92 protein-coding genes and 1 pseudogene (1 of these 93 running past the window's edge) are annotated in these 115,343 nt (G+C 46.8%); 66 read left to right on the plus strand and 27 right to left on the minus strand.

Translation table 11 applies throughout. The features are described 5' to 3' along the window. Positions 1-71: 71 nt before the first annotated feature. From MKX75_RS11920 to MKX75_RS11965, 10 genes are all read left to right on the plus strand, one after another. A complete protein-coding gene (locus MKX75_RS11920; RefSeq protein WP_062833989.1) occupies positions 72-431 on the plus strand; it encodes a helix-turn-helix domain-containing protein in 360 nt (119 codons plus the stop codon). A 503-nt stretch (positions 432-934) separates the two neighbouring features. Next, a complete protein-coding gene (pepF, locus tag MKX75_RS11925; RefSeq protein WP_339169716.1) occupies positions 935-2,737 on the plus strand; it encodes an oligoendopeptidase F in 1,803 nt (600 codons plus the stop codon). A gap of 124 nt (positions 2,738-2,861) precedes the next feature. Then, positions 2,862-3,362 carry a DUF2500 domain-containing protein gene (locus MKX75_RS11930; RefSeq protein WP_339169718.1) on the plus strand — a complete coding sequence of 167 codons (501 nt, stop codon included), beginning with the start codon at positions 2,862-2,864 and terminating at the stop codon, positions 3,360-3,362. A gap of 235 nt (positions 3,363-3,597) precedes the next feature. Further along, entirely contained in the window at positions 3,598-5,091 is a 1,494-nt protein-coding gene (locus tag MKX75_RS11935) for a rhamnulokinase family protein (RefSeq protein WP_339169719.1), read from the plus strand. Position 5,092: 1 nt separating this feature from the next. After that, positions 5,093-5,854: a DeoR/GlpR family DNA-binding transcription regulator gene (locus tag MKX75_RS11940; protein WP_339169720.1), complete on the plus strand. Its 762-nt coding sequence runs from the start codon at positions 5,093-5,095 to the stop codon at positions 5,852-5,854. Positions 5,855-5,967: 113 nt separating this feature from the next. After that, positions 5,968-6,696: a (Fe-S)-binding protein gene (locus MKX75_RS11945; protein WP_017688927.1), complete on the plus strand. Its 729-nt coding sequence runs from the start codon at positions 5,968-5,970 to the stop codon at positions 6,694-6,696. Continuing rightward, the gene (locus MKX75_RS11950) at positions 6,693-8,210 is read left to right on the plus strand and encodes a LutB/LldF family L-lactate oxidation iron-sulfur protein (RefSeq protein ID WP_076330804.1); all 1,518 of its coding nucleotides are present in this window, start codon (positions 6,693-6,695) and stop codon (positions 8,208-8,210) included. Before MKX75_RS11945 ends, MKX75_RS11950 begins: the two co-directional genes overlap by 4 nt. Further along, positions 8,200-8,925 carry an LUD domain-containing protein gene (locus tag MKX75_RS11955; RefSeq protein WP_339169723.1) on the plus strand — a complete coding sequence of 242 codons (726 nt, stop codon included), beginning with the start codon at positions 8,200-8,202 and terminating at the stop codon, positions 8,923-8,925. Before MKX75_RS11950 ends, MKX75_RS11955 begins: the two co-directional genes overlap by 11 nt. A gap of 221 nt (positions 8,926-9,146) precedes the next feature. Further along, on the plus strand, positions 9,147-9,701 hold the full coding sequence (locus MKX75_RS11960) for a glutathione peroxidase (RefSeq protein WP_339169724.1): 555 nt from the start codon (positions 9,147-9,149) through the stop codon (positions 9,699-9,701). A gap of 298 nt (positions 9,702-9,999) precedes the next feature. Then, on the plus strand, positions 10,000-13,173 hold the full coding sequence (locus tag MKX75_RS11965) for a bifunctional cytochrome P450/NADPH--P450 reductase (protein WP_339169726.1): 3,174 nt from the start codon (positions 10,000-10,002) through the stop codon (positions 13,171-13,173). A 199-nt stretch (positions 13,174-13,372) separates the two neighbouring features. Here the strand turns inward: MKX75_RS11965 and MKX75_RS11970 are convergent, their stop codons facing one another. Then, positions 13,373-13,795, minus strand: coding sequence for a hypothetical protein (locus tag MKX75_RS11970; protein ID WP_339169728.1), 423 nt, complete (start codon positions 13,793-13,795; stop codon positions 13,373-13,375). 123 nt (positions 13,796-13,918) lie between these two features. Between MKX75_RS11970 and MKX75_RS11975 the strand changes: the two genes are divergently transcribed. Next, positions 13,919-14,263 (plus strand): hypothetical protein, encoded by a 345-nt coding sequence (locus tag MKX75_RS11975; RefSeq protein ID WP_339169729.1) that lies wholly within the window; start codon positions 13,919-13,921, stop codon positions 14,261-14,263. A gap of 73 nt (positions 14,264-14,336) precedes the next feature. Here MKX75_RS11975 and MKX75_RS11980 read toward each other — a convergent pair whose 3' ends face one another. The 7 genes from MKX75_RS11980 to MKX75_RS12010 all read right to left on the minus strand — a co-directional run bounded on the left by MKX75_RS11980 (position 14,337) and on the right by MKX75_RS12010 (position 24,013). Beyond that, positions 14,337-15,992 (minus strand): hypothetical protein, encoded by a 1,656-nt coding sequence (locus MKX75_RS11980; protein ID WP_339170439.1) that lies wholly within the window; start codon positions 15,990-15,992, stop codon positions 14,337-14,339. Between the two features lie 22 nt (positions 15,993-16,014). Next, a complete protein-coding gene (locus MKX75_RS11985; protein WP_339169731.1) occupies positions 16,015-17,340 on the minus strand; it encodes an extracellular solute-binding protein in 1,326 nt (441 codons plus the stop codon). 39 nt (positions 17,341-17,379) lie between these two features. After that, on the minus strand, positions 17,380-18,225 hold the full coding sequence (locus tag MKX75_RS11990) for a carbohydrate ABC transporter permease (protein ID WP_175623674.1): 846 nt from the start codon (positions 18,223-18,225) through the stop codon (positions 17,380-17,382). Next, positions 18,225-19,139: a sugar ABC transporter permease gene (locus MKX75_RS11995; protein ID WP_145149092.1), complete on the minus strand. Its 915-nt coding sequence runs from the start codon at positions 19,137-19,139 to the stop codon at positions 18,225-18,227. The genes MKX75_RS11990 and MKX75_RS11995 overlap by 1 nt, the downstream gene beginning before the upstream one ends. Before the next feature lie 116 nt (positions 19,140-19,255). Continuing rightward, positions 19,256-20,812 carry a response regulator gene (locus MKX75_RS12000; RefSeq protein ID WP_339169734.1) on the minus strand — a complete coding sequence of 519 codons (1,557 nt, stop codon included), beginning with the start codon at positions 20,810-20,812 and terminating at the stop codon, positions 19,256-19,258. Next, complete coding sequence (locus tag MKX75_RS12005) at positions 20,787-22,604, minus strand: histidine kinase (RefSeq protein ID WP_339169735.1); 1,818 nt, start codon at positions 22,602-22,604, stop codon at positions 20,787-20,789. The genes MKX75_RS12000 and MKX75_RS12005 overlap by 26 nt, the downstream gene beginning before the upstream one ends. A 119-nt stretch (positions 22,605-22,723) precedes the next feature. Further along, positions 22,724-24,013, minus strand: a complete 1,290-nt coding sequence (locus tag MKX75_RS12010; protein WP_339169736.1) for a Gfo/Idh/MocA family oxidoreductase — start codon at positions 24,011-24,013, stop codon at positions 22,724-22,726. Between the two features lie 127 nt (positions 24,014-24,140). Between MKX75_RS12010 and MKX75_RS12015 the strand changes: the two genes are divergently transcribed. The 19 genes from MKX75_RS12015 (at position 24,141) to infC (ending at position 44,902) form a co-directional block, all read left to right on the plus strand. Then, on the plus strand, positions 24,141-25,043 hold the full coding sequence (locus tag MKX75_RS12015; RefSeq protein ID WP_339169737.1) for an AraC family transcriptional regulator: 903 nt from the start codon (positions 24,141-24,143) through the stop codon (positions 25,041-25,043). After that, positions 25,040-25,486, plus strand: a complete 447-nt coding sequence (locus MKX75_RS12020) for a RidA family protein (RefSeq protein ID WP_339169739.1) — start codon at positions 25,040-25,042, stop codon at positions 25,484-25,486. Before MKX75_RS12015 ends, MKX75_RS12020 begins: the two co-directional genes overlap by 4 nt. 8 nt (positions 25,487-25,494) lie before the next feature. After that, entirely contained in the window at positions 25,495-26,085 is a 591-nt protein-coding gene (locus tag MKX75_RS12025) for a GNAT family N-acetyltransferase (RefSeq protein ID WP_339169740.1), read from the plus strand. 13 nt (positions 26,086-26,098) lie between these two features. Beyond that, positions 26,099-26,908, plus strand: a complete 810-nt coding sequence (locus MKX75_RS12030) for an aminoglycoside phosphotransferase family protein (RefSeq protein ID WP_076330819.1) — start codon at positions 26,099-26,101, stop codon at positions 26,906-26,908. Between the two features lie 278 nt (positions 26,909-27,186). Further along, positions 27,187-29,409, plus strand: coding sequence for a class I SAM-dependent methyltransferase (locus tag MKX75_RS12035; RefSeq protein WP_076330820.1), 2,223 nt, complete (start codon positions 27,187-27,189; stop codon positions 29,407-29,409). Then, complete coding sequence (locus tag MKX75_RS12040; protein WP_339169742.1) at positions 29,406-29,984, plus strand: histidine phosphatase family protein; 579 nt, start codon at positions 29,406-29,408, stop codon at positions 29,982-29,984. Before MKX75_RS12035 ends, MKX75_RS12040 begins: the two co-directional genes overlap by 4 nt. 61 nt (positions 29,985-30,045) lie before the next feature. Continuing rightward, on the plus strand, positions 30,046-30,708 hold the full coding sequence (locus MKX75_RS12045; protein ID WP_076330821.1) for a 3'-5' exonuclease: 663 nt from the start codon (positions 30,046-30,048) through the stop codon (positions 30,706-30,708). A gap of 22 nt (positions 30,709-30,730) precedes the next feature. Beyond that, on the plus strand, positions 30,731-31,105 hold the full coding sequence (locus MKX75_RS12050) for a hypothetical protein (RefSeq protein ID WP_076330822.1): 375 nt from the start codon (positions 30,731-30,733) through the stop codon (positions 31,103-31,105). A gap of 178 nt (positions 31,106-31,283) precedes the next feature. Then, the gene (locus MKX75_RS12055) at positions 31,284-32,282 is read left to right on the plus strand and encodes an ABC transporter substrate-binding protein (RefSeq protein ID WP_076330823.1); all 999 of its coding nucleotides are present in this window, start codon (positions 31,284-31,286) and stop codon (positions 32,280-32,282) included. Between the two features lie 362 nt (positions 32,283-32,644). Then, entirely contained in the window at positions 32,645-34,105 is a 1,461-nt protein-coding gene (locus MKX75_RS12060) for an AraC family transcriptional regulator (protein WP_339169745.1), read from the plus strand. Positions 34,106-34,175: 70 nt separating this feature from the next. After that, the gene (locus MKX75_RS12065; RefSeq protein ID WP_076330824.1) at positions 34,176-34,493 is read left to right on the plus strand and encodes a hypothetical protein; all 318 of its coding nucleotides are present in this window, start codon (positions 34,176-34,178) and stop codon (positions 34,491-34,493) included. 189 nt (positions 34,494-34,682) lie between these two features. After that, entirely contained in the window at positions 34,683-35,759 is a 1,077-nt protein-coding gene (locus tag MKX75_RS12070) for a fibronectin type III domain-containing protein (RefSeq protein WP_254847812.1), read from the plus strand. A gap of 260 nt (positions 35,760-36,019) precedes the next feature. Then, positions 36,020-38,392 carry a putative PEP-binding protein gene (locus MKX75_RS12075; RefSeq protein ID WP_076330825.1) on the plus strand — a complete coding sequence of 791 codons (2,373 nt, stop codon included), beginning with the start codon at positions 36,020-36,022 and terminating at the stop codon, positions 38,390-38,392. Positions 38,393-38,507: 115 nt separating this feature from the next. Next, the gene (locus tag MKX75_RS12080) at positions 38,508-40,445 is read left to right on the plus strand and encodes an LTA synthase family protein (protein ID WP_076330826.1); all 1,938 of its coding nucleotides are present in this window, start codon (positions 38,508-38,510) and stop codon (positions 40,443-40,445) included. 232 nt (positions 40,446-40,677) lie between these two features. After that, positions 40,678-41,685 (plus strand): LLM class flavin-dependent oxidoreductase, encoded by a 1,008-nt coding sequence (locus MKX75_RS12085; RefSeq protein WP_076330827.1) that lies wholly within the window; start codon positions 40,678-40,680, stop codon positions 41,683-41,685. Positions 41,686-41,784: 99 nt separating this feature from the next. After that, the gene (locus MKX75_RS12090) at positions 41,785-42,537 is read left to right on the plus strand and encodes a metallophosphoesterase family protein (protein WP_339169749.1); all 753 of its coding nucleotides are present in this window, start codon (positions 41,785-41,787) and stop codon (positions 42,535-42,537) included. A gap of 101 nt (positions 42,538-42,638) precedes the next feature. Next, positions 42,639-42,962, plus strand: coding sequence for a (2Fe-2S) ferredoxin domain-containing protein (locus MKX75_RS12095; protein WP_076330829.1), 324 nt, complete (start codon positions 42,639-42,641; stop codon positions 42,960-42,962). A gap of 397 nt (positions 42,963-43,359) precedes the next feature. Then, positions 43,360-44,292 carry a manganese-dependent inorganic pyrophosphatase gene (locus MKX75_RS12100; protein WP_076330830.1) on the plus strand — a complete coding sequence of 311 codons (933 nt, stop codon included), beginning with the start codon at positions 43,360-43,362 and terminating at the stop codon, positions 44,290-44,292. Positions 44,293-44,410: 118 nt separating this feature from the next. Continuing rightward, complete coding sequence (gene infC, locus MKX75_RS12105) at positions 44,411-44,902, plus strand: translation initiation factor IF-3 (protein WP_339169750.1); 492 nt, start codon at positions 44,411-44,413, stop codon at positions 44,900-44,902. 189 nt (positions 44,903-45,091) lie between these two features. On the opposite strand, the gene MKX75_RS12110 is transcribed toward infC, so the two are convergent. Beyond that, entirely contained in the window at positions 45,092-45,916 is an 825-nt protein-coding gene (locus tag MKX75_RS12110) for a protein-glutamine gamma-glutamyltransferase (protein WP_145147153.1), read from the minus strand. Between the two features lie 271 nt (positions 45,917-46,187). On the opposite strand from MKX75_RS12110, the gene MKX75_RS12115 reads away from it, so the two are divergent. Further along, positions 46,188-48,935 carry a PAS domain S-box protein gene (locus tag MKX75_RS12115; RefSeq protein WP_339169751.1) on the plus strand — a complete coding sequence of 916 codons (2,748 nt, stop codon included), beginning with the start codon at positions 46,188-46,190 and terminating at the stop codon, positions 48,933-48,935. Between the two features lie 83 nt (positions 48,936-49,018). Here MKX75_RS12115 and MKX75_RS12120 read toward each other — a convergent pair whose 3' ends face one another. Together MKX75_RS12120 and MKX75_RS12125 are read right to left on the minus strand one after the other, a co-directional pair. After that, on the minus strand, positions 49,019-49,231 hold the full coding sequence (locus MKX75_RS12120) for a hypothetical protein (RefSeq protein WP_062834023.1): 213 nt from the start codon (positions 49,229-49,231) through the stop codon (positions 49,019-49,021). Between the two features lie 120 nt (positions 49,232-49,351). After that, entirely contained in the window at positions 49,352-50,107 is a 756-nt protein-coding gene (locus MKX75_RS12125) for a hypothetical protein (protein WP_139331844.1), read from the minus strand. Between the two features lie 604 nt (positions 50,108-50,711). Here MKX75_RS12125 and MKX75_RS12130 point away from each other — a divergent pair. After that, a complete protein-coding gene (locus MKX75_RS12130) occupies positions 50,712-52,406 on the plus strand; it encodes a M3 family oligoendopeptidase (RefSeq protein WP_076330835.1) in 1,695 nt (564 codons plus the stop codon). A gap of 164 nt (positions 52,407-52,570) precedes the next feature. Further along, complete coding sequence (locus tag MKX75_RS12135; RefSeq protein ID WP_339169752.1) at positions 52,571-53,407, plus strand: hypothetical protein; 837 nt, start codon at positions 52,571-52,573, stop codon at positions 53,405-53,407. Between the two features lie 495 nt (positions 53,408-53,902). Here MKX75_RS12135 and MKX75_RS12140 read toward each other — a convergent pair whose 3' ends face one another. Then, positions 53,903-54,898: an aldo/keto reductase gene (locus tag MKX75_RS12140; RefSeq protein WP_339169754.1), complete on the minus strand. Its 996-nt coding sequence runs from the start codon at positions 54,896-54,898 to the stop codon at positions 53,903-53,905. Positions 54,899-55,142: 244 nt separating this feature from the next. On the opposite strand from MKX75_RS12140, the gene MKX75_RS12145 reads away from it, so the two are divergent. From MKX75_RS12145 to MKX75_RS12215, 15 genes and pseudogenes are all read left to right on the plus strand, one after another. Next, positions 55,143-55,802 (plus strand): TetR/AcrR family transcriptional regulator, encoded by a 660-nt coding sequence (locus tag MKX75_RS12145; protein ID WP_076330839.1) that lies wholly within the window; start codon positions 55,143-55,145, stop codon positions 55,800-55,802. 612 nt (positions 55,803-56,414) lie between these two features. Next, entirely contained in the window at positions 56,415-57,566 is a 1,152-nt protein-coding gene (locus MKX75_RS12150) for an iron-containing alcohol dehydrogenase (protein WP_076330840.1), read from the plus strand. A gap of 585 nt (positions 57,567-58,151) precedes the next feature. Then, complete coding sequence (locus MKX75_RS12155; protein ID WP_062834030.1) at positions 58,152-59,321, plus strand: glucose-1-phosphate adenylyltransferase; 1,170 nt, start codon at positions 58,152-58,154, stop codon at positions 59,319-59,321. 26 nt (positions 59,322-59,347) lie between these two features. Further along, positions 59,348-60,451 (plus strand): glucose-1-phosphate adenylyltransferase subunit GlgD, encoded by a 1,104-nt coding sequence (glgD, locus tag MKX75_RS12160; protein WP_076330841.1) that lies wholly within the window; start codon positions 59,348-59,350, stop codon positions 60,449-60,451. A gap of 313 nt (positions 60,452-60,764) precedes the next feature. Next, positions 60,765-63,197: a glycogen/starch/alpha-glucan phosphorylase gene (locus MKX75_RS12165; RefSeq protein WP_339169757.1), complete on the plus strand. Its 2,433-nt coding sequence runs from the start codon at positions 60,765-60,767 to the stop codon at positions 63,195-63,197. 120 nt (positions 63,198-63,317) lie between these two features. Further along, positions 63,318-63,410: pseudogene (locus MKX75_RS12170) on the plus strand (AraC family transcriptional regulator); the annotation flags it as partial. Positions 63,411-63,452: 42 nt separating this feature from the next. Continuing rightward, positions 63,453-63,911, plus strand: a complete 459-nt coding sequence (locus tag MKX75_RS12175) for a VanZ family protein (RefSeq protein ID WP_339169758.1) — start codon at positions 63,453-63,455, stop codon at positions 63,909-63,911. A gap of 140 nt (positions 63,912-64,051) precedes the next feature. Then, positions 64,052-65,743, plus strand: coding sequence for an alpha-glucosidase (locus MKX75_RS12180; protein WP_339170443.1), 1,692 nt, complete (start codon positions 64,052-64,054; stop codon positions 65,741-65,743). Positions 65,744-65,841: 98 nt separating this feature from the next. Continuing rightward, the gene (locus MKX75_RS12185) at positions 65,842-66,534 is read left to right on the plus strand and encodes a metal-dependent hydrolase (protein WP_101313930.1); all 693 of its coding nucleotides are present in this window, start codon (positions 65,842-65,844) and stop codon (positions 66,532-66,534) included. 239 nt (positions 66,535-66,773) lie between these two features. Continuing rightward, entirely contained in the window at positions 66,774-68,129 is a 1,356-nt protein-coding gene (dctA, locus tag MKX75_RS12190) for a C4-dicarboxylate transporter DctA (protein WP_339169760.1), read from the plus strand. Positions 68,130-68,504: 375 nt separating this feature from the next. Then, positions 68,505-70,226: an alpha,alpha-phosphotrehalase gene (gene treC, locus MKX75_RS12195; RefSeq protein ID WP_339169761.1), complete on the plus strand. Its 1,722-nt coding sequence runs from the start codon at positions 68,505-68,507 to the stop codon at positions 70,224-70,226. A 28-nt stretch (positions 70,227-70,254) separates the two neighbouring features. Beyond that, complete coding sequence (gene treP, locus MKX75_RS12200) at positions 70,255-72,273, plus strand: PTS system trehalose-specific EIIBC component (protein WP_339169762.1); 2,019 nt, start codon at positions 70,255-70,257, stop codon at positions 72,271-72,273. 229 nt (positions 72,274-72,502) lie between these two features. Then, entirely contained in the window at positions 72,503-73,351 is an 849-nt protein-coding gene (locus MKX75_RS12205) for a chemotaxis protein (protein ID WP_339169763.1), read from the plus strand. A 71-nt stretch (positions 73,352-73,422) separates the two neighbouring features. Next, positions 73,423-73,701, plus strand: a complete 279-nt coding sequence (locus MKX75_RS12210) for a YkgJ family cysteine cluster protein (RefSeq protein WP_339169764.1) — start codon at positions 73,423-73,425, stop codon at positions 73,699-73,701. A 77-nt stretch (positions 73,702-73,778) separates the two neighbouring features. Further along, entirely contained in the window at positions 73,779-73,982 is a 204-nt protein-coding gene (locus tag MKX75_RS12215; RefSeq protein ID WP_339169765.1) for a hypothetical protein, read from the plus strand. Positions 73,983-74,109: 127 nt separating this feature from the next. Here MKX75_RS12215 and MKX75_RS12220 read toward each other — a convergent pair whose 3' ends face one another. The 3 genes from MKX75_RS12220 to MKX75_RS12230 all read right to left on the minus strand — a co-directional run bounded on the left by MKX75_RS12220 (position 74,110) and on the right by MKX75_RS12230 (position 77,470). After that, the gene (locus tag MKX75_RS12220) at positions 74,110-75,225 is read right to left on the minus strand and encodes an AbrB family transcriptional regulator (protein ID WP_339169766.1); all 1,116 of its coding nucleotides are present in this window, start codon (positions 75,223-75,225) and stop codon (positions 74,110-74,112) included. Positions 75,226-75,371: 146 nt separating this feature from the next. After that, on the minus strand, positions 75,372-76,682 hold the full coding sequence (locus MKX75_RS12225; RefSeq protein ID WP_076330849.1) for an MFS transporter: 1,311 nt from the start codon (positions 76,680-76,682) through the stop codon (positions 75,372-75,374). 77 nt (positions 76,683-76,759) lie between these two features. Further along, entirely contained in the window at positions 76,760-77,470 is a 711-nt protein-coding gene (locus MKX75_RS12230; protein WP_339169768.1) for an O-methyltransferase, read from the minus strand. 133 nt (positions 77,471-77,603) lie between these two features. Between MKX75_RS12230 and MKX75_RS12235 the strand changes: the two genes are divergently transcribed. Further along, positions 77,604-78,500: a LysR family transcriptional regulator gene (locus MKX75_RS12235; protein WP_339169769.1), complete on the plus strand. Its 897-nt coding sequence runs from the start codon at positions 77,604-77,606 to the stop codon at positions 78,498-78,500. A 103-nt stretch (positions 78,501-78,603) separates the two neighbouring features. Here MKX75_RS12235 and MKX75_RS12240 read toward each other — a convergent pair whose 3' ends face one another. Continuing rightward, entirely contained in the window at positions 78,604-79,326 is a 723-nt protein-coding gene (locus tag MKX75_RS12240) for a YoaK family protein (RefSeq protein ID WP_339169770.1), read from the minus strand. An 82-nt stretch (positions 79,327-79,408) separates the two neighbouring features. Continuing rightward, on the minus strand, positions 79,409-80,089 hold the full coding sequence (locus MKX75_RS12245) for a prolyl oligopeptidase family serine peptidase (RefSeq protein ID WP_254847813.1): 681 nt from the start codon (positions 80,087-80,089) through the stop codon (positions 79,409-79,411). A gap of 438 nt (positions 80,090-80,527) precedes the next feature. On the opposite strand from MKX75_RS12245, the gene MKX75_RS12250 reads away from it, so the two are divergent. Together MKX75_RS12250 and MKX75_RS12255 are read left to right on the plus strand one after the other, a co-directional pair. Next, complete coding sequence (locus MKX75_RS12250; protein WP_062834047.1) at positions 80,528-81,271, plus strand: GTP pyrophosphokinase family protein; 744 nt, start codon at positions 80,528-80,530, stop codon at positions 81,269-81,271. A 6-nt stretch (positions 81,272-81,277) separates the two neighbouring features. After that, on the plus strand, positions 81,278-82,513 hold the full coding sequence (locus MKX75_RS12255) for a multidrug effflux MFS transporter (RefSeq protein WP_076330854.1): 1,236 nt from the start codon (positions 81,278-81,280) through the stop codon (positions 82,511-82,513). A gap of 137 nt (positions 82,514-82,650) precedes the next feature. Here the strand turns inward: MKX75_RS12255 and MKX75_RS12260 are convergent, their stop codons facing one another. Then, positions 82,651-83,301, minus strand: a complete 651-nt coding sequence (locus tag MKX75_RS12260; protein WP_076330855.1) for a hypothetical protein — start codon at positions 83,299-83,301, stop codon at positions 82,651-82,653. A 469-nt stretch (positions 83,302-83,770) separates the two neighbouring features. Here MKX75_RS12260 and MKX75_RS12265 point away from each other — a divergent pair, with 469 nt between their 5' ends. From MKX75_RS12265 to MKX75_RS12290, 6 genes are all read left to right on the plus strand, one after another. Beyond that, a complete protein-coding gene (locus MKX75_RS12265) occupies positions 83,771-84,742 on the plus strand; it encodes an iron-hydroxamate ABC transporter substrate-binding protein (protein WP_076330856.1) in 972 nt (323 codons plus the stop codon). A 169-nt stretch (positions 84,743-84,911) separates the two neighbouring features. Continuing rightward, on the plus strand, positions 84,912-85,532 hold the full coding sequence (locus MKX75_RS12270; protein ID WP_076330857.1) for a flavin reductase family protein: 621 nt from the start codon (positions 84,912-84,914) through the stop codon (positions 85,530-85,532). Between the two features lie 240 nt (positions 85,533-85,772). Next, on the plus strand, positions 85,773-86,927 hold the full coding sequence (locus MKX75_RS12275) for a type III polyketide synthase (RefSeq protein WP_339169771.1): 1,155 nt from the start codon (positions 85,773-85,775) through the stop codon (positions 86,925-86,927). A gap of 108 nt (positions 86,928-87,035) precedes the next feature. Continuing rightward, positions 87,036-89,288, plus strand: coding sequence for an MMPL family transporter (locus MKX75_RS12280; protein ID WP_339169772.1), 2,253 nt, complete (start codon positions 87,036-87,038; stop codon positions 89,286-89,288). Positions 89,289-89,478: 190 nt separating this feature from the next. Continuing rightward, positions 89,479-90,498: an alpha/beta hydrolase family protein gene (locus MKX75_RS12285; protein WP_339169774.1), complete on the plus strand. Its 1,020-nt coding sequence runs from the start codon at positions 89,479-89,481 to the stop codon at positions 90,496-90,498. 231 nt (positions 90,499-90,729) lie between these two features. After that, the gene (locus MKX75_RS12290) at positions 90,730-91,902 is read left to right on the plus strand and encodes a GDSL-type esterase/lipase family protein (protein ID WP_339169775.1); all 1,173 of its coding nucleotides are present in this window, start codon (positions 90,730-90,732) and stop codon (positions 91,900-91,902) included. Between the two features lie 151 nt (positions 91,903-92,053). Here MKX75_RS12290 and mnhG read toward each other — a convergent pair whose 3' ends face one another. Genes mnhG through MKX75_RS12320 form a run of 6 tightly spaced genes read right to left on the minus strand, consistent with a single transcriptional unit; the run spans position 92,054 to position 97,962 of the window. Further along, on the minus strand, positions 92,054-92,446 hold the full coding sequence (gene mnhG / locus MKX75_RS12295; RefSeq protein WP_062834056.1) for a monovalent cation/H(+) antiporter subunit G: 393 nt from the start codon (positions 92,444-92,446) through the stop codon (positions 92,054-92,056). After that, the gene (locus MKX75_RS12300; RefSeq protein ID WP_056692373.1) at positions 92,430-92,714 is read right to left on the minus strand and encodes a Na(+)/H(+) antiporter subunit F1; all 285 of its coding nucleotides are present in this window, start codon (positions 92,712-92,714) and stop codon (positions 92,430-92,432) included. The genes mnhG and MKX75_RS12300 overlap by 17 nt, the downstream gene beginning before the upstream one ends. Further along, the gene (locus MKX75_RS12305) at positions 92,714-93,190 is read right to left on the minus strand and encodes a Na+/H+ antiporter subunit E (RefSeq protein WP_062834057.1); all 477 of its coding nucleotides are present in this window, start codon (positions 93,188-93,190) and stop codon (positions 92,714-92,716) included. Before MKX75_RS12305 ends, MKX75_RS12300 begins: the two co-directional genes overlap by 1 nt. Positions 93,191-93,196: 6 nt before the next feature. Then, positions 93,197-94,675 (minus strand): Na+/H+ antiporter subunit D, encoded by a 1,479-nt coding sequence (locus tag MKX75_RS12310; RefSeq protein ID WP_062834058.1) that lies wholly within the window; start codon positions 94,673-94,675, stop codon positions 93,197-93,199. Next, positions 94,668-95,006 (minus strand): Na(+)/H(+) antiporter subunit C, encoded by a 339-nt coding sequence (locus tag MKX75_RS12315; RefSeq protein WP_062834059.1) that lies wholly within the window; start codon positions 95,004-95,006, stop codon positions 94,668-94,670. The genes MKX75_RS12310 and MKX75_RS12315 overlap by 8 nt, the downstream gene beginning before the upstream one ends. Before the next feature lies 1 nt (position 95,007). Next, a complete protein-coding gene (locus tag MKX75_RS12320; protein WP_076331293.1) occupies positions 95,008-97,962 on the minus strand; it encodes a Na+/H+ antiporter subunit A in 2,955 nt (984 codons plus the stop codon). Positions 97,963-98,262: 300 nt separating this feature from the next. On the opposite strand from MKX75_RS12320, the gene MKX75_RS12325 reads away from it, so the two are divergent. Next, positions 98,263-99,903, plus strand: coding sequence for a GGDEF domain-containing protein (locus MKX75_RS12325; protein ID WP_076330863.1), 1,641 nt, complete (start codon positions 98,263-98,265; stop codon positions 99,901-99,903). 71 nt (positions 99,904-99,974) lie between these two features. Next, positions 99,975-100,496 (plus strand): hypothetical protein, encoded by a 522-nt coding sequence (locus tag MKX75_RS12330; protein WP_076330864.1) that lies wholly within the window; start codon positions 99,975-99,977, stop codon positions 100,494-100,496. Positions 100,497-100,609: 113 nt separating this feature from the next. On the opposite strand, the gene MKX75_RS12335 is transcribed toward MKX75_RS12330, so the two are convergent. Next, entirely contained in the window at positions 100,610-101,749 is a 1,140-nt protein-coding gene (locus MKX75_RS12335; protein WP_339169779.1) for a GGDEF domain-containing protein, read from the minus strand. Positions 101,750-101,982: 233 nt separating this feature from the next. Here MKX75_RS12335 and MKX75_RS12340 point away from each other — a divergent pair, with 233 nt between their 5' ends. The 7 genes from MKX75_RS12340 to MKX75_RS12370 all read left to right on the plus strand — a co-directional run bounded on the left by MKX75_RS12340 (position 101,983) and on the right by MKX75_RS12370 (position 113,882). Next, positions 101,983-108,696, plus strand: coding sequence for a hypothetical protein (locus tag MKX75_RS12340; protein WP_339169780.1), 6,714 nt, complete (start codon positions 101,983-101,985; stop codon positions 108,694-108,696). Next, positions 108,693-110,384 (plus strand): DUF11 domain-containing protein, encoded by a 1,692-nt coding sequence (locus MKX75_RS12345; protein ID WP_339169781.1) that lies wholly within the window; start codon positions 108,693-108,695, stop codon positions 110,382-110,384. Before MKX75_RS12340 ends, MKX75_RS12345 begins: the two co-directional genes overlap by 4 nt. A gap of 154 nt (positions 110,385-110,538) precedes the next feature. Continuing rightward, positions 110,539-110,796, plus strand: a complete 258-nt coding sequence (locus tag MKX75_RS12350; protein WP_036608707.1) for a YolD-like family protein — start codon at positions 110,539-110,541, stop codon at positions 110,794-110,796. Positions 110,797-110,896: 100 nt separating this feature from the next. Next, complete coding sequence (locus tag MKX75_RS12355; protein WP_024631887.1) at positions 110,897-111,016, plus strand: hypothetical protein; 120 nt, start codon at positions 110,897-110,899, stop codon at positions 111,014-111,016. A 156-nt stretch (positions 111,017-111,172) separates the two neighbouring features. Then, positions 111,173-111,676 carry a ferritin gene (locus MKX75_RS12360; protein WP_062834066.1) on the plus strand — a complete coding sequence of 168 codons (504 nt, stop codon included), beginning with the start codon at positions 111,173-111,175 and terminating at the stop codon, positions 111,674-111,676. 473 nt (positions 111,677-112,149) lie between these two features. Beyond that, positions 112,150-112,890, plus strand: a complete 741-nt coding sequence (locus tag MKX75_RS12365; protein ID WP_062834067.1) for a polysaccharide deacetylase family protein — start codon at positions 112,150-112,152, stop codon at positions 112,888-112,890. Positions 112,891-112,970: 80 nt separating this feature from the next. Then, entirely contained in the window at positions 112,971-113,882 is a 912-nt protein-coding gene (locus MKX75_RS12370) for a hypothetical protein (RefSeq protein WP_339169783.1), read from the plus strand. Between the two features lie 180 nt (positions 113,883-114,062). On the opposite strand, the gene MKX75_RS12375 is transcribed toward MKX75_RS12370, so the two are convergent. After that, the gene (locus MKX75_RS12375; protein ID WP_062834069.1) at positions 114,063-114,662 is read right to left on the minus strand and encodes a response regulator transcription factor; all 600 of its coding nucleotides are present in this window, start codon (positions 114,660-114,662) and stop codon (positions 114,063-114,065) included. After that, positions 114,659-115,343, minus strand: the 3' portion of a protein-coding gene (locus MKX75_RS12380; protein ID WP_076330869.1) for a sensor histidine kinase. It continues 464 nt past the right edge of the window; the window shows 685 of its 1,149 coding nt (coding positions 465-1,149); its start codon lies off the right edge, out of view; it ends in the stop codon at positions 114,659-114,661. The genes MKX75_RS12375 and MKX75_RS12380 overlap by 4 nt, the downstream gene beginning before the upstream one ends.

A 115,343-nucleotide genomic window follows, 5' to 3' on the forward strand; every position in this document is an offset into this window, starting at 1 on the left:
TTCGTGTGAAGTGTCCCCGTGATATGCGTAATATACGCGATATAAGATTGAAGATGAGGGGGCTCGGAGCCATGGCAGCCGAAGTCAAGGAACGGATTAACCTGAAAGAAATCAACTGTGAGAAGGAATTGACCCTTGCGGTGATCGGTGGCAAATGGAAACTGATTATTTTGTGGCATTTGGGTCTGGAAGGCACCAAACGTTTCAGTGAGCTGAAACGCCTAATCCCTCATATTACCCAGAAGATGCTGACCAACCAGCTACGTGAGCTGGAGGAAGACAAGCTGATTGAGCGCAAGGTGTACGCAGAAGTGCCTCCTCGGGTAGAATATACATTGACAGATCACGGTCAAAGCCTGATGCCTGTCCTGCACGCAATGTATAACTGGGGTAAAAATTACGGTGAAAATGTAATCTGGAAAGAAAGCTAAATAAGTAAGATCTATAATGAACCGCCGGGTAAATGGATTTTTCCATTACCCGGCGGTTTTTTTAGTTACTTTCAGACCATGGTCACATGAGCAAAAGTTTATACGAAACGTAGAGGACAGAAATAGTTTGAAGAAGCGAAGCTAAAAGATTTCTGAAAGAAAGCTACATCGCAAGCACATACTGGCCTTTATCCTAGTTACCCTTTTATATAGATGGAACTAAACATTCACACGAGAACGTAGAGGACAGAAAGAACCTGAAGAAGCGGAGCTAAAAGCTTTCTAAAAGAAAGCTACATCGGAAGCATACGCCTCGCCTTTATCACCGGATTTTCACCTTTGAAAAAGGGAATCAAAAAAATCTGGGGATAAGAGCGATCGGAAGGTTGTTCTGTCATCGGAGTGGTAAGTGTGAATAATCTTTAGTACAATCTATACTCCCTTGAACTGGAATATGATACGATGAGAGATATTGGAAAATGCAAGGAGGATGACAACTAAAGATGGAAAAAATACGTACACGTGCTGAGGTAAATCAGGAAACGACTTGGGATTTGAGAGACTTGTTTGTAACCGATGTAGAGTGGGAGCAGGAGCTTCGATCACTTCCTGAGGCTGCGGCCCAGATCGAAACGTTCAAAGGGCGTCTGGGCGAAGGCGCTGAGCAATTGCTGGCTTGTCTGGATGCGCGTGAAGCTTTGCAAGAGCGGATCGGCAAGACGGCTTCCTATGCCCGTTTGAAGCAATCAGAGGACAGTACTAATCCAGTGAATATTGAGAATTCAGCCAAGGCAGGAGATATCCTATCGAATCTGTCGTCGTCCTTGTCTTTTGTCAATTCGGAGATCGTTGATCTGCCGGACGGAACAGTGGAGCGCTACCTTGAAGAACTTCCGGGATTGGAGCCGTATGCGCGCAGTTTGGAGCGTTTGATTCGAGAAAAAGAACATCGGCTTACACCCGAGACCGAGAAGGTACTCGCTTCACTTGGAGAGGTGCTGGATTCGCCATACCGAATCTATCTGCGCGGTAAACTGGCAGACATGACGTTTGACGATGCCCTCGATGGAGAGGACAATAATCGTCCGTTATCTTGGTCATTCTATGAAAATAATTATGAGATGTCGTCTGATACGAAGCTGCGCCGTTCTGCCTATGCAGCGTTCAGCTCGACATTGAATGAGTACAAAAATACGTTCGCAGAAGGCTATGCAACCGAAGTGAAGAAACAGGTTGTTTTATCCAGACTACGTGGTTACGACGATGTTACAGATATGCTTCTTAGCCCACAGCAAGTGAGCAAAGAGATGTACAATAATGTGCTCGATATTATCCAGCAGGAACTCGCACCTCATATGCGCAGACTGGCTGCTCTCAAGAAACGCGAACTGGGTCTGGACAAGCTGATGTTCTGTGATCTGAAGGCCCCGCTTGATCCTGAATTTAGCCCTGCCATTACATATGATGAGGCGTGCACACTCATTCGTGAAGCACTTGATGTGCTTGGGCCAGAGTATGGCGAGATCGTAGAGCGCGCATTCAGTGATCGCTGGGTGGATTACGCAGATAATGCAGGCAAATCCACAGGGGCATTTTGCTCCTCTATATATGGTTCGCACTCCTATATTCTAATTTCATGGGCGAACAATATGCGTGGGGCATTTACGCTTGCGCATGAAGTAGGACATGCAGGCCACTTTATGCTCGCGGGACGTTACCAAAAGCTCACGAATACACGGCCATCTCTTTATTTTATTGAGGCACCGTCGACCATGAATGAAATGCTGCTGGCAGATCATCTATTGAAGCGTTCCGATAATCCGAGAATGCGTCGTTGGGTCATTTTGCAACTGTTGAATACGTATTACCATAACTTCGTTACACATCTGCTGGAAGGGGAATTACAGCGCAGGGTGTATGCACTCGCAACCAATGATGAGCCCATTACGGCGAAGACATTAAGTCAGCTCAAAGGAGACATCCTCTCCGAATTCTGGGGACCTGATCTGGTTATTGATGAAGGGGCCAAACTCACATGGATGAGACAACCTCATTATTATATGGGACTATATCCATATACCTATGCGGCAGGCTTGACGGCTTCCACAGCGGCTGCACAGCAGATCCGGGAAGAAGGACAGCCAGCTGTAGATCGCTGGCTTGAAGCACTCAAAGCCGGTGGAAGTCTCACGCCGCAGGAGTTAATGAAGCTCGCGGGTGTGGATATGTCCGGACCTGAGCCGATTCGTTCTGCAGTTGCTTATGTCGGCAGTCTGGTCGACGAACTTGAACGTCTGTATTCATGATCTGGTTCATATAGTATACGGACAAGGCAGAACGGGTTGTCTGCATGCACCGCCTTCCTTGCGTGGGGGCGGTGCATCTTATTTTGCAAGGGGAAAGGAACGATGATGAATGGCGTTAACGAGCATGTCCTCATCGATCGGCCGATTAAGCGTGGATGGTTTCGGTGTTTTTGATGACATGAATGGAGTACCGGGTTTTGAGGGCAATCAGGGTGGCTTTTTTGCGGGATTCAATGAGTTTGCTGCAATGAATGCATTTGCTTCGATTTTCATTGGTGCCATATTTCTCATCATTGCGGGAGTTATTGTTTTTGTTATAATTTCAGGCATACGCTCAGGATCGTCAAATAACGCGGCAGCTTTGTTAACCCTTCATTCTACGGTGGTGGCCAAACGAACGGAAGTCTCAGGTGGAAGCGGCGATAGCAGTGCGACTACTCGTTATTATGCTACATTTGAATTCGATAATGGGGAGCGCACTGAACTGATTGTTGGCGGAAACCATTATGGCATGATGGTGGAAAATGATCGAGGGATGCTGACGTATCAGGGCACGCGGTTCAAGCATTTTGAGAGAGAGGTACAGCCCCAGTCGGGGGTAAGCAAAGGTCAGTTTTATACCTGAAAAAAGAAATGCGGCTCCTCCCAGGTGGGAGAGAGTCGTTTTTGGTATGCCTAAAAGAAAGAAAAACCGAAGGGTATTCAAACGCTTACAATGGTGATATACTCGTAAAATAAAGTAAAACAGTATTAAACAAAAACAAACAAACAATAAATACAGAATAAAGTACAGGGTTACGGACTGAATCAAGAGATACCGCTTGGAAAATAGGATTGGTTCGAAAGGTTGGTGAAGCGCGGTGAGTGTGCTGGCTTATGATTTGGGCGCCGGGAGCGGGAGAGCGCTACTGGGACATCTGAATGATCGAGGGATTGAAACAAGCGAAATTCATCGGTTCAAGAATGAACCGGTAAAGGTTGGCGAGCGGATGCACTGGGATATTCTGCGATTGCATCATGAATTGTTGCAAGGGCTTACGCTTGTGAAGCAGCAGGGGGAACAGCCGGAGAGCCTGGGAATCGATTCTTGGGGTGTTGATTTCGGTCTGCTCGGCAGTAATGGGGAGTTGCTGGGTAATCCGTATCATTACCGTGATACACAGTTTAACGGCATGATGGATCAGGTACGGCAAGAGCTGACCTCTCAGCGAATCTTCCAACGTACAGGGATTCAGTTTCTTAGCTTTAATACCCTGTACCAATTGGTAACGCTTCAACGCAGTGGTTCCCCGTTGCTTCATGAAGCAGAGCGTTTTCTCATGATTCCGGATTTGCTTCGTTATTTCTTGACCGGAGAAGCGGTGAATGAGTTCACGAATGCAACGACGACGCAATTATACAATCCATTGGCGGGTCAGTGGGACAGTGAGTTGCTGGCGCATATTCGCATTTCGGAAAAACTGTTCGGTGAAGCGGTGATGCCCGGCACCCGTGTTGGACAATTGCGCAGCAGTATCTGTAATGATCTGGGTCTTTCACCGATACCGGTGATCGCGGTTGCGGAGCATGATACGGGTTCGGCCGTTGTGGCTGTTCCTGCAACGGAACGTTCATTTGCTTATCTGAGTTGTGGAACCTGGTCCCTGATGGGTACGGAGATAGATCATCCTGCGATAAGTAGCCAGAGTCTGGCCTTGAACTTCACGAATGAAGGCGGGGCGGGCGGAACCTTCCGTCTGCTCAAGAACATCATGGGACTGTGGATTTTGCAGGAAAGCATGCGGGAGTGGGAGCGCCAGGGGCAGGGAATTAGCTATGATGCGTTATTGGCGAAGGCGGAACAGGCACCTCCATTTGCCAGTTTGTTTGATCCGGATGATGAACTGTTCATGCCAGCAGGAGATATGACGACCCGTATACGCCAGTATTGTCGTGATACAGGGCAAGTGGTGCCAGAGGATCAAGGTGCTATTGCCCGTGCAATTCTGGAGAGTCTGGCATTGAAGTATAGAAGAGTGCTGGAATGGACGGAACAATTGTCGGGACAGACGTTCAACGGATTGCATATGGTCGGTGGAGGTATCCAGAACCGCCTGTTATGTCAGTGGACTGCAAATTCCATTGGAAAACCGGTATGGGCGGGTCCGGCAGAGGGCAGTGCAATCGGGAATATGGCTGTGCAATGGATGGCAAGCGGAGCTTTTAAGGATATCTGGGAAGCCCGTAAGGCCATTCGTGATTCATTTCCGGTAACTGCATATGAGCCGCAGGACAGGTCAGTTTGGGAAGATGCTTACGGCAGATTTCTGCGTGTGACGGCTTCATCTAATTCACAATCGGGGAGTGAGGTTTAACATGCTGGCAGCCGAGCGGTATGACCGGATTGTGGAGATGGTGAATGTAAAGGGCAGTATGCGTGTATCTGAGCTTAGTGAGCGCTGCCGAGTGACGGAGGAAACCATCCGGCGGGATCTGGATCGGCTGGAACAGGCAGGGCGATTGCGTCGTTCTCATGGTGGTGCAGTGAGTGTGAAGGAAGATCAACCGGAGATCCCTTACCGGATCAGGGAGACAACTCATGCGGAAGAGAAGAAGCGGATTGCACAAGCGGCTCTGGCGATGATTCATCCGGGTGATCGCATTCTGTTGGATGCCAGCACAACAGCAGGTTATATGGCAGCGAACATGCCGGATTTTCCGCTGACGGTCTTAACTAATTCTATTCAGGTAGCTACGGAACTGAGCAGTCGTGACAAGGTGGAGGTCATCTCAACAGGAGGCCAGCTGGCACCTCGCTCATTGTCTTTTGTAGGGCCGCTCGCGGAGCGTTCTCTGGAGACGTATCATGTGGATAAATTGTTCTTGTCTTGCAAAGGCGTACATCTTGAAGGTGGCGGAATCAGTGAATCCAATGAACTCCAAGCAAGGCTGAAGCAGAAGATGGTTGGCATAGCCGATCAGGTTATCTTACTTGCAGATGCCAGTAAATTTGGTGTTCGTGCCTTTGCCCGAGTATCCGGGTTAAATGCAGTCCATACGATCGTTACCGATCAGCCATTGGAGGCTGAACAGACAGAACGTTTAAGCGGATACGATATTGGTATCATCACGGTTTAATCTTTTGGATTTTATCTATATAAATTGAACTAAACATTTACACGAAACGGAGTGTCCAGTGTAAATATTCTTAGTCAATTCATCTACTAATCAGTTAATAGGAGCGTGTAATTATGAAGGTCTCCTTATTCATTACCTGCCTCAGCGATGCCATCTATCCCCGAGTAGGGGAGGCCATGGTCAGATTGCTCGCCGCTCATGGCGTTCGGCTGGATTTTCCGCCGGTTCAGACCTGCTGCGGTCAGCCATCCTACAATAGCGGGTACTGGGACGAGACTCGGGTAGCGGCCAAAACGATTCTTGAAGCGTTTGACGACAGTGATTTTGTAGTCTGTCCATCCGGATCATGTACGTATATGATTCATCATTATCCCGAACTGTTCGCGGATGAACCGGTGTGGCTGGAGAAGGCAAAACGATTGGAAGCAAAAGCCTATGAATTCACTCAATTCCTCGTTCAGGTACTCGGTATAACTGATCTGGGTGCACATTTTCCACACAAAGTAACCTATCATCCATCCTGCCACGGCAGCCGTCTGCTTGGTGTAAAGGATGAGCCGATGGCGCTGCTCTCTCAAGTAAAAGGTCTGGAATTGGTTCCACTTCCATTCGCTGAGGATTGCTGTGGGTTCGGGGGGACATTTGCTATTAAAATGTCCGATATTTCAGGAGCGATGGTGACGGAGAAGGTCGATCATGTCAAAGAGACACAAGCCGAAGTACTGGTGGGGCTGGACATGGCCTGTCTGATGAATATCGCAGGTAATCTGCGTTATCGGAATGAACCGGTGCGTGTGATGCATCTGGCGGAACTACTGTATGAGGGGGTGCGAACAGGATGAGCCAACCGGGAGTTATGGATACTACGGTCAAAGAACGTGCCGGACTGGCCTTGAATGATGATTTTCTGCGTAAAGCGGTCAAATTCACGACAGAACGATTGCGTAACGGGAAAAAGTCTGCCTCAGAAGAACATGGGAATTGGGATGAATGGCGGGAGCGTGGCCGGCAGATTCGTCTGCATACGATTGCGTATCTGGATTATTATCTGAATGAATTTGTGAATAACGCCCGTGCGAATGGGGTTCATATTCATTTTGCAGATACATCGGTGGAAGCAGCGGCAATTGCGCTGGATATTGCGGCACACAAGCAGGCTTCTACGGTGGTGAAGTCCAAATCGATGGTGTCGGAGGAAGTACATCTGAATCATGTGCTGGAGTCGGCGGGCATTGAAGCCATCGAGACCGATCTGGGTGAATACATCATTCAGCTGGCAGGCGAAGCCCCTTCTCATATTGTCATTCCAGCCATCCATAAGAACCGCTATCAGATCGCAGAGTTGTTATCCAAGGAAGCGGGTGAAATTCTGGAGCCGGACACGACGGTACTTGCCGGATTTGTTCGCAAAAAGCTGCGCGAGAAGTTCCTCGAAGCGGATATCGGCATGACTGGTTGCAATTTTGCGATTGCAGAGACAGGTTCCATGGTTTTGTTCGAAAATGAAGGCAATGCCCGTATGGTATCCACTGTTCCCAAAACGCAGATTACACTCATGGGCATGGAGCGGATCATCCCGTCGTGGACGGATCTGGAGGTCATGGCAACCTTGTTGCCGCGCTCTGCAACAGGTCAAAAACTCACGATGTACATGTCAGGCATCACAGGTCCTCGTCGTACAGCGGATGCGGATGGGCCGGATGAAATGCACATTATTATCGTGGATAACGGTCGATCCCTTCAGCTCGGTGATCCCGAATTCCAAGAACTGCTGAATTGTATTCGCTGTGGTGCTTGTCTGAATGCTTGCCCGGTATATCGCCATATTGGAGGTCATGCCTACGGTGGAACCTATAGTGGACCGATTGGCGCGGTACTGACACCTGCACTCAATGGCAACATTGATGAATGGAATGATATTGCCGGTGCTTCGAGTCTTTGCGGAGCCTGCTATGAAGCATGTCCGGTCAAAATTCCGCTGCATGATATGCTCGTTTATTTACGCAGACGCAAGGTAGAGGATGGTCATGGAAACAAAATGGAGAGTATGGGCATGAAGGGCTTTGCTGCCGTGGTTTCCAATTCGAAACGCTTCAGTGCGGCCATACGTCTGGGACAGATCGGGCAGAAGGCAGTTGTACGCAACAACGGCATTTCTCTCAAGCTGGGTCCACTCAAAGGCTGGAATAATTATCGGGTTGCGCCAAGTCTCGCCAAGAAATCTTTCCGGCAGCAATGGAACAAGCTGGATCAAGAATTGAACCAGGAGCAACCGGCCATGAATTCTTCCGTTCGCAGCCGCATGGAGCAGATTATTCGTGAACGAGAGGAAGGGGAGGATAAGCATGGTCACTGAACATCAGCAATGGCTCGCGCAATTGGAGAAGAAGTCCATGGAGAAACAGGAGCAGTTCATGAATGACATTGCTTCGAAATTGAGAAGACCAAGACAACGGCATGCGCCAACCCAACCCTTTCGGGGAGCTCCCGACTTTTGGACTGAGCTGGAATGGGATGAAGAGAAGCGTATTCAAGCATTTACCGATAACTTTGTGAGCGTAGGTGCCCACATTGCGCGAGTTCAGAACATGGAAGAAGTATCTCAATTCATTGCGAACAAATCTCATGAGCTGAGTGCGAAATATATCATTCGCCAAAATGAACAGGCGCTAAAGGATCTCGGATTGGAAGAGCAGTTACCGGATGTGCAGATCTCAGTCTGGAATAATCAAGCGGATGAGAACTGGAGGGCACGTGCAGCTGAGGCTGATATCGGTGTAGTCATGGCGGATTATGCAACAGCTTACACAGGCTCGGTCACTGTACTTTCTTCACCAGAAAAAGGTCGGTCAGTGAGTCTGTTGCCTACGGTACTTATCATCATTATTCCAGTGGATCGACTGTACACCAGACTGGGTGAGACGCTGAATCGATTTGACGAAGCGGGAAGAGAGAATCTTCCGGCAGGCATCCACTTTATTTCAGGGCCAAGCCGCTCTTCCGATATTGAAAATGATTTAACCATTGGCGTACACGGACCAGGTATTGTATATGGTTTGATTATGGGTTAACGGTGTGTTGAGCGTGATGGCCAATCATAATTTTCATAACTGTCCTAGATGCAGAAATCGTCTGCTGAGGGCAGTTTTTTGTTTACATTTTTATAGTTAAAAACTATTAATACTATACTAATTATATATTTCACCTATTAATAATGGAGGTGTATAATTCATCCCAAGAGAGAATTTATATGGGATACGAAAGAGAAAGAGAAAGAGGAGGAGAAGTACAGATGAGTATATTTTCTTACCAAGTTCCGTTTATGGATGGACATAACGGTGTTTTTTCTGCTTTTAAAGGGAAAGTACTGCTTATTGTGAATACAGCAAGTCGGTGTAGCTACTCCCGCCAGTTCAGTGAACTTCAGCAAATGTATGAGAGATATCGTGATCAGGGGCTGGAAATTCTGGCATTCCCGTGCAACCAATTTAACGACAAAGAACCTGGCAGTAGCGCTGAGGTAGCCGAATATTGCAGAAGTCAGTTTCAGATATCCTTTCCGATTTTGGAGAAGGTTGAGGTCGTTGGGCAATCGGCGCATCCAGTGTTCCGTTATCTGATTGAAGAAGCGCCATTTCAAGGCTATGATCTGGACACAAAGGAAGGAAAGTGGATGGACACCTTTGTGAAGGAGAAGTATCCAGAGTTGTATCAAGGAGACGGGATCAAATGGAATTTCACCAAATTTCTGATTGACCGTAATGGGGACATCCATGGCCGTTATGAAACGACAGTTGCTCCATTAGAGATGGAGTCGGTTATTCAGAATCTGTTGAAGAAATCATAGGTATACCGCAATCCCTGTCCTGAGGTCCTATGACTTTGGGACTGTTGAAGATTAGAACTGGAAATGTTAGGGTAAAAGAAGATAACCAATGCATACATTTTTTTTAATCAAAAATGACCAATATACCATTTCGGTCAGTTAGTTCTATCATGGTTTTATCGTTATCTGGATGAAATATGAAAATGTGCAAAAAATAACTTGAATGTGTTGTTCTGAAGAGGAAGTGTAATCGAGTCTGTAGTCACGTCATTATTTTTTAGTTGTAGAACTCTTAACTTGGAAAGAAGGAGTGAGTGTCATGCCACCAATTTCAGTGCCTCAACCGAAAACATTTGGCCCACTGGGCAACTTGCCGCAACTGAACTTTGATGAGCCGGTGCAATCCCTGGTGAAGCTGGCTGAAGAATATGGACCGATCTTTCGTATGGAGTACCCTGGACGAAGCGAATTATATATTTCCGGTCACGAGCTGGTCGCCGAGGTAACAGATGAATCCAAATTCGACAAACGGGTGTGGGCACCCCTTGCGAAGGTTCGTGCTTTTGCAGGAGATGGACTGTTTACGAGTTGGACCGAAGAACCGAATTGGAAAAAAGCCCATAACGTGCTGCTGCCAAGCTTCAGTCAACGTGCCATGCAGGGATACCACAACAAAATGATTGACCTGGCTGTGCAGCTGGTTCAGAAATGGTCGCGATTGAACCCGGATGAGACGGTTAACGTTCCGGATGATATGACACGGCTTACGCTCGATACGATTGGACTGTGTGGTTTCAACTACCGGTTTAACAGCTTCTATCGGGAAGAACCACACCCATTCATTACGAGCATGGTTCGTGCGTTGGATGAATCCATGAGTTCATTGCAGCGACTGCGTCTGCAAGACAAGCTGATGATCACCAAAAAGAAACAGTTTGAACAAGATATCCGTTCGATGTTCTCATTGGTGGATCATATTATTGCCGAGCGCAAAGAGCAACCACAGGAAGGCGCAGACGATCTGTTGTCCCACATGCTTAGCGGCAAGGACCCGGAAACGGGAGAAACACTGGATGATGAGAACATCCGTTATCAGATTATTACCTTCCTGATTGCTGGACATGAGACCACAAGTGGACTGTTATCCTTCGCCGTCTATTATCTGATGAAGAATCCGGAGACGCTGGCTAAAGCTCAAGCTGAGGTGGATCAGATTTTGAAAGATCCAGTTCCAACCTACAACCAGGTTCGCAATCTGAAGTACGTTCGTATGGTTTTGAACGAAGCTTTGCGGTTATGGCCTACGGCCCCGGCATTTTCTCTGTATGCAAAAGAGGACACGGTACTTGCAGGTCAATATCCTTTGCAAAAAGGCGACAGCGTCAGTGTACTTATTCCCAAGCTGCATCGCGACAGTGAAGCATGGGGAGACGATGTTGAGGAATTCCGTCCGGAACGATTTGAAGATCCGAGCAAAGTGCCGCATGATGCCTACAAACCTTTCGGTAACGGTCAACGGGCCTGCATTGGTCAGCAGTTTGCACTTCAGGAAGCAACGCTGGTACTGGGCATGGTGTTGAAGCATTTTGATTTCATAGATCATTCCGATTATCAGTTAAAGGTAAAAGAAACCCTGACGCTCAAACCGGATAACTTCACAATCCGTGTACGTGCACGTGGGGGTCAGCCAGTCATGGCCGTTCCGGGTGTATCGGTCGAAGAACCAACGCCGGTCGCCAAAAGAACAGAGCTGGATGCAGCGAATGCCCATCACACACCGATGCTTGTTCTGTACGGTTCCAATCTGGGTACGGCCGAAGGCATTGCGCGTGAAATTGCCGATACTGCCAGATATCAGGGGTTCCGCAGTGAGGTCGCTGCGCTGGATGATCGCGTTGGCAAACTGCCGAAGGATGGCGCCGTCATTATTGTCAGTGCATCCTATAACGGTCAGCCGCCAAGTAATGCCAAGATGTTCGTCGAGTGGATTGAACATGCGGACGCCAATGAATTCAAAGGTGTGCGTTTCGCCGTTCTTGGATGCGGTGACCACAACTGGGCCAGCACCTATCAGCGTATTCCACGTTTAATAGATGAACAGTTATCTTCCAGAGGAGCAGAGCGATTATCGCCGCTGGGTGAGTCAGATGCAAGCGGCGATTTCGAGAAACAAGTGGGGGATTGGACAGAGCAATTATGGCCGGATCTCGCACGAACGATGGGACTGAAACTGAGCACAAGTTCCAATAGCGAACGTAGCTCATTGTCTGTACAATTTGTCAGCGGACTCGCCGTGACACCTCTTGCGGATACGTATGATGCACATGTGGCAGATGTACTGGAGAACAGGGAGCTTCATGACGCGGGCAGTGAACGAAGCACACGTCACCTTGAGATCAAATTGCCTGAAGGCATAACCTACAAGGAAGGGGATCACCTGGGCATTCTGCCGCAGAACCCACCGGAGCTGGTGGAACGTGTGCTTCGTCGATATGGGTTCACTGGAACGGAGCATCTGGTTCTGGATGCATCCGGTCGGAGTGCCGCGCATCTGCCGCTGCATCAACCGGTTAACCTGTATGATCTGCTCAGTCATAGTGTTGAGCTTCAGGAGGCAGCAACTCGTGCGCAGTTGAGAGAAATGGCAGCATACACGGTATGTCCACCGCACAAGAAAGAGCTTGAAGCTCTGCTTGATGAATCTGTATATATGGATGAAGTTCGGAATAAACGGATCTCCATGCTGGATTATCTGGTGAAATATGAAGCATGTGAACTGCCGTTCGAGCGCTTCCTTGAGTTACTGCCTTCATTAAAAGCCAGATACTATTCGATCTCCAGTTCACCACGTGTTCAGCCCGATCAAGCGAGTATTACGGTCAGTGTTGTGCGTGCCCCGGCATGGAGTGGACAGGGAGAATACAAAGGCATTGCATCCAACTATCTGGCTAACCTGAAGTCGGGTGATGAGATTGTCATGTTCACACGGACACCAGAATCCGGGTTCCAATTGCCGGAGGATGCACAGGTTCCCGTCATCATGGTGGGTCCGGGTACAGGCGTTGCCCCATTCCGTGGTTTCCTGCAGGCAAGACATGTATTGAAGGAACAGGGTCAAGAGGTTGGCGAAGCCCATCTGTACTTTGGATGCCGGAATCCCGAACATGATTATCTGTATAAAAATGAACTGGAAGCGGCCCAGCAAGAAGGGCTTGTAGAGCTTCACACTGCCTTCTCCCGAGTGGATGGGGAAGAAAAATGTTATGTACAGCATCTAATGAGAGACGATGCCCGTCATCTGATTCCATTGCTTGAAGAGGGTGCGCATCTGTATATCTGCGGTGATGGTAGCAAAATGGCACCTGATGTGGAAGCTACACTCCAGCAGGCATACACGGATATTCATGGCAAGTCCGCGAAGGAAGCAGAAGATTGGCTTAATCAGCTTCAACAGGCAGGTCGTTATGCCAAGGACGTATGGACAGGCATCTGAACTAAACATGTGAAGGATCAGCTTGATCCGTAACTGGCTGAGCGGTGAGATACAGAAGCAGTTCTGTTCTCACCGCTTTTTGACATAAACTGATTCTTCAGCAGAAGAGTGGGTGCATGGGTTATAATGATATATTGGAAGGGAGCACCCGTATGCAGACATTCGGGGAGCAGTATAAGGTTTGCGAAAAGAACCAGCTTTACTTCCGGCTACACGGCCGTTTTAGACTCTTTCTTCCAGCGGTTGGCCGATAGATCGACTCAACGCTGGAGAGAGGAAATAGAATACGGGAAGGGACTCTGCCTTTTCCCTGGAGTTCAAGATAATTCAGTCCCACGCCAACCAGTCTGATATTGTTAAATGCATTCCAGGAAGGGAACGTCGTGCGGATTCCGACTCTGATGCCTCGCCGTGTTCGAGGAATATCGAATACCCGAATGGAATTCAGACTAAGTGGAATGAATAACTGACGGTTTACTTTGATAAACTGCTTTGAATAGACACGACGAATACGTCCCGGTTCCAACCCGGAGAGTGGAGTATTCAGTTCTGCAAGGTGCCCCTGGAGTTCTGCCAGACGCTGCTGAAGTGTTTTTCCAGTATGGAGATGCTGCCAGCTCATAAGTATTCCTCCGTTCGCCATTTGTACCTAGTATATGAAGGAACGGGGTCGGAAGGTGTACGTTTGATAGCCCATGTTCGTTAAGGCTAGCGGGGTTTCTTTTATAATAGAGGAGTGATTCACATGATCGTAGAAATGTATAAAGACCTTATTAAGGATGAGCGTGGCAATTATTATCTGGCAGTGCAGATCGAGGGCAATGAGCTTACGCTTGTTAACGCATTCGTCGAAGCGGCATTCACGCCTGAACTGATCTATAATGAAGAGTTTCGTACCAAGCATAAAGAGATGGAAGGCGGGTTTGTAGGCAAAATAGCGATGGACCTGCTTCGCCATGATGTGGTCATGGGCATGAAGCAAATCGACCGCAAACTGTTGAACCTGTCAGATGTGGAGCAGCAATTCGCGGTGAATTATATTGATACGATTGAATTTTATCGTCACCCGGCTTGGCAACGGAAGGTGTAGAAATAAAGAAATGCAAAAGCGCAAGTTCGAGGGCAGTGAACCTCCGCAACTTGCGCTTTTTGCATGCGAACAATTAACGATAGGTAGGATGGATGATGCCAATATCGCGCTCGGTTTTCAAATTTCCATCAGCATAACGCTGCATTTCATTTCCTTTGATCCGAATCGGGATACACTCGCCTTGATAGAAAAGCTCTCCCTCGACAGTACGGACGCTCATTCCAATGATGCCTTCCAGATGTCCGCTATGATCCGTCACCAGCCGAATCCCTGACGGTCCGTCCAGGTGAACCTTGCCTTCCAGATATACCGTCATGCGATCAGGCGTGTTGAGCAATTCATATCCTACTCCGTTGACTTTTCTGCTATAAGCCGTGTTGCCAGATACGATTTCACCATGATCCATGTCGATAGGAAGCAGACCGGTAAACCAGAGTTGATTCGATCCAACAGGCATAATTCCGCATAATCGCTCCACATAATCGAGAAGACAAAGGATAGTAGGTGAGTAAGTCTCGGTATAGCCTTGTTCTCCGGTCCATGGGCTTAGTACCTGACCAAATTGCTTATCTTTGGATAGCGCAGACAAGATAGGCTGCATTACCCAGGTTAGCTCCACATATCGATGATGATACTCAAATGCGTGTGGTGCCCGAATCAGACTCAGGAAATTGGATGCCCCTCCCCAGCTGTTATAGGTGGAAAAGGGATCGAATCTGGGATCATCCATTGAAATCGATGTAAACGGGTATTTAGCGAAAAACTTGCTTGTATTCAACAGGTACCGACGCAGTAGGCTATCGAACAATTTACGGTCGCCCACCTCGCAGGCCATTACGCGGAGCAACACATCAGATTGCACTCTGACCCATTCGTCATTGCGATCCCGATCATAGAAGAACATATCCTGTTCGTCGTAACAATAACGAAAGAGACTTTCCAGGCTAGACTCGGCTTTTGCTTTCCAATCCGTTCCCGATTCTCCCAGTTCTTCAGCTATGCGGGACAGATACATGCGCTGACAATAGATATTGGCGGTCAGATCCGGTGCCAGAAAAGGCAGTATTGGAGAATCCGGATGATAGGCAGAAGCATCATTCATATAAGGTGTATCGGGAACATGCCAGAATCGGGGGGATAAGTCATGTCCGGTGTCAAACGTACTGAAGGCTTCTACACAGCCGGTTCCTCGGGTATTACGGTTGTGGGCAATCCACTCATCGTAACGAACCATAGCCTTATACATGGTGTTCAGGAAAGGCGACTGCTTCCCATGATTGCTATGAAGCTGATAGTGGTTCCATACACTGCGTGCCAGAGGAGTGACCAACTGGATTTGCCGGAAAGAGGGCCCGTTTGCCGTGAGTTTATACGGAAGCAATCCATCATCTCTTTGCTGCTTGGCAAATGCGAGGTACGTTGTTTCGGACACGGAAGGCAACAGGCGAGACAGCAGCTCCGCATTGATGGTACCTGTGCTCTCTAACCAACATCCCAGATAGATGCCACCTTCTTGTAAAATGGGATCGCTGTCTCCCATGGGCAGGGTGCAAGCAAGCAATTTCTCCACTGCCGCATAATACGTAGCTTCCATTTGACCGCCTGATGCCGCAAACCGGATACCCAACGCATGCCATTCCTGTAATAACTGCTGATCTTCCGGTTTAACTGGTTGAACTTGATCCATAATCGAAATGTTGCGCAGCCGATTCAGTATCTCTTCTGTCATTTGTTCCTCCTTGTAGCGTCTGCTATCGATTCGATTCAAAGATACGAACGGTACCGTTATAGAAGTCGGAGACAGCTTGCTCCACACTTTTTCGTCCAAATCCGATCTCCTGATTCGTCGTCTGAGCTAACTTGGAGAACTCTGCAAATCCCGGAGGATTGTAACTTACGTCAAAAGGTTCAGTCTTCGTAGCTTCGGAGACAAGGCTCGTATAGTTATAGACAATCTCCTCCACAGGGCCTGCACCTTCCTGAAGAAGATTTCGATTGGCTTCCGTAACGGGCACCCCGCGGTCATTACCGAGGATTTTGGCTGCTTCAGGATCATGAATCCAGAAGTTCATCAACGTCGCCACTTCCTTCGGGTGTTTCGTATTGGCATAACCTGATAATCCCTGACTGGATTCAAATACAACACCCGTTCCCTTAGGGCCTCGTGGTACAGGGAGAAGAACTAGCGGGTCTTCCGTCAAGCTCTGGAATGCAGCCAGCTGGTTGGATGGCAGGAGGGTCATGGCTGCTTTACCTGTGATTAACAGGGACTTACTGGTGTCATCATGCGGGTTGGATACCTGCAATTCCGGTGTAACTACACCGCCGGATGCCGAAGTCTTTTCCCAATACTGGAACCATTCCAGAATATCTTCCTTGGCGAATCCGAGTGTGCCGTTTTTCATGTCATACAGCTGTTTACCCCGTTGTTTCAGAAAAATATCCATTCCGTCGACGGTAAAATTGTACGTTCCATAGAAGCCGTCTCCGAGCTTGTCGGACAACTCCTTGCTAATGGCGGCATAGTCCGCCCAGTCCCAATCGGAAGTTGGCAAAGGCACGCCGGCTTTCTCAAAGAGTGCCTGATTCACAACAATTCCCCGTGCGTTCGCACCGGCAGAGATATGTTGCAGCTTCCCGTCGAGACGTCCGTATTCGATCATGGTTTCATCCATACCGTCCAGATTCAGTTCGTTGCCTACATACGGGTCCAGATTGAGCAGGACATCTTTTTTAGCATAGTCCACGACATTTCCACCAAGGAAAAAGATATCTGGTGCTGTGCCGGATGCCAACTGGGTATTCAACTTGTCAAAATATCCGGAGGAGGGTGCAAATTCACCTACAATTTTAATATCCGGATGTTTTGCCTGAAAGATCTTCAAGGCTTCATTCGTAATATCTGCCCGTTTCTGGTCACCCCACCACATGATGCGCAGTTCGACCTGTCCGCCCTCGGTAGTTCCATTGTCAGTACCATTGCTTGCATCATTAGCACCCGTATGGTCTGTTCCGGAGCAAGCTGTTACGAATAACAAGAGTGAAGTGATCATACCGATCATGAAGCGTTTGAACATGGTAAATCCCCCTGTCTATGGATAATGAGAAAAATGTTGTTACTTCAGACCTGTGGTCGCAATGCCCTCAAGGAAATATCGCTGAAACAATAAAAATATGATGGTCACGGGAAGCAGTGACAGGGTAGACATGGCGAGCAATGCGCCCCAATCGGATTGTCCTGATGGATCGAAGAGAGACCGAATGCCCAGCTGCACGGTGAACAGATCAATTTTGCTCAGATAGATCATCTGGCTGAAAAAATCATCCCAGCTCCACAGGAAGGTGAAGATCGCTGTTGTAATCAGTGCTGGAACGAGCAGTGGCACTACGATTCGGAAAAAGATCTGTGATTGCCCGCAACCGTCAATGGTCGCACTCTCGTCCAGCTCTCGCGGTATACCGCGTATGAATTGAACCATAAGCAAGATGAAGAAGGAATCCTGCGCGAGCCATTTGGGCAGAATCAGCGGGAAATACGTATTAATCCATTGAAGCTCATTATAGAGAATGTACTGGGGCACCAGAGTAACATGGTAAGGCAACATAATCGTGACCAACATCATACTGAACCACAGGCCTTTGAATCTAAATTTCAATCTGGAGAAGGCGAAGGCTGCAAGGGAACAGGAGATCACATTGCCCAGCACACTCATGACCGAGATCAGCACGGAGTTGCTGAAGAAACGGCCGAAGGAGATGCCTTGCAGACCTTTCCAGCCATTAATATAGTGCTCCAGCGTGAAGCTGGTTGGGAAAAGACTGCCACTGGTGAAGATGAGATGGTTCGGTTTAAACGAACTGAGAATCAACCATAGTACAGGATATAACATCAGCAGACCGAGGAGTATAATGGCAGCATGCCTCCCGGCCTGAAGCAGTTGTCGTTTGATTGGCACATGCATTACCTCCCCTCCTGATTATCCCCGTAGAACACCCAAAATCGGGATGTGACAAAGACGATTGCGGTAAATACTCCGATAATGACCAACATGATCCAAGCCAGAGCTGAAGCGTAACCCATATCAAAGAACGAGAAACCTTTCAGATACAGATACAAGGTGTAGAACATCGTTGCGTCGAGTGGACCCCCGCGGCCATCCCCGATCACGTAAGCTGGTGTAAACGCCTGGAATGAATTGATCATGCTCATGATCAGGTTAAAAAAGATAACGGGGGAGAGCATGGGCAATGTAATTCCAAAAAATTGACGTATCTTTCCCGCCCCATCGACATCAGAGGCTTCATATAAGTCTGCCGGGATCTGTTTCAGACCAGCAAGAAAGATGACCATAGCAGACCCGAATTGCCACACCGATAGCGTGATGATGGTATAGACTACATAATCCGGATGTGCAATCCAGGATGGTCCCGAGATACCAAACCAGCTTAAAAACTGATTGACCAATCCATTCCCCTCAAAAAGTTGCCGCCATACGATTGCAATCGCGACGCTGCCACCCAAGAGAGAAGGGATGTAATATACGGTCCGGTAGATGCCGAGGGCTCGAATTCCCTTGTTCAGCGCCATTGCCACCAATAGGGCGAAGGCGAGCCTTAGTGGAACGGATAGAAAGACATAATAAAACGTCAGCCCCAGGGACCTGCGAAAGGTATCGTCCTCGGTAAAGATGTGAACATAGTTGCTAAGTCCAGTCCAAGTCGGTGATGACAGCAGATTGAATTTGGTCATGGATAAGTATAGGGACGCAACCATCGGTCCCAGTGTCAGACAGAAGAGTCCGATCAGCCAGGGCAGAAGAAACAAGTAGGCTGTGGTATTTTGCTGACCGTATAAGGGCTTGGTCTGTTTTTTCATCATGTGCCTCCCTTCTGAATGGGTAAGAATAATGGCCACCAATTATGAATCCGCTTACAACATGCGGCGTTCTCTTGGTAACCACATCATACCGGGGAAGGGGAGAAGCTTGAATCTCATTTCTTCGGATCATGGCTATCGATTTTTTCGGAATGCAGCAAGCGATAATCTGATGGACTCATGTTGAACATTCTTTTGAATTTCGAACTGAAATAACTTGGTGAACTGAAGCCGGTCAGTTCTGTAATATCCCATACGGTTAATTGGGTTTCCTTCAGCAGTTGCAAGGCGTGTTTCATCCGAACGCCCGTCACATATTGAATAAAAGAGGTACCTGCACCTTCCTTAAACAGTTCGGAGAAATAGGTAGGATAATAGTTGAATCGTTCAGCGAGCAACGTCAACGTTAGCTCCTGCATGTAGTTCTCCTCGATATATCGCTTGGCTAACTCTATAATCGTCCCATCCCCATCTTCCGAGGGTAGCTTTTGATCCAGGAAGTCTTGAGCCCATTGCATTAATAAGCGTTCTGCTTGATCTGGCGTCTTGAGCCACAGTATCCATTCCGGGGCCATAGGACAACCCATCAACAGTGAAATTTGAAAAATGCTTCGAGTCATTCGGGAGGGAGAGAGCTGGAATGCCTCGTGAAGTTCCTTGTGGATGATGCTACGGAAGGAGTCCAGTTCCCCTCGAATGAGGAAACGATGCAACGCTCGGGTAGTCTCCTCAGGCAGTAATGGACTATAATCTGTTCCTGCCATTGGGTTTGGATCGCCGCCAGCCCGTTCAGCTGAATTCCAAGCCAGAAGGGAATGGATGTAACCTTCTTTCCAATGCTCAAGTCCAGAACCAGAAAGTCCCACCCCAATCTTAAGTTTCATGGAAAAAACAGATGCCGTATGTCCCGTGAGCTGTTGGATGAATTCGTGCTGCATACCGTCCTGTACCATGAAATGCATGATGCCTGCGTATGCCGAATCATGAAAAACCTGGACATTGTCTGAATCAGACTGGGCGATTTCATAACAAACCAGCTCGAAAGGAAGATGCATCTGCTCGTGTGAGCGATCTTTTCGAATATTCTGCTTGTCCGATTGACTTATACTCGCGGTGATGAAACAGACCTTCTGATCCTGCCATGATTCGAGATGGAACAATCGGAGTCGTTCTGGCAGTGAGGAAGGGGGAAGACGATTACCTCTGACGAGATCAAGAAGGAAACGTTCTTTCATTTCCCGGTAATACTGAGAGAGTCGCCATTGCAGTAATTCGGAATCGCCTCGTACTTTACGTTGATCATCCAGATCCGCTTTAATTTTGCATAATGTCGCTTTCAGTTCATCCCGGGTTACAGGCTTCAGTAAATAATCCATGACCTGGCTGCGGACACCCGCTCTGGCATATTGAAAATCTTCATAACCCGTGATTATGATAATCTGGATAGAAGGATTATAACTGCGGCAGACATCCAGTAATCGGACACCGTCCATGACAGGCATGTTCATATCGGTAATCAGCAGGTCGAAATGTTCAGATTTCAAAAGTTCGTCAGCTTCAATCCCGTTAGATGCTTCCCCTGTTATAACAAAGCTCATGCCGTGCCAATCGACTTTCAATTTTAATCCTTCGCGAACTTCGATCTCGTCATCTGCGATTAATACGTTGTACATCATATTCCTCCTGTACGGGTAGAGTCAGTTCAATACATGCGCCTCCGCTTTCATCGTTCTCCATATGAACAGTGAACAAGGCACCATAATGCAGACGGCAACGAGCAATGACATTGCCTAGTCCAATATGCCAGCCTTCGTTATGCAATATGGATTCCAACGAGGGGGGAGCTACGGGATGCTGCAACTTGTGGATGATTTCTGCTGGAATACCTGGTCCATTATCTGAAACACTGATATGCAGACGATCATGTATCCGATTGATCCGTATCTGGACCTGGGCTGTCGTCTGATGCTGAAAACTGTATTTCACTGCATTTTCAATAAGCGGCTGAAGAATGAACTTGATGATGACCAAGGCGTTCAATGTGCCTTCCTTCGTTATCGAAATGTCGAGTTTACGACCGAAACGGGTTTGCAAAATGGAGATATAACGTTGTACATAATCTAGCTCTTCGGTCAGGGGAACACGGTCGTCATTAGTGTTTATGGAAAAGCGCATCATTTTACCCAAATCCTCAATGACCTGAACCGTATCATCCGTTCTACGCTGAATGGCAAGGCTACTCACCAGCTCCAGGGTATTAAACATAAAATGAGGATTAATCTGTATGAGAAGTGCCTTATACTCTGCTTGCTGGCGGAGTAGCTTCAGCTCGAATTCATTCTGGATATGCTGGCGCAACTGACTGATCATATAACGGAAAGTGAAGATCACATAACTGATCTCGCTCTTTACATTTTTATCTGGAGGCAGCAGTGAATCCGCTTGGTCGAAAGCACCTCGTTGAACCTGTCTCATCGCCAGTACCAATCTGGTCAAAGGTTTGGTTACACCGTGGGATAACCATGCAGCAGCCAAGAGGGAGACTAGAATCAGGGCAATCGTCACCACCACAATCGTGCTTTGGAGCTTATGGAGAGAGAGGTACATTTCCTTTTCCGGTGCCAGACCCGCCAACATCCAGCCGGTACGTCCCAGTTTCTTGTATACAAGGATGTCTCGCTGTCCTTCATGGTTTGTGAGGTATGCCACCCCGGATCTGAGAGGGCTGTTTCGAATACGATTGATCTCTGCGGTAGCTACAGCACCCAACGTGTCTACCTGCTGTGAGAGAATAGGATTTCCTTGCTCGCCCAGCAGAAAAATCGTGCTATTCTCCGCAAGATGTATGCGCCGGAGCGGCTCCAGAAAATAGGATTCACTGACATTCACCTTCATGACATTCTTCGCTGTAGCATGATGAAAGGTGCCAATGGGCATCAGCAGACTGACCACCGGATGACCATGATCTCTGACACGTTCATGTTGGTCGGTGTGTGCAGGTAACCAGCGTTCCCCCAACGTGTAGAAATTCGTATACCAGGATTCTTGTTGAAAGGCAGGATCATACGTTACTTGATTCTCACTGCCAATTCGCAGTCCATTCCGTCGATAGATGGATACATCCGAGATACTAGTGTAGCTGTTAGTTGCCTGAGTGAGAAAACGGCTCATAGCGAGGTTCGCCAGCATCTTCTCTCCTTCCGGCAGGCTCGGATCTCCGATCGCATTATCCCAGTTCTTGCCCATATCACTATTGAAAACAAGAGAGGCGACATCATAGATTTGCATCTGCACCATGTCTACGTATGAACCATATTCCTCCATTTTCTCAAGAGCAGAGGATTCGATGTAAGAGCGAATGACCGTGCGTGATTCCTTGAAAAGTAGGTAAGAGAGTGTGCCAAAAGCGAGGACAAACAGGACAACGATAAAGGCAATCAGGCGGTTTTTTAAAGAGAAGAACATGGATTTCCTCCTTCTACCGAGTCAACTTGCGTGCAGGTTAATGTTAAAAATATAAAAAAAGACTGCGTGATATGCGCAGCCTTTAAATGAATTTAATAATGTAGTGCAGACTTGGAGCCTTAGAACCGAACCAGATTATTGACGTTGACAGGCAAGCCCGTGGCGATGGCACGATTGGCCGCAATCCCAGTCAAAATGGATCTGGCACCGTCCACGTGGTTAGCAGCACGATGGAACGGATCTTCTACAGGCTCTCCGAACAGATCATTCAGCAGAACCGGGTCACCTCCGCCATGTCCCCCCGCTTTCTCTTCCACTTCAACCTCATATGGCGTACCGAACATTGGAAGGACCCGCAACGTTTTACCGATCAATGCACCTTCCTTGCTCTTGTCACCTAATGAATTGACATAGGATTGCTCCACAATGTTCATCTCCATCCGACCTTTGGTGCCATTAATGGCAATGCGGTAACCTTCCCATGGCTGGTAGGCGACGAGGGAGTAGGTCAAAATCGCTTTGTTCCGATACTTCACAAGAACGCCCATCGTATCCTCAATGTTGATGCCATCCCCGAATACGCTCTGATCCCGCTGATAACCATCTTCCGATTCGGCATCCAGATACATGGACTTCATATGAGCATCCGAATCCAAATGCAGTGCAAAAGGATCCTCTTTTGCGATCGGATTACCTGTTGCCCGATTGTAGAACTGTGTTACACCGCGTTCTTCTGCATTTTCTCTGCCGTAATACATCAGATCACCGAATGCGAACACGGTATCCGGCTGTGAGCCAATCCAGAAATTCACCAAGTCAAAGTGATGGGTGGATTTGTGAACGAGCAGTCCGCCGCTATTGCGCTTGTCCCGATGCCAGCGGCGGAAATAATCTGCCCCGTGGCGGGTATTAAGCAACCATTCGAAGTGAACGGAAGTAACTTTTCCAATGGTATCATTCAGAATAAGTTCCCGAATCTTAGTATGGTGTGGTGCATAACGGTAGTTAAAGGTTACTCTCACGTTCTGGCCAGTCCGCTTGACGGCATCCAAAATCTCCTGGCATTTCTCCTCATCGATGGTCATCGGTTTCTCGGTAACAACGTCACAACCAAGTTCCATCGCGCGAATGATGTACTTGTGATGGGTGCGGTCAACGCTCGTTACGATGACATAATCAGGTTCCTCGTTCTCAATCATCTGATCAAACTGATCTGCAGGATAAGTGGGTACCTCAGGATACTCGTACTTTTCCTTTAATAGTTGATTCGCGTAGTTCATACGGACTTGATTTATATCGCAAAAGCCGACAAGCTCGGATGTATCCCTGTAATCCCGGGTCAAAGCACCATAAAAAAATTCGGCGCGGCCGCCGGTTCCAACTAATACATAACGTTTCTTGTTACTCATGTCTATCGCCTCCTTGAATATAGCTCTAGACTATAACAAGGGAGTACTTCTTTCGCCGCATTTTATGCGTAACCGCTTTCAAATGCCGCATATTTTGCTATAATTTATGAAAAGGAGAGAGGGCGACATGACAGAACCTTTTCGTGCAGATTTTCATGATCCCACGGATTTGCTACACATCGAATATGATCGTCGCATTGGATATTTCTCAATGACGGATGACCATCTGCATGATCATTATGAGTTATATTACCTGTTGTCTGGTGAGCGTATCTATTTCATTAAGGACCGGACCTACCGGGTAAAGGCTGGCGATCTGGTGTTTGTTGACCGCAATACGGTTCACAAGACATTGGAGAGCGGTATGCCCGACCATGAGCGGATGGTTCTCTATTTGAAGCCGGAGCTTTTTGCTGCCATGTCGGTTTCACCTGACTTCGTTGAAGAATTGAAGGAGCCCTTCTGTTGGGAGATTCCCATTGTAAGATTTCCTTCGCAGGTCATGGAGGTTTTGGAGCGGATGGTTAGCGAAATGGTGGATGAAATGCTTCGTCCCCAACCCGGAAGTAACCTGTTGCTTCGTCACCGGGCTATTGAATTGTTGGTGCATGCCTATCGGAATCAGTATCTGGGTCGATTATGCTCCGATGATCGTGAACCGGTTCTTCATCCCAAGACACAGGCCGTCGTGCGTTACCTGAATGAAAATTATCAAAAACCACTGACATTACCGGAGGTGGCGGGTATGTTTCGCATTAGTCCGCATTATCTGAGTCGATTGTTCAAACAAACGACAGGATTTACCTTCAGTGATTATCTGAATCTGTTACGGGTGAAGGAAGCACAGCGTTTGCTGCGGGAAAGTGAGGAATCCATTACGGATATCGCCTGGCTTGCTGGATTCAGTAACTTCTCTCATTTTGGCAAGATGTTTAAGCGTACCGTTCAGGTATCACCAAGAGTCTACCGACAGGAATACAAGGAATCGGGTTCCGTAAGGACCTTAAAAGAGGGAGAGAATATAAAATGATTGAAGCAAGATTGAATGAACTGGGGATTATTTTACCACAGGCCAGCGCGCCCGCAGCAAAATATGCCAATGCCGTTATTGTCAATGGAATCATGTATGTATCCGGGAAAGGACCTGATACCTCTGAACGTGGCAAACTCGGATCAGACTTCACAACAGAGCAGGGGTATGATTTTGCCCGGAACGCTGGGCTGGAGGTGCTTGCTGTCGTTAGAGATGTGCTGGGTTCACTGGATCAGGTGAAGAGAGTGGTTAAAGTGCAGGGCTTCATTAATGCATCTGCTTCGTATCAGGAGCATCATAAAGTGCTGAATGGGTTCTCCGATCTGATGATGGAGGTATTCGGGGATCAGGGGGTACACGCCCGTTCGGTATTCGGTGCCGTATCTGTGAGGGATAATTTGCCGCTAATCATTGATTCCATCTTTCAAGTAGAGGAGTAGGTACAACCATGACAGATTCATCTTCATTTCATCCGATTATGCTAACGATTCCCGAGAGCTTCTACACAGAACGTCTCATGATTCGTGCCCCGCAGTGGGGAGATGGCAAGGATCTGAATGAAGCGGTCCGTGAAAGTGCGGAACAACTGCGGTTGTGGTTGCCTTTTGCCGAGAAGATCCCGTCATTGGAAGAGTCCGAAGTGACTGTTCGCAAAGCAAGACTGAAATATCTGGAGCGTACCGACATGATGTTACATTTACGTGATAGACATACGGATGAATTCGTAGGCAGCAGTGGGTTACATCGCATTGACTGGAATGCACGCTGTTTCGAGATCGGATACTGGATTCGAACCTCACGAGCAGGCGAGGGCTTGATGACGGAAGCGGTGAGAGGCATTGAGCAATTTGCCATTACTCATCTGGAGGCCAATCGGCTGGAGATCCGATGTGATGCTCGTAATGTACGAAGTGCCAAAGTAGCTGAGCGAGCGGGCTATACGCTGGAAGGTATACTGCGTAAGATGCGGCGGGACAGTACAGGTACGCTGGTGGATTGTATGATTTTCTCCAAAGTTAGAAGCATTGAGTTCGAGTAAGGGGAGGACAGGTATGGAGCGAATTGGTCAGGGAAGAACTGCGGAAATCTATGCGTATTCGAACGAGCACATTATGAAGCTATATCGAATGGATTTTCCACTCGAAGCAGTCCAAAATGAATTTAGAATAAGTGAGTTGGCATTCAAAAAAGGATTACCCGTCCCACAAGCAGTATCCTTGATAGAAGATACGCCGCGTGCAGGCATTGTTTTTAGAAGAGTGGAGGGTAACACCCTGTTATCCCTTATCATTCAACAACCTGCTATACTAGAGCAGCTCGCATCCAAAATGGCCGAGTGCCACTACAGACTTCATTGCGAGAGAGATGATGAAGCAACACTGCCCTCCCAGAAGCAGATTTTATCCGGAGCGATTCGCAATGTTCGATTATTATCCGAGAACGATCAAGCGCGAGTCCTTTCTTACTTAACAACACTGCCTGATCAACAGCAGATCTGTCATGGCGATTATCATCCGGATAACGTTATGCTGAGTGAGGTTGGCGATCAATACTGGGTCATCGATTGGATGACTGGCATGTCGGGTGATCCCGCGGGTGATGTGGCTCGAAGCTGGGTAATATTAATGAGTGGCACTTTGCCGGAAGATACAGAGCCTGCTATACGAATGGGTTTTGAAATGGCTCGTGAATCACTGGTCGAATATTACGTTAATCACTATATACAAATTTCCGGTATTTCCCGGGAAACGATTGAATCCTGGATGCTGCCCGTTGCTGCCGCGCGTCTTGACGAGGGTTTGCCCGCTCAAGAAGCGGAACAGCTGCTGAAGTTTGTTCAGGAACGAATTCGTCGGTTATAAAAGTTGAATTACATATTATTTACACTGACACTACGATGACAGAATAACCTTTCAATCGCTGTTATCCCCAGATTTTTTGATTCCCTTTCCTAAGGGGGAAATCCGGGGATAAAGGCGAAGCATATGCTTCCGAAGCAGCTTTCTTGCAGAAAGCTTTTAGCTTCGCTTTTTCAGGTTTTTTCTGTCCTCTCCGTTATCGTGTTAATGATTAGTTCAACATCTATAGACGAATCTAATGATTTTATATATAAGGGTAGTGAAAGAGAGGGGACATATTTATGCTGCATTCATTAAAGGCCATACAATCATACAAGTCAGGTAACACGCCGGAAGCCCAGCAGCTATGGCTGCAACTGCTGGCAGCAGCGGAGAAGCCCCGTATTAACCTCGAACGCATTCATTCCATTGCCGAACTTGAGGGAACAAATCCGGTGCTGGACTACACTGAGCGTACACTTCACGTATTGGAGAAACTTCCGGTTTCTTTTTGGGTGCGAGAAATTCTGGAGGACGTATTAATCTGGTCAGAGACGGCGAAGGCCGGATCATTAGAGCAGCGGCGGGTATGGCAAAAGCAAGGCGTTAACCTGTTTGTACACAATGTGGGGTCCGCTCAGTTATATGATCTGTACACAGGGGCAGGCCACCTGGATAACGACATCGGTAAGAGCAGGGAGACGGTTATAAATCAACCTGGTTCTCAAAGCCATGCTCTAAGTAAGAATACGAATATAAGCGAGCATACTGCGCCGACTCCACAAACACCAAGGCATGAGATTATAAGTACTCTAATTGCTACGCATGGACTTATTGGTCAATACATACGCGGCGAGATTCCATTTGCCGAGAATGCTTCGCTCCACGTCTTGATCGTCAAAGGGTGGCTTACTACAGATGAATTGCACACCATACTGATGGCATTAAATGAGTGCATTATTGCAGGTGTTGATCCAGCGTTATGGAATCAGGTTCAGGCTGAGGTACGGCGAATTGTAGGCTGGATTATCGCTGGACCAGATCATGAGGACTGGAGCGTCAAGGAACGGTTATCCCGCTTAAGAAGCTCGTCTATTCGACAAGGAGAAGCTATGGACGAGGCTTATGCCAAACTTCAAACGGAAATGGATGTGGAACAGGCGCTGGCTCCGCTGGCTCATCGCACATTATGGTATGTGGAGTCGGCCATGCAGGATTTTTCGTTGCAAGAGATGGTGAAAGTGTTCCTGTTGACGCTTCGCAGTGAGAGTATGAATCCCACTTCTATGGAAAGTCGATCTGATGTAGTCCGTCATATCAGCTTCGAACCATTGATGAATACGATGTATTACGACTACAAAGGCGTCAAGAAACTCAATATTTACAAGAAACGAATGATTGAAAAGTATTTGGAACAGTATTCATGGGAACAGATTGCTTCCGGGGAGCAGATCGTCTATCCCCATCTAACCCATCGCATTGAACGTCATACGGATCTGCCGGATACATTATTCGTGACCTTCGAATTTTCCCCAGCGGCGGAGAAATTGATTGCATTTTGTATTGAAGCGGAAAAGTCGCCGTTATATGAGAAGGCTGTGCTGCTTTTATTCGATCTGTTTGGGTTGCGCCGGGATGCCTATGATCGGTTCCATAACGAAGAGACGTATTTGTCCGATATGAACAGTTCCGGTGATTACAAAAAAGTGCTGCTGGACTATATCGTAGGTAAACGGGTACTTGATATTGGTCCAGGTGGAGGGATTCTGCTGGATCTAATTGAGCAGGAAAAACCGGAAGTGGAGCCGATTGGTATCGATATCTCAGCCAATGTCATTGAAGCGCTGGAGCGCAAAAAACAGCGCGCGGGACATCGCTGGCAAGTGATGAAGGGCGATGCCCTGCAACTGGAGCAATATGTGGAGCCAGGCACCGTAGATACGGTTATTTTTTCATCCATTCTGCATGAGTTGTATTCATACATTGAATTGGACGGTCGAAGATTTAATTCCGATACGGTTGTGGCCGCGCTGAGAAGTTCATTCCGTGTGCTGTCACCTGGCGGAAGAATTCTGATTCGGGATGGTATCAAGAGTGAGCCGGAGGCACAGAAGCGCAGGATTCGTTTCCTGGAAGCGGATGGGATGCGCTGGCTGGAGCGGTATGCAGAGGATTTTCAGGGACGTACAATTAAATATGAGCGGGTCTCAGACAACGAGGTCGTACTGTCGATTAACGATGCGATGGAATTTCTCTATACGTATACGTGGGGCGAAGAGGCTTATGTACATGAGATTCAGGAACAGTTCGGTATATTTACGCCAACTGCCTATGAGAACTGTATTCGAGAAGCGCTAGGCGAACAAGCCGAGATTATCACCTTCGAACATTTTCTTCAGGAGGGGTACACAGAAGCACTGGGAGAACGGATGATCTTTATGAACGAAGACGGTGAACCTGTGCCTTTGCCAGACAGCACTTGTCTGATTGTCATTGAGAAGAAGAAAGGGTTGGCGGAAGGATGATGAGCGAAGCCAGTACGGTTTTGTATTTTGTTAGACATGCGGAGTCTCGATATGTTGAAGGACAGGAACGCGAGCGTGGACTGACAGAGCAAGGTCATCAAGATGCAGGAACGGTTGCCAGTCTGCTCCATGGGGAGCAGATTCAACTGTTCTATTCTAGCCCTTACAGGCGAGCGGTAGATACGATTCAGATTCTGGCAGATTGGTCAGGTGGAATGGTAGTGACAGAGGAAGATCTGCGTGAACGCCAGTTATCGAGTTCGGATGTGAGGCATGATAATTTTCGTGAAGCCAAGCAACGATTGTACCGTGATCCTACGTATGCGTATCCTGGAGGAGAGTCTGGTGAACAGGCTCGCTCAAGGGCAGTAGCGGTGATTGATAGAGTTCTGGATAAACATAGGGGTCAGAAGGTGGTCATCGGAACCCATGGAGATATAATGACGCTTATTTTACAACACTATGATTCTTCTTACGGATATGAATTTTGGGAGAGTACTTCGATGCCAGATATCTATAAGTTGGAGTTTAATGGAACGCACAAGTTGGTCCAGGTCACTCGATTGTGGGAGTAACAGAGTAAAATATGAGCAATGCATTAACCGTGATGAGAGTAGAGAGGAGTGAGTTGAACGGATGAAAATTACGCTGTTGCCTGATACATACTTTATTGAGAATCTAAGCGTATCTTCATTACAGGATAGAATGTACTGCATATTTGATCTCGAAGGTACGGGCATTAATCCTGTGGTGGAGAGTGTGACACAATTTGGTGCGATGCATTACCAAAGGGGTCAACCATGTAATACAACATTTTCTTCACTTGCACGCGCGAACAAACCTATACCAGAACCTGTGGCCGAGTTAACAGGCATTTCAAATGAGGATATGTTGGAGGCTCCTTCGTTCATAGAAGCATTTCAGACCTTTCAGGAGTTCATTGGGGATGACGTCCTAGTGACACAAGCCGGATATGAGTATGACCTGCCCATCTTGAAGCGGCATTGTGATGAGTATGGTCTCCCGATGTTGACCAACCCGGTGCTGGATACAAAAGCGATGTTTACCTATATTCATCCTGAGATTACCGAGGTCGTCTCAACGGATTTTCTGATTCGGTATTATGATCTGAATACAGATGGAATTCACAGGCACAATGCTTTGGCAGATTGTGGTGTGATCGCTGCTATCTTTGAAAGTATCCTTAGCGAATATGAGGAACTTCAATTGGATCATTTTACAGCCGATCCTAATCGAATGATGAAGCGTTTTGTTATACCTGAGATGTATTTGACATGATGATGAACTGGAGGTGAGATCAATGAGCAAAACGGATGTGGAGAAGCTACTGTTGGATCTCAACGAAGGACAGATTTTGACCCAGCAGATATTCGAAGGATTGGATGTGGAAATTTACTTGGATGAAAGGGATGCCCCTGCATTTGCTGACGAGTGGATGCAATCCTTTGAACGATGGGCTCAAGATACCGTGGTGGCTGAAGAAGAGGTGTTGCGCGCATGCAGGGAACAGGCGTTCAAACAAACATTAGCTCTCACCGGCGAACCTGAGCTAGCTGGGTATGTCAGTGATGATATGGGTTTAATTGGCGCTGCACTGTTACAGGATGTGATGCAAGATTCCTTTGTGAATCAGCTATTGGAGAGTTATCGTCAAGGTCGGTTGCCCCTGCGATAAGCGGGGAGCGACCCATATGGTTGTTTTCGTTTGTATAAAAAAATAGCATCAAATGTACATTGTGAGTCGGCTGAAGCATGAGTTACAATTCACCTAAGTAATAAATGAGAATGATAATCATTATATGCAAAACATTCTCAAGGTTACATCAACAGATCACATAGGGGTGAAGGGTATCATGGTAGGTTTTATTAAAGGTTTCAAAGGGTGGGCGATTACATTACTGCTCATGGGTCTGGTGATTTCAGGATGTAGTATAAATACCGCAACGAATGCGGAACAGACTCCTGCAACTGAAAGTGCAGCTTCTGGAGAAAATACTACTGAAACCGAGACAGAGCCTGCGACACGAGTTGTACAGGATGAATTTGGAGATGTGACGATTCCGGTTCAGCCACAGCGGATTGCTGGAATATATGTGGAGGATTATTTGAAGGCGCTCGATATTACACCTGTAGTGCAGTGGTATCATCCGTTGTGGGGTGTGCAGGAGTATTTAAAACTGGACGTTCCGCAATTTGATATAACAGGAAGTATTGAAGCTTTGTTGGAATATGATCCGGATCTCATTATTGTGGATGGTGTAGTGGATGCGGAGAAATATGAGATGTATTCCAAGGTAGCACCGACGTATCGTCTACCTGAAGGCATTCTGCAGGATTCCAATCAAGTCTTGACAGCCATTGCCGATGTTGTAGGTAAACCGGACAAGGGTGAAGAAGTTTCAAAGGCATTTGAGGCGAAAATTGCGGATGCCAAGTCGAAGTTGCAGGAAGCGGTCGGAGACGAGACCGTTGCGGTTGTCCGACTGAATGTTAACGATGACACGCTGGCGTTGTTCGGCATCAAAAACCGTTACACCGGATTTATCTATTCGGAGTTAGATCTGACCCCGCATCCACTAGTAAGTAAAATGGAAGAATACCAGGAGATCCTTTCAGAAGAAGCAATTCCGCAGCTTGATGCGGATCACCTTATTATTTTCCCTTCTAATGGGGAATGGTCATCTCCAGAGAACAAGGAAGCCTTGAAGGTACTCGACAGCAAGTTGTGGCAATCCCTTCCGGCGGTTAAAAACAATCAGGTGTACATTATGGAAAGATCACATTGGCAATCAGGTGCGATTACAGCAAATTCCATGAAAATCGATGATCTCTTGGAAAAAATGACTCCATAAGTGAATCAATTTCATAATACCTTAATCCATTTTTAGTGAGCTATGAAATTGATTCGAGCATAATCCCATAAGAAAGTTCTTCAGCCAGGGTTGAAGAGCTTTCTTTTTTCGTATACACTATTTTAAATGATAATAATTCTCAGTTAAGGACGATGAACATGTGCCCCATGATAATACAACTGATTCCCAAGCCCTGGCTATGCACGCTTCAGCATATGGAATACATAGATCACAATAAATCTCATATTGATAAACGTTCGCTATACACAATGTCGTCTTCACACTCCATATTCGTTGTAACGTCTGGAAAGGGTTCAATGGTGTGCTCAGATCGGGAATCTCATCTGGAAAAAGGAATGATTATGTTTGTTCCAGCTGGAACATCCATTAAAATAGAAGGTTCTCCTTGGACAGAAAGTGATTTGCAATACTATAAGCTTGATCTGATGGTGGCTGAGTTGAAAGAAGAGACTTCCAGTGCTTTGCATACCAAAGACACTGCGGAGCAGCGGTCACTTCACAAATGTACAGATTCTTCGATAGAGATACCTCTTATACAGCTGAATTACAGTCCGTGGAGTTCTTGTCTTGAATCAATGGAACAAATAATGCGTCAACAGGTCACTGGCGATTGGCTGGAGCAATGGGACGTGCAGCTTCGTTTCCAGGAGTGGTTCCGTGCCTTGCTTCGCCAGAGTGATCCCAAAACAGAAACACCAGATGACCGTGCCCGTCTTCAAAGTTCAATTCGTTATATTGGCGACCACTATGATCAGACGATAACCGTTGATGAACTCGCTGCAGATATTGGTCTTACCCGAGCCAGTTACACTCGGCAATTCAAAAAAATTACGGGCAAGCTCCCGCTTGAATACGTAAATGCGGTTCGGCTGGAACGCTCGAAGCAACTGCTGCAGCTGACGGATGATCGCATCCACGAAATTGCACAAAATGTGGGGTTCAGCAGTGAGTATTATTTTGGCCGCCGATTCAAGCAATATGCAGGTATTTCACCGGGGTTATATCGCCGTCATCACCGTCAAGAGGTTCGTGTATTTGCTCCGTATCTGGAAGACTTTGTGTTGGCCCTTGGCGTAAAGCCTGTACTGCAATGTTCGCATCACTCATGGGGTAGACAGCATTATTTGGGATTGGACGATGTGCCCGAATTCGATGTGAGCCAGCAGGATGCTCAGTTTAATCTGGGCAGTGTACCTGACTTTATCATGTTGGACAAAGGATATAAAACATGGAACCTGGACCGCTTTGAGCAGGTAGCACCTACGTTTTACGTAGACCATATAGGTGAGGATTGGCGTTCTATTTTGAAATCCACAGCCGATGTGTTGGGGAAGGTGAATCGGGTTCAAGATGTAATAGGTGCGTATGAAGACAAGGCAATGGAAGCCAAAGGACGGTTAGAACAATATATGCGTGGTCAGACGGTAGCTTTTTTACGTATATCTGCATCGGATATTACCCTCTATGGGGATCAGCAGGGCTACGTCGGGCCTGTAATTTATCAGGATCTTGGATTGACTCCGCACTCCCGTGTGCAGCAATGGACAAGACACGAGCGGAGGGTTCTCATTGGATTGGAGCAGTTAAGTCAGCTTAATGCGGATCACTTGTTGATTACATTTGACACTGGAAATTCTGCTAAACCTGGAGATGAGCGCGAACTGCTCGAAAGGGATGAATGGAAACGTCTGCCTGCGGTGAAGAGTGGCAATGTGTATGAAGTGGATTTTATGAGCTGGATGAACTACGGTGTGATCTCTCATGGGAAGAAGATCGAGGATATTTTGCGGTTTATGGCTTGAGGTGAAATAGGATAACAATCCGTTTTAATGTATAATATAGGAAAAATAAAATTGAAGAAAGGAACTTCCTATGCGGAAAAAAATCTGGGCCTCACTTTTAGTAGTAGCTGTTATAGGGATGATTCCTGTTACAGCAATACCGACGACTACGGTTGCCGAATCGCATGAAATTTTGGGTGAAGATCTTCCTGAAAGCTTAAGATATGATTCTAACCATCCAGATGTAATTTATGTGAAGGATTGCGGGGTCTTCGAGAAAGTGGATTCTAGTTTAATAGATTACGGTGAAGAAGAAGTTGTGGTCGATGATGTACAAAAGGTAACAGATAAAACGAATGTAATTGTTGCTTATGATGCAACTTATATCAAAAAAGGTGAATGGGAATAGCTCATGCAATAGATTTATAATATGGAGCGCAAGGAGAGATTTATTCTTCTTGGGCTTTTTCAATATCCAATAAAAAAATAAAATTTCAAGAATTTAGCTGAAATTTATAGATGAGCAAGTTTATGTTTAGACATATTTTTAAGTACATATTACATTAGTAACTTATTATATTAGTAGGGGGATAATAGAGTGATTGCTAAGTTTAAGAAAACAGTATTTGCGGTAGTGTTATTATGTTTAATGAGCATGAACGTAGCTATGGCAGCAAATGAAGAAGTAGTTACAGTAGAAGGGATGCAAGGAATTTCACCTCCAAAGGAAACAGTTGTAACAGTAAATGGTACATACAGCGCGAATTATGGTAAAAATTCTATTGACGGTAAGTTGGATACTCGTTGGAATTCGGGTGCAACAAAAGGAACAATTCAATATGTTTTCCCAGAGGAATTAAGTCTTAACTTTATTCAAGTCGCTGCGTATTCTAATCCTAAATCCAATAACTATTACACAGTGTATGGTCTGAAAGATGGTAAGTGGATTTTGGTGAGCCCTAAAGTCGGCAGGTATGTTAATTCAACTGTTACGATAACCGACCCAGTTGCAATTACTCCGGGGGTCTACGAAGGTATCAAGGTAGAAGTAGATGGAGCGGCGTCATGGGCTCATATCAATGAACTTACGATAGGTGTAGTAGAGATGATGAATCCAAATATAATTGATCTGAAAGCAACTCCTGGAAATACTCAGGTCGGACTAAATTGGGGAGCCATAGATGGTGCAGAAAATTATATTGTGAGGTATGGGACGGAATCAGGAAAATATACTGAAACTGTTGTTGCTACAAAAGATGAAAATGGGAACTTTGTCATTCCTGCTCTTACAAACGGAACTACGTATTATTTTGTTGTAACGACTACGATTAATGGTGTTGAAACTGAATACTCCAACGAAGCATTTGCTACTCCGTATGGAGAAGAGCTCCCTAGCCCAGAACCAGAAGAACCTACAACTCCAGAACAACCAGAGCAACCATCCACCAACCGTGCCATCTTTGTCGTTACCATGACAACAGGCTTGGAGAAAGAATATGATCTAAGCATGAAAGAAGTAAATGATTTCATCGACTGGTATGAAGCCAAGCAAGCAGGAAGTGGGAAGGCATCGTATGCTATCGATAAACACGATAACAACAAAGGGCCATTTAAGAGTCGGAAGGATTATATCCTGTTCGATCGGGTGTTGACGTTTGAGGTAAGTGAATACTAAAAAATGTGAAGTTCCTTCAGCTTAGCTGAAGGGGCTTTTTTTTTGTTCACTCGATGAATGAGCCAATGCAACTGCTCGAAAGGCTTGTTTTAACTTATTTTAGTGTAGCGTTTACAAAAAAACAGGATAACGAGCACAAAATGCAAAAGCGGATGTCCTTGACTGAACGATTGTGACATACCATTAGAATGAAGGCTGATCTGTAACGCAGGGATTGAGGTCTTCAAGCATAGCCATAAATGGCGGATGGGAGAGCTGTAATGACAAAACGGGTAATTCTGTTGGAAGAAGGTACGGCAGAGATGAAAGGGCTAATGGGCAGTAAAGGGGCTGCTCTTGCAGAGCTAATTCATGCAGGATGGGCTGTCCCGGCCGGATTTGTAGTCACAACGGAATACTGTCGCGAGTTCTGTACCCGTCTTGGACATCTTTCTGGTGAAGTAGAGGAAACGCTTGTTAACGCGATTCGGCATCTGGAACAGCAAACCGGGAAATTCTTCGGACATCCGGAGAATCCGCTACTACTCGCGGTACGTACGGATAAGAATCGAGTATCAGTAGCTGCGACACAATCACTGCTCAATGTTGGTCTGAACGATGTTACTGTGGAAGAGCTCGCACGTCAAACCGGTGATCGATTGTATGCACTCCAATGTTACCTAGATTATTTAAAGCAATATGGACAGCTGGTATATGGAATTCCGTCCGAATTTTTCACAGAAGTATCAAGTCACGTCAAGGGTCCGGATGAAGTGGAACTTGAGTTAACCATTACGGAATTTAAATATTTAATTGAAGCGAAGGGGCGTAACCCTTTTCCACAGGATGTTCAACTTCAATTCAAAGAAGCGATACGTGCGGTATATCAATCACAGCGTATTAAATCATCCAGATCTCAGGACGAGATCATGCGTAACCCATATTATATTTCTTCGGAGCAAAGCGCTCCTGTTCTTATACAGACGATGATGCATGGAACATGCGGAGACTTAAGCGGGACTGGAACAATATATACGCGCAATCTACTTACAGGAGAAAGGGGAGTCACTGGACAATACGTCCCAACCGGGAACGCCAGTCAAACGGATCACGGTCTGGAGCGTTTACGGAATGACGAACCTGAGCTGTATGCACGTTTGCTGGAGATAGGTAGCCAGTTGGAGATGCGTAAGGGAGAAGTGCAGGAAATCACCTTTGTTATTGAATCCGGCGCGTTGTATATTGTGCAGACCCAGCCCGCCCGATTATCTTCTACAGCCACACTGAGGAGTACTGTGGATTTTGTGCATGAAGGACTCATCACCAAGGAGGATGCACTGTTACGCATCGAACCTGGGCACATCACGGAAGTGCTGAAGCATCACACAGATCCTAGTTCTATCAGCGACGCGAGTACTGGAAATTTGCCCATACAGTTGCAGCCAGTAACGAATGATGAGTGTCCAGCCACTAAAAATAACTCAGGTTTACCTTTATCAGCAGATCTGCAACTACTGCTTGAATGGGCTGATGAAGTGAAAGAATTGACGATACTTGCCAATGTAGATCATCCACAAGATGCCCTGACAGCACAGATACTGGGGGCTGAGGGAATAGGTCTGTGCCGTACAGAACATATGCTCATGTCTGCTTCAAGACTTCCTTTTGTACAAAAAATGATCCTGGCTGACAGCGAATCTGAGCGCAGGCGTGGGTTGGAGCGTCTGTTACCGATGCAGCAGTCTGATTTTGAACAGATATTCGAAGCGATGGATGGATACCCGGTAACCATTCGATTGCTCGACTCGCCCTTACATGAACTGCTACCGGATCTGGGAGTGTTGGAGAAACGGCGCGAGTGGTTACAAGCAGAGGAGGTGCATGAACAAAGAGACCATCAGATCGAACTGGAGGAACTGGAGCGTGTAATTCGCAGAGTCAGTGAACTGCATGAACGTAATCCGACACTGGGGCAACAGGCTTGTCGTCTGAGTACGGTGTTCCCGGAAATCGTTGATATGCAGTTGGAAGCAATATTCCGCGCAGCGGTGAAAGGCATCCGTCAAGGTTGGTGGGTACGTCCGGAGATTATGATTCCGCAGATCGGTCATGTGCATGAACTTCAGGAGATGAGAGATCTGGTAGATCATGTGGCTGACCAAGTGCTTGGTGAGGAGAAGCGGCATTGTCACTATAAAGTGGGGGCGATGATCGAAGCTCCGAGAACGGCGCTGACGGCGACTCACATTGCTCGCCAGGCAGACTTTTTCTCGTTTGGCGCGGATGAGCTGACAGAGAAGACGTTTGGATATAGCCGCCAAGAAGCCGAGAAGCGATTCCTTCAACGTGATACGGACTCTCGTACGGTAACGAATAATCCATTCCATGTGCTGGACACGGAGGGCGTTGGACAACTGGTGAAGATGGCGGTTATTCAGGGTCGGATTCGAAAACCTCATCTGAAGACCGGGATCTTTGGAGAAAATATTGTGGATCTAGAGTCCATTACGTTCTGCCACCGAATTGGGTTGGATTACGTAAGTTGTTTGCCTGAACAGATCCCTTATGCACGAATTGCGGCTGCACAAGCAGCCATTAAGGGACCGAGAGAGGGCACGAACACACAGAATGCAGATATATCCACAATTGCGTAACGCTCACCCTGTCCTACACGGAACTTCCATGGAATAGCAACCAGAAAACTGTTATACTGAAATATGCGTTTTGTAAAAGGAACGTAAAATTTCAGGGTAAGGGTTGAAAGCGACCATGTATAATTCCAAAAATGAACGTACTTCATCACGGACCTTATTTGCCGTGTTATTCATTCTGATGCTGTTAAAGTTATCACTGCTCCGGTATTTCTTTTTCCAGGGTCTGTCCGGTATAGGTCTGTTAACTGACGCATTAGGCGCACTAACCGTGGTATGCCTGCTGGATCTGATCGTTCCCAAAGGCTGGAAGCGAGCAGTATACGGAGGGTTCAATATTCTGTTTTCTCTGGTCCTGTTCGCGGCTACGCTGTATAACGTTCATTTCAGTTCGGTACCTACCTATACCGCGCTTAGTGAGCTGGGGCAAGTTGCACAAGTGCGAGGCAGTATCGGACCGTTGGTACGACCGGAACACTTTCTGTTTTTTGCAGACATCGTACTGGCATTGCCAATATGGTTGATCATGCGCAGACGTTCCGGCGGACGTAGCCACAGCAGTTACCGCGATAGCGGCCTGACGTTTGGCAGAATTCGCAGACGTTACTGGGGCAAGCTGGGCGTTGCGCTTACCGCTGCATTCTGCATCGTGCTGTCTGGCAGTTTTATTGTCAAAGGTGAAACGATTGATAACGAGCTGGTGCGGGCCGAGAATCTCGGATTCCTGAACTATCAGGTATCGTCCGCCATTCTGACGAGCAAAGAGAATGAGGCCATTGCGAATGGCAACATTAACGAAACGATTGCCAAAATTAATGAGCTGGTTAGCCAGTATCCGTATCAGGATAAACCAAGTGACGGTACAGCCGTGAAAGCAAAATATTTCGGTCAGGCCAAAGGCAGTAATCTGATTGTACTGCAATTGGAGTCCTTTCAGAATTTCCCGATTAATGCTTCATTGGACGGTCAGGAGTTAACACCTGTACTGAATGATCTGGCGAAAGAAAGCTATTATTTCTCTCATTTTTTCCAACAGATCGGACAGGGAAACACATCAGATGCGGAGTTCATGTCGAACACGTCTATCTATCCAACCGGAGTTGTTCCCATGTCAGCAGGCTATAGTGACCGTGAACTGCCAAGTCTACCCAAGTTATTGGGAAAAGAAGGATATGAGTCCGAGACGTACCACGTCAATGACGTCACCTTCTGGAACCGGAACAAAATGTATCCGGCACTCGGATTCACTCGTTACTTCGACAAGCCCAGCTTCGAGAATGACAGATTCAATGACTTTGGACCATCGGATGAAGAGTTATATCGTGTAGGTGTGGAAAAAATGACTGCACATCAGGCTGCGAAACAGCCGTTCTATGCTCAGTTCATTACGGCATCGAGCCACTCGCCGTTTACGGTTCCCGCTGATCGTGCGCGAATCACGATTCCTGCGACCATCACGAACAAACTGCTTCACGATTATCTGCAAGCGATCAACTATACGGACTATGCCATCGGTCAACTCATTAATGAGTTGAAGGCGAATGGATTATGGGATAACACAACGTTAGTGCTTTACGGAGACCATTTCGGTCTGCCTGCTGACGAAGAGATTACACAGCAAATCCAGGCCAATCTGGGCGTACCTTATGACGGTAAAGTAAGTCGTTTCAACATCCCGTTCATGATTCATACGCCAAAACAGACCAAAGGACAATTGATTGAGCAACCTGGCGGTCAGCTGGATATGCTGCCAACGATCATGAATCTGATGGGAGTTTCGCTCCAGGATGAGAAGTTCACTGCATTCGGACATGATCTGCTCAACATGGATCATAATGCCTTCGGTATCCGGTATTACTTGCCGACAGGTTCGTTTGTCAACAATGACATCATGTTTATCCCGGGTGCAGGCTTTGACGATGGAACAGCCTATTCGCTCAAAACCTATGAACCGGTAACGGATTTGGAACCGTATCGTTCCGATTATGAACATGTGCTCAGCCTGATGAAACTGTCTGACGAGTATGTGAAGTTGTTACCGAAACGTGCGCCATAAGTTAATATTTCTCCAATAAGAGCAGTAAAACGTCACCGGTCTAAGAATTGGTGGCGTTTTTTGCATGTTTATTACACGAGTGTGGTAATAAAGAGGATAACTAAAGTTTGAAACTGTAATAATTAATGTTACAATGGAACAAGCAAGAACGAAGTGAGCAATAGCGTGTAATATTCGCAAAACTCATATTCACAGAACGCATGAACCTAACAGACGAGAGGATTGAATATATATGAAACTGAGTGTACTCGAACATGGACATATCAATGAAGGCCGAAGTGTACAGGATACGTTGCAGGAAACGTTGAAACTCGCGCAATATGCGGATCAATTGGGGTACTCCCGTTTCTGGATGTCGGAGCATCATGGTAGTGGTGCACTATCTTTCTCTAGTCCTGAAGTTATGATTGCACATGTTGCTGCACATACGGATCGGATTCGTGTAGGTTCCGGCGGTGTAATGTTGCCTCATTATAGTGCTTACAAGGTTGCGGAGAATTTCCGTCTGCTGGAAGCTCTGCATCCGGGACGCATTGACCTTGGGATTGGCAGAGCACCAGGCGGCATGCCGGTTGCGAGCAGAGCGCTTAATGAGGGGAAATCATCGAATGTACATTTCTTCCCACAACAGATCGCGGATCTGGGCGGATATTTCCACGAGCAATTGCCAGAGGATCATCGGTTCGCATCTCTTGTAGCGGGACCATCGGTTCAGACAGTACCGGAAGTGTGGTTGCTGGGTTCCAGCTCCGAAGGTGCGAGAATTGCTGCGGCGCAAGGGACATCGTATGCGTTTGCCCAATTCTTCGGAACACCAGGCGGCGAAGAAGCGATGAAGCATTACCGCAGACATTTCAAGCCGTCTATCCTGAATGACAAACCACATTCAATGATTGCTGTCTCGGCATTCTGTGCGGAGACAGAGGAAGAAGCCGCTGATCTTGCACGCAGCAATGAACTTTTCTTCCTGCGGCTTGGAAGAGGTCTTGAACAAAGTTCATTCCCATCCCTGGAGACGGTGAACAACTATCCATTTACAGCGATGGAGATGGAACAGATCCGTCAACGCCGTTCTTTTTCTATCGTGGGTACACCGGATCAAGTGAGAGACAAAATTACTGCTATGGCTGAACGTCATGAAGCAGATGAAGTCATTATCGCGTCAGCGGTCCATTCGTTTGAAGCACGTCTGCGCTCATTCGGCTTGATTGCAGAAGCCTTTGGACTAAAGCAGGACTAATGGTAAGCAAGCGGGAATAACTACTCTGAACAGACTGGAATCTTGCACTTGCAAGGTTCCGGTTATACTCTTGCGTGTTCAGGGAGAGGAGAGATTCACATGCGCAGATGTGTCATTAGTGATATTCATGGCTGTTACGATGAATTTAATGCGCTGCTTAAGCTTGTAGATTATAATCCACAGCAGGATGAATTGATTTTGCTCGGGGATTATGTGGATCGAGGTCCAAGCAGTAAACAGGTCATCGAACAGATTATGCAGCTTCAGCAACAGCACCATATTATTGTGATCAAAGGCAATCACGATGCCATGATGGTCAAGGCACTGACTCAGGATGTTGAGCAATATGACCAACACTGGATTCGTAATGGCGGATTACAGACGATGGCAAGTTATCTGGATCTGGAGCTTACTTATGATGAGCAGCAGATAGATTGGGAAGCTTATGCTGAAGCCAAACAGTGGATACGTACACACTATGAACACCATCTTCGTTTTCTGGAACGGCTTCCGCTGGTGTACGAGATTCCGGGTTATATTTTTGTGCATGCCGGGATCAACCCGGACATTGAGGATTGGAGAAGCCAGTCCGAGCGGGACTTTATTTGGATTCGTGAATCATTCTATTCCAGACCAACGTCGATTAGAGAGACAGTCGTATTTGGACATACACCCGTGAAGCATTTGCATGATGAGACAGGCATCTGGTTTGACCCGAGCGGAGACAAAATTGGCATTGACGGTGGTTGTGCCTACGGAGCGCAATTGAACCTGCTGGAGATTAGCGAGGGCGGCAGTTTACAGACCTTTTTTGTACGGCAAGGGCAGAGCACGGAAGAGCCTGAGATTTAATATTTTCGTTGCGTATCAGGGATTCGTATGCTAATTTATAAGGTTGTATGATGGAATAAATACGATACATATCATATCGACTTGAGGGGAATGAACCAAGTTTGGCTATCTATAATCTGGATCAACTGCAACATCACATTTTACTCTGCAATGGTGGAACCTGCATGCGTAATGAGGGGGAAGAAGTAACTCAGGCGGTGCGGGACGAGATTCTCAAGCAGCAGGCGGGAGGATTCATCCACACAACGCGTACCAAATGTAATGGTCGGTGTGACGATGCATGCGTAACGATTGTGTATCCTGAGGGTGACTGGTATGGCCAAATGACACCGGATTCAGGCAGAGCACTCGTTCAGGCCTTGTGTGAAGGGGAGAAATTGGAGAATCACCTGATTGCTAATGTGGCCAAGACCTCTGTAAATTAGAATTACAGAGAGGATATTGTTTTTTTCTAAGATGACTTACCTGAGAATGATTTGCAATTAATTCGCTGTAACGGGATTGGAATTAAGCCTTATTAGCGCTATAATCAGTAGGGTATGTTTAAAATATGACTATATTTTCTATATAAGTTCAACTAAACTCTTTACACGAGAACGGAGAGGTCAGAAAAAAGCTGGAGAAGCGGAGCGTTCGCCTAAAAGCTTTCTGAAAGAAAGCTGCATCGGAAGCGTATGCTTATCAACGGATTTTCCCTTTAAAAAGGGAATCAAAAAATCTGGGGATAACAGCGATCGGAAGGTTATTCTGTCATCGGAGTGGCAAGTGTAAACATTCTTTGGTTAAACTTATATAAATCAGAATTGACGGAGGGCTATAAATATGGAAAAAGCGTTAATCTTCGGTCACAAAAATCCCGACACGGATACGATCTGTTCGGCAATCGCCTATGCGGATCTGAAAACAAAATTGGGTCAGGACGTTGAAGCTGTGCGTCTCGGCGAAGTCAATGGTGAAACCCAGTTCGCACTGGATCAATTCAAAATCGCAGCACCGCGTCTGATTAAAACAGCTGCAAATGAAGTAAATAAAGTTATTCTGGTTGACCACAATGAGCGTCAGCAAAGTGTAAGCGATATTGAGGAAGTGACTGTCGTTGAAGTTATCGACCATCACCGTATTGCTAACTTTGAGACAAGCGGACCTCTGTATTTCCGTGCAGAGCCTGTAGGTTGTACAGCAACCATTCTGAATAAAATGTACAAAGAAAATGGCATCGAAGTGAGTGCACCGATTGCTGGCCTAATGCTGTCTGCCATTATCTCCGATTCCCTGTTGTTCAAATCCCCGACTTGCACAGAGCAGGACGTAGCTGCTGCGCGTGAACTGGCTGCCATTGCTGGTGTAGATGCAGACAGTTATGGTCTGGACATGCTGAAAGCCGGTGCGGATCTGAGCCAAAAAACAATTGCTGAACTGATTTCCCTGGATGCCAAAGAATTTGTAATGGGTCAATCCAAAGTGGAAATTGCACAGGTTAATGCCGTTGACGTGAATGATGTTCTCGTGAAGCAACCTGAGCTTGAAGCAGCTATTGAGGCGATTATCTCCAGTAAAGGTCTCGACCTGTTTGTATTTGTCGTAACAGACATTCTGAACAACGATTCCGTAGCTCTGGCATATGGTACATCCACCAAAGCTGTGGAAAAAGCCTACAATGTGACGCTGTCTGATAGCAGAGCGCTCTTGAAAGGCGTAGTATCACGCAAATCACAAATTGTACCGGTTCTGACGGAAGCATTCAACACGCTGTAAATCGGACGGAATGGCGTATTCGTACGCCGATATACATTGCAAATAGAAAAACACCATCCTAGCCTGCTCTGATCCGTAAATGGTCAGGACAGGCTTTTGATGTAGAGGAGGAAGAATCATGATCAAAAATGAAAAGATCAAAGCAGCCGAAGTGCAGCTGACCGGCCTAAATGGTGAAGATCTGGGTGTGATGTCCACGCAGGAAGCACTCCTACTTGCGAAGCAGCACAAAGTAGATCTGGTGTGTTTGTCCCTGATGACAAGTCCACCACCGTGCAAGTTGATTGGGGCTGGAGCAGCCAAAGCGGAAGCGCAGCAAGCGAAGAAAAAAGCGAGTAAATCCCCCGATAAACGTAAAGTAAAGGAAATTCGATTGAACCTTGCCATGGAGGATCATGACCGGGATACCAAACAGTCTCAGGCGGAACGAATCCTGAAGAAGGGTGATTCGGTAAAACTCGTCATCCAGGTGCATGGACCCAAAGAAGGAGTTGCAGGGAAAGAATGGGCAGAGCAACTGAGCAAATCGCTGGCTGAATTCGGAAGCCAAACGACGGGTGTTCAGGTAAGTGGTAAACAGGTTGTGGTACAACTGGACCCGAATGCGTAAGTTGTCAGAAGTGATCATCTAAGTTGCACAAAGATAAGGCAAATGTTGATAACGCAATTAGTAAAAGAATGTGAGGAAAGCCCAATGAGATGGCAGGGTAACTGCTGCATCATTGGGCTTGTTTGTCGTCACTCGGATTGAGACATCATGCGTGCGATTCAATGCGCAAGTCGTTAACGTTCCAGTAGTTCAGCTTCGTAAATAACGACTGCCCCCAAGGCGTACATATAACTGTCCGGGTAATACAGGCGTAGAACCAGCGGTCATATTATTCTGGCCGTTTTTGGCGAATCGGGATAAATAAAAGAAGTCCGGGTAGATCACCATATCCATTAAGTAGGCAGAGACCCGGCTACCTGGAAAGCGGAACTGATTCAGGGTACGGATAATGTCTTCGCCACGTGCAATGCCAATGCCGTGTCCATAATACCAGTTCTCGCGCAGCATAATCGTATTCTCTCCCTGCCATTCAGGTGTTTCGGGAGAGACATCGGGATTTTTGAAATACAGTACATCTCCTGGAAGGGCGGTTTCACTACCGTTTTTTTCTGTCAATCGCAGGTCACTGTCATAATGCCAGTCAAAAAGTAACAGATTTCGAAACAGAGAATTAAAGGCGTCTTCGCGTATACTTCCCAGCACGCCACCATACAGCACAATGACGGTGGCTGTTGCACATTCAAAGGCGTATAAGTGCCCATTCCTCCAGATATCCCGGATGCCATCGGCGGGGGTGACGTTCGATTTGAGCTCGAATCCACCCTCAGCATTACGATTCCAGTAGGCAGGATTACATCTGGATTTTTCAAAGGATGCAAAACTCACCCCGCTTCGATCAAGCCCTTCTGCTGCATCCACGAGAGAGCCTCTCAAGTCCCATTCAAATCGAAGATGATCCATGGATTGGTAGACATACCTTGTTGGACGATTTTGGAGTTGCTGTAACCAATACCATTCAAAATCAGACCAGTCCGAGCGGTTCAGCTGGGCAGGTTGATTGGCGACAATGATCATGATTCATAACCTCCGTTCCTGTTCGAATATTCAACATTGTATAATCGGGAGAGCACGGGTATTGTGTAGTATATGACGTGATGTGTTCGAATTGGTATGTACACATGAAAGTCGTCAGTATCCAAGATTATAAATGTCGATTCATGCGGGGATTTTGCCTGACCTCGTTTATAAATCATGGCATTTGGGGTAGTACTCTATAGATGAAGTTATGTTCAGGTCGATCTGTTCATACGGAATACATTCAGATTCTCATAAAGGAGGACATGTGGTGTCGAAATCCATTACAGAGAGCCGGTCTCTGTTCGAACAATTATATACGCACGCACCGATAGGCATTGCTGTCGCTTCGCATGTGAATGGACGTTGGTTGCAGCTTAATCCGGCATTTTGCGAGATGCTCGCGTACAGTGAAGATGAACTAATCGATACGTCGGTCATACATATGATCTATGAAGAAGATCTGCACATGGAGGAATTCCGCAGCAAGTTCTGGGAAATGACCGATGAAACACGTCCGATGTACGAGACGGAGGTTCGTCTGAAACGAAAGGACGGCTCGCTATTATGGGCAACGATTAGAGCTTGCATTGTGAGGGATGAAACGAATGGTGAGCCATTGTATCTGTTGGTACAGGCTGCTGATATTACGAAGCAAAAGGATGCAGAGGAACGCCTTATTGTGAAGCGTAAGCAATTGGAAGAGAGCAGCCGCATCTCTCGTCTGCTGGCAGAGTCTTCCCTTGACCTCATTGTCATTCATCAAGCTGATCCTGATCGTACATTTAAATATGTATCAAATGCATGTAAAAGCATGTTGGGCTATGAGCCAGAGGAAATTATAGGTAAGCCGGGAATACTCGTTATCTATCCGGATGATGTACCTATGGTCGATGCCTACGTGGAAGAGCAGAGGCAGGGTCTGGCTCCTAAACGGATCAGTTATCGTCTTTTGCATAAGGATGGATCTACGGTGTGGGCAGATACCATTACACATTATGTGTATGACGATGCAGGTGAACTGATAGAGATCGTCGCGGTAACCCGTGATATTTCAGCCAGTCAGCAACAACAGTTAAGCCTGCAGGAGTACAGATCGTTATTTGACTGTAACCCGCTAGGAGTTGCTTCTCTGGATTTGGAAGGCAATCTGTTAAAGGCCAATGTAGGTCAGGAACAATTGACAGGACACACCAAGGACGAACTGCTGAGTCGGCCTTTTGATCACCTCGTCGATCCTATGGATCTGGAGAAGACTCGTCATCATTTTGAGGAAACGGTGAAGGGCACTGCACAGAGCTACGAGATCGGTTTGATTCACAAAAATGGGCAGCGAATTGAGACGAGCGTGATTAATGTACCCATTATCCTTGAGGACAAAGTCGTTGGGGTCTACGGGATCACCAGTGACATCACAGAGTCCAAACGTTACGTCGAGGAAATTGAAAATCTCAGTTATGAACGGGCACTGATTCTGAATGGCATGTCTGAAGGTGTGATTGGACTGGACCTGAATGGGAATCTGAACTTTGCCAATCCGGCCGCCGCGGAGATCATCAACTTCTGCCCAAGTGAAATGAATGGCAAAGCGCTCGAACAGTTGATGATCCAGATGCAAAGCGAAGGCATCCCTTATCCATCCAAGGATACACCGATTCTACAGGCTGTACGTGAGGGACGAAGTCTACCGCGTACTGAATCTCTTTTCTGGAGACCAGATGGGTCCAGTTTCCTGGCTGAGTTCCAATTGAAGCCGATTATGGATCAGGGGAGAACCCGTGGAGCCGTTCTGGTTTTCCGTGATATGACATCCGTGAAGGATATTATTCGTGCAAAGGAAGCAGCAGAGCATGCGGACCGTGCGAAGTCTGAGTTTCTCGCCATTATGAGTCATGAGCTTCGTACGCCATTGAACGGTATTATGGGCATGGCTCATCTGTTGATGGAAACTGAGCTGGATGAGGAACAGAAAGGGTTTGCGGAAATCATCATTGACAGCGGTGAGTCTCTTTTGTACATTTTGAATGAAATTCTGGATTTCAGCAAAATCGAGGCAGGCAAAATGGATCTGGAGCGCACACCAGTAGATATTAAGGCGATGCTGGGTAGTGTGATTGAGCTGTTTGCACTGAAAGCCTCCGAGAAAAATATTGAACTCTACTGTGAAATGTCAGATCTCATTCCTGAACGTGTTCGAGGGGATGAGACGCGGATCCGTCAGGTATTGATTAATCTGGTAGGTAACGCCGTTAAATTCACAGAGCAGGGTCGTATTACAGTGAAGGTAGGCGTTGATTTCTCAGAGGAGTATGGTCAGGATCACCTGATGTTGATCTTTAAGGTCCAAGATACAGGAATCGGGATTCCAATGGAGAAACAGCATCAATTGTTCCAATCCTTCTCACAGCTTGATCCGGCCATCAATCGCAAGTTTGGCGGGACAGGTCTGGGACTAGCAATCAGCAAGAAACTGGTGGAATTAATGGGCGGAGCAATTGGCGTCCAGAGTGAGATTGGCGAGGGAGCAGAATTTCAGTTCACCCTGGTGCTTGAACGATGGCTCGATGAAAGTAGTGACCCGATCGAAATCGCCGGGAATGATGAACTGCAATTGGATCGAGCAAGTCTTGCGCATGACATCAAAATTTTGATTGCTGAAGATCAGGCGGTCAATAGTCATCTGCTGGAGGAAATGCTGCGTAAATTTGGCGGGGTATGTGATATTGTTGAAAATGGTGCGCAAGCCGTAGAGTCATTGAATAATGTACAATATGACCTGGTGTTCATGGATATTCAAATGCCGATTATGGATGGCATTGAGGCGACCTGCAAAATCAGGCAGACTCATCCGGAGATCCCGGTCATCGCAGCAATAACAGCCTTTGCAGGCGCAAGTGACCGTGAGGAGTGTCTGAAATGCGGAATGCAGGATTTTATCAGCAAACCGTTCCATTCCACAGAGATTAGCCGTGTGCTGAATACATGGGTCCCATACATCCGCTCTCAAAGGGTAAAGTAACGGAAAAATAACCTGCGCCTTGAGAATCAAGGTGCAGGTTATTCTGTCATTCAGTCCAATTCATAGGCTCCTGATCACAAGGATCAGGACCATCCTCCGATTAACCCGGAGAGGGTTACGCATTCGTCATCTTCCAATTCTGCAATCAGAGTGAGTTCTTCGTTGTCTTGTGGATCAACGGAGAATAATTCACGGCGTCCGTCTTCGTGTACAATAATGACTAACTGATTGCCGCCCTTTGTATCAAACTGGTACTTAACTCCAATACCAGGTAGTGGGCATTCCCGGATATTCATGAAACCTGTCACCTCTTTAGCTTTTGCTTAATTAAAAATCTAACCGTTCACACAGTACGGATGTATTCTACTATCCATAACACCGTTTGGCAAGTCACAAATAAAATTGTTTTGATGAAATTAACGTTTTCCGCGATGTGGTCGTGCACTTTGGCGCTGTCTGGCCCGTCTGCGGCGAACGAAAATCCAGATGAGCAGCGCAACGATTAACAATAAGCCAAGGACTGCCACAATGATAATATTCCGGATATTGGGAACCTGTACAGTCAGATCTAGCTTATTCATCTGGAGTGGTGAAACGTGCCAAATGAGCGTTTTTCCACCATCCTCAACCTGGTCCGCGTTGGAATCGGCTGCCTTGATGGGCAAAGACAACTTGAAGTCAAAGTTAACATCTTTTAACAAGAGATTCTTTAGAAAGCTAGGCACCTTGTTAATCTGATTTTTGATCTCACCATCCGGCATGGACTCCATCAGATCGGCTTCTGCTGTGATATGCATTTTGGAAGTGAAGAAGCCGGCTGTAGTGAATTGTTCGACCTGAATACCTTGTGGTAACTTGGACGTATCAAAGCTGGTCGTATTGTTTTTTTCATAATGGGTTGTCGCTGTGAGTTGCTTCTGATCTCCCTGTTCCGAAACCTCTGCCTGGAAATTATTTCGATTCAATGCATCTGCGATCAGAGGCATGAGATTGTCTTGTCCGATCTTTCCAAGGGCAGAGTTGGTTACATTAAGATTAAGATCCAGATCCGTTGATCCATCCATATTCACCGTTAGATGCGCTTCTCCATCCGCACAGGCGGATAAAACAGATAACATAAGGACTAGTAAAACAGTAAGCATTAGCTGACGTAAAGGGATGCGAGTCGACATGTCTTTCAACCTTTCTGTGTAAATATCCAAATTCCAATTCATAGAAGTATAGTATACACTGTAAGCATGGCGGATGAAACTTTGAACCGTGCAACGAGATAAGCATGATACCATGTGAATGTGGGAATAATTGATTTATTAAAATTAAAGATTTCGTATTTTTGTCAATGTTCGGTCAATTCAAATGGGGCTTCACCGTGTACACTAGTAGTAGTGTGATGAATATACGGAAGCAGGGAGGTTACATTCATGACATATATCATTATTATGGCTGTTATTATGGTCGTGGGCATGGTCGGAATGGGCTGGTTCTATCAGATTATGGATAAAGACCAAAGCTAGTATTCATTAATTGTGGAAATGAAGAGACAAGCCTATAAGCTGGCTTCGCTAATGCGAGGCGGGCTTATTTGTGTGGCAAAGCATTTTAAGTATGACCTTACATTAGCACGTAATATATATAACTAGTCATGTTGCACAATTTGACCGATGGACAAATATTTTTCGTAAAGATGGGATTTTTTAGCTGCTCTTTTGTATAATAGGGGATAGTTTAAATCGGGATATTCCCGAAATTCTGCCAAACAGGAAAGGGTGTACATAAATGAAATTTGGTGAGTATACGTATACACGTCCCGATCTGGAACACATCAAGACATCTTTCCGTGAGCTGCTGAGCGGTTTCGAAGCTGCGGCAACGGTTGAAGAACAAAGCGGATTCATGGATCAGATTAACGCGCTGCGCAGTGATTTTGAGACGCAAGCCCAATTGGTCTACATCCGTCATTCCATTGATACGAATGATGAGTTTTACAAGGCGGAGAACGAATTTCTGGATGAGAACGCACCAATTGTGCAGGAATACATTACGGATTTTTACCGCGCACTGGTTAACTCCAAATTCCGCAATGAGTTGGAACAAAAATGGGGTTCACAGCTGTTCCAACTGGCAGATCTTTCATTGAAAACATTCAGCCCGGAAATTATTGAAGAACTCCAGAAGGAGAACAAACTTTCCACAGAATACAATCAATTGATCGCTTCGGCCAAAATTCCGTTTGAAGGTGAAGAGCGCACATTGCCACAGCTTCATCCATTTGAACTGTCCACGGATCGCTCCATGCGTGAGCGTGCTTCGGAAGCCAGATATACGTTCATGGCTGAGCATGAGGCTGAATTCGATCGTATTTACGACGAACTGGTTAAAGTACGTACACAGATCGCGAAGAAACTGGGATATCCAAGCTATGTGGAACTCGGCTATGACCGCATGAACCGTACGGATTACAATGCCGAGATGGTAGCCAACTTCCGTGCACAAGTTCGCGATTATATCGTGCCTGTAGCGACCAAGCTCAGAGAGCGCCAGCGTAATCGGATTGATGTGGAGACGTTATATTATTACGATCAGGGCTTCAGCTTCAAGACGGGTAACCCGACTCCGAAGGGTGACGCGGACTGGATTATCGATAATGGTAAAAAAATGTACGCTGAATTATCACCAGAGACGGATGCATTTTTCCAGATGATGACCGAAAACGAGCTTATGGATCTGGTAAGCAAAAAAGGTAAACAGGGCGGCGGATATTGTACGTTCCTGAACGATTACAAAGTGCCGTTTATTTTCTCCAACTTCAACGGTACATCGGGTGATATTGATGTATTGACGCATGAAGCAGGTCATGCTTTCCAGGTGTATGAAAGTCGTGATTTTGCAGTGCCTGAATACAATTGGCCGACGTATGAATCGGCTGAGATTCATTCCATGAGCATGGAGTTCTTCACATGGCCGTGGATGAACCTGTTCTTCAAGGAAGATACGGACAAGTACAAGTTTGATCACCTGTCTTCCGGTCTGTTGTTCATTCCGTATGGCGTAGCCGTGGATGAATTCCAGCATTTTGTATATGCGAATCCGGAAGCTACACCAGCGGAACGCAAACAGGCATGGCGCAACATTGAGAAGACCTATCTGCCACATATTAATTACAAAGATAATGCGTATTTGGAGCAAGGTGGTTTCTGGCATAAGCAGGGCCACATCTTCTCATCGCCGTTCTACTACATTGACTATACGTTAGCACAAATTTGTGCTTTCCAGTTCTGGAAACGTAGCAACGAAGACATGAAGTCCGCATGGGCTGACTATCTGACATTGTGCAAAGCCGGGGGAAGCCTATCCTTCACTGGTTTGGTTGAACTGGCTGGATTGAACTCTCCATTTGAGGATGGCTGTGTATCCTCCGTAATTGGGGATATTGAGGCATGGCTTGACGGCGTGAACGATAAGGCACTGTAAGCCATCGTAGATAGCTTTTAGTGAAAGCATCTTCCATCATAGAATAAGTAGTGGGGGAGCTTTGAAATTGATAAGTTAGACGGCTTGGAGACCTGCGGGTGTCTGAGTCGTCTTTTTCATTGCGGGTAAAATAATGAAAAAAAACGAAAGTTAGGTGCTCCTAAGTGAAGAAAATGTTATTTGTAACAGACCTTTACTATCCAGCTAAAGGCAGAAACTATTATGAGGAAGACTTATATCTCACTTCCCAACTTAGAGAAGAGTTTGACTTGATTATTTGCCATCCGGAGGATATGGAGAGCTTCGAGGATGTTGTCGATTTAATTGTCTTTCGAAATGCAGGTCCTGTTGCCAATTTTAAAGAAAAGTATCAAGCTTTTCGTAAGAGAATAGTAGACAAGCAACTAAATACTTACAATTCATTTAATGGTAAAGCAGATATGAATGGAAAAGAGTATTTGTTGGAATTAACAAATGTGAATTTCCCGGTTATACCCACGATAGATTCCGTTGAAAATGTTAAATTTCTACCTGAGGTAGAACACTTCATTGTCAAACCAAAAGATGGGGCTGATTCCATTGGCATGAAGCGAATTACTAAAGAAGAACTTCCTAATGAGATTGATAATGAACAGCATAGTATTCTGGTGCAACCGTTTATTCCTTTTGAATACGAGGTTTCCTTTTACTTCATTGACAAGGACTATCAATACGCATTGTATGCACCGGATAAAGATAAGCGTTGGGAATTGAAAGAATATACACCTACTGAACAAGATTTATCTTTTGCTCAAAAATTTATTGATTGGAATAACATTGACTATGGTATTCAACGTGTGGATGCGTGTCGAACATCATCAGGAGAACTACTATTAGTTGAACTGGAGGACTTGAATCCTTATCTGTCTCTGTTGGAGCTTTCTCCTAAAACTCGCGCCGAGTTTATTCAAAACATGAAGGAATCTTTAATAAATGCCCTGAGTCTTAATTATTTGGGATAAACGCGTATCATTCAGTTGGTGACGGATTGATTAGACTAAAGGAAGACCTTAGGTTGAATTGTTTTAGTTCAATTAGAGATGAGATTGATTTGTATCTTAATGAGAAGAATAACAAGAAACACTTGCAAAAGCCCATCTTCCTAAATAAGATCATTCAATCGTTATCTATTGCCAGGTTACTTGATCGTAAACTCTGCGGTGGAGCTCGGCGCACTGAAACTTTTGGAGAAATGATGCAACGACTTCTACTAGAAATAGAATGAGCATTCCTGAAGTGTTATTTAATATGGTGAGCAGAGACGTACAAAAAATAGCTTGCAATCCGTTAAAGGATTTCAAGCTACTTTTTTGTGCGTTCCATCAATTGGTGAGGGCATTTTCTATCGGTCGAATGATTGCAGATACATTCAAGGGTATTCCCGCAAAGATACTTTTTGTCCTTTCAGCGTGATCTTAGGAGCTGTACTTTAGCACGTAGATTACTGAAAAGCATTATCAATCTCTTGTGAAAATTTCCATCATTGAGGCAGGATATCGACTACCAGCTGATCCGTGTGGGAGGATTTCTTTAATTCGTTGAAGATCAGCCTCTGTAAGATTGACGTTAGCAGCAGCAACGTTTTGCTCAACCCGCTTAGCACTTCGTGTACCCGGAATCGGGACAATATCTTCTCCCTGGGCAAGAAGCCAAGCTAGTGCCAATTCGGCTACAGAAATACCTTTGGTAGAAGCCAGTTCATTAAGTTGTTCCGTTGCTCGTAGATTATAGATATAGTTTTCACCTTGCCAACGATCGTCGTGACGACGCATATCGTCTTCGGCGTACTCTTGAGCCGGTTTAACAGCACCTGTCAGGAACCCTCTGCCTAAAGGAGAGTAAGGCACTAAACCTATACCCAGTTCATTCAAAGTCGTGCGTATATCGTTGTCCTCAATCTCACGCTCAAATATGGAGTATTCAGTCTGAAGCATAGAAACCGGGGTAACCGCATGAGCTTTACGAATCGTTTTTGAACCCGTATTACTCAAACCGAAATATTTAACTTTGCCTTCTTGAATAAGCTCTCCAACGACTCCAGCTACTTCCTCGATCGGAACATCGGGATCTGGGATATGCTGATAGAAAACATCAATGTAATCCGTTTGCAGATAGCGAAGGCTGTTTTCTGCTACTTTACGAATATTTTCTGGACGGCTATTAAAACGTGATCCAATTGGATCGGCTGTCATGTCAAATCCAAACTTGGTAGCTAGTACTACCTTGTCACGAAAATCCTTTACAGCTTTACCTAGCAACTGTTCATTGTGACCAGTTCCATATCCGTATAATTCTGCTGTATCAAAGAAATTAACTCCAAGCTCATAAGCTCGAAGAATAGTTGCTATTGCTTCATCTTCATTGGAAGGACCGTATGCCATTGACATCCCCATAGTACCCAAACCAATAGAAGAGACTTTTAAACCTTGTTGACCAAGACTTCGAGTTTGCATTTTTGTTCCTCCTTAAATTATGAAAATTAGATTGTTATCACCTAAATGTTTAAAGCCTAGTTAAAAAGGTATCCAATCTTAGTTCGTTCAATATGAATTTTCATCTCTGTTATTCATAGGAACAAAAACATAATATCATGAGGGGTGAATAAAGTAAACAAAAAGCGTATAAAATGTCTATTTAGTATAGTTTGTTTAAAATGATGATTATGAGATATAATATAAGGTATTAGGGGGCGCTTAGATGGAACGGCAGAATGAAAAACAACATAATATGAGGATAACTCTTACTAGCAGGTTGTTAACGTACGTTAAAAAAAATGGATTTCAAAGTCTAAAGATGGATGAAATCGCAAAAATCATGGATATAAGCAGGGCCACTTTATATAAATATTTCTCTACCAAAGAAGATATCATAACGTTTATTGTGAGTATTTGCGTAGAATATATCCACGAAATTATTGAAGATTCTGACGCTGACCAAGTAATTGTTCAGCGATTTCAGCAAACATTTGAACAAACAATCTTATTAAAAGAGTTCTTCACAGACATTTTCCTAAGAGATCTTGAAAGTAGTTATCCTGAGAACTATGAGCGACTAAAAGAATCCATGAAGCAACGAGAAGATCAGGAATTAGCTTTTTATGATGAAGGAATAAAAGAGGGTTTTTTTAATAAAATTGATGGTAGGCTCATCGTTATGCAAGATGAGATATTAAGAAACATTTTAGATGTAAAGTACTTGATGGAGAACCATTTGACTGTGTATCAAGTGCTATTTGATTATTACAATCTAAAAAAAATTCAGTTGTTTAAACCTGATAAAATTAAAATGATAGATGACAACTTGATGATTCCTAAAATTGAGTATATGGCACAAAAAATCTCAAAAAACTTATATTAAACTTAGTGACTTAGAATAATTTGGACATCATATGACGGTTTTTCCGTTATACATTAGAAGCATAAAAGGCACGAATGAAACGCACGGCTGCACAATGTGGCACATGAGCGGGGCGTTCCTCTTCTTGCCTTTTCTTCTATTACATGTATAGGTGGATTAGAACAACAATCAGTTTCATTTCTTTTAAACAAAGTGCGTTTAAGATTAGAACGCAAAACAGACGAATACGAGGTCTCTCATTATAGGAGATCACTCGTATTCGTCTGTTTTAGCGAGCATAATTATTTATTATCATATGTGCAGCCTCGTTAGGATTGCATGTGAGGAAGTATTACGGCTAACTAAAAAATTAGTTAGAAACGGAGGATTTGGTGGCCTCTAGCGACAAGAAGTGGTGGTAAGTGAGTGTTGATGCCATATTATGGATTAATTATTTATGTTTCTATAGAAGAATAGAAGGCGAAATGATTTTAATTTAAGTGAATAGAGTATGTTAAACTGAGACTGTTATGTAACATTTATCGGACTCATTGTGATTTATTTCACTATATCTGAAAACGGATTCAGTTACAATGTAGATAGTAAATCAGGGGTTACAGGAGGCTGGTTCAAATGGCAACACATGCATATTATGTTCCGCCCGTGAACTTGATGGGTAGAGGATGTTTACAGGAAGCAGGCCAGATGATTGAACAGATGGGTATCCGCAAAGCGCTGGTTGTAAGTGATCACCAATTGATTACTTCAGGTGTTGCAGAGCAGGTACTGTCTATATTAAGAAAATCAGGGTTAGACTATGTCGTATATGATGAGGTTCAGCCTAATCCAACATGTCAGAATGTACATGACGGACTTCGAGTATTCCAGGATCATGGCTGTGACGCCATTATATCGATAGGCGGAGGTTCACCGCAGGATGCTGCCAAAGGCATTGGCATTGTAGCTACCAATGGTGGCCATATCCGTGAATATGAAGGATTGCATCAATCGAAACATAAGTCCGTGCCACTTGTGGCTTTTAACACAACGGCTGGCACATCGAGTGAGGTGACAATTAACTACGTGATTACAGATGAGGAACGTAAAGTGAAGATGGTGATGGTGGACCGCAACAGTCTGGTCTCTCTGTCGGTTAATGATCCGGAGCTGATGCTCAGCAAACCTGCAAGTCTCACAGCGGCGACAGGAATGGACGCACTGACACATGCCGTTGAAGCGATGGTTACACCGGGTGGATTTACAGTGACAAGTGCGACAGCTGCAGCAGCTGTTGAACTGATCTTTGAATATTTGCCAAGAGCCGTGAGGGACGGTAGTGATCTGGAAGCGCGGGAACATATGACGTACGCGTGTTTCTTGGGTGGAATCGCTTTTAATAATGCGGGCCTTGGTTATGTGCATGCGATGGCGCATCAACTGGGTGGCGTATATGATCTGCCGCATGGTGTGTGTAACGCCATGTTACTCCCCTATGTAGAGGAGCTCAATGCCAAGCATGTACCGGGCAAATTCCGTCATATTGCTAAGGCAATTGGTATGGATGTGAAGGGTAGAAGTGATGAGGAATGTTCCGATTACGTCATTGAGGCCATTCGACAGCTATCGAAGGAAGTAGGGATCCCTGAGAAACTGTCCGAACTCGGTGTAAACGATCCTGATGTGGAACTGCTTGCCGATAACGCGATGAAAGATGCCTGTGCACCAGGAAATCCATATCAACCGTCCAAGGATGAAGTGATGGAGCTGTTCCGCAAAATTATATAGGCCATTTTAGGAACGTTTAGGAACGGATATAGAAAAAGTAAAGTACAGTATGATCCTGCGAATGAGCATGGACCAAGCAGGGGCATAAAATAGACAGACAAAATGAGCCGGGATTGAAAGTCGGCTTTTTTGTCATGTTCGCAATCTATTTTTTTACTTATTTTTCCACTTAATGATTGCACAAAAACTAAAGGATTTTGCTTCTCTATTATCGAATACATTATGAATAGCACCGGCACGAGAAAGGGTAATTTGAACCTAAACTTGATGTCGATGTTTTCCAGTAAGATTCCCCAGTCCGTTTCGTGTTTAATGTTAAATAGGAGTAGTCTATTTCATTGTCCACGAGCTACACCTTAAGCTCTACATCTAACATTCACCTCAGTAGGTCAGTCAAGGCAATTCTACACCGCATTATCTCTATTTCAGGTTTCACAATTCAAGAAGTTCAACTGCAAGTTGAATCATCCAGCTACACATCTGTACAGCAAGCTCCTAATCAAGACAACAGTGTCCACACAACAGAATATCGATTATGGGCTCTGAAATGAATCAGAACGAATGCACGTGGAGGAGGCTGTAATGATGGCGAAAAAAGAAGTTGTAGCGATGCTACTTGCCGGAGGGCAAGGTAAGAGGTTAAAAGGATTAACCAAATCACTGGCGAAGCCAGCTGTATATTTTGGAGGAACATACCGAATCATTGATTTTCCACTGAGTAACTGCTCCAATTCGGGTATTGATACGGTTGGCGTGTTGACCCAGTATGAACCACTCGTCCTGCATTCTTACATAGGCATTGGCAGTGACTGGGATCTGGATCGGAAAAACGGCGGGGTATATGTACTTCCTCCACATGAACGTGAAGACGGTAGCAACTGGTACCGGGGTACAGCGGATGCGATCTTCCGCAACCTGAACTTTATTGAACAATTCGATCCTGAGCATGTGCTCATTCTGTCAGGGGATCATATCTATAAGATGGACTATGAAAAAATGCTCCAGTATCACAAAGAAAAAGATGCGGACTGCACCATATCGGTTATTGATGTCTCATTGGAAGAAGCCAGCCGTTTCGGCGTGCTGAACACCAACGATGACTATAGCATCTATGAATTCGAAGAAAAACCTCCTGAACCCAAGAGCACACTCGCTTCCATGGGTATCTATCTCTTCAAGTGGGATGTACTGAAACGTTTCCTGATCCAGGATGAACAACAGGCATCCACCTCCTATGATTTTGGTAAAGATATCATTCCTTTGTTGCTTGAAAATGAAAAATCCTTATATGCGTATCCGTTCGAAGGTTACTGGAAAGACGTAGGTACCATTCGCAGTCTATGGGAATCCAATATGGACCTGTTGGACGAAGACACCCCGTTTAACCTGAATGATCCGGACTGGCGTATCTTTACACGTAATCCGAACCAACCTGCACAATACATCTCGCCATCGGCCAAAGTACGGAATTGCATTATTAGTGAAGGCAGTGTTGTGCATGGTGAGGTTAATCATTCCGTTCTGTTCTATGGAATTGAAGTTGGGGAGAACAGCGCCGTCATTGATTCGGTCATCATGCCAAGAGTGAAAATTGGTCAGAATGTGAGAATTCACCGAGCGATTATCTCAGAAGGATTGGTTATTCCGGATGGAACACAGATTTCGCCTGCACCGGGAGATGAAAGTGATATATTGCTCGTGGATCAGGAAGAACTGGAACGTCAGCTTCGCCAAGGAATAACCAGCAAGGCCTAATTGAAGCCAAAAGGACGGTGCATGCGATGAAACCATTGATCGGAGTTATTAACCTTGACCATGAACTTGAGGAATTGAAGGAATTGACGTACTTTCGCTGCGGAGCCGCGGTGCCTTATGCCGGGCGTTACCGTCTGATCGATTTTGTTCTATCCAATATGATGAATGCAGGCATTGAGAGTATAGGGGTATTTGTACGTCGTAAGTATCGTTCGCTGATGGACCATCTTGGTGACGGCAAGCCTTGGGATTTGGATCGCAAGCATGGAGGTATGTTTATTTTGCCACCGGACTGGAACGATCCAACAGATACGTCACAGGGGGATTTGCAGCATTTCCATAACAATTTGGACTTTTTCCACAGAGGTGCAGGGCAATATGTCGTGCATGCGGGCAGTCGCCATGTGACAAAAGCAGACCTCCAGGACGTCTACAGGTATCACATCAGCAAAGGAGCGGACGTTACACTGGTTTGCAAAAAAGTGGATCAGCTGCTGCCTGAGCATGACGCCTGTGTCAAAGTTGACCATGACGGGGACGGTAACGTAGTGGACATTCACCAAAGCGCTAACCACCCGAATATATATACAGAAATTTTCATCATGGAAAAGGAATTGTTCCTGCGTCAGGTGCAACGTTGCATCGATCACGGCGAGAGCCATTTCTTCCGGGATGTCATTCAAAAAAATCCGGATGGATTGAATATCGCTGCGTATGCATATGATGGCTATCACGCAGTGATCAATTCCATCGACAGTTATTATCGTAACAGTATGGAACTGCTCAACACAGGGCAATATGAACAACTGTTCAAGGAAGATCCGGTTCAGACCAAAATTAAATATGAAGCCCCAGCCAAATACCTGGATACCGCTGATGTTAAACATTCACTGCTTGCCAATGGCTGCATCGTAGGTGGAGAGGTGGAGGACAGCATTCTGTTCCGCGGTGTACAAGTGGCCAAGGGTGCCAAAATTAAAGGTTCCATCATCATGCAGAAATGTTACATTGGTGAAGGGACGGTTCTTGAGAACGTCATTCTGGATAAAGACGTGAAGTTGACCGGAGGACAGACGCTGATCGGTGACCCGTCGAATCCATACATTTTAGCGAAAAGTACTATTATCTAATACCCACACGTAACCGATATCTTCTATAAATATATATAAAATAAAAATCCTGTAGGACGGATTTAAGGTTCATACACTAAAGTTGTTTGGCAAAGAGCGTAGCAGTAAGTGAAGGTGACGAAATCGATTCTGAAGAAGCGTAGCGTTCGCCTTTATCACTGTATTTTCACATCTAAATAATCATTCAAGAAAATACAGGGATAACAGCGATCAAAAGAACGATTCGTAACCGTAACGGGCGCATGCTCAAACCAAAATGTTGAGTGTATGAACCGCCACCGTCCTGCAGGATTTCCCCGGGAGGAACCTACTTTTGTTTGACAACAAAGAAACGTTCAAGAGTATCTTTACACGGAATCTGGTCAGCAAATTGGGCAAACCGATTGAAGAAGCAACACAGGAAGACGTGTACCATGTACTGGGAAGCATGATTCGTGAATATGCAGGCCAGGATTGGGCAGCGTCGAATCAGGGGTTTAAGCAGCGCCAGGATAAACAGGTCTATTACTTCTCGCTGGAATTCCTGATTGGACGTCTGCTCGGCAACAATCTGCTGAATGTGAATGAATTGGAATTGGTGCGCGATAGTCTGGCTGAGCTGGGCTTCTCCTTGGAAGAGGTGGAAGAACAGGAGGCGGATGCAGGACTCGGTAACGGAGGTCTCGGACGACTCGCTGCCTGTTTCCTGGATTCACTTGCATCACTTGGGTACGCGGGACATGGCTGCGGCATTCGGTATAAATACGGATTGTTTGAGCAAAAGATCATCAATGGCAATCAGGTCGAATTACCTGACAATTGGCTGGATAAAGGCAACGAATGGGAAGTACGTCGTCCAGACAAAAAGGTGGAAGTGCAGTTCTGGGGCCGGGTGGAGGCTCACGAGCAGGATGGAGAATATCAGTTTGTTACAAAAGATGCCGAATCGGTTGTGGCCATTCCCTATGACGTGCCTGTCATCGGTTATGGTCAAACCCATGTGAACACATTGCGTCTATGGAGTGCCGAGCCGAAGCGCGAGACTTCACTCGACACCCCTTCGAACTACTACGGCTATCTGGACTATAGCCGTTCGGTTGAATCGATCTCGGAATTTCTGTATCCTGATGATTCCCAGTATGAAGGAAAGCTGCTACGATTGAAGCAGCAATACTTCATGTGTTCAGCAGGCGTGCAAAGTGCGTTACGTACATTCAATAAGCTGGAGCTTTCGTATGATCGTTTGCCAGATAAAGTGGCTTTCCACATCAACGACACGCATCCAACCTTGGTTATTCCTGAACTGATGCGCATCCTGATTGATGTGAAGGGTTATGGCTGGGATGAAGCATGGGATATCACAACTCGCACAGTATCGTACACCAATCATACAACGCTTAGTGAGGCGCTTGAGAAATGGCCTGTATCCATGATCAGCAAGCTGCTGCCACGGATTTATATGATCATTGAAGAGATCAACAAACGCTTCTGTGGCATGCTGCTGGATCGGTACCCAGGAGATCAGGATCGCATAGGGCATCTGGCGATCGTTGCGAACGATCAGGTGCGGATGGCGCATTTGGCGATTGTAGGCAGTCATAGCGTGAATGGTGTCGCGGCATTGCATACCGAGATTTTGAAGGAGCGTGAGATGGCTCCGTTCTATGCACTTTATCCAGAGCGTTTCAATAACAAAACGAATGGTATTACCCATCGCCGCTGGCTGATGCATGCCAATCCGAAACTGTCGGATCTCATTACAGATACAATTGGTAACGAATGGATAACAGAGCCGGGCAAGCTGGACCAGCTGGCAGGTTTTGCGGATAATACATCATTCCAAGAGCAGTTCCGTTCGATTAAGCGGGATAATAAGGAACGACTTGCTGCATATATTCTGGATCATACTGGAACGACAGTGAATCCGGATTCCATTTTTGATGTGCAGGTGAAGAGGCTGCATGGGTACAAACGGCAACTGTTAAACATTCTGCATGTGATGCATCTGTATAACCGGCTTAAGAATGATGCTTCGTTTGATATGGTGCCGCGTACGTTCATCTTTGGAGCCAAGGCAGCACCGAGTTATTATTTTGCCAAGAAAATCATCAAGCTGATTAATACGGTATCTGACACGGTGAATCGGGATGCAGCGGTGAATGACCGCTTGAAGGTATTTTTCCTCGAAAACTATTCCGTCTCTCTTGCAGAGAAGATTATTCCGGCTGCGGATGTTAGTGAACAGATCTCAACCGCAGGCAAGGAAGCTTCGGGTACGGGCAACATGAAGTTTATGATGAATGGCGCCTTAACGATTGGCACGATGGATGGGGCCAATGTGGAGATGGCAGAGCAGGTCGGAGAGGAAAACATGTTCATCTATGGTCTGCGCGCAGACGAAGTGCTTGAGTATTATCGTTCCGGCAGCTACCGTCCGAATGAGATTGTGCAGCACGATGAACGGATTCGTGAGGTCGTGGAGCAATTGGTACATCCAGGTGCATTCTGTTATCGTGACGGAGAATTCTGGGATATCTATGACTCGCTACTGGCTCACGGTGATGAATACTTTGTATTGCGTGATTTTGCTGCTTATGCTGACGCGCATGCTGCCATTGACCAGGCGTATCGGGATGTTCCAGGCTGGACTCGGAAAGCGATATTGAACACGGCTCATTCTGGTATATTCTCCAGTGATCGTACCATTAGTGAGTATGCTACGGATATATGGGGTATTCATCCCGTGTCCGGGAACTGGAAAGGTTAAGAATAAATTGTTAGGCAAACAAATCCCCTTGTTCACAAGAGCTATCTCTCCTGGTTAATCAATCATCGTAGAGAGCATCTCCTTGTAGAACAAGGGGATTTTGGCTTACAGTGAATTAATGAACGGAGGGAAGGACCAGACTTTGAAGTGACGGATGTCTGGAAATCGACCCCTGAACAACTGGACATGAAGATCTATATCCCGTTAAAATAGAGCTTACCGCTTTGCGGAAATCAAGGTCGGAGGACGGGATGAATGAGCGAAAAGTCGTGCCTCCACTCCAAGTGGATGCTGACCATTGTTGCTTGCATGGCAGTGCTTTATCTACTAATTATGGGCATTTTACTGTTTGTCAGTGGACGAACACCTGGCGTGTATTATCAATATAATCTCGTACCCTTTGAGACGATTCGCCCACTTCTTATGGAGAGGGAACGATACAATACAGATACCTGGGTCAAAAACCTGTTTGGCAATATCGTATTGTTCATTCCGCTGGGCATCTGGATTCCATGGTTGTTTCGGAGGTGTCGTTCGTTCCTGACCTTTACATCGACAGTTATCTTGCTTCTACTGGGTGTTGAGCTGACACAATTGATTACGCGTGTTGGTTCGTTCGATGTGGATGACATTATTCTGAACACGATCGGTGCCTGGATAGGTTACGCCGCGTTTAAGTTGTTTTTATGTTCACCAAGAAGGACTCGGAATTGAGCCGCAGATCGCGGTCCAGGACCGGGTCTTTTTGCATAAGATACCTTTCACATGTTTACAAGGGAATCTTTTCGGATAAAACATATTAACGGCTTAATACAGTGAGCAGAGATTATATAGTGGACAATGATGAGAGCGAGGTGGGCGATATCGTTTGGTGGAAAGAGAGTGTGGTCTACCAGATTTACCCGAGCAGCTTCAAGGATTCGGACGGAGATGGATATGGCGACTTGCAGGGGATCTATGAGAAACTCGATTATTTGGAGAATTTGGGTGTGGATGTAATCTGGCTCTGTCCTATCTACGATTCACCAGGACATGACAACGGATATGATATTCGGGATTACTACGCTATTCTGCGTAAATACGGCACGATGGAGGATTTTGATCGGTTATTGGCAGAGGCTCACAAGCGCGGGCTCAAGATCATGATGGATCTGGTGCTGAATCATACGTCGGATGAACATGCGTGGTTTGCCGAATCGCGTTCATCAAAGATGAATCCGAAGCGGGATTATTATATTTGGCGTTCAGGCAAAAATGGGCAGGTGCCGAATAACTGGGAGTCCTATTTTGGAGGTTCAGTGTGGAAGCATGATTCGGAGACAAATGAATATTATTTGCATTTGTATTCGGAACAGCAACCGGATCTCAACTGGAACAATGCACAGATGGCAGAAGAGATGTATGAGATGGTGCATTGGTGGCTGGAAAAAGGGGTAGACGGATTCCGTTTCGATGCAGTAGCGCATATCGCCAAGGCAGAGGGGCTGCCAAGTGCCCACAATCCGGATAATCTGCCGGTGGTTCCAGCGTATCAGCTCTTTTCCAACCTGGAACAGGTACACTCCATCCTGAAGAAACTGAATAACATGATCCTGAAACCTTACGGACCCATGACGGTTGGCGAGACTTCCGGACTTGGACCTGAGCAGGCGCTGGCTTATGTGGGGACGGATCGTGACGAGCTTAATATGGTTTTCCAGTTTGAGCATATGTTCATCGATGCCAAATCTTCTGGAATTGGTAAATGGAACTATAAGGAATGGAAGCTGACCGAACTCAAAGAAATCATGAGCCGGTGGCAAACGGTTTTGCATGGTAGAGGCTGGAACGCCAATTACATGGGCAACCATGATCAGCCGCGTCCGGTTTCGCGTTTTGGAGATGACGGTAAATATCGGGTACGTTCTGCTCAGATGTTGGCGACATGGATGCTTACACTTGAAGGAACGCCCTACATCTATCAAGGGGAAGAGATTGGCATGACCAATGTCGCTTTCCCAGATATTGAACAATACCGGGATATCGAGACCAAAAATTATTACAATCATTACATTGGTCAAGGTAAGTCGAAGCATGAAGTCATGCAGGCGATTTGGTTGAAGAGTCGCGATAATGCCCGGACGCCAATGCAATGGGATGATACGGAACACGCAGGGTTTACCAAAGGTCAGCCGTGGATTCAGGTGAATGATAATTATCCTGAGATTAACGTCGCCGATGCCGAAAGTGATCCCCAATCTATTTTGCATTATTACCGTAAGCTAATTGCCCTTCGCAAACAACATAAAGTGCTGATCTACGGCGCGTATGAATTGCTTCTACCGGATGATCCGGATATCTATGCTTATACACGAACGCTGGATGATGAGCAGATGTTGGTCATTCTGAATTTCCGTGGGCATGAACCCGAGATGGAGTGGCCGGAGGGCTGGGATTCCGAGCATGCCAAGCTGATGATCAGCAATGTAAGCAGACGATATTCTACCGATGAAGGTGCGATTCAGCTTCAGCCGTTCGAAGCAAGGGTGTATCGTAAGCAGCGCTGAGATGGATAATCGCGAATTTTGCGTTGGTGAAGAGCTATGATTTATAATAAATAAAGTGGTTTTAAAATAATCAAAACATATGTCGGGAGGAATCCAAGTTGTTGAATATTACGTTCCACGGTCACTCCAGTGTACAGCTGGGCACAGAAGAAAAGTCTCTGATCATTGATCCCTTCCTGCGTGGCAACGAGCTTGCCGTCACTAAGCCGGAAGATATCAAGACCGATGTTGTGTTGCTGACACATGCACATATGGATCACATCCTCGATGCTGAACCGATTGCCAAAGCGAATAACGCCAAAGTTGTGGCTATTGTGGAGCTGGCTACATATATGTCATGGAAAGGTCTGGACACGCTTGGGATGAACATGGGCGGAACGGTAGATCTTGATTTTGCTCAAGCCAAAATGATCCAGGCGTTCCATACTTCCGGGATCGTGTTGGAAGAAGAACAACGGATCATGTATGCAGGTTTGCCTGCTGGATATATCATTAATATTGGTGGCAAAACCATTTTGCATGCCGGAGATACAAGTCTCTTCGGGGATATGAAGATGATTGGTGATCGCCATGATATCGATGTAGCTTTCTTGCCTATTGGTGGACATTTCACCATGGGACCTGAGGATGCGCTACAAGCGGCAGAATGGTTTAATGCCAAACTGACCATCCCGGTTCATTATGATACATTCCCGGTGATTCGTCAGGATGCGGAACACTTCGTGCAGCAGCTGGCTACAAAAGGGTTGGAAGGCCGTGTGCTGGCCCCAGGGGAATCCATTACCCTGTGATGCACATTTAACCCCTGTTCAATAATAAATGGATTGATAGATAAAGACGAATATCACGTCAAGATAACTGACGCGATATTCGTCTTTTTTCGGTTTCAGGTTCAATTTTCACAGATAGAGTTGGTACAAATGACAAAAAGATTGAAATTCCATTGTTGAACTCCGTTTCGGAATGATATAAAAAGTTACACGGAAACCAACCGGAAATCCGAATTGACCGCAAAACAGGGGGAGCGTTTATGTCATTTGTGAGATCATTATTCTTTCAGATTATTGTAGCGGTAATCATCGGGATTGGCGTAGGCATCCTGTGGCCGGATCTGGGCAGTTTGCTGCAACCGCTCGGAACAGGCTTCATCAAATTAATCAAAATGATCATCGCACCACTGATATTCATGGTGATTGTGACAGGTATTGCCAAGATCGGTGATCTGAAGTCCGTAGGACGCATTGGATTGAAAGCCATCGTGTGGTTCGAAATTGCAACTACTGTGGCGCTGGTACTCGGATTGGGAACAGCCAATCTGCTTCGTCCTGGTGCCGGAATGAACGTGGACCCTTCGACCATAGACGCAAGTGGCATCGAAGCGAAAACGAATGGTTCCGAGTTGCCACATACGGTGGACTTTATCATGAATATTATTCCGACAAGTGTTGTGGATGCCTTTGCACAAAATGCACTTCTGCAAGTACTGCTCGTAGCATGCTTATTCGGGGTTGCGCTGGCAGCAACGGAGAGTAAGGCGAAAGAGAATGTATTGACGCTGATTGAGAACCTGCTCGGAATTGTGTTCCGCATCATTGGTTACATCATGAAACTCGCGCCAATTGGTGCATTTGGAGCCATGGCCTACACGGTAGGAGCTTATGGGGCTTCCACATTGTCGTCCTTTGGTCTGCTTATTCTTGCTTGTTACGGTGCAGCGCTGCTGTTTCTCGTTATGTTGGCACTCGCTGCCTGGTGGATCACGGGGCTGAATTTCCTGCAATTTGTGAAGTATACCCGCTCTGAAGTGATGCTGGCAATTGGTACCGGATCGTCAGAAGTGGTGATGCCACGCATGATGGACAAGCTCACCAAGGCGGGATGTGATCGTGCGGTTGTGGGGCTTGTAGTGCCGACGGGGTATTCATTCAATCTGGATGGCGCTTCGATCTATTTATCGTTGGCAACAGTCTTTGTGGCTCAAGCCGTAGGTACTGAACTGACGTTTGTACAGCAGATTACGATTTTGTTAGTGTTGATGTTAAGTTCCAAAGGTATGGCAGGTGTACCTGGCTCCGCATTCTTGGCTCTGTCCGCGACGGCAGTAGCCGTCAATGCCTTCCCGGTAGCAGCGGTTGCTCTGCTGCTTGGTGCAGATCGCTTTATGGATACAATGCGTGTATTCACCAACCTGATGGGAAACTGTGTCGCAGCGTTCGTAGTCGCAAAATGGGAAGGTCTGCTGGATCAGAAGCGAATGCGTGCAGTACTATCAGGTGAGATTAGTGCTGCTGAACTGGAAAGGGAAGAACAGGCTGCGCTAGCCTTAATAAAGCTAAATATGCAGGAAAAACAAGGGAAAGCTGTAGTTTCACCGGAGATGTCGTAAGAAGTGTGTCCCCTTTGTGGGGACTAAGTCAACTGACAGTACTTTAAAATAACAATCCATTACAACAGTAATAAACAGTAAAATACATTTAAGAAGTTCAACCAAGTTCAACCAAAAGAAACCGTCTGTTACCCACTCCAATCGTGGGAAGAACAGGCGGTTTTCTGTTTTACCAATACAGATATCATGGGGGTTACGAACGCAGGTTCCAAAATAAATGTTACAGAGGAAAGATTAATGGGGAATGTGTAGAAGAGACGAAGAATATACATATTATAGTTTCAACTTGTATATACATGTTTACTTATGTAATATAGATATGAAGTTAGCCGAGAACATCACATAAGAGCATTACAATTTATTGGAGGCGTTAACATGAGTTCTAATAACACAACTCCGTCATCTTGGTGGAAGACATCAACGGTGTATCAGGTATATCCGAAGAGTTTTAATGATACAACCGGATCGGGCACCGGAGACATTCGTGGATTAACCGAGAAGCTTGATTATTTGCAGCATCTGGGTATCGATATTGTGTGGTTGCAGCCGGTATATGTATCCCCGCAACACGATAATGGGTATGACGTAGCGGACTATTATCGGATTAATCCGGATTATGGAACGATGGAGGACTTTGACGAACTGTTGAAAGGTCTGAAGGCTCGTGACATGAAACTGATGATTGATATCGTGGTGAATCACTCCTCGACAGATCATGAGTGGTTCCAGCAATCCCGTTCTTCCAAGGATAATCCGTACCGGGATTATTATATTTGGAAAGATCCTGCGCCGGACGGCGGTGTGCCAAACAACTGGCAATCCAAGTTCGGTGGACCAGCTTGGCAATATGATGAACAGACGGGACAATATTTCCTGACTTTATTTGATAAAACGCAGGCAGATCTGAATTGGGAGAATGAAGAAGTACGTAAAGCTGTACGGGATATGATCAAGTTCTGGGCCGAAAAAGGTGTAGATGGTTTCCGTATGGACGTGATCAACCTGATCTCGAAAGACCAGCGTTTCCCGGATGACGATGGCAGCGTGTCACCTGGTGATGGACGCAAGTACTACACGGATGGACCGCGTGTGCATGAGTATATCACCGAGATGTACGATGAAGTATTCGGGCCTCACAACATGGTGACGGTAGGCGAGATGTCCTCGACAACATTGGAACACTGCATCCAATATTCGAACCCGGCTTCCCGGGAGTTTTCGATGACGTTTAACTTCCACCACCTGAAAGTGGATTATCCGAATGGTCAGAAGTGGGAACTGATGCCGTATGATTTCGAAGCGATGAAGCAGCTCTTTAGTGAGTGGCAAACAGGCATGCAGGCCGGTGGAGGCTGGAACGCACTGTTCCTGAATAACCATGATCAGCCGCGGGCGCTGTCCCGATTCGCCGATGATGGTGATTATCGTGCTCAGAGTGCGAAGATGCTTGCAACAACGATACACGGAATGCAAGGTACACCTTATGTCTACCAGGGTGAAGAGATCGGCATGCCGAATCCAGTCTGGAATGACGTCAGCGAATTCCGCGATATCGAATCGACGAACATGTACCGCTTGCTTCAGGAAGAACGAGGCAAATCCGCTGAAGAAGCTTTCAACATTGTAAAAGAGCGTTCCCGAGATAACTCGCGGACACCGATGCAGTGGAATGGAAGTAAGAACGCCGGATTTACTACCGGAACACCTTGGCTGAAAGTGGATGAGCGTTATCCGTCCATTCACGTGGAGCAGCAGCTGGCTGACCCGGATTCAATCTACTACCACTACCGCAAATTGATTGCCCTGCGTAAACAGGTTAACGTGCTGATCGACGGTCTGTATGAACGATTGGACGATGCACACCCAGATGTGTTTGCTTACGCACGGACCAATGGCAGTGAAACTCTGATTGTTGTATCCAACTTCAGTAAACGAGACGTCACGTTCTCGCTTCCGGAAGCGGTGTGGAATGATCATATTACAAATAAATCAGTAGAGTTACTCATTGGAAATACAGAGGTAGCGCCTCTACTGACACAGGAAATCTCCCTCAGTCCGTATGCATCCTATATGTGGCTTGTGCCACAACAGGACTAATCACATTTTATAAATAGGAAGTGACACTATGGCAATTGATAAAAAACAGGTTGAGGAGATCGTCCGGGCAGTCGGTGGCAAAGAGAATATTGAAGCTGCTACGCACTGTGTTACACGACTCCGTTTTGCTTTGTACGATGAGAGTAAAGTGGATACTGAAAGTCTTGATCAAAATGATCTGGTCAAAGGACAGTTCTCTTCTCAAGGACAATTCCAGGTCGTTATCGGACCTGGTCTGGTGGATAAGGTCTATGATGAGATGATTCAGATCACCGGGGGAGATCGTTCTTCCAAGGATGATGTGAAGGCGGTCGCTGGTAAAAAGCAAAATCCAATTCAGCGAGCAATTAAAACGCTCTCGGATATTTTTATTCCGATTTTGCCTGCGATCATTACGGCAGGTCTTTTGCTCGGGATTAACAATATTCTGACAGGCCCAGGTATTTTCTTTGATGGAAAATCACTGGTGGATGTCTATCCAGCCTGGAAGGATCTTGCGTCCATCATTAATACGATCGCGAGTACAGCCTTTACGTTCCTGCCGGCTCTGATTGGTTGGGCAGCTGTAAAAAGGTTCGGCGGCAGTCCGCTGCTCGGGATCGTGCTGGGTCTCATTCTCGTACATCCCGATCTGCTGAGTGCATACGGTTACGCTGATGCCGTGAATGATGGCACGGTGCCAACATGGAATTTGTTCGGTTGGGAGATTGAGAAGATCGGTTATCAAGGGCAGGTTCTGCCGGTACTGGTATCGGCCTATCTGCTTGCCAAGATGGAGATTTTCCTGAACAAAAGGGTACATGACTCCATTAAACTGCTGGTCGTTGCACCAGTCACGTTACTGATTACCGGATTCCTGGCATTTACGATTATTGGTCCAGTGACATTCGCCATTGCGAATGCAATCACATCTGGCTTGATCTATGTTTACGATTCCTACGCGGCGCTGGGTGGTCTGATCTACGGTGGTCTATACGCTTTGCTGGTTATCACTGGTATGCATCACACGTTCCTTGCGGTGGATGTTCAGCTCATTGGTAGTCAGGGCGGAACGTTCCTGTGGCCGATGCTGGCATTGTCCAATATCGCACAGGGTTCAGCGGCACTTGCGATGATGCTTGTATTACGTGAGAAGAAAATGAGAGGACTTGCGGCAACGTCCTCAGTATCGGCCTTCCTCGGGGTAACCGAGCCGGCAATCTTCGGAGTGAATATCCGTTACCGTTATCCGTTTATCTTTGGTATGATCGGTTCCGCGATTGGTGGTGTGCTGCTGACGATGAATAATGTTCAGGCAACCTCCATCGGTGTAGGTGGCGTACCTGGATTCCTGTCGATTTTCCCTAACAAATGGGGCGTCTTCTTCATCGGCATGGCGATTGTCCTTGTTGTGCCGTTTGTACTGACCGTTATTTTTGGTAGAGCCAAAATGAGAAAAGAAGATCGTAATGCAAGCAATGAAACCGTTGCTGAGCCTAAAGCGGCTACATCGCAGTCTGCTTCGGGCGTTACCTCTTCGGCTGCAAATACAGATCCCAACCAGCGCACTCGTAGTGCGGCTAAAGTTGGGGATAAAGCCGTGAATACGCTGGAAATCATGGCGCCTTTAACAGGCCAGGCTGTTTCACTGGAGCAAGTGCCTGATCCGGCTTTTGCCGAGAAACAAATGGGTGAGGGTGTAGCGATTGAACCTTCCGGCAACGTGGTAGTTGCCCCATTTGATGCTCAGGTAGCTCATGTAATCAAAAGCAAACATGCGGTGATTCTTGAACATGCGAGTGGTTTACAGGTACTGATCCATGTTGGGATTAATACGGTATCCCTCAAGGGTGAAGGTTTCAATATGCATGTCGAAGCTGGCGAGCATGTAAAGGCTGGACAAAAGCTGTTGGAATTCGATCGTAAGGTGATTGAAGATGCGGGATACCCGCTGATTACACCGATTATCATTCCAGATGGTCAGGATATGGTTGAACGGGTGGAAGTCACGACAGGTGATGTTACATCCAATCAAAATGGTGTGCTGAAGGTTCATCTGAAAGGTTAATTGAGATAACAACAGGATGGGGGCTGCATGATGTGCAGCTCCCTTTTTGTTGTGAGATCGTTATTTTCATGACCATCATGGTAAACTGTATATAAAATGGAAGAATCACATTTTTAAAATAATGGTGGTTGGAAAGGTTTTTCTGACAAAGCAAGCTTCAGGCATTTTCGAGTCGTGGCGTTCATATGGTGGAGAAAGAGTTCCTAGTCAAGTGATGAGGAGGAGAGCCATGACACGTATTGCGGTGATGGTCATTCATGGGCTGGGTATGCGAAAGGATGGGTACGCGGACAAGCTGATTGCTTGTTTGCATAAGGAATTGGACAAGGTGATGGTCTTGCCTGGAGCCTCCAAACAGATGCTGGATATCGAACCTGTATATTGGGCGGATGTATTTGAGGAGCGGGAAGAAGCGCTGTTTCAACAGCTCGTCAGCTCTCCGGGATTGAATTACCAGACGCTGCGCCGATTTGTCATCCATTACCTGGCTGATGCGGTTGCATATCAACCGGTGGAAAATCAAGGCCATAACTATGATGCCGTACATCGAACGTTGAATCAGGCGATGCATACTCTTGCACAGCGTAATGGACCGGAAGCTCCACTCTGTGTGGTTGCCCACAGTCTGGGTGCCGTAATCGCAAGTAACTTCTTCTACGATCTGCAATATCCGTCCAGTCGTGTACCTGAAATTGTCGATGTGAACTCGGCTTTGGAGCGAGGGGACACCCTGACCCATTTTTACTCGTTTGGTACAACCCTACCCTTATGGAGTTTGCGTTACCATGACTTTAGTCGCCCGATTCAGGTGCCCTCCTCCCATGTAGATCACTATTATGCCGGTCTGGAAGGGGAGTGGGTGAACTTCTATGATCGGGATGATATTTTGGGTTATCCGCTTCGTCCCATCGATCCGGCTTATGAGAAAGCTGTCAAAGAAGACATTGAAGTGAACTCGGGTGGCCTGGGCTTGAGCTGGAATCCGTTAAGTCATGGAGGTTATTTCTCCAATGCAAGCATGAATCGCAGAATCGCGCAGGGGCTGGCTCGAACCTGGACCTGGATAAATCGCTCATAATATAAGAGGTAGTTCAAAGATGGTATTTTGAACACGTATTGTAAGTGTATTGAAATGAGGAGGGAATACGTATGGAATGCAGGACAGGCTGTGCCGCATGTTGTATCGCGATTTCCATATCGTCACCGATACCGGGCATGGCTCATGGCAAGCCGGCAGGTGTACGTTGTGTGCAGCTTACCGATGATAATCGCTGTGGAATTTTTGGCCAAAAAGAGCGTCCTGCGGTATGCAGTGGATTGCAGGCTGAGGAAGAGATGTGCGGTAGCACCGATCAGGAAGCCTTTGATATTCTGACCTGGTTGGAGCAAGAAACCGCACCGACCTTAATTGTACCGAAGGTAATGTGAATGACTTGTTTTAATTAAATAGGATATTTATACTTAATATGGAAGAAGGTCGATCAGAGAGAGGAGACTCGAATAGAATGGGGTTTGTTAAACGTTTTGTATTGGTTGTTGTGAATATGATCGGAGAGTTATGGATGGGCTTTTACCGACGTAACTCGGATTATTATGACCATCAGACTTCGGAGTCCAAGAGCAAGATTGGCTATTATGCATTTATTATTGGAGCAACGGTAGCTACAGTGGGCATTGTGGGCTGGATGTACAACCGAATTTATTCATGATTAGTCATTATGCTTAATTTGAATGAGGCCAAATGCTGAAGATGAGTCTGTACAAACAAAAGAGAGTATCCGCAGGATATGACATCAAATGGATACTCTCTTTGGCATGGGATCAGAGAAGATATGATCATTGAAGTGAGGGCTTAGCTTTCTTTCCCTTCAACATATGTACGAGAATCATCTTCAGTACGGAAGAGACGATGAAGAAAATAAACAGGATGCGGAACAATTGATATCCGGATACAACCGAAAGGTCAGCATTCACTTCATGTGCCATGATACTCATCTGATCCATGCCGCCAGGGGCCATACTGAGTAGCGAGGTTGCCGCCGAGAGAGAGAACACATTCATTAACAGATAACTCAATCCAAGCGCACCAACAATGAGCAGTACACTGCTAATCACCGCTAGGGTCACTGTCTGTGTCTTACGTTGCAACTGTTCCGGCTTGAGCATCAGTCCAACGTGACTGCCTATCATCAATTGCGATACGTTCAGCAGGGAGGTTGGCAGACTGGGTATGTGCATGGCTGTACTTAATTGAATGACACACATAACGATCATGGGACCCAGCATAAAGGCCGTCGGAAACCGGAGTTTGTGTGCAACCCATGCACCAGCTACACAGAGCGGAGCATAGAGGAGGATCTCGGGGAAAAGGGCTCCCCACGTTGCTATGTCAATGAGCGGCTGACCTGAACTGCCACCTGCGGTACCTCCAATCCACGGACTGAACAGCAAGAACGGAACACAGAAGACAATCATGATCAACCGTGTCACCTGCAAAAAGGTAACCAGCGTCAGATTGATGGATTTCATCTCTTCTGCAAGGGACACCATCTGGGATAGTCCTCCTGGAATGCTGCCAACCAGCAGGGAGGGGAAGTCAAAATCAGTCACCTTAGAAGCGATGTAGGCCGTAAGCACACACAATCCGATTAACAGCAGGGTCATCAGCAGCATCATGGGAAGTTGTTGCAAAATGCCGTGCAGAGCCTCTTCGGTTAAGGTGAGTCCAATTGAATAGCCAACAATCAGAATGCCATAGTCCCGGATGGAGGCAGGCCACATGAGTGGCCATTTGGCAACTTGGGAACCAAGCAGCATGAATACCATTGGCCCGAGCAACCACGGGATCGGTGTATGAATGACTGTGAACAGCAATCCGCCAAGAACAGAGACACCCAGACTAAGAAAAAACCGAAAGACAACGTAGGAACCGAGCTTGTGCATCAGTTCCATCCGTTTAGCCTACCGGTTGAATGAGGTGGTATGAGATTCAGGTATGCATTCAGGTTTAATGAAGGATTCATGTTCATGTGTGATCACTCCTGATGATGAGATACGTTGCGTTATCTGCGGAACAACCAAGCTGCTTTTTCAACTTATCAAGATCCTGCAAGAGCCGTAGCGGAAGGCTTGGGTTCTCTGAACATTACATAATACATCAGTGATGAAATAACGTATAGACTGCCAGTGATGCTGAATGTGATCGCGTAACCCCAATACGTTCCGTACGTGGTAACCAGGTAGGATTGCACAGGTCCCATGGTCGCCCAACCAATCATGAATGAGGTCTGCATCAGTGAATTGGCAATGCCGCGGCGTTTGTCAGAGATCCGATCCACCAGTATGGCTGAATGAATGGGATTGGCTGCGTTCATCAATGCTTGTCTGAATAAGAAACTCAGCGAAGCGATGAACAACAGATTGGTGAAGCCTGTTAATAGAAGGAAGGGCAACGACATGACCTGGAAAATGACAACAGCTCGTACGCTCCCGACCTTTGCTGCCAAGGTAGGACCAATCAGCATGGATACAATCGTCATAATCTGACCGAGTGCAATCAACAGGCTCATGCCGCTCAGAGAAACCGAGAACCGATTGGTGAAATACAGATTCAGGTACGGTACAACCAGTCCTGAGCCTAATCCAATTAATAACTGGGTCACTACAAACTGACCAATCAGTCGGGAATCTTTTTTCTTCGTGATCAAATCGTCCGTGCTTAGGGTACTCGGTGAACTTTCTTTTAGATCTGCATTGGGTTGAAGAACGGGTTGTGCCGGAATTGTTGTCTGCGTAGCAGCCGTGCCTTCGGTTACAAATAACAGTGGAATAAACGCCGCCAGTGTTGCTGCACCACCGACAAATAAAACCGTCTGTAATCCGGTCACTTTGGCGAGTCCTGCCGTATGTAACAAATCTGCGAATACGCCGCCACCCAGGCTACCAAGCACCTGGGAAGCGAGCACAAGGGATGAATAATAACTGAACATCTTAAGCCGCTGACTTTTCTTGACGTTTTCTGCCAGATAAGGGATGGCGAGTACCTGGAATACACCAGCGAAAAGGCCAGAGAATACCGCAAACCAGATCAGTCCGGTAGCCGAATAGTCGAACGAGCGTCCAATCAGAAAGATTCCGCTGAATAACGCCCCCGTAATGAGTAGCCGCTTGCGACTGAACAGATCACCGCATAGACCGATAGGAACAAACATAATGGCTGTTGCAAGTGATTGAATACTTACAATCTGGCCGTTCATTGTATCATTATAGCCCAGACCCTGAATGTACAGATTGTACAAGACAGAGAACATGCCATTTCCGATCTGATACAGAATGCTAGCCAGGAAAAACAGTTGAATATTGCGGGACCAGCCGCGAATTTCATCATGAATATGTCGTAAAACTCTCAAGTGGTTCCCTCCAGTCTGCCTGTGCAGTGATTCCAGTTTAACAGGAAAGGAGAATTTGCGGAAGAATTGACCACTGTTTATTTTGGTATAGGGGTATCAATCACACGAGCGATGACGAATCCATCGTAACCTTTGCTACCGACGGTTTGCAGTGCCGTAGCTTCAAGCCGAGGGTGTTCGGCAATCAACTGCAGGAAGGCTCGAACGCCTTGAACTCTGGGGTCCGTGCTGTCCGCTCGGATTACTTCACCGTCCCTGACAATATTGTCACCAATAATAAGACTCCCTGGCCGAGTCAGTCGCAGGGCCCATCTCAGATAATCGGGATTACTGGGTTTGTCCGCATCGATGAAAATCATATCAAACGGTTCCCTGTATTCTTCCTGAACATCGGGAAGGGTGGTCAGGGCAGGACCAACTCTCAGGTCGACCTTGTGCATCAGTCCTGCACGTGTGAGATTGGCACGTGCCAAGTCCGCATGGTGTGGTTCGGATTCCAGTGAGACGATGTGTCCATGTTCAGGTAGCGCTCTTGCCATCCAGATGGTACTGTACCCACCCAGTGTGCCGATTTCAAGTACACGGGATGCACCTTGGATTTGAAGCAGGAGCTGGAGTAACTTTCCTTGATTCGGTGTTACGTCATGAGCGGGCAGTCCAGCTTCGGCATTGGTTTGCAGTGTTTGCTCCAGCAAGGTATCCGAAGGAATCAGCAGATTATTCATGTAGTCGTCGACTTGAGTCCAGGTATGCTGAGAGTTGTTCGTATTAATATTTTTCATCTTCATATGTTCCTTTCTTTGTTTCGTGTATTGGATTTCATAATTCAACTATAGATGGAGTGAATATATAAATAAAATATATAATATGTATGTTAATATAACTTTAGATTATGTATTTGACATGGAAGAGGTGTAGCACATGAATCTGCATGGATTACGATTATTTCATGCCATCGTGAGATATGGCGGGGTCACTCGTGCCGCAGAGGAATTGAATATTAGTCAGCCTGCGGTATCTTCTCAGGTGAGGAAGTTTGAGCGTGAACTGGGAATTCGACTTTTTGTTTCGGAGGGAAGAAGATTGGTGCTTACGGATGCCGGGATGCAGTTAACAGGTTATGCGGAACGTCTGTTCATGCTGGAGCAGGATGTCGAGAATTTTGTGCAGGATTTTAGGGAGGGCAAGAAAGGACTAATCCGGCTTACGGCAACTTACTTGCCTTCGAATTTTCTACTGCCGGCCTGGATTGCGCGGTTCAAGCAGATGCAAGAGGATGTGGATCTGGTTGTGAGCACAACCAACACCCGGATGGCTTTTGACCAGTTGCTTCGCTACGAGGCAGAGATTGCAGTGTATGGTGGAAGTGGCATTACACATGCAGGTGTGCAATGGGATGAACTGTTTGACGATGAGATGTGGTTTGTTGTGCATCCCGACCATCCGTATGCGGGCAAAGAAATTGAGCTGCATGAGATGGTGGCAGAACCGTTCATTATGCGTGAAGAAGGCAGTGCCACACGTGAGCGGCTCGTGTCCCTTTGCACCACAAATAACCTGGCCGCTCCCCGCATTGCGCTTCAGTTCAACGGGCTGAATGAAACGATCAGTGCGGTGAAGGCAGGTTATGGGGCCAACTTTATATCTTCTTTGGTTGTGAAGGAAGATGTGCATCAAGGCAGGCTGGCACGTGTGTACGTTCGAGGTGTACAGCTGAGAAATACGATTGCCGTATGTACAAGAGCAGGGGAAGTGTTATCGCCTGCTGCACAGCAGCTGGTCAAGTTTATCCGCCAAGAGGCTGCTTTGGTGGAATAAAAAGTGCGATTGTACTTAAAATACGTGTTCAAAAAGAGCAGTTTCAAGTACCCTAGAGCGACTCTTGAACAGCCTCTTGAAATAAATAAGTTGTTTTTTTGAACTATTTACTTTCACCTTGTTGTGGAGTACCCCATGCATGTAATCGGGCATAAAGGGTTACACCGCCAATGGTTAGGACAGGAATCCAGACTGCGACCATGGGTGCACGGTGGAACAGCAACGCGGCTACAATGACGCCGACCAAATAGATAACAACAGCACCCGCACGAAGGTAGGAGTCTGTAGATAAGGCTTTGACCAGTGATCGGATATTGGCATGTCGCAGCCTTTTAAGGATGCTTACGGTATCCTCAACCACAGCGGCGAGATTATTGGTGAGCACGGTTGTTGAGATGCCGGCAATTCCAATTCGACGTGCTGCAGTCGTTTGCATCCCCATTGCGATGGCTAGTATGACAATTAACAGATAAGACAGTTGTTCTGAAAATGGACTAATCATGGCGATCGCGAACAGCAGGAGCAATATGCTTTCAACAGTAAATACGGCTGTGACCTTAGAGGACCAGCCATTTTTGGTCTGCACATGTCCAACCATATGTGCTGCAATGGCATTGCCGGCTATAAAACCGATGAGGGCTAGCAGTGACCGCAACACGACAAATTCCTGCGCACGGGCGATGGCAATACCGAGCAGTACAATATTTCCCGTCATATTGGCTGTGAGCACATGTCCGAGTCCCAAATATCCAATCAGATCGACCATCCCCGCAGACATACATAGAAGGAGCATCGCGTACTTTTGGAGGGTGTTTTGATTCATCATATCCTTCCTTTCAAAAAAACGTAACCCATCCAGTATACAGCCATAACGCATGATTCTTCAAAATGAAATTCATGGCGCGGGACTATGGTGCCGTAAGCCAATCAAACATATTGTTCACCGCTGCCTCATGTATTCTCTCGTGAAAATGATGATCCTGCCCGCCATAGGCGTGAAACGTAACGTTAGCACCTCCGCGCTTCAGCCAGTGATACATTCGAGTTCCGTGACTATAGTTCACCTGTGTATCTGATGTGCCGTGCATGATTAGTACGGGGCAAGAGAGTTTGTTTGCATTCGACAAGGGAGATCGGGCGAGATAAGCTTCCGGAACTGCGCGCGGGGAACCACCCAGCACCCGTTTTAATGTGCGCCTCAGGTCGGTTCGTTCATGGTAAGTGCGTTCGACATCGGCGACACCGCTCCAAAGAACTAGCTTATGTACTTTGTCCGGTCCTTCATTGTAGACAGTCGCGGTATGTACGGCATTAATGGCTCCTCGGGAGAAGCCCATTAACGATATCCGAGTCGAGTCGGCAAAAGGCAAACGATGAACCAACCGGTAAGCCGCATGCACATCTTCGGCATCTCTTCCGCCATACTCGTCACGTCCTTCACCGCCTTCGTTACCACGATAGGATGGAGCGAACACGATATAACCTTTCTGTACAAATTGCTCAAGCCAAACGGTATTAACCCCGCCATAGCTGCCAAGTCCGCCGCGACAATAGATCAGTACCGGCCACTGTTCCGGTATGTTATCCATATCATGCATTGTTGTAGCAGGGTAGTGGCTGGCGAGCGGCTGTAGATGTAGAGACTTATGTATGGGAGCGCAGTCCGGAAAGGCAGAGGAGTCAGAGCATGGATGAGAAGTTTCATCTGTGATAGCAGATAACGAACAACCGTGTGGCAGAAATAAATAAGCTTTAACCCGAAGCGTATCGGACGAATACGTCACTTGATAGAGCAGGGAAATCCACCTCTTTTATTCGTAATAACGGGCCAAATGACAGGGATGCTTCTATATGATGCACGTAAAATAAGTTCCCATACCTTCCGGCCGAATCGCCAGCCCGAATGTGAGAAATTCGTTTATTGGCTCCATATGATTTATAATGGTTCAGGAGACATGTGGATTGACCGATGTACTCATATTTATAAAACTAACTTTAGTGTGCAGAAAGAAAGGGAGAAAGCTATGATGAACGCTCCACATCCAATTGATCAATTCAAGAAATTTAAATATGAAATTACCAGATTTATGATGATCTATAAATTTGCTCTGGATCAAATGGAGACCAAGATTGAAGTCCTGAAGGAAGAGTTCCAGTCTCTGCATGATTACAGTCCAATTGAGCATACGAAGTCCAGACTGAAGTCGCCTGAAAGCATTATGAACAAGATGTTCCGCAAAAATCATGAGTTAACGTTTGAGAGCATCAAGCAAAATATCAAGGATATCGCCGGGGTGCGGATTACATGTTCCTTTATCTCGGACATCTATCGCATTAAGGATATGCTGTGCAATCAGAGTGACTTGCGTGTACTGGAGGTCAAAGACTACATCGAAAATCCGAAGCCAAATGGCTACCAAAGTCTTCACTTGCTAGTCGAAGTGCCTGTGTACATGTCCAATGGTGAGGAACGAGCTTGTGTGGAGATCCAGATTCGTACAATTGCGATGGATTTCTGGGCGAGTCTGGAGCATAAGATTTTTTATAAATACAATAAAGATGTTCCGGAGCATTTGACCAGGGAACTTAAAAGTGCGGCAGACTCTGCGAATGCACTGGATCAGCAGATGGAACGACTTCACCGGGAAATTCAAGAGATCAAAGACGCCGAGAACGAGCGGGATGAAGAAGAACTGCGCCGTATTATTATTAACAATCAACAGTTCACACTGCCGTCCAACTTGCTCAAGCTGCTGGGTAGCGGGGAGTAGTACTTGATGAAAAGTACAACAGCCTCATTGAACACGAATTCCACATCGCGTGTACGAATGGCATTAATTCTGGGGACGCTGTCGGCCTTCGGGCCGTTGTCCCTGGATATGTATTTGCCCGCATTACCCACGCTGGCTGATGAGTTCGGCTCATCTGCTTCGTATGCTCAGCTCAGTCTGACGGCGTGTATGATTGGACTTGCGGTTGGTCAGTTGCTTGCAGGACCTTTAAGTGATGTACGTGGTCGGCGAACACCGCTCATCGCAGGGCTTGTACTCTATACCATCGCATCCATACTCTGCCTGGTCAGCCCCACGATGGGCTCTTTTGTTGTGCTGCGATTCATTCAGGGTGTAGCCGGAGCGGCCGGTATTGTCATCTCGCGTGCAATCGTCAGAGACGTATATTCGGGACCGGAACTGACACGGTTCTTCTCCCTGTTAATGCTGATTAACGGTGTAGCACCGATCGCGGCACCGATCATTGGTGGACAGTTGTTGACGTATACGTCGTGGCGCGGCGTGTTTATTTTACTGAGTCTCATCGGTATACTGACGCTGTTTGCTGTCATTTTCGGTCTTGGAGAGACACTGGCTTCCAACCGCAGATCAAGCGGGGGACTGAAACAGACCTTGATTACGTTTCGCCAAATCGCAGGGGATCGTCAGTTTATGGGTTATGCATTAACCCAGGGCTTCGTAGCAGCTGGCATGTTTGCCTACATATCAGGTTCACCGTTTGTGCTTCAGAAAATATATGGGGTATCCCCGCAAATGTTCAGTGTTTGCTTCGCTATTAACGGGCTAGGCATTATTCTGGCTAGTCAGATTGCTGGCAGACTTGCAGGGAAAGTATCTGAAACCCGTCTATTAATTGCGGGGCTGCTAACCGCGGCGCTGGGAGGAACTTCACTGCTCATCGCGATCCTGGCTGGAGGCAATCTAATCTCTGTGCTGATTCCCTTATTTTTGGTGGTATCCAGTGTCGGGTTGGTCAATACCGCGTCCTTCGCCCTGGCTATGGCTAATCAGGAGAAGTCGGCAGGTAGTGCGTCTGCGCTTATTGGAGTGATGACGTTCCTGTTTGGAGGTATTGTCGCTCCACTCGTGGGTCTCGGAGGAGAAGGTACAGCTGTGCCAATGGGAATCGTTATCGCGTGTGCTGATCTCGGTGCCTTGGTGATTTACTTCCTAATGGTCAGTAGAGGCAGGAAGCGTCAGAACGATCCGGCACTGAGTTAAAAGTACTGATTCTGTAAGCCTTAATATTGTTGAGTTTAGTTGGCAAGGTTACTTCTGTTTCAAAGAACGAATAAAGAGCCCCACTTGGAAGGAGTCATGCTTCCAAGTGGGGCTCTTGCTTGTAGGTAAGGACAGGTTTAGCAGAGCGCAAACAAAATCTGTGTATTCAACAGGATACCTGGCGTCTGGAATGGATAGAAGTACCCCACTACAAAACCAAAAAGATTAATGGCAGGCCACATCAGGTAGACATCATTGTAAGTGAATACAAGGGACCAACGGTTGTAGCAAAAGTTGGGCAGTGCACGTTCTTCATTATCCCGAGGTGCTGCTGCACCCGTTTGTGCAAATTGCACGGCTTGAGTGAGACTTTGTGGCTGTTGCTGGAGGAAGAGCGGAAGCAGACCCGGGCTGCTTTTGATCAGGTTATACAGGAAAAGCATTTCTGCCGGAGGCTGACCTACCGGACGAGGATAGGCACTAAGCAGCGTAGGCAGATTGCCTTGAGCCAGTTGCGCAGGTACACCCGGTGCTGTACCTGGGATTGTACCCGGAATGCCTCCAGGGATATATGGACCTGGTCCTCCGCCTGGAATGAATGGAGGATAGGAGCCTTGGCCGCCAGGTATGCCAGGAAATGTCGGACCTCCCGGTGTGCCGCCACCTCCACCACCTGGGAACAGTGGAGGCAGTTGAAATGAACGGTCTTCTCCATAGCCTAGATAAGGGTTATATTCGTAATACATGTACAGAACATCCTTCCTGTCGTCGTATTCTGCATTCAGCATATGGCGGCATCCGCCTATAGGTGAATGCCGCCAAGAAGATTTTATATGATCTATATAGTTGAACTAATCATTTACACCAAACGGAGAAGATAGAAAAAACCTGAAAAAGCGAAGCTGTCGCCTAAAATCTTTCTGAAAGAAAGCTGCATCGGAAGCATACGCTATCTCCTTATTTTCCCTTGGAGAAAAGGGAATCGAAAAAAAATCTGGGGATAACAGCGATTGGAAGGTTGTTCTATCATCGTAGTGTCAGTGTAAATAAATTTTAGTTCAACTGTATAGCGCAGAATGTAATCGAATTGACAACTGAACTGATAACAATTATCATTGTCAATGGAATTGGACAAAAGCAAATACGGATATTATATGTGTCAATAATAGTTTTTGAACGTAGATATCTGTCATAATAACGCCGAATAAGGTGTTCATATTGAAAGGGGTTAATAAAGTGTTAAAGAGAAATAGAAAGATGATTATGCTTCTGATTACGGTGATGGTCATGTCCATCTGGTTAGCAGCGTGTGGAACGAAGCCTGCAGAGAACGGAGCAGCGGGAGAGAACGATACAACAACGGAGACAGAGACGCAAACAGAAGCCCCGACAGAACGCACGTTAACAGATGCAATGGGACACGAAGTAACCATCCCGGCTAAACCGGAGCGCGTTATCGCATCTTATCTGGAAGACCATCTCGTTACACTCGGTGTTAAGCCAGTTGCCCAATGGTCTGTAGCCAACGGAATTCAGGAATATCTACAAAAAGATCTGAATGGTGTCCCTACAATTGCCTTCGATCTGCCTTTCGAAGCGGTAACAAGTTTTAACCCGGATCTGATTATTATCGGTTCCGAAAGTGTGGTCGAAGGTGAGAAGTACGAACAGTACAGCAAGATTGCACCGACGTACGTACTCGGCGACGAGATTAATAGCGACTGGCGCAAAACGCAGCTGAAAATCGGTGAAATTTTGAATAAGAGTGCCGAAGCACAAAAAGCGCTGGATGATTACGAAGTTAAAGCTACAGAAATCAAGGAAAAGATCAACACCGTTACAGGGGGAACGAAATCGGCAGCGGCCATTTGGTTGGTTAGCGGCAAGTTCTTCATCGTAAGTGACAATGTATCGAGTGGAGAAGTAATGTACAAAGAACTGGGACTTGTAGAGCCAGAAGTTGTAAAAGAAATCTCTGCCAGTGCTACAGGTAACTGGTCTTCCATCTCAATGGAGAAATTGGCTGAAATGGATGTAGACTACTTGTTCTTTGTGAATAGTGATGAAGGTACAGGTTCAGAAGCACTGAAAGATCCGGTATGGCAAAGCATCCCGGCTGTGAAAAATGGTAATTTGTTCGAATTTCCCCGTTCTAGCAGCTGGCTGTATAGTGGAGTTCAAGCGAACCTTCAAATTATGGAAGACATTCAGAACAGCATCGTTAAATAAGAAATAACTAATATGAAATGGCATGTTCAAACTCCTTGGTGCAATGGGTACCAGGGAGTTTTTTTGTTAATTCAGCATTTTACGATATATAATAAAGAAGTAGAATCATTGTCATGTCATGAATTAGAGTTGTCATTGACTTCACGAGCAGGGAAGGGGATATTTACATATGTATACATTGGATCCACGTGAAATAACGGGAAGAGACAATTATAAACTGATGAGTGGTTCAGTGGTGCCACGTCCAATTGCTTTTGTGACGACAATTTCAGATGAGAATGGTGTAATTAATGCAGCGCCATTTAGTTTCTTCAATGTGGTTAGTTCGGACCCACCGCTGTTATCCATATCTATTGCACGTAAAGACGGTATAATGAAAGATACCGCACGCAATGTGCTTGCTCATAAAGAACTGGTCGTGCATATCTGTGACGAAGCAATCATAGCCGAAGTGAATGAGACAGCAGCCATACTGGAACCCCACGAAAGTGAGCTTGAGCGGACGAAACTCACTACAGTGCCAAGTACAAAGGTGGCTGTGCCAGGGATACAGGAAGCACTCATTCGGATGGAGTGTGAGCTGTATCAGCACATTCCCATTACTAACGATGAGGGCAAACCGGTGAGTGACCTGTTGCTGGTACGTATTGTGCAGTATCATTTCAGCGAGCAAGTCTATAATCCTGATAAGGGTTATATCTTGATGGATCATTTGAAACCGGTCAGCCGGCTGGCGGGTAATGATTATGCCAAGCTTGGGGAGAGATTCACGATAATTCGGCCTGAATAGTTCTTACCAATTGTATATGTAATATAGGAATGGGGTTAACCCTGTATCAAAGGCGGACAGCACATGCGTAACTCGCATAGGTTGTCCGCTTTTGCTTGTGATATGAACATAAATGGGACATGTAGTGAATAGACTTTTACTATATCCTGCACATTTCATATGAACCTATTTTATATATAGGTTGTTTAGAAAGCCCACTTTTGATTACGAAAGACACGTAATATTAGGGAGGTTAAGCCGATGAACCAGCTTGAGGGAACTACAGGCGCAAGTATTATGGGAATAGGGACGGCGTTGCCAGCACACCGTATTGAGCAAAAGGATGTGTCTGCCCGTCTCGCACAGGCGCTGGAACATGAGCCGGATGCGAGAAGATGGGCGAAGCGAATCTTTAATCAGTGTGGTGTGGAGACTCGTTATACATGTGAACCAAATCTGCTTGAGCCTGTGGAGGCTTGCCGATATTTACCCTTTACTTCTACAGAAGAAGTCCCGACTACAACCGAGCGTATGGCCAAATACAAAGCTGCTGCTGTTCCACTTGGTCTCGAGGCGGCAGGACAGGCCCTTCACGATGCAGACGTATCATCCGTGGAACTTACGCATCTCATCACGGTTAGCTGCACAGGGCAATTCCTGCCTGGGCTTGATGTTCGGCTGATCCAGCAGCTTGAACTTTCACCGCAGATCAACCGGATTCCACTGGTGTTTCAAGGATGTGCAGCCGGTCTGAAGGCGATCCAATTGGCGAATTCAATCGTAACGACAGATCAGAAGGCTAAGGTTCTCATCGTGTGTGTCGAACTGTGTACGCTTCACTTCCAGCCATCTGCCAAACGAGATGACCTATATGCTGCATCGTTCTTCGGAGACGGAGCATCTGCCTGTGTCATCGGTGCCTCAGGAACAGGCCGCAATGAATGTTTTCGACTGGGCCGTGGGCACTCAACGTTGCTCCCTGACTGTGCAGAAGAGATGATCTGGGAAGTAGGCAATACAGGCTTCGATCTCTACCTGTCACCTCAGATTCCGAAGCTGCTTGGTTTGCATCTCGGTCCAGAAGTAGAGCGTTTATTGAAGGGAAGTGCTTTACCAGAAATATGGGCGATCCATCCAGGAGGCAGAGGCATCGTGGATGCCATTCAGAAGCTGTATCAGTTGACAGATGAGCAGGTCTCCTACAGCCGAAACATCCTGCGGGATTATGGCAACCTATCGTCCGTGACGATTCTTTTTGTTCTTCAAGCGATCCGCGAGGATTACAGACAGAAGGAAGAGCATTCCAGTGGGATAGCGCTAGCCTTTGGCCCGGGACTGACCGCCGAATTACTTCCTTTTACATACATTCCTGTCCCCGTTGCGAATAGAACACCTGTGAATCATGGCATTCAATAGTTCACGAACCCGAGTGAAGGAGATATACACCGCAAGTGTATCAATGTACTTATGATCTTACCGATGAACATAATCGAATGACTAATCTGATCGCAGAGGAGCTAAGGTATGGGTTATCGCAGACTTGCTGTCCTCATCAGCCGATATCCGCGGTTCATTATTCTCTGCTGGGTGTTTAGCATCGGGATGTCAGCGGTCTGGGCGTGGAAGTTACCTGACATTGTACAGGATCATGGGTTGAAACAAGTTCACGGGGATGCGCAAGCGGTTGAGCTTGTTCTGGAGGACGAATTCGGTTCTCCTGCTGATCCGGTTATTCTGGTTTTTGAAAAAAAGGAAAACACCTCACCGTTAGCGTTCCGGCAGTGGATCAGGGAACGTCTGACACAGGTTCAAGCGCTGCCTGCAGTAACCTCTATCACATCTCCTCTGGATGCTAGAGAAGGGATGATGCTGCAAGAGCAAAGGGCCTATGCCTTCGTGAAAATGGATGTGCCCGTGCATCAGATGGGTCCTCCACTGAAGCAACTGCGCGCCGTGCTGGCAACAGACGGCCCAGGTACGGTCCAATTGACGGGAAAGGCGGTCGTGCAGCAGGATGTGAATCATCTGAGCTTTCGTGACCTGGAACGAGCAGAGATGGTGGGAATTCCGATTGCCCTGATCGTTCTGTGCTTCGCATTCAGGGGGCTATATGCTGCATGGATTGCCGTCATGATGGGGATTAGTGCTGTGATTACGGCTATGGGGGTCACGTCTCTCCTTGGTTATCATCTGGAACTGTCCAACTTTATCATTAACGTAATTCCCATGGTGGGCATGGCACTCAGTATAGACTTTGCCCTGATCATCCTGAGCAGGTACAGGGAAGAACTTCAGCGTGTCTATAAAGATGAAGACGAAACTAAGGATCAGGGCAGCCCTATGGTTATGCATAGTGAGGCTCTGCGGAGCGAGATTCTTCAGCGAACATTGCGAACAGCAGGCAGAGCGGTGTTGTTCTCGGCAGCATGCGTGCTCCTTGGACTGTTGGGTCTGCTCTGGATCAGGCTTCCGATGTTTCTGAGTGTATCCTTGGGGGCCATCATCGTTCTGCTCTTATCTCTACTGTTAAATATAACGCTGCTGCCAGCCCTACTGTCACTGTCTGCGGATCGTGTCTTCTGGCGAAATTCAGTCCATTCGTTACCAAGACGTTCGGTCTGGCATAGATGGTCAGCGATGGTCATGAAACGACCAGTCAGAATGGCCATCGGAGGTACGTTTGTGCTGCTCCTCTGTGTCTATCCAGTGACCCGGCTGGAATTGTCCATCCCGGATGCCTCTTCACTGCCAGAGAGAATGGAGTCCCGCCAGGCAGCAGAGCAGTTTAAGCATGATTTGGGACAAAAAGATACCTCCAGCATCGAGATGTTGATTGGCGGACAACAGGAGCTGTTGACTGCTTCGCACTGGCAGATGGCCCACAACAAAGCACATCAACTTCTGCAGGACTCGGGCGTATTGAGCATTATTTCACCATGGGGTCTGTTGCAGCCTGATCAAACTAATGTGCAAAGCCAAAACCATTTTCGAATTCCACCGTCATCGCTCCCTTCTTCCATAGAAGGCAAGGAGTCTACAAGGAAGGCATGGCTGCGTTCAACGGTTTCTGATCATTCGATTCGATTGGTAGCCACCGTGCGTGGGGAGCCCGGTTCGGAACAGGTCGCAGATTGGCTGGAACGAATGAGGAAGAGCGATCATGCCCTGGGTTTCAACGACGTAAAACTACGTTATGGTGGTGAAGCTGCGAAACAACATGAAATTATGCAGGAAGTTACAAGTCAACTGCCCAAAGTGCTGGTATTTGTAGTAGTCACCAACTATCTTGTGCTACTGGCAGCATTCCGATCGCTGCTCATTCCAATCAAGGCGATTGTGATGAATCTGCTCAGTTTAGCCGCTTCATTTGGCATATTGGTGTGGGTGTTTAATGAGGGCTATCTGGGGATGGAGCCGTCAGCCATTGCCATTATGATTCCGGTATTCATTGCAGGATTGGTGTTTGGCATATCCATGGATTATGGTGTATTTATGCTCAGCCGGATTCAGGAAGTCTATAGACGAACCGGAGACAGTGATGTGGCCGTCCAGCAGGGATTGGCTTCAACGGGGCGTCTGGTTACCTCCGCAGCGGCCATACTGCTGGCGGTGACCGTACCGTTTGCTTTTGCAGAAGTTGCAGGTGTGAGACAGTTAGGGATTGGGATAACCGCAGCAGTATTGATTGACGTTACTCTGATCCGTCTAATACTGGTACCCGCACTGATGAAGTTGATGGGCCGGTGGAACTGGTGGTTGCCGGGTCAGATCAAATGAAGGATATTTCTGAAGCCCAAAAGCAGGCCAGGAATATCCTTTTTTTGGCTGGAAATCATGTGATTCCATTCAAAACAGGCAAACATGTTCAATTCTTGGGCGAGTTAAAGCCCTATAATGGATGGGATCAATTCCTTATGAAGGTCTTTCATCTATGTTATCCTACGAAAAACAGGAGGGACACAGGGCAATGTCGGATATAGAAGCCTATCTGCAACAGCAAACGAATCTTCGTGGTCGTTCCGCGTATCAAGCAGATCAATCTATGGAGTTATGGCGTAGTCAGTTACGTACACGTGTGAAAGAACGACTGGGCGGTTTTCCAACGATGCCAGCAGCACTCAATCCAGTATTACTGGAGCGCATTACATGTGACGGTTATATCCGCGAGCGGGTAGAGATCACGACCTATGCAGGACTTCGCATGCCTGTGTACATGTTGATTCCAAATGATGTAAGCGTTACCGATGTGAAGAGACCTGCGATCGTAGCATGTCACGGGCATGGGTATGGCAGCCGAGAGATATCTGGCATGGAACCAGATGGGTCACCACGGACAGGAGAGCCTGGATTACACAAGGATTTCGCAGTTGCACTTGTGAAGCGAGGATATGTGGTTGCTGCTCCAGAGCTGCTCGGATTTGGTGATCGAAGACTGGAAGAGGACCGCGATGCGCCACCAGGGGCAAGTTCCTGTACGAAGATCGCTGCGCATCTGCTCATGGTTGGGAAGACCCTTGCGGGGCATAGGGTATACGAAACAACGCGTGTGTTGGATTATGTATCGACTCGTCCTGAAGTGGATTCGGAGCGAATCGGGAGCATGGGTATCTCGGGTGGCGGTCTTGTAACCGCATTTACAGCCGCGCTGGATGAACGGTTCCGTGCAGCTGTCGTAAGTGGTTATGCAAGTACATTCCAGGGCAGCATACTGGATCGGAACCACTGTCTGGACAACTATGTGCCAGGTATCCTGCGTGAAGCGGAGTTGCCGGATCTCATCGGCCTGATTGTGCCTAGGCCACTCTTTATAGAATCCGGAAGTGATGATCAGGTGTTCCCCATCCATGCAGCGAGAGAGGCGTATGCCCGTTTGACACACATATATGAGCATGCGGGCGCAGAAGAATCGTTGGATGCGGATTTCTTTACAGGTGGACATGAGATTAGCGGAGCGAAAGCCTATGACTGGCTTGATCAAGTTCTGTGAAGCTGAGGCTTATTACCATCTATATAAGTTGAACTAATCATTTACACGATAACGGAGAAGATAGAAAAAACCTGAAAAAGCGAAGCTACAAGCTTTCTGAAAGAAAGCTACATCGGAAGCATACGCTATCACCGGATTTTCCCTTGAGAAAAGGGAATCGAAAAATCTGGGGATAACAGCGATTGGAAGGTTATTCTGTCTTCGTAGTGTATTCGAGAGGAGAATTCAGTGATGAAATGGTCAACAGCGGTAAAGCTTCTATTCTGTCTTGTTCTGTTTGCAAGTACAATCGGCGTAAGTCTGGGAAGCAGTGGAGGGCAAGTTGTTGAAGCAGCCACTGACAATTACAGATTTGATTTTGGCTCAGGTTCTGTTGAGAGCGGTTACACAGGTGTGTCCGCAGGAGATGGCTATACTGCGACAAAAGGATATGGATTCAACACACCTGCCAATATGCGAAATGTGTCTGCCTCCGGAAGCGGAGTGATGAGTGACGCCGTACAGTTTTTGACGTTTGGTACAAAGAGCACCAATACCTTCAATGTGGATCTGTCCAATGGCCTCTATGAGGTCAAAGTGGTTCTGGGCAATACAGCCAGAGCGAGTGTGGCTGCAGAAGGTGTATATCAGATCATTAATATGACGGGCAACGGGGCGAAGGACCAATTTCAAATTCCGGTGACTGACGGGCAATTAAACCTGCTGGTTACGGAAGGAAAGACAGGCACCGCCTTCACGCTTAGTGCACTCGAAATCCGGAAATTATCCAATCAGACGGTAACCAACCGCACGATCTACATTGGTGGTGACTCAACTGTCTGCAATTATTATCCGCTGGGTAGCAGTGTACAGGGAGGCTGGGGACAGCTGTTTCCGTCCTATGTGAACAATGCCACCTTCCAGGTTCGCAATATGGCGTCAAGTGGTCACTTTGCGAGAGGTTTCCGCGATGATGGTCAGATGGAGGCGATTCTGAAGTATATCAAACCGGGAGATTATTTTATTTTGCAATTCGGAATTAACGATACTAATGCCAAGAACAATACAACGGAGGCGCAGTTCAAGGAGATTATGCGGGATATGGTACGTCAGGCGAAGAACAAAGGAGCAACGGTTATTCTCTCCACGCCTCAGGGCCGGGCAACAGATTTTAATACAGCCAATGTGCATCAAGCAGAGAACCGCTGGTACAATCCATCCACTCGTGCTCTTGCTCAGGAAGAAGGGGTCACTCTTGTTGAACTGAATAAGTTGAGTTCGGCCTATTTCACGTCCATTGGTCCAGCTGCAACACTCGCTCTGTATATGACAGGAGATAGTTTGCATCCGAATCGTCAGGGTGCTGCACAGCTTGCTCGTATTGTTGCCGAGGATCTGAGAAGACAGGGACTGAATGGATTCTGACGATGCTATCTGATCTGCAATCTGTCTGCATGATCATCATGATTAGAGATTGATATGAACCGTGTATGAAAAAATAAAAAAATACCCCCGGGAACATACCGCCAAACGAGCGGCTGATCTTCGGGGGTATTCGTTATGCCCAGGCTTAGGATCACTCCATCATGTCCTTGGCTTCATGGTTTACCTTTTTCCCTTTTAACAAGGGTTCCAGTTCATCTTGAACGCTCTGCTCCCACAGCGGTACATCTGTGCGGTAGGCGGCCCTTCCGTTCAGATGTCCGGCGACCGGAGCTGTAATGAATACGAACAGGATACCCAGCAACAAGCGGGCGCTAATATAGTTGTCGAAGTACCAAAAGAAGAAAAACGCAGCGCTTAGTACACAGAACACACCAAGCGTCATACTTTTGGTTGCGGCATGGGCTCGCAGATATACGTCAGGCAGTCGAATAAGTCCGAACGCACTGAGTGCACTAAGTAATGCACCAAGCAGTACGAGTAGACCTATAGCTGTTTCAGCGGCTACTTTAACGATCTCCATCATTTTTGAATACCGCCCCCCGTTCAATATAACGTGCAAATGCCACCGTACTTAGAAAAGCCAGAATACCAATCAGCAAGATGATATCCAGATAGGCCTGGGTTTTCAGCATCATCGACAGAACGGCGACGATGGCAATCACATTGATCCCGATGGTATCCAGTGCCGTGATCCGGTCAGCCATGGAAGGTCCCCGAAGCACCCTGTACAAGCAACCCAGAATGGCCAAGGAGAGAATGAGCAATGAGATGAACAACAGTGAGGATAACATTAACGCGTCACCTCCATAATTGCTTTTTCAAATGTGTTTTGGATATCATCTCTCAGTTTCTGTTCATCCTTGATATCCAGTGCGTGGATAAACAGTTTGCGTTGATTACCCGAGATTTCAAGCGGCAGGGAACCTGGTGTCAATGAGATGAGTAGACAGAGCAGGGTAACCTCCCAATCCGAGGACAATTCAGTCTTATATGTGAAAATACCCGGACGTATATCGAGCTTGGGCTTGATAATCTGGCGTATAACCTCAATGCTGGCGCGCACCAATTCCTTGAACAACAGATTAATCAGTTTGATGATGGCCCAGACCCGCACAATATAGAAGCGCTGGGGGAAGAATCGGCGCATCCCCCCGATGAGAAGCAGTCCGAGCAGGTAACCTATGAGAAAACCAACACCATTCCAGGCATTGTTCAGAAACATCCATACAAAGGCAATGATAAGATTCAGTACAATCTGAAAGGCCATAGACATCTACTCCTTCAATACGGCATCAATATAAATATTGGGATGCAGTAGAATATCGCCTGCGCGGGAGGTCAACTGGAACATGCCTTCAGCCCCCACACCCATTACGATGATGAATACAAACAGAATTCCGGCAGGAATCAGCAGGCCGTTCACCGCGTAAGGGCGTCTTGTAACCCCGGCAGGCGGCTCGCCCCAGAACGCTTGTATGAAGATGCGCAGTACCGAATATAACATCAACAAGCTGGAGAGCACCGCTATACCAGTTAGACCATACAAGCCAGCCTGTAAGCCACCTTCGAAGAGAAGTAACTTACCCGGAAAACCACTGAATGGAGGCAACCCTGCCAAGGCGAGTGCGCTGATAAAGAACATCCAGCCGAGCAACGGATAGCGATGAATTAGTCCGCCCATGTTGTCGAGCTTTGAAGTTCCCGCAACAGCGATCAAGGCACCGCCGAGCAGGAAGAGCAATGTTTTGATCAACATATCATGCAGCATATAGAAGAGCAGACCTTCCAGTGCAGGACGACTGGCCGATGCCATACCGAAAGCGACAAATCCTACGCCTGCGACCACATTGTAGATGAGAATCTTGTTTACATCGCGATACGAGATCGCACCGATGACACCAAGAACCATCGTGGCACCTGCCATCCATCCGATCAGTGCATGGAAGAAGTCCGGATCATGATAGAAGATCAGTGTGAATGTTCGCACAATCGCGTACAGGCCAACCTTGGTGAGCAATCCTGCGAACAACGCAGTGACGACAGCAGGTGGAGCCGCATAAGAGCCTGACAACCAGAAGAACAGGAACAGTCCGGCCTTGATGCTAAATACGATCAGGAAGAGTACGGCAATCAGGGTAACGACCCCGCTCTGTCCCACTTCAGCAATTTTGACGGACAAGTCCGCCATGTTCAGTGTGCCAGTAATCGAGTAGAGGAAGCCGATGGAAGCGACAAACAGTGCTGAAGAAACGATGTTAATCAAGACATATTTGATCGTTTCCCGCAGTTGTCTTTCGGTACCTCCCAATACGATCAGTGCATAAGAAGAGATGAGCATCAGTTCAAAGCTGACAAACAAATTGAATAAATCTCCGGTTAGGAATGAACCGTTAACTCCGGCGATCAGGAAATGAAAGAACGGATAGAAGTGATGCTCTTCCCGCTCCTTGTTCACACTGCGGAATGCATACAGCAGACACGCCAGTGCGATGATGGAAGCGGCGACGACAAGTAGCGCCGATACCATGTCCGCGACAAGCACAATCCCATAAGGAGGTGCCCATCCACCCATATTAAGCGTTAGAACTCCAGTTTGAGCCACACGAGTAATGAGTATCGTGGAGACCGCTGCGGTGAACAAAAGTCCGATGACACTAATGATTCGCTGGATGTTCGTTTTCCGGAAAAACAGAAGGGCCAGAACACCTGTAATCAATGGCAACAGAATCGGCAAGACGACGAGATTATTCATATGGGCGCCCCCTTACTTCTTCCATATCGTCTGTTCTCAACTTCAGATAGGAGCGATAGGAGAGAACGAAGAAGAACGCAGTGAGCCCGAAATTAATAACAATGGATGTTAATATCAGTGCCTGTGGAAGTGGATCGACATAGCGTTCAGCCATCTCCCCAAGCAGTGGTGGTGACCCGGTTTTGAGACGTGACATGGTGATCAACAGCAGATGCACGCCATGGGTTAGTATGGACATACCAAGTACGATTCGGAGCAGGCTCCGCGACAAGATTAAAAAGACGGCAACCGCAAACAGAATGCCAACGGCTACACACATCAATATTTCCATATCAGCGATCCTCCCCGATCTGTAGAATGATGGTCATGGTGACACCCAGGACAGCGAGATACACGCCAAGATCGAACAGCATGGCCGTGGCAAGTTCTGTCTCTCCCAGTAAAGGAAGTTCGAAATAACCGAAGGTTTGGCTGAGGAACGGGACTCCGAATATAAATGAACCAGCACCCGTCAGTAGGGCTATACCCAAGCCGATTCCTGTTAGAATACGGAAGTCAACGGGCAACGCTTTGCGTATCGTATCTGTACTGAATGCCAGAGCAATCAAGACAAGTGCAGCCGCTGTGACCAAGCCGCCGATGAAGCCTCCGCCCGGATTATGGTGTCCTGCGAAGAACAGGTGCATGGCAAACGTCAATATGATGAACACAACAACCTTAGTGGTCGTTTGCAGCAATACATCATTACTCTGTAACGGTACAGTATCCCATGAGGATGAGCTGCGTTCCCGGTTACCATACTTTTTCGTATTGTCCGTTTCATCATCCAGATCAGACTCGGAATCCTGATTTTCCTCCTTTTTGCGGAACTTCAATCGCGCTCCGAGATCCTTCGCTTCGAGGTTCAGATTAATCATGGAATAGATGGACAGTGAAGCAACACCAAGTACCATGATTTCCAATAACGTATCGAAGCCACGGAAATCAACCAGTAACACGTTCACGACATTTTTACCACCGGCCGAGTCATACGCTTCCTGAAGGAAAAAGGTAGAAATGCTCTCCAGGGATGCTGTTCCGCTTGCAGCTAATGCAACAAAAGTCATCACGACTCCGACTGCAATCGCTACGATCATATTCACCGTGAGATATCTGCGGCTTGATTTGCCACGTTGCAGTTCAGGCAGATGGTAGAAGCAGAGCAGGAACAGTGCAACAGATACCGTCTCAACAATCATCTGTGTCAGCGCCAGATCCGGCGCCCGGAAGAGTACGAACAGCAGGGTTACAAGGTAACCAACCGCTCCGGTCATAATGACTGCCGACAGTCTGTTCTTGGCAAATGGAATCGAAACCGCGGCACCAATTAGGGTCACTAGCAGGACGACTTCATAGAATGAGAAGGGCGCATTGCCCTTCAGATTCCACGTAATATTTTCACCTGAACGGAAGAAGGCATAGACCAGTAAAGCGACTGTGAATGAGAAAATATAAACGAGATAACTACGAACCGAGCCATTCATGTAGGCTTCCGTCCATTTGCGTGCATAATGCTGAAGATTATCCAGTACGACATGGTACATATTGTTAATCGTTAATCCTTGTGGATAGTGCTCATAAATATTCCTCCATCGTGGCAACAGCTTGTAGAGAGTGATTCCGAGAATCACGACTCCGATCGTCATAATTAATTCCGGAGTCCATCCATGCCACAGAGAGAAATGTACATCGAAGCGTTCGTTCCCATTCAATAGGGAAGGAAGCACAGCGGCCATTGCCGGTTCGATCAGTGATCCGGCCAGCAGGTTCGGAAAGAGTCCGAAGATGATGACAAGAATACCGAGAACAACTGGCGGAATGAGCATACCGGCGGGCGCTTCGTGAAGCTTCTCGGCAGGAATCTCGCTTTGGCTACGACCGAGGAATGTTTTGAACACGATAATAAGCGCATAGATCAAGGTAAACACACTTGCAAGCCAAGCGAATACCGGCAGTAGAACACTCCAGGACCCAAGTCCAAAGATTCGCAGATGCGTGACTTCTACCATCGCCTGGAAGAATAGCTCCTTGCTCAGGAATCCGTTGAACGGCGGAATACCCGCCATGGCAAGTGAGCCGATCAGTGCTACGGTGAAAGTGATTGGCATGAATGATGCAAGTCCACCGAGCTTCCGAATGTCACGTGTACCCGTCTCATGATCGACAATGCCTACGACCATGAACAGAGCGGCCTTGAAGGTCGCATGATTAAACAGGTGAAGCAGCGCAGCGGTTATCGCCACGGTGTACATCGCAGAGGACTCGCCATATCCGAAGTAGAGAGCAGCAGATCCAACCCCGAACAGGGACATGATCAGACCAAGTTGAGAGATGGTCGAATAGGCGAGAATCGCTTTGAGATCGTTTTTTTTCACCGCCAGGAATGATCCATAACACAGAGTCAGAAGACCAACACCGGTGACCAGCCAGAACCAGAGTCCCTGACCACCGAAGATCGGTGTGAACCTGGCCACGACGTACAGTCCAGCCTTAACCATCGTGGCTGAGTGCAGATAGGCACTCACTGGTGTAGGAGCTTCCATGGCATCCGGCAACCAGATATGGAACGGGAACTGGGCTGACTTGGTGAAAGCACCAATCAGGATCAAGACAAGCGCTGGCAGAAATAGTGCGCTTTCCTGAAACTGCCCCAACCCTGCAATGGTTGCACGAATACTGAACGTTCCGGTAATGAGATACATCATCATGAATCCGGTAAGCATGGCGAAACCGCCAAATACCGTAATCAGGAATGATTTTTGTGCTCCTGAAGTCGAGGCTTTACGTTTGTAATGAAATGCAATCAACAGGAATGACGTAATACTGGTCAATTCCCAGAATCCGTAGAGCACGATCATATTATCAGACAGCACCACGCCCAACATGGCTCCCATGAACATCAACAGATACAGGTAGAAGCGGTTCAGCGCTTCTTTCATATCCATGTAGAAGATGGAGTAGAGAACAACGAGCACACCGATTCCGGTGATTAGCAGTGTCAGCATAAGGCTTAGACCGTCCAGATATAAGTTAAATCCTATGTCCAGTGAAGGAATCCATGGGATATTTCCGGATACGGTGTTGCGCTGGGACACAGCGGGTATGAGGCTCGCAAAGTATACAAATAATAGTGCCGGGACAAGGAGAACCGGCCATCCCAAATGTAATTTACGGAAGAAACGATGCAGCGTGGCAAGAAGAATGCCAACCGCAAAAGGCAGAATAACAGCAACATGAAGCAGGCTCAACATTACACCCCCAATGTTTAGTATTTCGACTACTCTCTCTGTGACATACAGGCGCATGATCCTCAAAGGATATGCTTGCTCTCTATATTCATAACCCAAGTATGTATATACAGAATCGTGTCTATTCTTTGAATGGAAGAAACACGGTGAAGATTTCAGTATAATATTGTATGGGCATGTATAATGAAAAAACACAAAAGATCCGATAAATAGGAAAACGATTAGGTGACATCCCGTGTACCCTTTGCAGCATAGTTATGTTGAGAAGCAAGATGGTTTCACCGTGTAATGGAGGAAATAATGTCATTCAAAATCAGAACCGTGCTTACCGTCATCTTCGCTGTGTTATCCTTGCTGGTTACCCTGACGATTGGGTCTATATTTAGCCAAAAGTCATTTGTTGCTGTAGAGACTGAGATTGGTCACTCGCTTACAGGCACGGCATCTCAGGCTTCGGACAAGCTGGATCGGTTTATGTCCGCTCGCGCGGGTGAACTGGATCTGCTGGGCCGCATGGCTGCGCTGGAAGACGGATTCAAACCAGCAGAGATCCAGATGTTGCTGGATCAGCTACAAGATAGCTTTCCCTCATTCTCATGGGTTGGATTCATGGACCCGAAGGGAAAAGTGTTAGCTGCAACAGATGGCATCTTGCTTGGGGAAAATTTATCGGAGCGACCTGTGTATCAGGAGGGAATCAAGGGTAAGTTTATTGGAGATGTGCATAATGCAGTACTTCTTGCCAAGCTGCTTCCGAATCCAACGGGAGAGCCGTTGCAATTTGTTGATATCAGTTTCCCGCTGAAGGATAGCAAAGGTCATATCCAAGGTGTGCTTGCTGCACATTTAAGCTGGGCCTGGGCGAAGGAAGTGGAGGAATCGGTGCTCGCCCCATTGAAACGGGAGGAAAAGGACATTGAGTTCTTTATCGTGAGCAAAAAGGAACATACCGTGCTGTTGGGACCAAAGGAATGGATCGGTAAACCGCTGGTATTACCAGGCATAGCAGAGGCCCAGCTTAACAAAAGCAGTTGGTCCATTGAAGAATGGCCTGATGGAAATGACTATGTGACAGGGTTTGCTTACAGTCAGGGTCACCTGGATTATCCCGGATTAGGGTGGACCGTAGTTATTCGTCAAGTGAAATCTACTGCGTTTGCTTCTGTGTTTGACCTGATGTGGTTTAATGTGTGGGCAGGACTTGCCGTTACCGTGCTATTTGCACTTATTGGCTGGTTTGTCTCGCGTCTGATCTCTGCTCCAATTGTGCGTCTTACCAGAGTAGCCAACCGACTGCGGGTAGGAGACGAACTGGAGATTCCGGAGAACAAAGGAATTAAGGAGATCGAAGTATTGTCCCGATCACTTCGGGATATGCTGACCTCTCTTACGAATAAAGACTCAGAACTGGTCGTGATGCAGAATCTGGCACATTTTGATCAGTTGACCAGTCTGCCGAATCGTACTGCCCTGGAAGCGTACCTGGAAGAGTCACTGGAGACCGAAAGTGAAAATCACACCCTGACGTTTCTCTATCTGGATCTGGATGGATTCAAACGTGTCAACGATACACTTGGGCATCAGACTGGAGATGTATTGCTGCAGAAGGTCGCCCAGCGTCTGTCTGCTCTTGGTCAGGAGAAGGGTATAACGGTAAGGTTGGGAGGAGATGAATTCCTGATTGTACTTCGGTCTGTTGGAAGTCAACCGAGGGAAGAAGCCAGCGCTTATGCAGAAGCGATCATTCAAAGTCTGAACAAGCCGTTTATTATTGAATACGAGCGAATTCGGATTGGATGTAGCATCGGAGGTGCCGAGTATCCGACCAACAGCAACAATCCAAGTGAGATTATCCGGATGGCGGACGAAGCTTTATATGAATCCAAACGTGCAGGTAAGAATAGAATGACATTTTATTCCGATTTGAAGCAGGGGAGTTAGCGTATAATAGCATTAGCTGAGCGTTCCCAATCACCTTTGTACGAATCTGTGGATAGACAAGGAGGGGTGAAATGTCTGGACAATATACATCGGTACCTTATGGTTATGAGCCGCCTGCGGCCAGCCGCAAAGGCACACTGACTTTTTATGACTCGTTTGAACTTGTGACCGATGAGCAACTCGAACGTGCCGCTGCAACGGCGGATTCCCGTTCATTCGTACAGCTCGTGCTGTATCCTTTACACGAGAGCACGTTTAAGCGAATGAGCAAGGATACGATACAAGCCTATTACAAAAGGGAAGATCGCCTGCATGATTGGCGGCGGGAACATCCAACCTCCCGTATACGTGTGGAAGGACTGGAGGGTAAGAGAAAAAAATATACGCCTGTGGATAGCGCGCTGCGTCATATCACTGCAGAATACCCGGCCCCTCACTTTCTTTATTTGACGGTAGAGATGGCCAATATGTTTGCTTCATTTGATTCCTTCAAGGATTGGATCAAAGAGCTGCGCCTCATCATTGACGGATCGTCTGGAGACCTGCATCCCAGGTTGGAGCAAAATCGTCATCGCTGGGAATGGGCGGAATGAAGACATAGAATTAAGATGTCGATGTTGGTAAAAAGATCAGCTCGATGATTGTAAAAAACAAAAAAAAGTTGTGTTGTACACCGTAATTCCGGTGTACAGCACAACTTTTTTTATTATGTTTTTGCAACGAAGGACGAAGTCAGATCAAGTGACGTTACGGTTTTATTTTTACCCGTTCGTTTGGCGAGATACAGACAGGCATCCACTTCCTCGAACAATTTGTCTTTACTCAGATTGGGACTGTAGCTTTTGAGGCCGATACTCACCGTAATGGAAGCTCCTTCAAGTTCCAGATGGCCCATCAGGGAAATCTTCTGACGAATCTGTTCCACCAGGGCGTAGGCTTGCTCGAAAGACTGCTCAAACATCAATAAGGCGAACTCTTCGCCACCGTAGCGTGCTGCAATATCACTTGAGGTAATCGTCTCCTGAATGATCAGTGACACTTTCTCCAGAATGATGTCTCCAACCCGATGACCATATGTGTCATTAATGGATTTGAAATCATCAATATCGATCAGAGCCAGATGCATACTCATACCACTGTTGGCGTACTCAAATGCTTTTTCATAATAATCCTTGAATGAGCTTTGGTTGTAGAGGTTGGTTAAACCGTCTGTTTTGGACTGTTTGGTCATAATGGCGTTTCGCACAATAAGGTCCTGCTTGGCAAGCATGCTTGCCTGAAGATCGTCCAGCACTTCGACTCCGCTGGTTACGATAACCTGTGCTACATATGTACCAAGGATTAGAAAAGCCGGAATGGATACCATGTCAAATGAAGACAGGTACGATCGGTAATCTGGATCGAACAGAACCAGAAGATAACCCATCATCTGCATCAGAAAGACTATCCAGACTCTCTTTCTACTGAAGAACAGAACCGAAGCGAAGATGGGTAACAGACAGATCGCTAATATAATCCGAATGTCATAATTGACATGAATAATCGTCCAGGCAATAACCGTGCTGGCTATAGACATGGTGTAAAAGGAATATGAACTGAAGCGTCGATCAACCCAACTCGCAAACAAAATGCAAGAACTGCTGATGGCTGTAGGCCAGAACAGGACATTCATCAAGAAATCTGCAGGTGCGCGATCATATTCCAGAAACAGGAAACAGCCAATCTGAATGGCGAGATGTGCCATAATGACAATCCAGTAGGCATGGAGCATTTTTTTGATCCATTTGGAATGCTTGAACTCGTATTCTGTTGGAATGTGGCTATTTTGCGTATGGAAACTCTTCATATATCACCGCTGACTGCATCATAATGGTACGACAGAATTCTCTCGTATATGATGATTATAAATCACAATGAACAAAACGCAAATCATTAAATTCAAAGCATGAGAAGTAAGCTTACATTATATTACAGAGAGAACAGAAACTTTCCGAAAAGGGACATACAAATTCCGGAGGGAGCGTCATAGACTAATAATAGGCTCCGTTTCATAGGATTGTTATTCTTGCTGAAGGGGAGGTGACTTCCATTCCTCTTGTCGTTCGTTCAACCGTCAACGCTACGGGGGCAATTACGTTTACGGGCAATACGCTGGGTCTGAGCCGTTCCGATACGGTAGGGGTGCCTGGTACACAGGACAGCATCGGTGCGTTCACGACGACTAACGCAGACGTGCGTTTCGGAACGTATCCGCTGGGAACTACAAGTTTGTACCAGAGCAATAGTTCCGCCGCGAGTCTTGTGCTTCCTGCAGGGAGCACGATTCTGTATGCGGAATTAATCTGGGGCGGAAGTTATATCAATGGAACTGTCAATCTGAGCGCGGCGATCAACAATCCGGTAACGTTCATCACCCCTGCAGGTTCATTCAGTGTTACACCCGACCCGGCGACCTACAATCAATTTGATCTGGGGGGCGGTGGTGCTGGCTATGTACGTTCCGCCAATGTGACTACACTTGTACAAGGCGGGGGAGCAGGTACATATATCACTGGAGCGGTGGTAGGGACTATTGTTATTCCGGGTGATTCCACGGCCAATCATGCGGGGTGGACACTTGGGGTTATTTATCAGAATCCCAATCTCCCTTTTCGCAACATGTCTTTGCGTGCAGGCGGCGTACTGGTGCAATCTACTTCACCACCGGTAGTAACAACATTGACAGGATTCGCAACCCCCCTCTCTGGTGCACTAGGAGGTAGAGCGCTGTTCAGTGCCCAGGAGGGTGACGCGAATCGGACAGGAGATCAGGCGTTATTTGGACCCACTTCGGCGACATCAGTGGCCTTATCGGGACCGAACAATCTGGCAGCAAACTTTTTTGCCTCCCAAATCAATGGGGATACGGGAGCACTTAACACAACAGGCACGTTTGGCACACGAAATCAGACCAATGGAGCTCCAGGCTCGAACATTGTTGGCGGTCGTCAAGGTTGGGATATTACCAATGTGGATGTGTCTGCAAGACTGATTAACAATCAATCCTCGGCAGTACTGACGCTAACCACTTCAGGTGACGCGTACATTGTGAACGCGAATGCGATACAAGTTGATATCAATGCACCCAGGATTACAGTGGCCAAGGCTTCTGTGGCGACTGGAGCGGTCGCGGGAGACAGCGTCCTGTACACGGCAACGATTAGTAATGGGGGTACAGCCAGTGCTGCCAGTGTGGTATTGTCCGATACTCTGCCACCGGGTCTGACCTTCATTCCAGGCAGTGTCACGGTGGGAGGGGTGTCCCGTCCAACACTGGATGTGACCGCAGGCATACCACTGGGTTCATTAAATTTAAGTACTAGTATTGTCGTGACCTATCGGGCCCTGATCGTGAATGATACCAGCATCCTTCAACTCGTCAATTCGGCAAATGCAGCATTTACCTTTCAAAGCGTTGCAGGTGGTGCAGTCATTACAGGAGTCATTCCATCGAATAGTTCTACACTTCCTGTGTATTCACCTAACCTATCCATTGTGAAATCGGCAAATACAACAAACGCTACGGTCGGAGATCAGGTAACGTATACACTTCAAGTCGTTAATGGAGGAAACGTTTCAGCCAACGTTACGATATCCGATAATATTCCAAGTGGCAGCACCTATGTTGCCGGAAGTTTTCGCGTAAACGGAACAGTTGTTGCAGGAGCCAATCCGGTTACAGGGGTTAATTTGGGCAGTCTTGCAGCAGGAAGCACAACGACTATAACCTTTCAAGTCCTGGTCACGAACCTGCCAACACCGCCTACGTTGGTGGATCAGGCTACAGCTCCGTATTCATTCATTTCCGCTGACGGACGGACCATAACGGGTACGGTGGTGTCCAACACACTGACGATTCCGGTAACCTTGCCGAATGTAACTGTTGTCAAAAATGCAACGGTAACAGACGTTGCAGTTGGAGAAACCTTTACCTATTCGGTGGTCACGACGAATGGTGGCATACAAACCATTAGCAATGTCGTCCTAACGGATAGTCTTCCGGCGGGTCTTAATTTTGTGCCCGGAAGTGTGGTTGTCAGGGGTGTCAGTGTACCAGCAGCTAATCCAGCCAGTGGCATAGCCCTAGGTACATTGACGGCAGGAAGCTCCGCAACCGTGACATTTCAGGTTAATGTGCAGTCTTTGCCGGGTACCGGTTCGTTCGTCAATCGAGCGGTCGTATCTTATAGTTCAGGCACGTTTACAGGGATCTCCAACTCAAACTCCATCACAACGCCTGTATACCAGCCTGTGATTACAATCAATAAGTCGGCGAATCAGACTAATGCCACATTGGGAGATCAGCTTGCGTATACACTGCTCGTGACGAATAGCGGGAATATTGCAGCACAGGTGAACGTGACCGATACGATCCCGGCAGGTCTCACGTTCATTCCCGATTCGGTAACGGTGAATGGTACAGCACGTCCAGGTGTCAGTCCTTTAACCGGAATCACGCTGGGGAGCCTCCTGCCTGGAGGGAGTGCCACGGTGGTATTTCGCACGTCACTGACGACGCTCCCATCCCCGCCAACATTGGAGAATCAGGGAACTGGAAATTACACGTACCAGCTCCCGAGTGGACGTAATCTGTCAGGAAGTAGCCTGTCCAATATCGTTCGCATACCCGCTTCAGCTCCCAACATATCCATTGCCAAAACAGTTAATACAGCAGACGCCACTGTAGGGGATGTGCTCACCTATACGGTTGTAACCACCAATTCTGGCAGCGGGGCAGTTCAGAACCTGGTTCTCTCAGATACGCCTTCTGCTGGTTCAGAGTTTGTATCCGGGAGTGTCACCATTAATGGTGCCGCGGCAAGAAATGCAAGCCCGGTTTCGGGTATTGCTCTGGGGACGTTGAACAGCTCCAGCAGTATAACCGTGACCTACCAGACAAGAGTGACCTCCATTCCTGCTACAGGTTCGGTCAGCAACCGTGCAAGTACAGCTTTTACGTCAGGCAGTTTTAATGGTGTTTCCTCATCGGTGACAGTGAATACGCCGATTTTTCAACCTGTCATTCAAGTGGTGAAATCGGCCAGTACAACGAGTCTGACCGTGGGAGATACCTTTAATTACACCATCCAGATTACGAATACGGGCAATATTGCAGCGACGGTTACGTTAACAGATCCGGTTCCTGCCGGAGCCATATTCAATACCAACAGTGTCATCATTAATGGCTCGCCTGTACCTGGTGTCAGCCCAAACTCTGGAATCAGTCTGGGAGCACTCGCCGCGGGCGCAACCGCGACAGTCACTTTCCTTGCAACGGTCACTAGCCTGCCAGATGCAAGACAGCTGATTAATCAGGCTATTGCATCCTATAGCTACGCTCTTCCGAGCGGAAGGAATATTTCAGGTTTTGTTTCATCAAATACAATCACCATTCCCGTATCCCTGCCGAATGTAAGTATTGTAAACAGTGATAACCTAGATTACGCCGTATCTGGAGATGTCGTTCGATACACTTCAGTCATTCGTAACAACGGAACAGTAGCAGTGAGCAACGTGGTGTACGCGAACCCGCTTCCTTCGAACACCCCATTTATACCCGGAAGTGTCATTGTGAACGGGACGTCATTCCCGCTCTCCAATCCGACCGCCGGCATTCCAATCGGTACATTGGCCCCAGGGGCTGAGGTAACCGTAACTTTTGAGGTGAGGATAACTATGCCGATCCCTTCGCAGATTAACAATCAGTCGACGGTCAGCTTCACATCCGGTTCATTTTCGGGGTCATCATCGTCCAATACCACACAGACTCCGGTCATACAGCCACAGATTTCACTTGTCAAAACGGCGAATACAGCTAATGCAACCGTAGGTGATACGGTGGTATATACCGTGACTGTCAGTAATGCCGGTAACCTGGAGGCCAATGTAACGGTGACCGATACCATTCCGGCTGCAACCACGATTGTGCCGAACAGCGTGGTGGTATCCGGTGTGCCACAGCCGGGAGCAACACCAGCAGCAGGTATTCCGGTCGGTATTGTAGCAGCGGGAGCGACAGCTGTAGTCACGTTTGCGGTGGTTGTGAATTCACTTCCATCGCCTCAGCAGCTCAGCAATTTTGCAACGTCATCCTTTACATTTACACCTCCTGATGGAAGGACGTTAACAGGAACAGCCACTTCAAATACACTGACATTTCCCGTTTCTTCTCCCAACGTTGCTGTTGTCAAAAGCACTTCATCAACTGCTGCTGCCGTGGGTGATACAGTCAGTTATTCCATTCTGATTACGAACAGCGGTATTGCGCCGGTAAGTAATATTCAATTTTCCGATCCGATTCCTGCCGGAGCCATTTTCAACACAGGCAGTGTTACCGTGAATGGGGTGGCCCAACCCGGTTCCAATCCGGCAGGGGGGATATCACTTGCTACATTGGGACCTGGAGCATCCGTGACCGTGACATTCAGTGTAAGGGTCAATGAGATTCCACCGGGGGGGCAGTTGAGCAACCGTTCCACAGTCAGTTTTACCTCTGGAGCGTTCTCAAGCACGACGTTTTCCAATACAGTGGTCACTCCGGTGTACCAACCGATTCTTACAGCTCAAAAGACAGCAAGCACACAAAATGCCACTGTCGGGGACACCGTTAGCTATACGATAAACGTGAGTAACCAGGGGAACTACGGAGCCCAAATCAATCTGACGGATAACTTGCCAGCGGGTACCATTCTTGTTCCGAACAGTGTCATTGTGAACGGTCAACCGTTACCAGCTGCAAGTCCGGCAACGGGCATTCCCGCAGGCAATGTGGCTGCCGGGGCAACAACCACGATTACGTTTTCCGTAGTTATTGATACGTTACCAACCCCCCAGCAGCTCGTGAATCAGGCTTCGGTTGCGTTATCCTTTACATTGCCAGACGGGCGGAATATTACAGGGACCGTATTGTCCAATGTGCTTACGATTTCGGTTTCAGCACCAGATGTGGACGTAGTCAAATCCACGACATCAACTGCTGTTTCCGTCGGGGACATCGTAACCTACAGCATCGCCGTAACCAATAACGGAATTGCGAGTGTTAGCAATGTGATTTTCACAGATGCGGTGCCGGCAAGTACAATTCTTACCGCAGGCAGTGTATATGTTGATGGTGTTCTTCGCCCAGGTGCGAACCCCTCAACTGGAATAACGCTTGGTTCCATTGCACCGGGCATAACCGTCACGGTTGTGTTTAGTGTGCAGATCACATCTCTTCCGGCAAGTGCAGTCTTGAACAACCAGTCAACCGTGAGTTTCACATCCGGTGCATTCTCTGCTACCACATTCTCCAATACCATTACAACACCGGTGTACCAACCCATTCTGGCAGCAGTCAAAACAGGTGATCAGGCCATTGCAACTGTGGGAGATACGGTGGTATACAGTATTGCCATTACCAATACCGGGAACTATGGAGCATCTGTCACGTTAACGGATACCATCCCGGCTGGAACGGAGCTTGTACCGAATAGTGTCATTATTAATGGCGCTTCAGCACCTGGTGCTGATCCAGCTTCGGGTATCCCATTGGGTGTTGTATCCACAACAACTACGGTTCTGTTCTCCGTTGTGATCGTGACGCTGCCTCTGAGCCAGTCCATAACCAATCAGGCTTCAGCTACCTTCTCCTACACATTGCCTGATGGAAGAACATTGGGAGGCAGCATTACGTCGAACGCACTCAACATTCAAGTATCTGCTCCAAATGTCAGCGTAGTGAAGACTACTCCAGTCATTGATGCTGTGGTAGGGGATACGATCGTATATGAGATGGTTGTGAGCAATAACGGAATTGACCCTGTCAACAACATTGTGATCACCGATCCGATTAGCCCAGCCACTACATTTGTTACAGGCAGTGTTCTGGTGGACGGCGTCCCGCGTGCCTTAGCTAATCCGGCGCTCGGTATTGCTCTTGGTACGCTGGCACCGGGAGCATCTGTAGCCGTTTCGTACGCGGTTCGGGTCAATTCACTTCCAACGCCACCTCAAGTGAGCAGTCAGTCTTCCGTAAGCTTCACGTCTGGCGTTTTCTCGGGAGCGGCCTATTCCAATACAGTTATCACACCGATCTATCAGCCGATACTGGCATTAACGAAAACAGCCAGCACCTCCAATGCAACGATCGGTGATACCATCATTTATTCCTTTACCATTAACAACAGTGGAAATCTCGGAGCCAACTTGACCTTAACGGACAATATACCGGATGGCGCCGTACTGCTCCCCAACAGTGTTCTGATCAATGGTGTTCCACAACCCGGAGCCAACCCGGAATCAGGGATTGTGGTTGGTACGATACCGCCTGGGGGATCGGTGAACGTGACGGTTACGCTTGAAGTTACGGTGGATTCGTTGCCACAGAACCAGCAGTTGATCAATCAGGCCACTGCTAACTATACCTATAGTCCGCCAGATGGCCGTCTGTTGACTGGAACCGTATCTTCCAACGTGCTGGTGATCCCTGTATCTGCACCTAATGTTGTTGTTGTCAAAAGCACAAGTGCCATTGATGCTGTAGTTGGCGATGTAATCACCTATACGGTTGTCGTAACCAATAGCGGCATTGAAGTGGTAAATAATGTTGTCATGGTTGACCCTGTGCCGGTAGGCACGGTATTTGTAACCGGAAGTGTAACCGTGGATGGCGTGGCAAGACCTACCGGTAATCCGAATACAGGAATAACGCTCGGTTCCATTGCTGCTGGTGCTTCGGTGACCGTTACATTCCGAGTAGAGGTCGTTGTGTTATGAGTCCCAATTCCGGTCCGTTGTCCCACTGGCTTCAGAATCAGTCGTTGGTTCGATTCAGCTCGGGTACGACTGAACTGGAACAGGTGGCGTATTCCAATACAGTCATTACTCCATGGGTCGGGCCCAGGCTGGAAGTGAAAAAGCAATGTAATGTAGCTGTGGCTACACTCGGGCAGTCCCTGACCTACCTGATTGAGATTGTTAACACAGGCAATTGTACAGCTACTGTTCATGTCGTGGATTCTTTATCTGCCGAAACATCTCTTCTTCCCAATAGTGTATTACGTGATGGAATTCCACTACCCGGTGCTTCACCGGAGCATGGGCTGCCTCCAGCAGAGATCGCGCCAGGAGCAACGCTGAGATATCATTTTCAAGTCGTGGTGTTGCGGATACCCACTGGCTTCAAGCTGCTCAATCAAGCTCAGGTTAACTATGAGTTTGGGACATCCGAGGGCAGGACGGTCAGAGGTGTGGAGAGATCCAACACGGTGGAGGTGAGTATGGTCTCGTCCCGCCTTGAGGTCAGCCTTCAAGCCGAGCGGGGCCAGACTTTCTCAGGAGACATTGTTATGTACACCGTCATCGTGAGCAATCCGGGTTTTATTATAGCTACGGGTGCTCAGGTAACGATTGCTTTGCCTCAAGGTGTTGTTTTTATTCCTGCCAGTGTGATTGTGAATGAAATGTTCGCGCCTCAAGTCACGCCCGATACCGGAATAGAGCTTGGGGAGATTGAGCCTGGAAGTTCCGTTCGGATACAATACCGTGTTCAGGTCGTGGGGAGAAGCGATACGAACGGAATATCAAGCGTAGCTGTACTAACGTATATCTCGGCAGGTCAGCAGGAAACGGTCTACTCCAATGAAGTTACCTTGGAAGTGATACAGCCCCAGATCTCTGTGGTCAAAAGTGTACTCCCGGTAACGGCCACATGGGGGGATACCGTCCGATATAATATTACCGTCTCCAATGCAAGCAGCTATGCGGTGGATGGCACCCTGATGGATGTATTGCCATCAGGTATGACATTTGTCGATGGCAGTCTGGGCTGGAATGGGGTTAAACGTCCCGGAACCAATCTGGCCAAAGGGCTTAATCTGGGGACGTTGACTGCCAGATCTGTTCTGAATATTCAGTTCGAGGGCAAACTTGCAGAACGTGGTGAACTGATCCCTGATCAATACAGATATGTGAATCATGCCAGCCTGATGTATACATTTCGCTTGCCGGATTCACGGTCAGTGCAGCGGATGATTACATCCAATGAAGCTGTCGTCGAGTTGAAAACGCCGATAATCCAGGCTTATGTTCAAGTGGCGCCTACACTCGTTGAGCAGGGAGGCACAGTCACGTTCGAGGTGCGTGTGGTGAATACGGGCAATCTGCCAGCACGCGTACAATTGGGGGGCATTTTACCTGAGGGGGCTAAATGGCTTGGGCAAGCTGCGGGCCAGATCCAATGGAGCATTCCGGAATATTCCACGCCAAGGGTTCTGCATGTGGGGGAAATTGAGCCCGGAACGGAAAGGAACATCTCTTATGTAGCGCAGTTATCTTCAGAACAGACAGGTACGCTGCAAGGAACCCTGACCGTCATGTACACGTATGAATGGAATGGACAAAAACGTGCAGGAGAATCCCGATCGAATGAGTACAGCATCATTGTGGAGTATGGTGAAGAATAGGGGGGAACACGGTTAACGGTAACTTGCCTGAGGAATTTGCTCAATCTTGTGTGCCATGACATTACACAGACGTAAATGAATGGTATACTAATTGAATATGAACTCGGCAATCAACCCGTGGAATCGGGACGTCGGAGTAGAGGAGGCAGCCACATTGGCAAAAGCAAAAGTAGCAAAAAGACCCACACGGGATGAGTTTGAACTTGAAGAGTTGGGAAATCAGCTGGTTGAAGCCTTTCGTGAACGTTCGGAAGTACTGTTGACGGTATGGGGCAAGGAAGATCAGGTGCAAGGAGTCATTGTCAAAATGGACTCCCGTACACGACTCGTGCATGTAGAGTATACAGAGGAAGAGTTCACGGCGAAGGTACCTTTTCTGGATATCATGCGAGTGCAATCTCCACGGTACTGAACGAAAAAAAACAGCTTTTGAATAATTAGGGCATCCGCCCTGTCAAAGTCGTTCTTCCTGCATAAGATAACCCATACCTGTTGCAGAGGAGGTACGGTCAATGAGCGAAGTATTAGGTGGAGAAGCAAGAGGCTACGGATACGGAGGTTTCACTTCTGTAGGTGCCATTCTGGTTCTGTTCATCCTGTTGGTTATCATCTCCAAAGCGTTCTTGGTATAATCGCATATCTCTAAAGAATGAAAGAAGCTCTGCCATCGCGGCAGAGCTTTTTTGTTCGTTCAGTCATTGGCGAAATTTGTAGAAAATCGGTGTAAGTCCTGCAGTCGTTATGTTAGAATATAACCATCCCTAGAGAAAGAAAGAGGTGTTTTGAAAATGAGCAAAGAGTTAACAGAATCTTTAAATGAACAGATGAACTTTGAGTTTTATTCCGCTCATGTATATCTGGCTATGGCAGCCTATTGTTCCAGCAAAAGTCTGGATGGATTTGCGAACTTCTTCATCGTGCAAGCGGAGGAAGAGCGATTCCATGGCATGAAAATATACAAATTTCTGAATGATCGTGGACAACGTGCCACACTGGCGGCTTTGCCAGAACCGAAGAATGAATATGCTTCGATGCTGGATGTATTTGAGCATGGTTATGCTCATGAGCAGCAAAACACGAAAAAATTCTACAATCTGGCTGACATCGCCCTGAATGAACGTGAACATGCAACGATGTATTTCCTGAAATGGTTCATTGATGAGCAGGTTGAAGAGGAAGCATTGTTTGACAACATTATTCAGAAGCTGCGCCGCATCGAAAAAGACAGCAATGCCTTCTACATGCTGGATGCAGAGTTTGGCAAACGTTCGTTCACTGCCCCTGCTGAATAACTGTACGTTGGGAGTCGAGAAGATTCCAGCGACAAAAGATCATCTACATACAGCATGAGGTAATGATCCTGAAGCAATGGGGGCAATCCCCCTGCAAGGGATGATGGTTTGATGCCATATGCTGATTCAAGACGAAGAAGGCCTGCACTTGTGCAGGCTTTTTTTGCATGCAAAGATATTTAATTATTTAATTGATATGCTTGAATCGTAGCAAAAGTCTATCAAAATCCTGAATATGGGTAATAGAGGATATGTCACAATTGATCTATCCTGGCGGGATCTTATTTTTGCGCAAATCTATCAAATTCGTTTTAAATTTTAGGTTTATCTGACAAAAGTGTAACTCTACCGTAGCCTTTGAAGCGAGAACAGGAGCTGCTATCTTTGATAGTATTAGGATTAATCGCCAAGGGATGAAGGTAGAACAACATGGACACCCGGGGAAATATAACACATAAGGGAGACTTTTAATTATGCTACATATTCGCAAATCTATCATGGTCACACTTGCCATTCTATTAATCATTCCACTATTATTGCCGCAATCGGTATCTGCCAAATCAGCTACATCAAAGGATAGCGCAAACAAAGCGAGTTCCAAAATCATATACCTGACTTTTGACGACGGGCCAACCGCTCACACAGGTCAGTTACTCGATATTCTCGATCAATATAATGCGAAGGCAACGTTCTTCATGTTGGGCCCTCAGATGGAGCAGTTTCAGAAGGCTACCAAACGCATCGTAGCTGACGGGCATGGATTGGGCCTGCATGGTGTGACTCACGTTCCAAGCAAATTCTATAAATCTGCCTATAGCGGATTGAAAGAGATGCAACAGGCCAATGTAAGTCTGAACAAGGTTGCCGGAGTTAAAACAAGTCTTGTTCGGACGCCATATGGTAGTAAACCATATCTCAAGCCGGCATTTCGTAATGTGTTGTTAGGTCAGGGTGGATTCCATTTATGGGATTGGAATGTGGATTCGGAAGACTGGAAATACAAGAAGGATCACCAGAAAGTCTATAACAGTGTAATGAAGCAAATCCACAATGTGCAAAAGAGCGGAACAACGCCTGTTGTGCTTATGCACGACCAGGAAGCGACGTTGAAGGTCCTGCCACAAGTGTTGAAAACATTGAAGGCAGAAGGGTATCGTTTTGAAGTATTAAGCAAGAAAGTACAGCCGGTTAACTTCTGGAACGACAAGCGTTAATCTTTTGATATTTTGAATCAGACATTAGATCGATCCTGACTACACATTGGACACAACTCACAACCAAGGAGGTACACAACATGAAGAAACAACCATTGTGGATGACCATTCCGGTAACGACAGCCGTTTTACTTGCGCTAGCAGGGTGTGGCGGACCGGATTCGAATGCTGCATCATCAGAGAATAGTTCTTCACCAACGACAACAGTGGGTCAACAGACCCAGAGCGGAAGCGGTGGTGCTGATTTCTCTAACGAAAATGAAGCGGGAACCAAAGAGAATACGGGCACAACAGATAATGAAGACACATCCGGATCGAAGGCAAATGACAACCAAGGTGCTAATGGTCAGGTGAGTGTGAATAAGGTGATCCAGCAAGTTCGTAACCAGTTGACGATGAAGGATGCATCTTTACCCACATCCTTTACGTTAGAGAAGGGCGAATATGTGGGTGCGGCAATACTGTCCAATACTGCTGATGCATTTAAGGTAAACTTTTACGCTACCACTCAGTCTGTTGCCATTAATGATCAATCTTTAACTGCATCCGACAGTAAGATACCTGTACTGGCTTCCTATGAAATGAAGACCTATAAGGACCCGAATCAGTCAGAAATTTTTCCTGAGACGGACCTGAAAGATATTCCAACAGACATGGCTGTGGATCTGGGACATGGCATCCAAGGCTTGAGTGAAGGTGCGGCAGGCAGTCAATATCTGACGTGGCAAGAAGGAAGATGGACGCTGCAAATTCGCTCGGTTTCCGAAGATAAGATGAATAATCCGGGTATTGCGAAGAAAATGGTGGAGTATCTGGAGTCACATACATTGCCTGTACCGAAAGATAAAGGGTATATCAACGTGGAATATCCAAGTGGAGGAAAGTCTGTCCATGTAACGATCTCATGGCAAGACGGTCATCAAATTTATCAGCTCAAGACCGAGCAAGTGCCACTGGAAGCTCTTGGTATGGCTGTATCTGTGAAATCATAAGCGTTTCGCAAATATTCTGCAATGCACAAGAATTGAATGTCAGATTGTTATAATAAACATAAAAAGCTTGGCCAAGGAAGTGTTTTCCTAGGCCAAGCTTTTTTACTAGCATGTTATTACGACTGACTTGTGCAGCCGGGAACATACTTATTTATGTTTCAATGGGTTAAAGCGGTACTTTCATTTGAACCACCCTTTTTCCTTGGAGCGAGTGATAGCCTCAATGCGGTTACTGGCATTTAACTTGTTGAGAATAATGGAGATGTAATTACGTACCGTGCCCGTTGTGATAAACAGATGTCCGGCAATCTCCTTTGTATTCTTCCCGTCTGCCATGAGGCCAAGTACGGCGTTCTCACGTTCAGTCAGAGGATTCTCTTCTACATAAGCCTCATCGACCAGGTCGGGAGCGAAGATACGTCTGCCATTCATGACTTGGCGGATCGCCTCGGCAAGTTCTTCAATTGGACTGTCTTTGAGCAGATAACCACGGACACCACCCTTAAGGGCACGTTCGAAATATCCGGTCCGGGCAAAAGTGGTCAGGATAATGACCTTGCAGCTCATTCCTTTGAGTTCTTCTGCGGCTTCGAGGCCGCTTTTCACGGGCATTTCTATATCCATCAGACAGATGTCTGGTGCAAGTTCTTGCACCAGAGCAAGGGCTTCCTGGCCGTTGCTGGCACGTCCGACGACTTCCATATCTTCTTCCAGATTAAGTAGGGAAGACAAGGCACCGAGCATCATGCGCTGATCTTCTGCAATTACAATCCTGATCATGATTCTGCCTCCTTTATCGGTTTGCGGACGAGTTTGGGCACATGAATAATGATTGCTGTACCCTGGGTGTCTGTACCAGAGCGGATATCCAGACAACCATTCACGAATTCAAGTCGTTCCTTCATGCCCAAAATTCCTGTTCCGCGCCGATCCGTTTTGCGAGTTCGTTCTATTCCGACACCGTTATCCTGCACGGTTAGTACATTATCCGCTAGTGTTTCCTTAATGACGATGGTACATGTTGTTGCCTGACTGTGTTTGACCACATTGGTGACGGCTTCTTTCAAGCACATACCAAGCACATTTTCATTCAATTGCGACGTGTCTTGCAGCTTCGGATTACCTTCAAGTACAAATTCAATCGAAGCGGCCTTCAGAATCTGCTCTGCCCGGAACAGTTCATCGACCAATTGTGTACCACGCATGGTTGTTACCATTTCGCGGACTTCCTTCAGAGCTGTGCTTGCCGTTTGTCTAAGGTCGTTCAATTCAATCTCGGCCTGATCGGGATTATTGCGGAGCAGGCGCTTCGCGAGATCGGTTTTCAGACCGATCAGAGAGAGCTTCTGTCCAAGGGTATCGTGCAGGTCACGAGCGATACGTTGACGTTCTTCCATTTTCACCAGATCATCGAGTCGTTTGTTGGCATTCTCCAATTGGCCTTCCAATTGTTCAGTCTTA

The sequence above is a fragment of the Paenibacillus sp. FSL R5-0341 genome (assembly GCF_037975235.1).
In the GTDB taxonomy this organism is placed as follows: Bacteria; Bacillota; Bacilli; order Paenibacillales; family Paenibacillaceae; genus Paenibacillus; species Paenibacillus amylolyticus_A.

Excerpts from the sequence above, each read along its gene's own strand:
- MKX75_RS11920 (WP_062833989.1), top strand. The coding sequence starts at position 72 with ATGGCAGCCGAAGTCAAGGAACGGATTAACCTGAAAGAAATCAACTGT.
- pepF (WP_339169716.1), top strand. The coding sequence starts at position 935 with ATGGAAAAAATACGTACACGTGCTGAGGTAAATCAGGAAACGACTTGG.
- MKX75_RS11930 (WP_339169718.1), top strand. The coding sequence starts at position 2,862 with ATGTCCTCATCGATCGGCCGATTAAGCGTGGATGGTTTCGGTGTTTTT.
- MKX75_RS11940 (WP_339169720.1), top strand. The coding sequence starts at position 5,093 with ATGCTGGCAGCCGAGCGGTATGACCGGATTGTGGAGATGGTGAATGTA.
- MKX75_RS11945 (WP_017688927.1), top strand. The coding sequence starts at position 5,968 with ATGAAGGTCTCCTTATTCATTACCTGCCTCAGCGATGCCATCTATCCC.
- MKX75_RS11950 (WP_076330804.1), top strand. The coding sequence starts at position 6,693 with ATGAGCCAACCGGGAGTTATGGATACTACGGTCAAAGAACGTGCCGGA.
- MKX75_RS11955 (WP_339169723.1), top strand. The coding sequence starts at position 8,200 with ATGGTCACTGAACATCAGCAATGGCTCGCGCAATTGGAGAAGAAGTCC.
- MKX75_RS11960 (WP_339169724.1), top strand. The coding sequence starts at position 9,147 with ATGAGTATATTTTCTTACCAAGTTCCGTTTATGGATGGACATAACGGT.
- MKX75_RS11965 (WP_339169726.1), top strand. The coding sequence starts at position 10,000 with ATGCCACCAATTTCAGTGCCTCAACCGAAAACATTTGGCCCACTGGGC.
- MKX75_RS11970 (WP_339169728.1), bottom strand. The coding sequence starts at position 13,795 with ATGAGCTGGCAGCATCTCCATACTGGAAAAACACTTCAGCAGCGTCTG.
- MKX75_RS11975 (WP_339169729.1), top strand. The coding sequence starts at position 13,919 with ATGATCGTAGAAATGTATAAAGACCTTATTAAGGATGAGCGTGGCAAT.
- MKX75_RS11980 (WP_339170439.1), bottom strand. The coding sequence starts at position 15,992 with ATGACAGAAGAGATACTGAATCGGCTGCGCAACATTTCGATTATGGAT.
- MKX75_RS11985 (WP_339169731.1), bottom strand. The coding sequence starts at position 17,340 with ATGTTCAAACGCTTCATGATCGGTATGATCACTTCACTCTTGTTATTC.
- MKX75_RS11990 (WP_175623674.1), bottom strand. The coding sequence starts at position 18,225 with ATGCATGTGCCAATCAAACGACAACTGCTTCAGGCCGGGAGGCATGCT.
- MKX75_RS11995 (WP_145149092.1), bottom strand. The coding sequence starts at position 19,139 with ATGAAAAAACAGACCAAGCCCTTATACGGTCAGCAAAATACCACAGCC.
- MKX75_RS12000 (WP_339169734.1), bottom strand. The coding sequence starts at position 20,812 with ATGTACAACGTATTAATCGCAGATGACGAGATCGAAGTTCGCGAAGGA.
- MKX75_RS12005 (WP_339169735.1), bottom strand. The coding sequence starts at position 22,604 with ATGTTCTTCTCTTTAAAAAACCGCCTGATTGCCTTTATCGTTGTCCTG.
- MKX75_RS12010 (WP_339169736.1), bottom strand. The coding sequence starts at position 24,013 with ATGAGTAACAAGAAACGTTATGTATTAGTTGGAACCGGCGGCCGCGCC.
- MKX75_RS12015 (WP_339169737.1), top strand. The coding sequence starts at position 24,141 with ATGACAGAACCTTTTCGTGCAGATTTTCATGATCCCACGGATTTGCTA.
- MKX75_RS12020 (WP_339169739.1), top strand. The coding sequence starts at position 25,040 with ATGATTGAAGCAAGATTGAATGAACTGGGGATTATTTTACCACAGGCC.
- MKX75_RS12025 (WP_339169740.1), top strand. The coding sequence starts at position 25,495 with ATGACAGATTCATCTTCATTTCATCCGATTATGCTAACGATTCCCGAG.
- MKX75_RS12030 (WP_076330819.1), top strand. The coding sequence starts at position 26,099 with ATGGAGCGAATTGGTCAGGGAAGAACTGCGGAAATCTATGCGTATTCG.
- MKX75_RS12035 (WP_076330820.1), top strand. The coding sequence starts at position 27,187 with ATGCTGCATTCATTAAAGGCCATACAATCATACAAGTCAGGTAACACG.
- MKX75_RS12040 (WP_339169742.1), top strand. The coding sequence starts at position 29,406 with ATGATGAGCGAAGCCAGTACGGTTTTGTATTTTGTTAGACATGCGGAG.
- MKX75_RS12045 (WP_076330821.1), top strand. The coding sequence starts at position 30,046 with ATGAAAATTACGCTGTTGCCTGATACATACTTTATTGAGAATCTAAGC.
- MKX75_RS12050 (WP_076330822.1), top strand. The coding sequence starts at position 30,731 with ATGAGCAAAACGGATGTGGAGAAGCTACTGTTGGATCTCAACGAAGGA.
- MKX75_RS12055 (WP_076330823.1), top strand. The coding sequence starts at position 31,284 with ATGGTAGGTTTTATTAAAGGTTTCAAAGGGTGGGCGATTACATTACTG.
- MKX75_RS12060 (WP_339169745.1), top strand. The coding sequence starts at position 32,645 with ATGTTTGTTCCAGCTGGAACATCCATTAAAATAGAAGGTTCTCCTTGG.
- MKX75_RS12065 (WP_076330824.1), top strand. The coding sequence starts at position 34,176 with ATGCGGAAAAAAATCTGGGCCTCACTTTTAGTAGTAGCTGTTATAGGG.
- MKX75_RS12075 (WP_076330825.1), top strand. The coding sequence starts at position 36,020 with ATGACAAAACGGGTAATTCTGTTGGAAGAAGGTACGGCAGAGATGAAA.
- MKX75_RS12080 (WP_076330826.1), top strand. The coding sequence starts at position 38,508 with ATGTATAATTCCAAAAATGAACGTACTTCATCACGGACCTTATTTGCC.
- MKX75_RS12085 (WP_076330827.1), top strand. The coding sequence starts at position 40,678 with ATGAAACTGAGTGTACTCGAACATGGACATATCAATGAAGGCCGAAGT.
- MKX75_RS12090 (WP_339169749.1), top strand. The coding sequence starts at position 41,785 with ATGCGCAGATGTGTCATTAGTGATATTCATGGCTGTTACGATGAATTT.
- MKX75_RS12100 (WP_076330830.1), top strand. The coding sequence starts at position 43,360 with ATGGAAAAAGCGTTAATCTTCGGTCACAAAAATCCCGACACGGATACG.
- infC (WP_339169750.1), top strand. The coding sequence starts at position 44,411 with ATGATCAAAAATGAAAAGATCAAAGCAGCCGAAGTGCAGCTGACCGGC.
- MKX75_RS12110 (WP_145147153.1), bottom strand. The coding sequence starts at position 45,916 with ATGATCATTGTCGCCAATCAACCTGCCCAGCTGAACCGCTCGGACTGG.
- MKX75_RS12120 (WP_062834023.1), bottom strand. The coding sequence starts at position 49,231 with ATGAATATCCGGGAATGCCCACTACCTGGTATTGGAGTTAAGTACCAG.
- MKX75_RS12125 (WP_139331844.1), bottom strand. The coding sequence starts at position 50,107 with ATGTCGACTCGCATCCCTTTACGTCAGCTAATGCTTACTGTTTTACTA.
- MKX75_RS12130 (WP_076330835.1), top strand. The coding sequence starts at position 50,712 with ATGAAATTTGGTGAGTATACGTATACACGTCCCGATCTGGAACACATC.
- MKX75_RS12140 (WP_339169754.1), bottom strand. The coding sequence starts at position 54,898 with ATGCAAACTCGAAGTCTTGGTCAACAAGGTTTAAAAGTCTCTTCTATT.
- MKX75_RS12145 (WP_076330839.1), top strand. The coding sequence starts at position 55,143 with ATGGAACGGCAGAATGAAAAACAACATAATATGAGGATAACTCTTACT.
- MKX75_RS12150 (WP_076330840.1), top strand. The coding sequence starts at position 56,415 with ATGGCAACACATGCATATTATGTTCCGCCCGTGAACTTGATGGGTAGA.
- MKX75_RS12155 (WP_062834030.1), top strand. The coding sequence starts at position 58,152 with ATGGCGAAAAAAGAAGTTGTAGCGATGCTACTTGCCGGAGGGCAAGGT.
- glgD (WP_076330841.1), top strand. The coding sequence starts at position 59,348 with ATGAAACCATTGATCGGAGTTATTAACCTTGACCATGAACTTGAGGAA.
- MKX75_RS12175 (WP_339169758.1), top strand. The coding sequence starts at position 63,453 with ATGAGCGAAAAGTCGTGCCTCCACTCCAAGTGGATGCTGACCATTGTT.
- dctA (WP_339169760.1), top strand. The coding sequence starts at position 66,774 with ATGTCATTTGTGAGATCATTATTCTTTCAGATTATTGTAGCGGTAATC.
- treC (WP_339169761.1), top strand. The coding sequence starts at position 68,505 with ATGAGTTCTAATAACACAACTCCGTCATCTTGGTGGAAGACATCAACG.
- treP (WP_339169762.1), top strand. The coding sequence starts at position 70,255 with ATGGCAATTGATAAAAAACAGGTTGAGGAGATCGTCCGGGCAGTCGGT.
- MKX75_RS12205 (WP_339169763.1), top strand. The coding sequence starts at position 72,503 with ATGACACGTATTGCGGTGATGGTCATTCATGGGCTGGGTATGCGAAAG.
- MKX75_RS12210 (WP_339169764.1), top strand. The coding sequence starts at position 73,423 with ATGGAATGCAGGACAGGCTGTGCCGCATGTTGTATCGCGATTTCCATA.
- MKX75_RS12215 (WP_339169765.1), top strand. The coding sequence starts at position 73,779 with ATGGGGTTTGTTAAACGTTTTGTATTGGTTGTTGTGAATATGATCGGA.
- MKX75_RS12220 (WP_339169766.1), bottom strand. The coding sequence starts at position 75,225 with ATGGAACTGATGCACAAGCTCGGTTCCTACGTTGTCTTTCGGTTTTTT.
- MKX75_RS12230 (WP_339169768.1), bottom strand. The coding sequence starts at position 77,470 with ATGAAGATGAAAAATATTAATACGAACAACTCTCAGCATACCTGGACT.
- MKX75_RS12235 (WP_339169769.1), top strand. The coding sequence starts at position 77,604 with ATGAATCTGCATGGATTACGATTATTTCATGCCATCGTGAGATATGGC.
- MKX75_RS12240 (WP_339169770.1), bottom strand. The coding sequence starts at position 79,326 with ATGATGAATCAAAACACCCTCCAAAAGTACGCGATGCTCCTTCTATGT.
- MKX75_RS12245 (WP_254847813.1), bottom strand. The coding sequence starts at position 80,089 with ATGGATAACATACCGGAACAGTGGCCGGTACTGATCTATTGTCGCGGC.
- MKX75_RS12250 (WP_062834047.1), top strand. The coding sequence starts at position 80,528 with ATGAACGCTCCACATCCAATTGATCAATTCAAGAAATTTAAATATGAA.
- MKX75_RS12255 (WP_076330854.1), top strand. The coding sequence starts at position 81,278 with ATGAAAAGTACAACAGCCTCATTGAACACGAATTCCACATCGCGTGTA.
- MKX75_RS12260 (WP_076330855.1), bottom strand. The coding sequence starts at position 83,301 with ATGCTGAATGCAGAATACGACGACAGGAAGGATGTTCTGTACATGTAT.
- MKX75_RS12265 (WP_076330856.1), top strand. The coding sequence starts at position 83,771 with ATGATTATGCTTCTGATTACGGTGATGGTCATGTCCATCTGGTTAGCA.
- MKX75_RS12270 (WP_076330857.1), top strand. The coding sequence starts at position 84,912 with ATGTATACATTGGATCCACGTGAAATAACGGGAAGAGACAATTATAAA.
- MKX75_RS12275 (WP_339169771.1), top strand. The coding sequence starts at position 85,773 with ATGAACCAGCTTGAGGGAACTACAGGCGCAAGTATTATGGGAATAGGG.
- MKX75_RS12280 (WP_339169772.1), top strand. The coding sequence starts at position 87,036 with ATGGGTTATCGCAGACTTGCTGTCCTCATCAGCCGATATCCGCGGTTC.
- MKX75_RS12285 (WP_339169774.1), top strand. The coding sequence starts at position 89,479 with ATGTCGGATATAGAAGCCTATCTGCAACAGCAAACGAATCTTCGTGGT.
- MKX75_RS12290 (WP_339169775.1), top strand. The coding sequence starts at position 90,730 with ATGAAATGGTCAACAGCGGTAAAGCTTCTATTCTGTCTTGTTCTGTTT.
- mnhG (WP_062834056.1), bottom strand. The coding sequence starts at position 92,446 with ATGATGGAGATCGTTAAAGTAGCCGCTGAAACAGCTATAGGTCTACTC.
- MKX75_RS12300 (WP_056692373.1), bottom strand. The coding sequence starts at position 92,714 with ATGTTATCCTCACTGTTGTTCATCTCATTGCTCATTCTCTCCTTGGCC.
- MKX75_RS12305 (WP_062834057.1), bottom strand. The coding sequence starts at position 93,190 with ATGGCCTTTCAGATTGTACTGAATCTTATCATTGCCTTTGTATGGATG.
- MKX75_RS12310 (WP_062834058.1), bottom strand. The coding sequence starts at position 94,675 with ATGAATAATCTCGTCGTCTTGCCGATTCTGTTGCCATTGATTACAGGT.
- MKX75_RS12315 (WP_062834059.1), bottom strand. The coding sequence starts at position 95,006 with ATGGAAATATTGATGTGTGTAGCCGTTGGCATTCTGTTTGCGGTTGCC.
- MKX75_RS12325 (WP_076330863.1), top strand. The coding sequence starts at position 98,263 with ATGTCATTCAAAATCAGAACCGTGCTTACCGTCATCTTCGCTGTGTTA.
- MKX75_RS12330 (WP_076330864.1), top strand. The coding sequence starts at position 99,975 with ATGTCTGGACAATATACATCGGTACCTTATGGTTATGAGCCGCCTGCG.
- MKX75_RS12335 (WP_339169779.1), bottom strand. The coding sequence starts at position 101,749 with ATGAAGAGTTTCCATACGCAAAATAGCCACATTCCAACAGAATACGAG.
- MKX75_RS12345 (WP_339169781.1), top strand. The coding sequence starts at position 108,693 with ATGAGTCCCAATTCCGGTCCGTTGTCCCACTGGCTTCAGAATCAGTCG.
- MKX75_RS12355 (WP_024631887.1), top strand. The coding sequence starts at position 110,897 with ATGAGCGAAGTATTAGGTGGAGAAGCAAGAGGCTACGGATACGGAGGT.
- MKX75_RS12360 (WP_062834066.1), top strand. The coding sequence starts at position 111,173 with ATGAGCAAAGAGTTAACAGAATCTTTAAATGAACAGATGAACTTTGAG.
- MKX75_RS12365 (WP_062834067.1), top strand. The coding sequence starts at position 112,150 with ATGCTACATATTCGCAAATCTATCATGGTCACACTTGCCATTCTATTA.
- MKX75_RS12370 (WP_339169783.1), top strand. The coding sequence starts at position 112,971 with ATGAAGAAACAACCATTGTGGATGACCATTCCGGTAACGACAGCCGTT.
- MKX75_RS12375 (WP_062834069.1), bottom strand. The coding sequence starts at position 114,662 with ATGATCAGGATTGTAATTGCAGAAGATCAGCGCATGATGCTCGGTGCC.